The organism is Rossellomorea sp. y25 (assembly GCF_038049935.1).
Classification (GTDB): Bacteria; Bacillota; Bacilli; order Bacillales; family Bacillaceae_B; genus Rossellomorea.
This window is the reverse complement of sequence record NZ_CP145886.1, coordinates 425,343-540,685: the sequence shown is the minus strand read 5'-3', so window position 1 is coordinate 540,685 and position 115,343 is coordinate 425,343. Positions and strand designations below refer to the sequence as shown.

103 protein-coding genes, 1 pseudogene, 1 riboswitch and 2 other annotated features (2 of these 107 cut by a window edge) are annotated in these 115,343 nt (G+C 44.0%); of the genes and pseudogenes, 15 read left to right on the top strand and 89 right to left on the bottom strand.

The features are described from left to right. On the bottom strand, positions 1–1,349 hold the 5' portion of the coding sequence (locus AAEM60_RS02740) for a phospholipase D-like domain-containing protein (RefSeq protein WP_299741526.1). The gene continues 613 nt to the left of window position 1, outside the view; the window shows 1,349 of its 1,962 coding nt (coding positions 1–1,349); the start codon lies at positions 1,347–1,349; its stop codon lies off the left edge, out of view. Positions 1,350–1,652: 303 nt separating this feature from the next. After that, positions 1,653–2,456 carry an RDD family protein gene (locus AAEM60_RS02735; RefSeq protein ID WP_299741524.1) on the bottom strand — a complete coding sequence of 268 codons (804 nt, stop codon included), beginning with the start codon at positions 2,454–2,456 and terminating at the stop codon, positions 1,653–1,655. Positions 2,457–2,561: 105 nt separating this feature from the next. On the opposite strand from AAEM60_RS02735, the gene AAEM60_RS02730 reads away from it, so the two are divergent. Then, on the top strand, positions 2,562–3,521 hold the full coding sequence (locus AAEM60_RS02730) for a stage II sporulation protein M (RefSeq protein ID WP_299741523.1): 960 nt from the start codon (positions 2,562–2,564) through the stop codon (positions 3,519–3,521). Here AAEM60_RS02730 and AAEM60_RS02725 read toward each other — a convergent pair. The 11 genes and pseudogenes from AAEM60_RS02725 to AAEM60_RS02675 form a co-directional block, all read right to left on the bottom strand. Beyond that, a complete protein-coding gene (locus AAEM60_RS02725) occupies positions 3,513–4,871 on the bottom strand; it encodes a DUF58 domain-containing protein (RefSeq protein ID WP_299741521.1) in 1,359 nt (452 codons plus the stop codon). The genes AAEM60_RS02730 and AAEM60_RS02725 overlap by 9 nt on opposite strands. Then, complete coding sequence (locus tag AAEM60_RS02720) at positions 4,822–5,751, bottom strand: MoxR family ATPase (protein WP_299741519.1); 930 nt, start codon at positions 5,749–5,751, stop codon at positions 4,822–4,824. The genes AAEM60_RS02725 and AAEM60_RS02720 overlap by 50 nt, the downstream gene beginning before the upstream one ends. Beyond that, entirely contained in the window at positions 5,748–6,878 is a 1,131-nt protein-coding gene (locus AAEM60_RS02715) for a DUF4350 domain-containing protein (protein WP_299741518.1), read from the bottom strand. The genes AAEM60_RS02720 and AAEM60_RS02715 overlap by 4 nt, the downstream gene beginning before the upstream one ends. Before the next feature lie 23 nt (positions 6,879–6,901). Then, the gene (locus AAEM60_RS02710; RefSeq protein WP_299741516.1) at positions 6,902–7,546 is read right to left on the bottom strand and encodes a DUF4129 domain-containing protein; all 645 of its coding nucleotides are present in this window, start codon (positions 7,544–7,546) and stop codon (positions 6,902–6,904) included. An 83-nt stretch (positions 7,547–7,629) separates the two neighbouring features. Continuing rightward, positions 7,630–8,559 carry a hypothetical protein gene (locus tag AAEM60_RS02705; RefSeq protein ID WP_299741514.1) on the bottom strand — a complete coding sequence of 310 codons (930 nt, stop codon included), beginning with the start codon at positions 8,557–8,559 and terminating at the stop codon, positions 7,630–7,632. Positions 8,560–8,812: 253 nt separating this feature from the next. Beyond that, the gene (locus AAEM60_RS02700; RefSeq protein ID WP_299741511.1) at positions 8,813–9,445 is read right to left on the bottom strand and encodes a response regulator transcription factor; all 633 of its coding nucleotides are present in this window, start codon (positions 9,443–9,445) and stop codon (positions 8,813–8,815) included. Then, a complete protein-coding gene (locus tag AAEM60_RS02695; RefSeq protein WP_299741509.1) occupies positions 9,438–10,487 on the bottom strand; it encodes a sensor histidine kinase in 1,050 nt (349 codons plus the stop codon). Before AAEM60_RS02695 ends, AAEM60_RS02700 begins: the two co-directional genes overlap by 8 nt. After that, positions 10,484–11,215, bottom strand: coding sequence for a cell wall-active antibiotics response protein LiaF (liaF, locus tag AAEM60_RS02690; protein WP_299741507.1), 732 nt, complete (start codon positions 11,213–11,215; stop codon positions 10,484–10,486). Before liaF ends, AAEM60_RS02695 begins: the two co-directional genes overlap by 4 nt. A gap of 150 nt (positions 11,216–11,365) precedes the next feature. Then, entirely contained in the window at positions 11,366–12,019 is a 654-nt protein-coding gene (locus AAEM60_RS02685; RefSeq protein ID WP_299741505.1) for a PspA/IM30 family protein, read from the bottom strand. A 15-nt stretch (positions 12,020–12,034) separates the two neighbouring features. Continuing rightward, positions 12,035–12,379, bottom strand: a complete 345-nt coding sequence (locus AAEM60_RS02680) for a flagellar basal body rod protein (RefSeq protein ID WP_148967341.1) — start codon at positions 12,377–12,379, stop codon at positions 12,035–12,037. Positions 12,380–12,665: 286 nt separating this feature from the next. Continuing rightward, a pseudogene (locus AAEM60_RS02675) lies at positions 12,666–14,454 on the bottom strand (M3 family oligoendopeptidase). A 176-nt stretch (positions 14,455–14,630) separates the two neighbouring features. Here AAEM60_RS02675 and AAEM60_RS02670 point away from each other — a divergent pair. Both AAEM60_RS02670 and AAEM60_RS02665 read left to right on the top strand, forming a co-directional pair. Then, positions 14,631–15,353, top strand: coding sequence for a TspO/MBR family protein (locus tag AAEM60_RS02670; protein ID WP_299741500.1), 723 nt, complete (start codon positions 14,631–14,633; stop codon positions 15,351–15,353). A gap of 85 nt (positions 15,354–15,438) precedes the next feature. After that, the gene (locus tag AAEM60_RS02665) at positions 15,439–15,573 is read left to right on the top strand and encodes a hypothetical protein (RefSeq protein ID WP_262371838.1); all 135 of its coding nucleotides are present in this window, start codon (positions 15,439–15,441) and stop codon (positions 15,571–15,573) included. Positions 15,574–15,598: 25 nt separating this feature from the next. Here AAEM60_RS02665 and AAEM60_RS02660 read toward each other — a convergent pair whose 3' ends face one another. The 10 genes from AAEM60_RS02660 to AAEM60_RS02615 form a co-directional block, all read right to left on the bottom strand. Continuing rightward, positions 15,599–17,485: a sodium:proton antiporter gene (locus AAEM60_RS02660; RefSeq protein ID WP_299741496.1), complete on the bottom strand. Its 1,887-nt coding sequence runs from the start codon at positions 17,483–17,485 to the stop codon at positions 15,599–15,601. 134 nt (positions 17,486–17,619) lie between these two features. Continuing rightward, positions 17,620–18,936: an oligosaccharide flippase family protein gene (locus AAEM60_RS02655; protein WP_341357333.1), complete on the bottom strand. Its 1,317-nt coding sequence runs from the start codon at positions 18,934–18,936 to the stop codon at positions 17,620–17,622. Between the two features lie 119 nt (positions 18,937–19,055). After that, positions 19,056–19,244 carry a hypothetical protein gene (locus tag AAEM60_RS02650; RefSeq protein ID WP_341357332.1) on the bottom strand — a complete coding sequence of 63 codons (189 nt, stop codon included), beginning with the start codon at positions 19,242–19,244 and terminating at the stop codon, positions 19,056–19,058. A gap of 101 nt (positions 19,245–19,345) precedes the next feature. Beyond that, the gene (locus AAEM60_RS02645) at positions 19,346–20,683 is read right to left on the bottom strand and encodes a glycoside hydrolase family 30 protein (protein ID WP_341357331.1); all 1,338 of its coding nucleotides are present in this window, start codon (positions 20,681–20,683) and stop codon (positions 19,346–19,348) included. After that, positions 20,680–22,047, bottom strand: a complete 1,368-nt coding sequence (locus AAEM60_RS02640; protein WP_341357330.1) for a GH1 family beta-glucosidase — start codon at positions 22,045–22,047, stop codon at positions 20,680–20,682. The genes AAEM60_RS02645 and AAEM60_RS02640 overlap by 4 nt, the downstream gene beginning before the upstream one ends. Positions 22,048–22,062: 15 nt before the next feature. Next, on the bottom strand, positions 22,063–22,839 hold the full coding sequence (locus AAEM60_RS02635) for a carbohydrate ABC transporter permease (protein ID WP_299742638.1): 777 nt from the start codon (positions 22,837–22,839) through the stop codon (positions 22,063–22,065). Positions 22,840–22,983: 144 nt separating this feature from the next. After that, positions 22,984–23,883: a sugar ABC transporter permease gene (locus AAEM60_RS02630; RefSeq protein ID WP_341357329.1), complete on the bottom strand. Its 900-nt coding sequence runs from the start codon at positions 23,881–23,883 to the stop codon at positions 22,984–22,986. A 75-nt stretch (positions 23,884–23,958) separates the two neighbouring features. Beyond that, positions 23,959–25,275 carry an ABC transporter substrate-binding protein gene (locus tag AAEM60_RS02625; protein ID WP_299742635.1) on the bottom strand — a complete coding sequence of 439 codons (1,317 nt, stop codon included), beginning with the start codon at positions 25,273–25,275 and terminating at the stop codon, positions 23,959–23,961. A 106-nt stretch (positions 25,276–25,381) separates the two neighbouring features. Next, complete coding sequence (locus AAEM60_RS02620) at positions 25,382–26,407, bottom strand: LacI family DNA-binding transcriptional regulator (protein ID WP_341357328.1); 1,026 nt, start codon at positions 26,405–26,407, stop codon at positions 25,382–25,384. 361 nt (positions 26,408–26,768) lie between these two features. After that, positions 26,769–29,924 carry an efflux RND transporter permease subunit gene (locus AAEM60_RS02615; RefSeq protein ID WP_341357327.1) on the bottom strand — a complete coding sequence of 1,052 codons (3,156 nt, stop codon included), beginning with the start codon at positions 29,922–29,924 and terminating at the stop codon, positions 26,769–26,771. Between the two features lie 163 nt (positions 29,925–30,087). Here AAEM60_RS02615 and AAEM60_RS02610 point away from each other — a divergent pair, with 163 nt between their 5' ends. Beyond that, entirely contained in the window at positions 30,088–30,942 is an 855-nt protein-coding gene (locus tag AAEM60_RS02610) for a TetR/AcrR family transcriptional regulator (RefSeq protein WP_341357326.1), read from the top strand. A 72-nt stretch (positions 30,943–31,014) separates the two neighbouring features. Here the strand turns inward: AAEM60_RS02610 and AAEM60_RS02605 are convergent, their stop codons facing one another. The 11 genes from AAEM60_RS02605 to AAEM60_RS02555 form a co-directional block, all read right to left on the bottom strand. Next, positions 31,015–31,440 carry a DUF1284 domain-containing protein gene (locus AAEM60_RS02605; protein WP_341357325.1) on the bottom strand — a complete coding sequence of 142 codons (426 nt, stop codon included), beginning with the start codon at positions 31,438–31,440 and terminating at the stop codon, positions 31,015–31,017. Between the two features lie 15 nt (positions 31,441–31,455). Then, positions 31,456–32,109 carry an NAD-dependent epimerase/dehydratase family protein gene (locus tag AAEM60_RS02600; RefSeq protein WP_299741478.1) on the bottom strand — a complete coding sequence of 218 codons (654 nt, stop codon included), beginning with the start codon at positions 32,107–32,109 and terminating at the stop codon, positions 31,456–31,458. A 27-nt stretch (positions 32,110–32,136) separates the two neighbouring features. Then, positions 32,137–33,024 (bottom strand): amidase, encoded by an 888-nt coding sequence (locus tag AAEM60_RS02595; RefSeq protein WP_341357324.1) that lies wholly within the window; start codon positions 33,022–33,024, stop codon positions 32,137–32,139. 41 nt (positions 33,025–33,065) lie between these two features. Next, positions 33,066–33,151: riboswitch (cyclic di-GMP riboswitch) on the bottom strand. A 137-nt stretch (positions 33,152–33,288) separates the two neighbouring features. Further along, positions 33,289–33,507: a hypothetical protein gene (locus AAEM60_RS02590; protein ID WP_341357323.1), complete on the bottom strand. Its 219-nt coding sequence runs from the start codon at positions 33,505–33,507 to the stop codon at positions 33,289–33,291. Beyond that, entirely contained in the window at positions 33,491–33,643 is a 153-nt protein-coding gene (locus tag AAEM60_RS02585) for a hypothetical protein (RefSeq protein ID WP_299741473.1), read from the bottom strand. The genes AAEM60_RS02590 and AAEM60_RS02585 overlap by 17 nt, the downstream gene beginning before the upstream one ends. Before the next feature lie 12 nt (positions 33,644–33,655). Continuing rightward, positions 33,656–33,850, bottom strand: coding sequence for a hypothetical protein (locus tag AAEM60_RS02580; protein WP_299741471.1), 195 nt, complete (start codon positions 33,848–33,850; stop codon positions 33,656–33,658). Between the two features lie 126 nt (positions 33,851–33,976). Beyond that, positions 33,977–35,941: a hypothetical protein gene (locus tag AAEM60_RS02575; protein WP_341357322.1), complete on the bottom strand. Its 1,965-nt coding sequence runs from the start codon at positions 35,939–35,941 to the stop codon at positions 33,977–33,979. A 43-nt stretch (positions 35,942–35,984) separates the two neighbouring features. Continuing rightward, complete coding sequence (locus tag AAEM60_RS02570) at positions 35,985–37,256, bottom strand: ATP-grasp domain-containing protein (protein ID WP_299741467.1); 1,272 nt, start codon at positions 37,254–37,256, stop codon at positions 35,985–35,987. A gap of 190 nt (positions 37,257–37,446) precedes the next feature. Then, positions 37,447–38,166, bottom strand: coding sequence for a YebC/PmpR family DNA-binding transcriptional regulator (locus tag AAEM60_RS02565; RefSeq protein WP_044339151.1), 720 nt, complete (start codon positions 38,164–38,166; stop codon positions 37,447–37,449). Between the two features lie 141 nt (positions 38,167–38,307). After that, the gene (gene gntK / locus AAEM60_RS02560) at positions 38,308–39,819 is read right to left on the bottom strand and encodes a gluconokinase (RefSeq protein WP_341357963.1); all 1,512 of its coding nucleotides are present in this window, start codon (positions 39,817–39,819) and stop codon (positions 38,308–38,310) included. Positions 39,820–39,910: 91 nt separating this feature from the next. After that, positions 39,911–41,254, bottom strand: coding sequence for a gluconate:H+ symporter (locus tag AAEM60_RS02555; RefSeq protein WP_299741452.1), 1,344 nt, complete (start codon positions 41,252–41,254; stop codon positions 39,911–39,913). 306 nt (positions 41,255–41,560) lie between these two features. Between AAEM60_RS02555 and AAEM60_RS02550 the strand changes: the two genes are divergently transcribed. Then, positions 41,561–42,412: a MurR/RpiR family transcriptional regulator gene (locus tag AAEM60_RS02550; protein ID WP_341357321.1), complete on the top strand. Its 852-nt coding sequence runs from the start codon at positions 41,561–41,563 to the stop codon at positions 42,410–42,412. A gap of 51 nt (positions 42,413–42,463) precedes the next feature. Here the strand turns inward: AAEM60_RS02550 and AAEM60_RS02545 are convergent, their stop codons facing one another. From AAEM60_RS02545 to AAEM60_RS02535, 3 genes are all read right to left on the bottom strand, one after another. Further along, positions 42,464–43,786, bottom strand: a complete 1,323-nt coding sequence (locus tag AAEM60_RS02545) for an aspartate aminotransferase family protein (RefSeq protein ID WP_299741448.1) — start codon at positions 43,784–43,786, stop codon at positions 42,464–42,466. Between the two features lie 51 nt (positions 43,787–43,837). Beyond that, the gene (locus AAEM60_RS02540) at positions 43,838–45,223 is read right to left on the bottom strand and encodes a YjiH family protein (protein WP_299741446.1); all 1,386 of its coding nucleotides are present in this window, start codon (positions 45,221–45,223) and stop codon (positions 43,838–43,840) included. Between the two features lie 132 nt (positions 45,224–45,355). Beyond that, positions 45,356–46,735, bottom strand: coding sequence for a sigma 54-interacting transcriptional regulator (locus AAEM60_RS02535; protein WP_341357320.1), 1,380 nt, complete (start codon positions 46,733–46,735; stop codon positions 45,356–45,358). A 754-nt stretch (positions 46,736–47,489) separates the two neighbouring features. Between AAEM60_RS02535 and kynU the strand changes: the two genes are divergently transcribed. Both kynU and kynB read left to right on the top strand, forming a co-directional pair. Then, positions 47,490–48,773 carry a kynureninase gene (kynU, locus tag AAEM60_RS02530; RefSeq protein ID WP_299741442.1) on the top strand — a complete coding sequence of 428 codons (1,284 nt, stop codon included), beginning with the start codon at positions 47,490–47,492 and terminating at the stop codon, positions 48,771–48,773. A 25-nt stretch (positions 48,774–48,798) separates the two neighbouring features. Further along, the gene (gene kynB / locus AAEM60_RS02525) at positions 48,799–49,422 is read left to right on the top strand and encodes an arylformamidase (RefSeq protein ID WP_299741441.1); all 624 of its coding nucleotides are present in this window, start codon (positions 48,799–48,801) and stop codon (positions 49,420–49,422) included. Positions 49,423–49,596: 174 nt separating this feature from the next. Here the strand turns inward: kynB and AAEM60_RS02520 are convergent, their stop codons facing one another. Continuing rightward, positions 49,597–49,689 (bottom strand): putative holin-like toxin, encoded by a 93-nt coding sequence (locus tag AAEM60_RS02520; RefSeq protein WP_220154057.1) that lies wholly within the window; start codon positions 49,687–49,689, stop codon positions 49,597–49,599. 263 nt (positions 49,690–49,952) lie between these two features. On the opposite strand from AAEM60_RS02520, the gene AAEM60_RS02515 reads away from it, so the two are divergent. Further along, a complete protein-coding gene (locus tag AAEM60_RS02515) occupies positions 49,953–50,093 on the top strand; it encodes a hypothetical protein (protein ID WP_299741440.1) in 141 nt (46 codons plus the stop codon). A 223-nt stretch (positions 50,094–50,316) separates the two neighbouring features. Here AAEM60_RS02515 and AAEM60_RS02510 read toward each other — a convergent pair whose 3' ends face one another. Then, on the bottom strand, positions 50,317–52,569 hold the full coding sequence (locus AAEM60_RS02510) for a UvrD-helicase domain-containing protein (protein ID WP_341357319.1): 2,253 nt from the start codon (positions 52,567–52,569) through the stop codon (positions 50,317–50,319). Between the two features lie 255 nt (positions 52,570–52,824). Between AAEM60_RS02510 and AAEM60_RS02505 the strand changes: the two genes are divergently transcribed. After that, positions 52,825–53,061, top strand: a complete 237-nt coding sequence (locus AAEM60_RS02505; protein ID WP_299741438.1) for a hypothetical protein — start codon at positions 52,825–52,827, stop codon at positions 53,059–53,061. 926 nt (positions 53,062–53,987) lie between these two features. On the opposite strand, the gene AAEM60_RS02500 is transcribed toward AAEM60_RS02505, so the two are convergent. Beyond that, the gene (locus AAEM60_RS02500; protein ID WP_299741437.1) at positions 53,988–54,533 is read right to left on the bottom strand and encodes a GNAT family protein; all 546 of its coding nucleotides are present in this window, start codon (positions 54,531–54,533) and stop codon (positions 53,988–53,990) included. A gap of 179 nt (positions 54,534–54,712) precedes the next feature. Between AAEM60_RS02500 and AAEM60_RS02495 the strand changes: the two genes are divergently transcribed. Then, on the top strand, positions 54,713–56,326 hold the full coding sequence (locus tag AAEM60_RS02495) for an amidohydrolase (protein ID WP_341357318.1): 1,614 nt from the start codon (positions 54,713–54,715) through the stop codon (positions 56,324–56,326). Positions 56,327–56,410: 84 nt separating this feature from the next. Here AAEM60_RS02495 and AAEM60_RS02490 read toward each other — a convergent pair whose 3' ends face one another. Genes AAEM60_RS02490 through AAEM60_RS02480 form a run of 3 tightly spaced genes read right to left on the bottom strand, consistent with a single transcriptional unit; the run spans position 56,411 to position 60,161 of the window. After that, positions 56,411–57,544: a DEAD/DEAH box helicase gene (locus AAEM60_RS02490; RefSeq protein WP_341357317.1), complete on the bottom strand. Its 1,134-nt coding sequence runs from the start codon at positions 57,542–57,544 to the stop codon at positions 56,411–56,413. Positions 57,545–57,548: 4 nt separating this feature from the next. Further along, a complete protein-coding gene (locus AAEM60_RS02485) occupies positions 57,549–58,907 on the bottom strand; it encodes an ATP-binding protein (RefSeq protein ID WP_341357316.1) in 1,359 nt (452 codons plus the stop codon). Between the two features lie 60 nt (positions 58,908–58,967). Continuing rightward, entirely contained in the window at positions 58,968–60,161 is a 1,194-nt protein-coding gene (locus AAEM60_RS02480) for a sodium:proton antiporter (protein ID WP_341357962.1), read from the bottom strand. 147 nt (positions 60,162–60,308) lie between these two features. Between AAEM60_RS02480 and AAEM60_RS02475 the strand changes: the two genes are divergently transcribed. Next, positions 60,309–60,614 carry an AbrB/MazE/SpoVT family DNA-binding domain-containing protein gene (locus tag AAEM60_RS02475; protein WP_299741432.1) on the top strand — a complete coding sequence of 102 codons (306 nt, stop codon included), beginning with the start codon at positions 60,309–60,311 and terminating at the stop codon, positions 60,612–60,614. 94 nt (positions 60,615–60,708) lie between these two features. Here AAEM60_RS02475 and thrB read toward each other — a convergent pair whose 3' ends face one another. From thrB to AAEM60_RS02260, 43 genes are all read right to left on the bottom strand, one after another. Continuing rightward, a complete protein-coding gene (thrB, locus tag AAEM60_RS02470; protein WP_299741431.1) occupies positions 60,709–61,644 on the bottom strand; it encodes a homoserine kinase in 936 nt (311 codons plus the stop codon). After that, positions 61,641–62,702, bottom strand: a complete 1,062-nt coding sequence (gene thrC / locus AAEM60_RS02465; RefSeq protein ID WP_341357315.1) for a threonine synthase — start codon at positions 62,700–62,702, stop codon at positions 61,641–61,643. Before thrC ends, thrB begins: the two co-directional genes overlap by 4 nt. Then, complete coding sequence (locus AAEM60_RS02460; RefSeq protein WP_341357314.1) at positions 62,699–63,997, bottom strand: homoserine dehydrogenase; 1,299 nt, start codon at positions 63,995–63,997, stop codon at positions 62,699–62,701. The genes thrC and AAEM60_RS02460 overlap by 4 nt, the downstream gene beginning before the upstream one ends. A gap of 390 nt (positions 63,998–64,387) precedes the next feature. Beyond that, positions 64,388–65,371, bottom strand: coding sequence for a threonine ammonia-lyase (gene ilvA, locus AAEM60_RS02455; RefSeq protein WP_299741428.1), 984 nt, complete (start codon positions 65,369–65,371; stop codon positions 64,388–64,390). Next, positions 65,371–65,976, bottom strand: coding sequence for a 3-isopropylmalate dehydratase small subunit (gene leuD, locus AAEM60_RS02450; protein WP_341357313.1), 606 nt, complete (start codon positions 65,974–65,976; stop codon positions 65,371–65,373). Before leuD ends, ilvA begins: the two co-directional genes overlap by 1 nt. A gap of 11 nt (positions 65,977–65,987) precedes the next feature. Then, positions 65,988–67,403, bottom strand: coding sequence for a 3-isopropylmalate dehydratase large subunit (gene leuC, locus AAEM60_RS02445; protein ID WP_341357312.1), 1,416 nt, complete (start codon positions 67,401–67,403; stop codon positions 65,988–65,990). A 147-nt stretch (positions 67,404–67,550) separates the two neighbouring features. Continuing rightward, positions 67,551–68,663 (bottom strand): 3-isopropylmalate dehydrogenase, encoded by a 1,113-nt coding sequence (gene leuB, locus AAEM60_RS02440; RefSeq protein ID WP_341357311.1) that lies wholly within the window; start codon positions 68,661–68,663, stop codon positions 67,551–67,553. A 64-nt stretch (positions 68,664–68,727) separates the two neighbouring features. Further along, the gene (locus AAEM60_RS02435) at positions 68,728–70,281 is read right to left on the bottom strand and encodes a 2-isopropylmalate synthase (protein ID WP_299741424.1); all 1,554 of its coding nucleotides are present in this window, start codon (positions 70,279–70,281) and stop codon (positions 68,728–68,730) included. Then, on the bottom strand, positions 70,268–71,299 hold the full coding sequence (gene ilvC / locus AAEM60_RS02430; protein ID WP_299741423.1) for a ketol-acid reductoisomerase: 1,032 nt from the start codon (positions 71,297–71,299) through the stop codon (positions 70,268–70,270). Before ilvC ends, AAEM60_RS02435 begins: the two co-directional genes overlap by 14 nt. A gap of 66 nt (positions 71,300–71,365) precedes the next feature. Beyond that, positions 71,366–71,890, bottom strand: coding sequence for an acetolactate synthase small subunit (ilvN, locus tag AAEM60_RS02425; protein ID WP_299741422.1), 525 nt, complete (start codon positions 71,888–71,890; stop codon positions 71,366–71,368). Continuing rightward, entirely contained in the window at positions 71,887–73,608 is a 1,722-nt protein-coding gene (gene ilvB, locus AAEM60_RS02420) for an acetolactate synthase large subunit (protein WP_299741421.1), read from the bottom strand. Before ilvB ends, ilvN begins: the two co-directional genes overlap by 4 nt. 237 nt (positions 73,609–73,845) lie before the next feature. Continuing rightward, positions 73,846–74,105 (bottom strand) — a binding site (T-box leader). Beyond that, entirely contained in the window at positions 74,106–75,773 is a 1,668-nt protein-coding gene (gene ilvD / locus AAEM60_RS02415; RefSeq protein ID WP_299741420.1) for a dihydroxy-acid dehydratase, read from the bottom strand. 15 nt (positions 75,774–75,788) lie between these two features. Continuing rightward, positions 75,789–76,688: a branched-chain-amino-acid transaminase gene (ilvE, locus tag AAEM60_RS02410; protein ID WP_299741419.1), complete on the bottom strand. Its 900-nt coding sequence runs from the start codon at positions 76,686–76,688 to the stop codon at positions 75,789–75,791. A gap of 714 nt (positions 76,689–77,402) precedes the next feature. Then, positions 77,403–78,548 (bottom strand): homogentisate 1,2-dioxygenase, encoded by a 1,146-nt coding sequence (locus AAEM60_RS02405; RefSeq protein ID WP_341357310.1) that lies wholly within the window; start codon positions 78,546–78,548, stop codon positions 77,403–77,405. Then, positions 78,496–79,479 (bottom strand): fumarylacetoacetate hydrolase family protein, encoded by a 984-nt coding sequence (locus AAEM60_RS02400; RefSeq protein WP_341357309.1) that lies wholly within the window; start codon positions 79,477–79,479, stop codon positions 78,496–78,498. The genes AAEM60_RS02405 and AAEM60_RS02400 overlap by 53 nt, the downstream gene beginning before the upstream one ends. Before the next feature lie 6 nt (positions 79,480–79,485). Further along, positions 79,486–80,097, bottom strand: a complete 612-nt coding sequence (locus tag AAEM60_RS02395) for a flavin reductase family protein (RefSeq protein ID WP_299741416.1) — start codon at positions 80,095–80,097, stop codon at positions 79,486–79,488. Next, complete coding sequence (gene hisC / locus AAEM60_RS02390; protein WP_341357308.1) at positions 80,098–81,330, bottom strand: histidinol-phosphate transaminase; 1,233 nt, start codon at positions 81,328–81,330, stop codon at positions 80,098–80,100. A gap of 66 nt (positions 81,331–81,396) precedes the next feature. Next, positions 81,397–82,512 (bottom strand): 4-hydroxyphenylpyruvate dioxygenase, encoded by a 1,116-nt coding sequence (gene hppD / locus AAEM60_RS02385; RefSeq protein WP_341357307.1) that lies wholly within the window; start codon positions 82,510–82,512, stop codon positions 81,397–81,399. Between the two features lie 120 nt (positions 82,513–82,632). After that, positions 82,633–84,060 carry a dihydrolipoyl dehydrogenase gene (lpdA, locus tag AAEM60_RS02380; RefSeq protein WP_341357306.1) on the bottom strand — a complete coding sequence of 476 codons (1,428 nt, stop codon included), beginning with the start codon at positions 84,058–84,060 and terminating at the stop codon, positions 82,633–82,635. Further along, positions 84,061–85,245, bottom strand: a complete 1,185-nt coding sequence (locus AAEM60_RS02375; protein WP_341357305.1) for a dihydrolipoamide acetyltransferase family protein — start codon at positions 85,243–85,245, stop codon at positions 84,061–84,063. A gap of 15 nt (positions 85,246–85,260) precedes the next feature. Beyond that, positions 85,261–86,256, bottom strand: coding sequence for an alpha-ketoacid dehydrogenase subunit beta (locus tag AAEM60_RS02370; protein ID WP_299741412.1), 996 nt, complete (start codon positions 86,254–86,256; stop codon positions 85,261–85,263). 1 nt (position 86,257) lies between these two features. After that, entirely contained in the window at positions 86,258–87,322 is a 1,065-nt protein-coding gene (gene pdhA / locus AAEM60_RS02365; RefSeq protein WP_299741411.1) for a pyruvate dehydrogenase (acetyl-transferring) E1 component subunit alpha, read from the bottom strand. A 56-nt stretch (positions 87,323–87,378) separates the two neighbouring features. Beyond that, positions 87,379–88,485: a Glu/Leu/Phe/Val dehydrogenase gene (locus tag AAEM60_RS02360; RefSeq protein WP_299742626.1), complete on the bottom strand. Its 1,107-nt coding sequence runs from the start codon at positions 88,483–88,485 to the stop codon at positions 87,379–87,381. Between the two features lie 107 nt (positions 88,486–88,592). After that, positions 88,593–88,988 (bottom strand): hotdog domain-containing protein, encoded by a 396-nt coding sequence (locus AAEM60_RS02355; protein WP_341357304.1) that lies wholly within the window; start codon positions 88,986–88,988, stop codon positions 88,593–88,595. Between the two features lie 386 nt (positions 88,989–89,374). Then, positions 89,375–90,169 carry an ABC transporter ATP-binding protein gene (locus AAEM60_RS02350; protein WP_299741409.1) on the bottom strand — a complete coding sequence of 265 codons (795 nt, stop codon included), beginning with the start codon at positions 90,167–90,169 and terminating at the stop codon, positions 89,375–89,377. After that, positions 90,153–91,172: an ABC transporter permease gene (locus AAEM60_RS02345; protein ID WP_299741408.1), complete on the bottom strand. Its 1,020-nt coding sequence runs from the start codon at positions 91,170–91,172 to the stop codon at positions 90,153–90,155. Before AAEM60_RS02345 ends, AAEM60_RS02350 begins: the two co-directional genes overlap by 17 nt. 16 nt (positions 91,173–91,188) lie before the next feature. Further along, positions 91,189–92,160 (bottom strand): ABC transporter substrate-binding protein, encoded by a 972-nt coding sequence (locus tag AAEM60_RS02340; protein ID WP_044339235.1) that lies wholly within the window; start codon positions 92,158–92,160, stop codon positions 91,189–91,191. A 442-nt stretch (positions 92,161–92,602) separates the two neighbouring features. Next, entirely contained in the window at positions 92,603–93,559 is a 957-nt protein-coding gene (locus tag AAEM60_RS02335; protein ID WP_341357303.1) for a nitronate monooxygenase, read from the bottom strand. 124 nt (positions 93,560–93,683) lie between these two features. Continuing rightward, the gene (gene paaX, locus AAEM60_RS02330) at positions 93,684–94,559 is read right to left on the bottom strand and encodes a phenylacetic acid degradation operon negative regulatory protein PaaX (protein WP_299741406.1); all 876 of its coding nucleotides are present in this window, start codon (positions 94,557–94,559) and stop codon (positions 93,684–93,686) included. A 157-nt stretch (positions 94,560–94,716) separates the two neighbouring features. Beyond that, positions 94,717–94,938 (bottom strand): hypothetical protein, encoded by a 222-nt coding sequence (locus AAEM60_RS02325; RefSeq protein ID WP_299741405.1) that lies wholly within the window; start codon positions 94,936–94,938, stop codon positions 94,717–94,719. A gap of 75 nt (positions 94,939–95,013) precedes the next feature. After that, a complete protein-coding gene (locus AAEM60_RS02320; protein ID WP_341357302.1) occupies positions 95,014–96,219 on the bottom strand; it encodes an acetyl-CoA C-acyltransferase in 1,206 nt (401 codons plus the stop codon). Continuing rightward, positions 96,216–97,091, bottom strand: coding sequence for a 3-hydroxyacyl-CoA dehydrogenase (locus AAEM60_RS02315; RefSeq protein WP_299741403.1), 876 nt, complete (start codon positions 97,089–97,091; stop codon positions 96,216–96,218). The genes AAEM60_RS02320 and AAEM60_RS02315 overlap by 4 nt, the downstream gene beginning before the upstream one ends. A gap of 69 nt (positions 97,092–97,160) precedes the next feature. Beyond that, positions 97,161–98,678 carry an aldehyde dehydrogenase family protein gene (locus AAEM60_RS02310; RefSeq protein WP_341357301.1) on the bottom strand — a complete coding sequence of 506 codons (1,518 nt, stop codon included), beginning with the start codon at positions 98,676–98,678 and terminating at the stop codon, positions 97,161–97,163. A gap of 24 nt (positions 98,679–98,702) precedes the next feature. Beyond that, on the bottom strand, positions 98,703–99,476 hold the full coding sequence (locus AAEM60_RS02305) for an enoyl-CoA hydratase-related protein (protein WP_299741401.1): 774 nt from the start codon (positions 99,474–99,476) through the stop codon (positions 98,703–98,705). Positions 99,477–99,488: 12 nt separating this feature from the next. Continuing rightward, on the bottom strand, positions 99,489–100,268 hold the full coding sequence (locus AAEM60_RS02300; RefSeq protein ID WP_299741400.1) for an enoyl-CoA hydratase-related protein: 780 nt from the start codon (positions 100,266–100,268) through the stop codon (positions 99,489–99,491). Further along, positions 100,261–100,569 (bottom strand): EthD family reductase, encoded by a 309-nt coding sequence (locus AAEM60_RS02295; protein WP_113968569.1) that lies wholly within the window; start codon positions 100,567–100,569, stop codon positions 100,261–100,263. Before AAEM60_RS02295 ends, AAEM60_RS02300 begins: the two co-directional genes overlap by 8 nt. Positions 100,570–100,611: 42 nt before the next feature. Then, the gene (paaD, locus tag AAEM60_RS02290; RefSeq protein WP_299741399.1) at positions 100,612–101,091 is read right to left on the bottom strand and encodes a 1,2-phenylacetyl-CoA epoxidase subunit PaaD; all 480 of its coding nucleotides are present in this window, start codon (positions 101,089–101,091) and stop codon (positions 100,612–100,614) included. A gap of 13 nt (positions 101,092–101,104) precedes the next feature. Beyond that, positions 101,105–101,923: a 1,2-phenylacetyl-CoA epoxidase subunit PaaC gene (gene paaC / locus AAEM60_RS02285; protein WP_341357300.1), complete on the bottom strand. Its 819-nt coding sequence runs from the start codon at positions 101,921–101,923 to the stop codon at positions 101,105–101,107. Next, positions 101,920–102,276, bottom strand: a complete 357-nt coding sequence (paaB, locus tag AAEM60_RS02280) for a 1,2-phenylacetyl-CoA epoxidase subunit PaaB (RefSeq protein WP_113968566.1) — start codon at positions 102,274–102,276, stop codon at positions 101,920–101,922. The genes paaC and paaB overlap by 4 nt, the downstream gene beginning before the upstream one ends. A 15-nt stretch (positions 102,277–102,291) precedes the next feature. Continuing rightward, a complete protein-coding gene (gene paaA / locus AAEM60_RS02275; protein WP_341357299.1) occupies positions 102,292–103,260 on the bottom strand; it encodes a 1,2-phenylacetyl-CoA epoxidase subunit PaaA in 969 nt (322 codons plus the stop codon). Between the two features lie 73 nt (positions 103,261–103,333). After that, positions 103,334–104,659 (bottom strand): AMP-binding protein, encoded by a 1,326-nt coding sequence (locus AAEM60_RS02270; protein ID WP_299741396.1) that lies wholly within the window; start codon positions 104,657–104,659, stop codon positions 103,334–103,336. Positions 104,660–105,120: 461 nt separating this feature from the next. Next, positions 105,121–106,719, bottom strand: a complete 1,599-nt coding sequence (locus AAEM60_RS02265; protein WP_299741395.1) for an MDR family MFS transporter — start codon at positions 106,717–106,719, stop codon at positions 105,121–105,123. Positions 106,720–106,732: 13 nt separating this feature from the next. Further along, the gene (locus AAEM60_RS02260; RefSeq protein WP_299741394.1) at positions 106,733–107,188 is read right to left on the bottom strand and encodes a MarR family transcriptional regulator; all 456 of its coding nucleotides are present in this window, start codon (positions 107,186–107,188) and stop codon (positions 106,733–106,735) included. A 247-nt stretch (positions 107,189–107,435) separates the two neighbouring features. On the opposite strand from AAEM60_RS02260, the gene AAEM60_RS02255 reads away from it, so the two are divergent. Together AAEM60_RS02255 and AAEM60_RS02250 are read left to right on the top strand one after the other, a co-directional pair. Continuing rightward, complete coding sequence (locus tag AAEM60_RS02255) at positions 107,436–108,278, top strand: YitT family protein (protein ID WP_299741393.1); 843 nt, start codon at positions 107,436–107,438, stop codon at positions 108,276–108,278. A 134-nt stretch (positions 108,279–108,412) separates the two neighbouring features. Then, the gene (locus AAEM60_RS02250; RefSeq protein WP_299741392.1) at positions 108,413–109,096 is read left to right on the top strand and encodes a GntR family transcriptional regulator; all 684 of its coding nucleotides are present in this window, start codon (positions 108,413–108,415) and stop codon (positions 109,094–109,096) included. A gap of 52 nt (positions 109,097–109,148) precedes the next feature. Here the strand turns inward: AAEM60_RS02250 and AAEM60_RS02245 are convergent, their stop codons facing one another. Together AAEM60_RS02245 and AAEM60_RS02240 are read right to left on the bottom strand one after the other, a co-directional pair. Continuing rightward, positions 109,149–110,705: an ABC-F family ATP-binding cassette domain-containing protein gene (locus AAEM60_RS02245; protein WP_299741391.1), complete on the bottom strand. Its 1,557-nt coding sequence runs from the start codon at positions 110,703–110,705 to the stop codon at positions 109,149–109,151. 103 nt (positions 110,706–110,808) lie between these two features. Further along, entirely contained in the window at positions 110,809–111,924 is a 1,116-nt protein-coding gene (locus AAEM60_RS02240; RefSeq protein ID WP_299741390.1) for an FAD-dependent oxidoreductase, read from the bottom strand. A 247-nt stretch (positions 111,925–112,171) separates the two neighbouring features. Beyond that, positions 112,172–112,383: a binding site (T-box leader), on the top strand. An 84-nt stretch (positions 112,384–112,467) separates the two neighbouring features. Between AAEM60_RS02240 and AAEM60_RS02235 the strand changes: the two genes are divergently transcribed. After that, positions 112,468–113,811 (top strand): sodium-dependent transporter, encoded by a 1,344-nt coding sequence (locus tag AAEM60_RS02235; RefSeq protein WP_299741389.1) that lies wholly within the window; start codon positions 112,468–112,470, stop codon positions 113,809–113,811. Positions 113,812–113,859: 48 nt separating this feature from the next. Here AAEM60_RS02235 and AAEM60_RS02230 read toward each other — a convergent pair whose 3' ends face one another. Further along, on the bottom strand, positions 113,860–114,378 hold the full coding sequence (locus tag AAEM60_RS02230; RefSeq protein ID WP_299742621.1) for a superoxide dismutase family protein: 519 nt from the start codon (positions 114,376–114,378) through the stop codon (positions 113,860–113,862). A gap of 387 nt (positions 114,379–114,765) precedes the next feature. Here AAEM60_RS02230 and AAEM60_RS02225 point away from each other — a divergent pair, with 387 nt between their 5' ends. Next, a protein-coding gene (locus tag AAEM60_RS02225) for a S8 family peptidase (protein ID WP_299741388.1) crosses the window boundary here: on the top strand, positions 114,766–115,343 show its 5' portion. 385 nt of this gene lie beyond the right edge of the window; the window shows 578 of its 963 coding nt (coding positions 1–578); it begins with the start codon at positions 114,766–114,768; the stop codon falls past the right edge of the window.

Below are 115,343 nucleotides of genomic sequence, written 5' to 3'. Positions count from 1 at the left end.
GGAGTCGTGGATCCACTTCCCCACATTTCTTCAAATTCCGTTTTATAGATGGAGGCAAGTTCAGGAGAGTGAACCTCGACGACATGCTGCTGGTTTCCGTCGAGGATCCCCTGGTTCATGTTTTCCTCAGAACCATATAAGCCTGTTACGGTGAAATTCCAACTTCCTGTGAAGACCCACTTTCCATCTACCACGGCAAATTTATTATGCATTTGATTCCCAGGAGAATAATAGTTGTCCGTTCCTTTCAATTCTCCTTCTACAAACATATAGCCCGTTGTCACCGTGCTGCCAACCGCCACGTTTCGCTCTGGGAAATCACTGAAGCTTGCAGGTAAATCATAAGCTGCCCGCTTCACGGTATCTTCGACTACAAACATAGGGGAATCTGATAAGATATGAGCGTCATCCGCTGATCCCACTACTCCATCCTGACCTCGGACAAGCTTTTCCAAGTATAGACGCATGGTTTCATAGCGTTCAGCGTAATGAGGATCCGATCCATCCTTGGCATCAGCCAGGATTCGAACGTCCACACCTTGTGCTGCTTTTGCCATCAGCGTATCGACCACTCTGGGCAAATTGATTTCATAAGTGGCAAAGTCAATTGACGTGGTTGCTTCATTCAAACGTTCAATGAGACGATCTTCTAGGTTCACGTTGTAGTTTGCTTCGTTGCCCGGCATTGCGTATTGAGTGGAGGCGCTTTTGTTGAAATAAACGTTGATGGCTCCAAGTTCCTCGCTTACATTCGTGAGGGATTCGCTGCCATTACTGCTTGGAGCCGGTGAGTTAGCTGCTTTAGGAGTACCAAATCCACCTTCATAGGAAGCCGTTGCTGTGCTCCAGTTGGCCGGATCCGTACCGCTGATAGAACGGTCGTTTCGTTCCATCGTGGCTTTCGTGGTGTTGTCACCAGCGTACCAGCTGTTCACTTCATCGATGATGGAGCCGGAGGTATCTTTCAAATACAGAACTTCATTGGAATTCCCAAGGCTTCCTGTATAGATTTGATCCGCTACGACATTTGAAATCGTTCCATCACTCGTTCTTTCCAAAAGAAAATAGTCGTTTGGCGATACTGTACCGCTTAACCCGATACTCGGTGATCCATCCTGGGCTTCAAGCACCCATCCATCTATGGATAGATCTGATGAGGTTGTATTGTGCAATTCAATCCATTCATTGTTATAGGATCCCGTTGTCCCCATCCAGGCCACTTCATTGATGACAGCAGACCCGGGTGCGGCCGCCATACTCTTGTCCATATATTCCTGAGGCTGGATGAAACCTCCAGTAAGTAAAAACAATATACTGACAATTGATAAAGATATCTTTTTCGTCCTCATACCCTTTCCCCTTTCAATGCAAATAACAAATATATTTATATGATTACAGTACAAGTATATTTTGTCGCATTTTGTAATGTAATGGGGTAATGGACACTATTTTTCTAATTATTTTGTAAATTACGTTTAGTGATTGTAAACCTCTATCACCATTATCCTACTATATTTACTTAATTTTCTATGTCATTATCTAATTTCTTGAAAGATTGCTTTAATAGCCACAAGGAATCTTTATCAGGTATAAAGTCCTTGTCATCTGACAAATAAAAAAACAGCAAAGCCCTCTCCAGACTCTGCTGCTTTCTACCATTCAAATTCCCACTCTTCGCTTAATGCCAGGTATAAAAGGAGAAGGGTATCCTCAAGCTCCTCATAGGTTTTATCCTGTATTTCTAATCCCAGTTTCGGATAGAGGATCAGAGCAAGCTTTTTGGTTAATTGGTTTCGTTCTGAAAGGGGGAGCTGAACGAATCGGTTACTGTACGTTTTAATCAGATTCCATTCTTTCGCACCGAGCTGCTTTAATTCCCACTCTTCCACCGTTAAATCCTCTTTCCTCAAGCCGCGTCGGCGGATTTCCTTCACGATGGCTTTTTCTTTTCGTTTCCCTTTGACGCGTCGCTCATGAACAACGATGGTTCCGGCTACAAGATCCCCCACCCTCTTATGTTTAGAATGAAGGAAGATCATGACCATACCTATGAAATAGGAAACAGGAAGCATATCGATGATTCTTAATAGATTGCGAATAAAACAGGATAAGAGAGTAACACTGTGTCCGTTTTCCTGCATCACCCGGATTCCCAATAATCGCTTCCCTACCGTCTTTCCACCCCAGAAGAATTCTAAAGCAAAGAAATACCCCCAGTTGAGAAAGAAGATGGCGATGATGGCGATCCCCCACAGTGTCGAGTTGATTTCCAACATACTAAATATGCCATTATTCCCCGACGTCACAAAAAACAGGAGCACAAGGATCAGGATGTTTACGATTGTTAACAGCAGCTGATCAATCATCAGGGCTGCAGCCCTGCTCCCTAAACCTGCAGGCTGAAATTGCAGGGAAACATATTCGGGGGTTCTAATATCGACTTGTTCTTCATGCATTACAATCCCCTCCCTTATGGATGAATTTACCTTTAATGGTTTCTATTTTTTTCTTAACTTACTATAATAAGAGATAAGAAATCAACAGAACAAGTAGGTGTCAAAATGAACGTGAAGCAATTCGTTAAACAGCACCGGGACGACTGGAAGCAGTTAGAAGATCTCCTCGGGACTCTTCGCAAGAGGAAGAACACAACGGGTCCTGCCATTGATCAATTCAACCGTCTTTATCAAAAGGCTGCCCAGAATTTATCGTACAGTCAGACCTATTTTCCCGGTGAAGAAGTAACCGATTATTTGAACGGCCTCGTATCAAAGTCTCACAATCTATTATATAAAGACCAAATCTCAAGTGGAAAACAAATTAGACATTTTTTCTCCACTACCTTTATCGGATTACTGCTTGAACAGTGGAAGTTCGTTGTAACGGCGATGCTTTTATTTACGATCGGTGCACTCGGTGCCTTCATTTCTGTCGTGAATGACCCTCTTCATCTTTATTCCATTTTACCCCCTGAGATGTCTCAAGGGGTGGATCCCTCTAATCTGGGGAAAAGTGACGGACAGGTGGATTCTTCACTTATGTCGGCTGCCATTATGACCAATAACATCAAAGTCGCCTTCCTTGCCTTTGCCGGCGGGGTGACATTTGGTCTTTTGACTGTCTATATGCTTGTGTACAATGGAATCATTGTAGGTGCCCTGGCCGCTGTCTTCTGGCACCAGGGTATGAGCTATGAATTCTGGGCTTACATCGTCCCCCATGGAATGATCGAGCTTACAGCCATCTTCATTGCAGGCGGTGCGGGACTCTTAATGGGCTATAAGCTCTTTGTACCTGGACGATTCACACGAGGCTACCAATTAAAGCAGCAAGCGAAACGATCCGTCCAGCTGCTCCTCGGAACGGTACCCCTGTTTGTGATCGCCGGGATCATCGAAGGATTCATAACGCCTGCTGCCATACCGCTACTCGCAAAATATATGGTTGCCTTTTTAACGGTTATCGGTCTGATTCTCTATATGACGATCGGAAGGCTTCGGCTAAAGGCAAGCCTACAGTAACCCTCGATTCATCATATCAATATAGTACGAAACAGCCGTAGCGGCCAGTTTCTCTTCACGGGCCTCCACCATCAGGAGGCCCTGTTTTTCCCACTTGGCTTTCTCCCTTTTCTTCACGAGCATCTGCTTCTGGGCCATACTCTTCATCATCGCCTGCTCTGAATCAACAGGCTCTGTCTTGATCCTCTTGACCAACGTTTCGTCTTCTATCCCAATCGTTAAAAAGAGATGCTGTTTCCGCAGGCGCTGTAAATAAAACAGGGCACTGTCTTCATGAAGAAATGTGTGTACATCACTAAATAATAACAGCAGACTTCTTTTCTTTTGAACCGTCTGTACATAATGAAGAACTGCTGCATAATTGGATTCGGCTGCGTCTACCTTCAAATTATAAATGCGGTGAAGGATCGTTTGCAGATGCGCCATCCCTTTTGCCGGAGGGATATATACCTTAACACCTTTACTGAAAGCAAGGACAGACACATAGTCCCCGTTTTGAAGGGCTGCTGCCGTCACGGTCAGGGCCGCCTCCAGGGATTTTTCCAACCGGTTTGCTTTTTTCATTTCTGCTCCCATCATTCTTCCGCAATCGATGAGAATCGTGATGTACTTCCCATGCTCAGGTTCATATTCATTGGTCATCACTTCACGAAGCTTAGCGGTTTGACGCCAGTTAATCTTTCTGGGATCGTCCCCGAGTACATAATTTCTAATCTTGGAGAATTCTCCGGCACCGCTTTGCTGCTTACGGATCTTTACCCCTTCATACAGTAAGAATTGCTGTGCACTCTCCAATACTTTCTTCGTTTCAGTGAGATCCGGAATGACTTTCACCCCATCCTGGAGCTCCATTGTTTTTTGTTTTTCCCATAACCCGAGGGAGCTTCGATAGCGAAGATACAGCTTCGTCAGGTTATAGTCTCCTCTTACCGGTGTCACCACATCATAGGTAAGGGTCCCGGCTGAATCCTGTTCAAGCTTCCCTTCTAAGGGAAAGGATGTTTGAAAGCTTTGAGGGGTACCATCCAGGATCCGAAACTCCATTTCACGGTTAGATCTGTTTATGATTTCCAGATCGACGAGATAATCAAGTCCCCTTTCCATTTGATCAGGGATACTGCGCTTGATGTCTACTTCCTTTTTGGGTGGCGATAGGGTCAGGTCAATGAGACTCACGACGATAAATAAGCCGTTCATTATAAAAATCATCGTCCATGATAGTCCAATAAACGTTCCTGCCAGAAGGATACCGGAAAATAGAAGGTACGAGATCAATAACTTCGCAGTCGGCAATATTCCCTTATCTTGGAACAGGAATCGACCCAACAAGCTCTTGGATGACTTGGTCAATGGTCACTCCCTCCAATTCTACATGCGGGGATAGTTGTATGCGGTGTCTTAGGGCCGGTCTTGCGACGATCTTGATATCATCCGGTGTGACATAATCACGCCCTGACAGATAGGCCCACGCACGTCCAGCTTTCCCAATCGAAATCGCTGCCCTTGTACTTGCCCCGAAGCGGATCGACTCCGTTTCACGGGTCTTTCTCACAATCTGCATAATATAATCCAGCACCGCGTCACTAAGTGTGACCTCGTCGATTTCCCTTCTGATGGAAAGGAAGGTTTCAATGTCTAGAACCGCTCCCACTTCACTTGAATCATAATGATTCTCAATCACTTGTTTTAAAACGCTTTTCTCTTCCTCAAAGGAAGGAAAGTCAATGTCGAGCTTAAAGAGGAATCGATCCTGCTGTGCTTCAGGCAGTGGGTAGGTTCCTTCAAATTCAATCGGATTCTGGGTGGCCACCACAAAAAATACCTCTTCAAGTGGATACGTTGATCCTTGAATCGTCACCTGCTTTTCTTCCATGGCTTCAAGCAGGGCCGCTTGGGTTTTGGCCGGTGTCCGGTTGATTTCATCGGCTAATAATACATTCGTGAAAATCGGCCCTTTGATCGTCTGGAAGCTGCTATCCTTCATGTTGTAAATCGTACTTCCCGTGATATCGCTCGGTAACAGATCCGGTGTGAATTGAATCCGGTTAAAGCTTCCCCCGAGCAACCTGGAAAGAGTCTTCACCATCTGGGTTTTCCCAGTGCCGGGTACTCCTTCAATCAGCACATGCCCTCCTGCTAGGATGGAAGATAACAAGAGTTTGAGATTCGTGCTCTGTCCTACTATACGCTCTTCATATTTCTCCATTAAGGATGTGATTTCTGGTTTCAACGATCCTCCACCTCTTTCCTGAATAGTTCGATCTTTTTCGACCACAGTACGTATTCCTGTTTACTGATGCGCTCTTTTTCTAATACAACCCTTATTCCTGATAAAAACGAATCGATTTCTTTTTTAGAAACGGTGGTTAATTTTCTTTCCAACGTCCCGTTCAATTCCGACCATTCCTTGCTTGTCGGGATCCCCCACCGTTCTTGGAACAGAACTCTGACATACTCGGCTTGAATCACTAAGGATTCTTTGTATTGGCGCCCTTTTAAGTACCAGGCTGAAAGCGCCTTGATTCGCTCATCACTGAATCGGACCGTCTCTTCTCTTGGAACAAGAATACTTCCAAACCGCTTGCCCCGCATCCAGAGCCATAGGATGGTGAAGATCAGTAATTGAAGTAAAATAAGCAGCAGCCACTGGGGATAAAGTGAAGCCAGGGTCGCCTGACTCTCCCCTCCGTGAAGATATTCATCGATGAGGATCGTTTTCCGGGCAGCGAGACCGCTTTCTAATAGACTGAGAATCAGCGGTAGATGATCCCTATCAAGGATATTCCCGTTCATCACCCAGCCCGGTGAAGTAGAGACAATCAATTGACCCTTACCCATAGGAGAGCTGTAGGCAATCGTCCCCTCCCGATCATCTAATAAGATGGTATCTTCATCCGTCGTTTCCAGTCTTATGTCCGATAAAATATCCGTTTGATATGTATTCCCTTTTCCATCACGTATAAGAGGATTATCGAGCCCTTCCCCTAATAGGACCGTCTTTGCGCCAAACATTCCTTTTGGATTATCTTTTAATAATAGTATGGTATTGCCTGCCCTCATGAAACTCTCGTAAGCTTCCATTTCTTCTTGCTCAGGGATTGAAAAAGGTTCTACCATAATCAGTAATTGATCAGATTCAGTTGCAGGCAGCCCATCTGGTGAAAAAGACCACCGTTGTATAGACGCACCTTCGTTTTCCAAATAGGTATAGAGGGCTTTGATTCCTGACGGGGATGGAGACTCGGAAACATAAGCTGGATACTCCTTAGGCTTTTCAGGAGAAAGAAATACACCGATGATGATAAATAAGCTTAAAAGTGTGGTGAGCCAGACCCACGCCTTTCTATTTGTTTTCAATGCTCGTTCCTACCTCCTTTCTCTTATGCGTAAGGCTGTGAATCCGTTTCATGTTCCAACCAGCTTAGAGCTTCCTGTTTATAGGGAAGATACTCTTCTTCCTCCACTTCCCGCTCACCGTAGGTCACCTCATCAAACAGGAGGGCCAGCCTGTAGAATCGCTCTGCCCAATCCCGATTCACTTTACGCAGTTCATCATAATACTCCCAATTTGTTTTCCAGACCTTTGCTTCGAGATAGTCTCTTTCATGAAAGTATAAAAGGAGGGCCAGGAACATATGACGGGTTGCCCTCGAATAATCTTCGAGCCCCTCTTGTTTATGAGCTTCGTCTAAATGTCTCTCGTAAGACCACTCCATCTCATTCATGGACTGCAGTGGTTTATTCGAGCGGAATTTCCGCTTTCGGACTCCATTCCGAATGGCAAAGAATGCAACAACGAGGAGAATGGCCACTGCAATGACAATCAACATGATCAGGATGCCTGATGCCGCCCCGTCTGTCGGTTCAAGGGAAGGGAACAGTTTTCCCAGCTGTTCTGAAAGCCATTCCTTTGCCTTCCCCCACCAGCTGGCCAGCAGCCCCTGAGATCCATCACGATAGGCCTTATATTCCTCCCCATCCAAGATTTCTTCTAATTGATCTCTTGCTCTATTTTCATTCAACATCTTTTTCACCTAGCTTTCAGATCAAAAGCCCGGAAGCATGAGGTTTCCGGACCCAGACTGGTTACTTCGATTTTTCAACAAAGCTATTGGATTCCGTTGTAATCATCGATCATTTCATTCAAATCATCTGCATCATGTCTCGTTTTAAGATCAAGGAACATAACCCCGAATCCGACGGCAAACAGCATCGACGTAAATAAAGTTACAACGTTTATAATCATGCCGTACAGGACACTATTCCCTAAGACCAGTCCAAACGTCAATTCGAAGGCAGAACTTACGATTCCAATGATCAAGCCGAAAACAATGAATAATCCAAGAAGGGTCCATCCACGTTTCTTCGTCAGCCTCCAGCTCCTGCCGAGACCGGGTGCGTCATTTTCTATGGCTGCCGCTCCAAAGTAGAAGCTCCAACGCGTTAATAGGTAAGCTACTGCAACCGCGAATGCAAGCAACAGGACAACCCCTGCGATCACAATCCCGACGCCCGGCTCCAGAAGTGCAGCACCGAATACTCCGGCAAAACCAAATATGAAAATCGGAACAAAAACGATACCGAATACGATCACACCGAATAGGAGACTGCTTCCGATAATCGGCCAAAAACGGATGAATGCTTCCTTGATCACAAGCTTCACCGTAAATTCTTCATTTTTCCTCATATGATTAAGGGCAAATAAAATCGCCGCCTGAGCGATTGGAGCCAGAATTATACTGATGAGTCCAATAAGACCTGTACCAAGCTCTGCTGCCAGATTTACTTCCTGTACCTCTTCAGCAGTAAACTCGCCTGAAAAGCTGTTGACTATCCCATCGAACCAGGTTTCCCCTGTACCGACGGTTCTAAAAAAACTGACTCCTGCTGCCAGTTCAATGAGTGCCTGCAGTAAATAAACCGGCCCTAACAGAATAAGGAAAATAAGAAAAAAGTCTTTAAAGCGGTTCTTGCTTAATCGAAATGTGTGGTCCAGTATTTCACCGAACCCTTTAGGCTTACTGAATTTTGCGTTCACGTTATATCCCCCTACAGGTTATTTTTCAATATTTGACAATATATCGCTTATTCTACCATTATTCCTCCTTCCGTTGATGAAAGAATTGTATTTCTTTCATACTTGTTACCCAAAAACATCAAGCCTTAATAGATATATATTTCACGTTGGAATTCTGATGCTTTTCCTTTGAAGATGAAAGGTAGAATTGCTTTCTCCTTCTCTATACGAAAAAGTGACCCAAAAAGTTTTCTTTTTGGGTCACTTTGCACGATTATTTAACTAAATCATGTTTAAAGGCATATATTACAGCTTGTGTTCTGTCTTGTACACCCAGCTTCGAGAGGATATTGCTCACATGGGTTTTCACTGTTTTCAGGGCGATGAATAGTTCATCGGCAATTTCCTGGTTCGTTTTCCCTTGCGTCATCAGGAGAAGGATTTCCAGTTCACGATTGGTTAGTTCCTCATGGGGATGAGAAACGGTCTTCTGTCTCATGCGGGTCATCATTTTCCCTGTAACTTCCGGTTCAAGAATCGATTGGCCGTTATACGTCTTACGAACCGCTTCTGCAATCTCACTTGCTTTCGACGTTTTCAGCATATAACTGACCGCCCCCGCTTCCAGGGCAGGGTATACCTTATCATCGTCTAAGAAGCTTGTGACGATGATAATCTTCGCTTCTGGCCACTCTTGAATGATTTCCTTCGTCGCTTGAATGCCATCCATCTCTTTCATCACAAGATCCATGAGAATAATATCCGGGCGCAGCTCCAGAGCAAGCTGGACGCCTTCTTTTCCATCTGACGCTTCCCCCACAACATCGATATCCGCCTGAGCAGATAAATAAGAAGAGACCCCGATCCTGACCATTTCATGATCATCGACAAATACCACTTTAATCATTATTTTCACCTTCATTCTCCACAACGGGAACCTTTACTTCCAAGCGTGTTCCCTTATTCGGTACACTGATGATTTTAAACGTACCACCGATTTCAATGGCTCGCTCCCTCATATTCTGAAGCCCATAGGAGCTTGTTACTTTTGATTCATTCACATCAAAGCCCTGACCATCATCCACTACCCGTAAAATAATGATCGATTCCCTTTTAATCAATCGAATATCCAAGGAAGTCGCCTTCGCATGTCGCAGGGTGTTTGACACCGACTCCTGCAGAATTCTGAAGAGATGATCTTCGATTCCTTTATCAAGGCTCATGTCTTCTATTTTCCACTCGATATCAAGGGGGACCTTCTGAGCTAATTCGACTAATAGTTCCTTCATTCCTTCTTGAAGATTCTTTCCTTTTAACGCAACGGGGCGAAGATGAAGGAGGAGTGCCCTCATTTCAAGCTGAGACTGATGAATCATCTGCTCCACCATTCCAAGCTGCTTCTCTTCATGTGGAGTTCGGCCGGATGATGGTGTTTCCGTGATGGCCGACATCAGCATGGATGCTGCAAACAGTTGCTGACTGACCGAGTCATGCAATTCTCTCGCCAAGCGGTTCCGCTCCTGGGAAACGATTTCCTGGATTCTCTTTTCCTGCTCCTCTGCCTTTTCATTGGCAAGCTTCTGGGAATATCGCGCTTGATCCGTTAAATGTTTTCCTAACGCATCGACCTTTTTCCAAACCTGCTGAACTTCCGTGGTTGCCGTTTCAGGGAGTGTGATCGAGCGGCCCTGCTCTACATTCATAAGGGCATCTTCTATCTCCCTCAGCTGCCGTTTATCCTTCACCCCTGTCCGGATGCCAAACACGATTCCGATAAGGATACTTACAACGAGGATAAACCCTGCTCCCGGTATATCCATGATTTCCACTTCCCATAGCAGGGACCAATCCTCTAAAGGATACAAATAAAAGAATGAAAGAGATAAAAAGACCACCAAACCAAGAGAAAAGAGAATGCCTGCTGCGATCTGCTTACTGACTGTACTCATATTCTCTTCACCTCTAAATCACCAATCCACATAGAGGTTACAATCTTCACCCGCTGGACAGCCGTATCATAGCCTGGCGTTTGATAATAAAGGGACTGATTGATCGCTTTCGGCTCCACTTCTTCAAAAACCTCAATCGAACCGGCAAGTACCGAGTGATGAACACTCACTTCCACATCATACGGAATCAATATTTCAATATTGCCTAAAATGTTTCGAATTGAAACGACGGACGTCCCTTTAGGAAGCACCGTATTTCCAATGTCGATGACCGAGTCTCCAATCACACCCTGGATGTTGATATCATTCCATTCATATACGTCTTCCGGAGTCCGTTTCGGCCCGAACCATTCGTTTTGAAGAGCGGACTTTTTCATGACGAGTGGTTCACTTGTGTGGGTGAACGTTTCCTTAATCGCCGGAGTGATGTATTTAGGATGTTTCTTCGAATCAGCAAAACGGACAATGATAAATAGAAGAATGGCAAACAATAAAAATTTAAATGCTACGGTATTAAAGATATTGACCGCTAAGCTGATGATCCCAAACCACAGCAGGAGCTTTCCAAGAGTACTCGGAAGCTTCTTTCTTCCAATATAGATACAGAAGGCCGCAATCGAGAGAAAGACGAGAACCCCCCCATCGTAGAATGATACTTCCAACAGTATTAAAAGGGTTCCTATTAAAATGATCCAGCTGATCCCATCTGAGCGTAAACGATTGAACAAGGGGGTTCCTCCTTTCTGGTTATGTATTTTTTATGAATGAAGATTATCCGACAAGAGGTTCATATTATTTGATGATAAAACGGGGTGAACCCGGTTGGGCTCCCCCTTTTTTATCGTTATTATGTTTTTCTTAACCTAGAATACCATGTTTTATGAAGGAATGGCTTCCGTTTCCTCTTTTTTTACTTCTTTTTCTAATTTAGCGATCTTTGCATCGATCGTATTTCGATAATAAGAGGAGTTCACACCATGCTCTAAATGATCTAAGTATGTTTCAATTTCATCGAATTTAGAGAACGCCTGGTTGTTATAACCGGAAGAAGATTCAAGCACAGAATTCACCTTGTTATGGGCACGGGCAATATTCTCTCTTCCCATCAGCTCCATCCGCTTGATGTACATATCCTTTAGCTTGTGTTTCATCTCTTCATATTTTCTCTCAAGTTCCTCAAGCTCTTTCGTCGCTTTCAACTTGGATTCCTGGATGCGTATGGCACGCTCTTCATAGTATTTTTGTTCCTGCAGGGCAAATTCATACAGACCCTCTTCATTTGCCTTCGATGCAACCTCAGCCTGGTATTTTCGTTTGTCAGCTAATGCAGAAGCCTGCTGATACTCTTTTTGAAATTCTTCTTTTAATAGATATTGTCTTTCCACAAGCTTACTTACTTTTTCTACTTCCTGCTCACACTGTCTTAAATAATGATTTAACACAGCTATTGGATTTTTCTTTTCCTTTTTATCTAATGCTTCGTGCAGGTCGGACATGACTGTATTTTTAATTCTTTGAAATAGGTTTGCCATAGTGAAATCTCTCCTTTAGTTTTTTAATTGAGACCATTCTCTTTCAAAATTAGTGAATGGATCCGATGATTTTTCTTCTATAATGACTTCTTCTTTTTTCCAGTTCTTGTAGATCACATACAGAACGTATAGAGCAACCAATCCGATGATCGCCGGGAAGTTGGATATCGAAGCACTGAATGCCGCAAGACCGATCAGTGCCCATAAGATCTTCTTCATTGTGGAATCTGTTTTCACAAATCCTTTAAAGCTGTAATACATGATCACTAAAGAGATGGCGAGCCCTACGATCGGTCCCAAATTGGCAAGCAGGACAATGGCTGCAATCCCTCCAGCTAAGAGCAATCCGAATTTTTTCATTTGTTGTTGCCTCCTTTCTTCTTCATGTCTCTATCCTATCTATTTTCCGTATTTCCCATAACGAGCCTGAGCTTTATTTTCGTATCAGACTTGAGGCTTAGGAGTGGTAGGACTTGTCGTTTTTTTGATGTTTTGGCGGAGGGATCGCGAAGTTTGTCGTTTGTTGGTGTTTGACGGAGGGGTTGAGAAGTTTGTCCTTTTTATAGAACGGTCGATAAACCATAACAACAGTCGTTCCACTACAAAAATAAGGTCCGTCCCCAAAACGGAACGGACCCTACCAGCATTATTCTGTTAACTCAAGAAATTCTTCCACATCGGCTATGCATAGCTTGATCCCTTTTTCCCAGAAGGCTTCTTTGGTGATGTCTTCACCGAGGTGCTTCATGGCCAGTTCTTCGACATTCATGACCGCTGTGTCACGGAGTAATGCCATGTAATTTTCTTCATAGCTTTCATCCGATTCCAGTGCTTTGGCGTAAATACTCAGTGAGAACAAGTATCCAAAGGTGTATGGGAAGTTATAGAACGGCACTCCTGTAATATAGAAATGGAGCTTCGATGCCCAGAAGCGCGGATGAACCTCTCCTATGGAGTCTGAGAATGCTTCCTTCTGAGCGTCCACCATCAGTTCGTTGAGTTTATCAGCAGATACAATCCCCTTCTTACGTTCTTCATAGAAACGTGTCTCAAATAAGAAACGGGCATGGATGTTCATGAAGAACGCGACACTCCTCTGCAGTTTATCTTCCACCAGGGCAATCTTTTCGGCCTTCGTCGCCGCTTCTTTTACGGCAGCATCCGCCACGATCATTTCAGCAAAAGTGGATGCCGTCTCCGCCACATTCATGGCGTAGTTACGATTCAATGTGTGCATCGGTTTTAATGCATAAGAATGAAACGCATGCCCTAACTCGTGTGCAAGGGTGGAGACATTCGACATTGAGCCTGAATACGTCATGAAGATACGGGATTGATCACTTAACGGGAAGGATGTGCAGAATCCACCCGGACGTTTTCCGGATCGGTCCTCCGCTTCTATCCATTGGTTCTCAAATGCTTTTTCAGCAAACTGGGCCATCTCTTCTCCGAATCGGGAGAACTGCTTTAGAATGAATTTTGCCCCATCGTCATATGACATGGTACTCGTCGACTCTGCCACGGGTGCGTCAAGGTCATACCAATCGAGTCGGTCTTTCCCGATTAGTTTTGCTTTTCTCTCCAGGTACTGGACGAAAGGCTGTTTGTGCTTTGAAATAGCTCCCCACATGGCATCCAGCGTTTCTTGCTTCATACGATTATATTCGAGGGGCTCCTTCATCAATTCGTCCCAGCCACGCTTCTTATAAACATTCAAGCGAAAGCCGCCCAGGGTGATTAAGCGTCCTTGCAAAGAGTTCCTCATTTTGTTCCCAGGCATTCTCTAATTTTTCAAAAACCTCTTTGCGCGTATTGGCGTCTGGACTGGAGAGCAGATTATTCGCCTGACCAACCGATCGCTTTTTTCCATCATGTTCAATCTCCATGGCCCCCACGATCGTGTCATACATCTGTCCCCAGCCGTGATAGCCATCGACAGCTAACGCCTGGATAAGTGACTCTTCTGTGCTGGATAACTTATCTTTCGCTTTTTGTCTCCACTCATTGAGGACGAATGTAATTTCACTCAGTTGATCATGTTGAAGCAGTTCATTCCAGACCTCCTCTCTGCAATCCGAAAGCTGCTGCTGAAACTTTGTAAAAGTAGAAGAAAAGTCCGCACTCAGGCTTGTGACTTCCCCGCGGAGAGAATCTGCTTTTCTGTCATGCATATTTTGAGCTTCAAGACAGCTTACGAAAGCACCTGCCTGACGCAAATACAGCATCACTTCTTTTGCTTCTTCTATAAGCTTCCATACCAGGTCAGCATCACCAGCCGATTGTGGCGGATGGAAAGCGAGTGCATTTTCTTCAAAGTCATTTTTCTTTTTTTCTAACGTATCGAGATGCCTTCTGAATTCCGGTGATTCACTTCCTCCTTGGAAAAAAACATCCAAATCCCAAACATCCGAATATGTATGATTTGTACGGTCCATAATGTCCCCCTAATAAATTTTCTCATTGTCCCTATCCTATTTCTAATTCTCGATAAATCCCTTAAATCCTTCCTGATCTTTCACTAATCCTTTTTTCCTAACTCTCTTCATTTGGTTTTTAATATGATAAGAGTGGAATAGTATATAACACCACTACTTACAGGGGGTTACACGCAATGAAACTGATCTTGAATATGTTAGCATTCGCTTTAGTGATCGTGATGAATACGCTGGCTGTGACTTTGCCTTTGAATAATCAATCGACAGGGGAAATCAGTGACAGGCTTGATATCATGATTACTCCTGCAGGGTATGTCTTTTCCATTTGGAGCCTGATTTATCTGCTGCTTGCGATATGGATCATCCGACAATTCCCTAAAGACAGAAGAGATCTCCCTCTTTATCAGGAAACAAGCGGACTTTTCATCCTTAGCTGCTTATTGAATTCAGCATGGATATTCGTTTGGCATTACAATTATTTTCTCGTTTCCGTATTTATCATGATCGGACTCCTATCAACTCTCATTGCCCTTTATAGACGGGTGCAGAGCACAGGTCCGTCCCTCCTGGATAGAGCCCCTTTTTCCATTTACTTAGGATGGATTTCCATTGCCACGATTGTCAATATCACGTATTACTTAACGGATATTGGCTGGAATGGGTTCGGCATTTCTGAATGGGTGTGGGCTTATCTTGGACTGATTGTCGCTACGGTACTCGCGTTCTGGTTCCGCATCGGGCAGCATGACTTGCTTTATCCACTTGTATTTGTTTGGGCATTTGTCGGTATCGGAGTAAAGAACATGGCAGAACACTCAACCTATGCCTATACCGCCTACGCACTCGCCGTTATCATCCTCATCTTTGACCTGGTCTACAAAAGAACACGACAATCCTAATGTGCACGAAGGTCCGTCCCTCGGGCCTTTTTTTTGTATAGGAACCCTTCTGATGACTTACATTAAGTGATAGGGGGTGTAGTGTATGAACCAGCAGAAGAAGAACGTCACTCGTTCCGGAACGGATATTGATGAAGTCAAACGACTCAATCAGCATTCAGGGCTGACGTATAATCAGGTAAAACAGTTATTAGGGGAGCAATATAGTGGCAAGAAATAAAGGATTGCAAAAAGAAAGCGTCGACTTAGTCGGCGCTTTCTTGATTCGTTTCATTTTGAGCTTTTATGATTTCTTTTTCACGTTGAACCGTAAGCTTCTCCTGAATCTTATTCTTTTCCTTACACGGCTGGGTGAGACTGACTATCACATCTCCCTGCTCAATCTTAGGCGAAGTCCCTTCAGTAAAGAACTCGATCCTTCCTGTAGGTTTAAGGGCAAACATCAATAACGTATTTTCATCCCGCTCCTGCAGGTAAGATTCGAAGGTGTACTTTTCAGTAATATTCGTTTTTCTGAATACGTCTCCCCGCTCAACACGTTTGTTCAGTTCTTCCCACGTTACGTGGTTTTGGAATAAAATCCGTCCGCCAATCGTATGAACCATGTCTTCAAGATCATCGTCCCTCTGGCTCCGCAGACTCAGTTGGAACAGGTTATTACGGCCAATCTCTGGAACAAATGTTGTACAAACCAGAGCGTTATATGAATCAAGCTCCGTAGCCGCAATCATGTATTCATACGGCGTCATATCGAGATAGTATTCCGTTTGTTCGGATAAGATTTCACCACGGTAGAATGGGATTCCCGCTTTTCTGACTGAAAACAATCGCTGCCAGGATGAATCCGAAATTAAGACCGGAATCTTCAGGTCTTGAAGGGTCTTGGCAAATTCAGTACTGAATTTACTTCCTCCCACAATCATAACCCCCGGTCTTTCATCAATGGCAAGGTCCAATTTCTTCGCCAGCCATTTAATGGAGAAGCCATGTGCACATACTGTAGAGAAAACGAGTGCAAAAGTTAGGGACGTCAGTATAGCCGCATCCTCAAAGCCTTTCTCTAATAGGACTGAAGCAAAATAACTTGAGACCGTCAGTGCGACAATTCCCCTTGGGGCAATCCACCCAACAAGCAACTTCTCCTTATTAGAGAGGTCCGTCCCTATCGTAGATAACCAAATCGATAATGGTCTGACAATGAATAACATAAGAAGCACAAACGCGACGATGTTCCAGTTAAAGATTCGTAATAGCGTATCTACGGTTAACGATGCTGTCAGCATGACGAAAATCGTAGAAATGAGCAGAACCGAAATATTTTCTTTGAAGTGACGCATATCGTCAATGGATGAGATATGCATATTCGCAAGCGTCATCCCCATGGCGGTCACCGCTAACAGTCCTGTCTCATGTGTGATTTGATCTGAAATCGTGAAGCAGGCAAGTACAAGTGCAAAGACAACAGGTGATTTCAGGAACTCAGGCACATGTCCATTTTCAAATATAAATCCTGTGAATTTCCCCAGGGCCCATCCAAAGACCACTGCAAATAGGGAAGCTGCAAAGAAGAGTAATAAAGTTAATCCCGTGACATCATCGCTTATAAGAAAATTAATAATTTCAAAAGCAAAAACGGCAAGCAGTGCACCGAAAGGATCTACGACGATCCCTTCCCATTTCAGGATAGCTGCCGGTCTTGGTTTCAGCTTCGCCTGTCTGAGCAGCGGCAGGATAACGGTTGGACCGGTTACGATGAATAATCCACCAATCACAAAGGACACAGCCCAGGACAAACCGGCTACATAGTGAGCACCGAGTGAACCTAATATCCAAGCGAGTAAAGCTCCAAAGGTCACAATTCTAAATAAAGGCTTGCCTAATCCCTTTACCTCTCGAAAATTAAGATTTAAGCTTCCTTCAAAAAGGATGATGGCAACTGCCATGGATATAATGGGTTTAAAGACTTCACCAAAATCGTCCTTTGGATTAATGAGACCAAATATAGGACCCACCAGCAATCCGACAATCGACATGACGACGATGGCAGGAAGCCTGAATCTCCAGGCGATCCACTGGGAAGCGATCCCGAGTACTCCGACTAACATGATGTTGAATAAAATAGAATCGATCATAGCTTTCTCCTTTGAAGGTTATGAAATCAGCCATCATAACAGTAGATAGTATGTACGTGTTTCCAGGATAAAAGATTTGTCCCTCTTTGTGCAAAACAAAGAGGTTCAAAAGGGCACATTGTGTTTTTTATAGTTTACATTTTAATTGCCGATTTTAACCAGAGAGTCGTTTCCAATTCTCTGCAGATCGTAAAATAATGAAGCATGGTGATCAGAACGGCTCCCGCATTCATGCCAAGAATGACTCCTTCCATTCCATAACGGGATCCGAGCAAGTATATCAGTGTAAAAGAAAATACACTCGACCATATGGTATGAAGGAGGGCATCTTTCACCAATCCCAGTCCGATCAAAAAGGCTTGGAGTGGAAACACCAGGAAATGAAACAGAAAATACGGCCAGAGCAGCTTCAAATAATAGGCCGATGCCATAGAATGAAAGAACGTTTCTGTAATATAATCCCCAAGCAAATAGTATATGAATACGGCAGGAATCCCATATCCTAATGTAATCCACATGACTTGCTTAAGATGGGTCAGGATCCCATCAAAGTCCTTTGATGATACTTTTTCCGATACAGTCGGAATTAACACGATTAACATCGAAAAGGCAATAAATGATGGGAAGAAGCCGATGGTAAGGGCAATACCAGCCAGCATCCCGAAATGCTCATTCGCTTCCAGAGCTCCCATACCTGAAAGAACTAGCGCCCATTTGATCAAAAATGGCTGAACCGCATGGGTGAGAGCGTGGAAAATTCGCAACACGGTCGTCGGTATCGATACAGATAATACTGACTTTCTCATTTCAATTGTTGATAATGTAGAATGGCTCTTCTTTCTTTTACCCCTAATCTCGAGAACGTAAGCATGAATTAAATAAACAAAAACGACCGCTTCACTGGCAATCAGTGTCCCAAGGGCTATGAAGATTGACGTGTTGATACCAAACGAGAGAAAATTATAGATCGAAACTAATAAAAATAGCTGAATGCCTTTACGCAGAAAATTAGCCACTGCAATTTTGCCCATCTGCTGGATCCCCATAAAATACCCTCTCGTAATCGAGGTAAACGCAACAATGGGAATCACAATCAAGATGAGCCAGCGAATCCCTGGATGGTATCCCTCGAACAAAGGAGTCCAGGCATATATAAGGACCATAAGAATTAAGAGAATGCACGTCGTGATGACTGCAAATCGAAAAGCATAATGAAGCATGCCCCGATGATACTTTTCTTCCCGTTCGGCAAAGAACTTGGAAAGACTGATCGGCAGCTCCATGCTTGATAAAATCACAATCAGAAACACAGTCGGCAGGATCGACATATATGTGCCAAGACCTGCTTCCCCAAGCTCACGAGCCAAAATCATATTAATCACAAACTCCAAACACTCACCTAAAAAAGCCGTCACCACCAGCACCAACGTACCCCTTAAAAACAAACTCATATGTTTGCACCCTGCCTTTGTTTTAGATGGTCTATTCTATGATGGTTGTCCCGGTAATATGTGAAGGGGTGCCTGTCGATGATGGAGTTAGTGCTTTTTTATCGGTTTTGTCATTCGCTTTAGAATGGTCCTGAGGGGTATTTTTTGAGGGTGAGGGGACGGTTGTGAGGTTGTTGCGGCACTTTTGGCGTTTGTTCCGGCATTTTTGGCGTTTGTTGCGGCACTTTCAAGCAAAGTTGTGCCAGTTTGGCCGTTTGTTGTGCCACTTTCAGGCAAACTCGTGCCACTTTTTCGATTTGTTGTGCCACTTTCGGGGAAACTCGTGCCAAATTGTGAACAAACCGAACAACCACTAGGCTATCTATTTTCAAAACAAAAAGCAGCCCTCTCCAGGACTGCTTTCAATCTTTTATCTAATAATGAATGTAGCTATAGAGTGAGAAGGGAGCGTAGTAGTCATCGATCCCTCGGCACAGGAAAGTGAAATTTCTTCATCCCCACTATTCGCATTCATCACAACCACTACAATCTCCCCATTTGGATTTTCAAAGGAAGTAGCCAATACAGAGTCATTTGAAACATGACACCCAATACGTCTCGCTCCCGCTTTGATATATTTACTAAAATGACCGATGTAGTAATAAGAGCTGTTATAGTGAACTTCATCTTTAGTGGTATCTACGATGACCGGCGCATCACAATAGTTCCCTACATGATTGGGTCCGCCTTCTTCATTCAATACCAGATTCCAATCGATCCAGGCTTCAAGATAATTGTTCAAGTCACCGATGATATTTCTGCCATACCTCTCACCGGTATCCCATGAACCTACTTGGACCCCTCCTTCCATGCACCCTTCTGTAAAAATCAGATGCTTGTCCGGAAAAGCATGATGCACTTTAGAGAGATTTTCAAACTCCTCGGATACATACCAGTGCAAACCTGTTCCCCAGACGTATTTAGCTGCTTCAGGATCAGATAACACAGCATGGGCACGCTCATAAATCACATCACGATTATGATCCCATATGATGACCTTCACATCATCATGGCCATTTTCCGCCAGGGACGGACCTAAATGGTTTTTGATGAAGTCGCGCTCTTCTTCTCCCGTATATAGACAAGAATCCCAAACCTGCTTTGCTTCGGGTTCATTTTGGATCGTTACTCCCCAGATCCGGATCCCCTCTTCTTCCATCGCCTCTATATACTTTGAATAATAATCAGCCCAAACAGATTCATATTCTGATAAAAGTTTTCCGCCATTGTTCATTTCGCCGTTCGTCTTCATCCATGACGGCGGACTCCAGGGTGAAGCTACAATGGAAAGCTCTTCATCAGCCACTTCCATCGCCTCTTGAATAAGAGGAATCACAAGCTTCTTCTCCCGTTCGATGGAAAAGCTTTCTAACGACGTATCTCCCTCTTCCACATACGAATAGTTCCCTAATGAGAAATCACAGCTATTGATATGTGTCCTTCCTAAGCGATAGCCCAAGCCTTCTATCGGATCGAAGTAGCGGTGAATGATCTCTTTCCTTTTCTCAGGGCTGATGAGGGAAAGGCTGTGAGCCGCCGCTTCTGTGAATGCACCGCCAAACCCCAACATTTCCTGATATTTACATTCTGGATCAAGCTGTATATGGGTAGAAGCCTGACCTGCAGAAAAAGAAACCGGTTCTTTTTCAGAGAACCGATCTCCTGTTTCTTTGGCTGTCAAAATTACCTTTACTTGCTTCGCATTCATTGTGCAACTTCCTCAGCATTTGTATGATGGCCATGCTTCTCTTTATGATCCCGGATGATTTCAGCGTATCGGAAGGCGCTGTCCTTCCAAATTCGCTCCTGTGTATCGAAGTCGACATAAAGGATGCCAAACCGCTTATCATAACCAAAGCTCCACTCAAAATTATCCATCAGTGACCATAAATAATAACCCTGGATGTTCATGCCTTCCTCATTAAGGTCAGAAACTGCTTGAAGGTGAAGATTTAAATAATTAACACGTTCGTGATCATGAACTCTTCCATTTTCCAATACATCGTCATACGCCGCTCCGTTTTCCGTGATATAGATTGGCAGATCCGTATATTCCTGTCTCAGGCGGCGGATGAGGTCTTTGAATTCATTCGGCGCGATATCCCAGCCCATCCCTGTCTTCTTATAATCAGAGTAGGCCCCTTTATGCATAAAGTCATGGGCAGCACTGAACTCGACGATTCCCCGGCTGTAATAGTTAATACCGAAGAAATCACAATCTATTGAAATCAGTTCCATATCCCCTGGTTTGATAAAGTCATAGGAATGGACGTATTTTGAGAACAAATTCATCATGTCTTTTGGATATTCGCCTTTGAATACAGGGTCAAGGAACCAGCGATTCGAATAACCATCTGCATTATTGGCAGCTAAAGCATCGTTCACGGAATCCGTATTTGGATACACCGGTGATAGGTTCAGTGTAATACCGATATCGGTTTGGGACTGGAATTCTTTCTTCAGCATCTCAACCGCTTTTCCGTGAGATAGCAGCATATGGTGGACCGCTTTTACTGCTTCATCCATATTGGTATGACCAGGAGCATGGACCCCTTGATGATAGCCTAGGAAACCTGCACACCAAGGCTCATTATGGGTGATCCATGAATCAACGACCGCATCAAGTTCTGTGAAGCATGCTCTTGCATATTCCAAGAACCATTGTACGGATTCACGATTCACCCATCCGCCTTCTTCATGAGCCCAAACCGGTAAGTCCCAATGATACAACGTAACAGCAGGTTTGATTCCTTCTTCTTGAAGTCTTCTCGCGAGCTTTTTATAAAAATCCATACCTTCCTGATTGTATTTCCCCTTTTCAGGAAAGACCCTCGGCCAGGCAATGGAGAAACGATACGTATCCACTCCAAGGCGTTTAATATGCTGGATGTCTTCTTCAAACCGGTGATAGTGATCACACGCGACATCACCATTATGCTGCTTGTATACTTTCCCTGGAATGTCACAGAACATATCCCAAATGGACGGTGTTCTTCCCCCTTCCTGATGTGCCCCTTCAATTTGATACGATGATGTTGCGGTTCCAAAGGTAAATGTTTTATCGAAATGCATATGTTTTTCTCTCCTTTATTCTTTGATCGATCCTGCTGAGATGCTGTTGACGATATATTTTGATAGAAATAGGAATGCAATCATGATAGGGACCACTGAAATCGCGATACCTAAATACATCGATCCTAAATTTTGTGCCACTTGAGATCCTTTCAAGAATCCCATTAATACTGGCAACGTATATTTCTCAGGTGAGAACAGTATCACGAGTGGCATGATGTAGTTATTCCATGAGCCGATGAACGTGAAAATCGACATCGTTGCAACAGCCGGCATCATGATCGGAATCGCCACTGTATGGAAAATCTTGAACTCACTTGCACCGTCGATACGGGCAGCCTCGATTAAACTCGGATGCAGGGTCGTTTTGATGTATTGTCTTAGGAAGAACACAACAAACGGACTTGCAATGGTAGGTACGATCAGCGGGATGAAGGTATCTAATATCCCAAGGTTCTTACTTAATTCATAAAAGCCGATAAGACCCAATTGTCCTGGAACCATCATCATCACAAGCATGAAGACGAATAAGAAATTTTTCCCTCTGAATGTGTAAAATGCAAATCCATATGCAGTCAACGCTGAGAAATATCCTGATAATACGGTTGTGAGGACAGAGATGATCAGACTATTCTTGAAACCCGACCAAATATTTACGTACTCCATCATATTGGCATAGTTTTCGACTAAGGAACTGCCTGGGAGCAAGGTGAATCCTGAAAGAATTGCTTCATTTGATCTTGTTGCATTCACAAGCATCATCAGGAATGGGATGAAGCAAACAATTGCCATCAACACAAGCAGGGTATAAATGATGCTCTTCACAATGGTATTTCTGGTCTTTAGTTTGGACTCATGTGGCAGAAGTTCAGGCTTTGATTTTTCTGCCTTCTGGGACTGTACATTTTTTTCAACGGCTGTTTTTCCCAACATGCTTTACACCTTCCTTGCTTGTTTGCGTTCATTTCCGTACATCCCTTTAAAGACAATCGCTGAAAAGATCAGGGTGATGACAAACAATCCATATGCGACAGCTGATGCATATCCATAATTGTTAAACTTGAACGCTTGATTGTACAGATACAGAACCATCGTGTTCAGTGATCCATCCGGGGAACCGATTCCGTCTGTCAGAAGCATCGGCAGATCAAACAGCTGAAGGCCGCCGATCAGGGATGTGATCATGATATAGAGTAAGATGGGTTTCAATAAAGGTATCGTGATTTTCGTAAACGTCTGCCACCTGTTGGCTCCATCGATCAATGCAGCCTCATAATAGTCTTTCGATATACCGGAAACACCCGCCATGACAACAATGAACGAATGGCCGAACCACATCCAGGTTAGGATCAGGGATACAGAAAGCTGGGCAGTCGCGGGCTCGTTCAGCCAATTAATCGGTTCTGATATAAGACCTATATTTAATAGAATCATATTTAATGATCCATGCTGCCAGTCCAGCAAGATACCAAACAGCAGAGCGACTGAACTAATCGTGATTAAATTAGGTAAATAAAAGATCGATCTGAAAAATGCCAAACCTTTCAACTTCATTCTCATATCAGAGAAGATTAATGCGAGTACAAGGGCCAGACCAATTTGCAGGGCAAAGTTTATTCCCCATATTTTCCATGTGTTAAAAAATGCTTCCACAAAATAACTGTCCGAGAGTAAACGGGTATAGTTTGCAAGACCGACAACCTCTGCTGTCCCGCTCCCTGAATAGTTCGTAAAGCTGTAGTAGAAAGTAAGCGCAACGGGATAAATACTAAATATTAAAAAGATGATCCAAAACGGGGCAATAAATACATAACCATATCGGTCTAATTTCTTCATTCCCCAGCCCCCCTTAGTTGTTAGTAGATTGGGCAAGTGGCATGGACCATGCCACTTGCCCTTGATTTTTACGTGTTAATTTTTTGGTACTTTTATGTCCGGATATGCGTTTTGTGCTTTTTTATAGAATTCTTGAATGGCTTCTTCTTTGGATTTCTTCCCGTCTACGTACTGCTGAACAGCGTTTCCATAGAACGTATCAAGCTGCTGGTCGTATTTTGTTACAATGCCAGGCTCGATTTCTTTCGCTTGCTCAAGGAAGAATTGATAGTTATTTTGACCGCCAAGGAATTCGTCACTGAAATCATCCTTGATTTCGTTTGTTACAGGCAGGTAGGACAGAACATCCCCTGTTTCTTTTGCCCAATCTGTCAGGAACTCATCTTCTTGAGTCATCATTTTTACAAAGTCATACGCAAGCTCTTTGTTCTCTGACTTTTCGTAAACCCCTAACCATGTTCCACCCCAGAAGTATGGGCTTGGTCCATTCGTTACTGCCCAGTCCCCAGCAGATTCCTTCACGTTTGTTTTCAGAACGCTGTGAAGACCCCATGTAGGAAGAACATACGAGAATACTTGGGTTTCTTTCTCTTTACCGTTTTCTTTTACCTTGATTGGCTTATCCATTGCTTCGAACCACGATGGAGACCACTCAGGAGCAAGTGCCGTATAGCTGTTCTCACGGAGTTTTTTAGCATAATCCATAAACTCGATCTTCTGTTCAGTCAGCTTTAACTCATTCTTGTCGTTCACCCAAGGTTGTGGATTGTCTCCTTGCGAGAACCAGCGGATGGACCCTTCATCAGGGAACATGCTGTAGCCTTTTTCCTTCATCTTCTCTGCTACTTTGAATACATTGTCCATGGAGTTAAGCATGTTGCCTACTTCAGTTGGATCATCTGTACCAAGTACCTCTTTAGCGATACTTCTCTTATAAAAAACTCCCCCTGGCGTCGTTTGCCATGATAGAGCTCTTACATTTCCGTCTTTATCTTTACCTAAGTCAAATACGTAAGGAACATATTTATCTTTGATTTCGTCTACATTGTATGGGTCCTCTGATAAGTTCTCCCAATACCCTGCATCTACCCATTGCTTAAGGAATGCAATTTCGCCAGTGAATACATCCGGCGCCCCTACTCCGCTTTCAAGAACAGGCTTTAATTTTGTCGGGTAGTCGGCAATCGGAACAATCGTCAACTCTACTTTCACACCATTTTTCTCTTCAAATTTCGTAATGGGTTTCTTTAATTCATCCGTGAATGACCAAATCTTCAAATCTACATCTTTACTTGATTTAGAATCACCTGATGATTTGGAATCTCCGGAGCAAGCTGACAACACCCCTGCCAGCAGTACAAGCGTCATAAATATTGCTAAAAACTTTTTCATCATTATCCCCCTTTGTTCTTTTTCAACAATATAGTTTCGAAAGCGGTTTCGATTTATTTCTTATAAAAATTCCGAAACCGGTTTCGGAATTACTAAAAAATAAAAATTAATTCTTTTTTTCTTTTTTTGGTGATGTACATGATTCTCTGATGATTAGTTCTACTGGAATGATTTCCGTTGTTATGAGTTTCTTTTTTTGAATCATCTGTTTAATTAGTAACTGTCCTGCCCGAGCACCGATTCTATCCGTGTCTTGTCTGACTGTGGTTAGTTTCGGAGTGACATAGGCTGACATTTCAATGTCATCATACCCGATGATCGAGATATCTTCCGGTATTTTTAATCCCTTTTCTTTAATGGCTTCCATTGCTCCAATGGCCATATGGTCACCTGCTACAAAAACAGCGGTAGGTGTGGTTTCCAGTTCCAGGAGGGACTCCATTGCTGCCCTACCTTCTTGAATGGAAAATAATCCGCCATTCACAAGGTATTCTTGATGAATCGGAAGGTTTAAATCATTCATGGCCTTAGAAAACCCTTTAATCCTTTGTGCTCCTGCATCGATCTTTGGATCTCCTGATATATGAGCGATTCTTGTATGGCCCAATGAATGAAGATAGTTTACGGCAAGCCTTCCTCCCTCGATGTTATCGGAATAGACAACGCTGCAGTTCTGATTGCTCATATCAATCACGACAATCGGCACATGATTATTGATCATGTCTTGAACCTGCGGGTCGTTAGGATCTGAACAAATCACGACGATACCATCCACGGCACGGTACATAAAATGTTCTAAATAACTAGTATCCCGATTTCGTAGATTCCGAGAAGCAAAGATTAAATCATAGCCTTCCCGTTCTACATGCTTTCGAAAACTTTCAATGAGGGCGCTAAAGAAAGGATGTTTCATCCCGACCTCGTTGTCCTCAGCGAACATTACACCGATCGTCCAGGATTTTTTTGTCGATAAAGACTGGGCGTGGGCATTTGGTAAATACCCCATTTCAGCTGCTGCCTCCAGGATTTTTTGTTTCGTTTTCTGACTCACATCTGTGTAATTATTGAGAGCTTTAGAAACTGTCGTACTGGAAAAACCAGTCCGTTTTGCTAAGTCATAGATTGTAACCATTGTTATCTCCTCTTCATCGAAAGCGCTTTCGTTAATGTTATTATAGTCCAGACTTTTGATGGAATCAATACAATTTTTAGAAAAGTTTAAAAAGTGCCGGAAAGTTTTTGCAATCGTGATGATGACGTGGTTTTTTTGTCATTTCATCAAGAATTGCCTCTTTTCTACGTAAATAACACAGGTATTATTCTTTTTTGGAAGGTATGACAGGTGCTTGTTGTGCCACTTTCGGCAAAACTTGTGCCACTTTCCATCAAACTTGTGCCAAATTGTGATTGTGAACAACCCCCAAAAAATACCCCAAACCCCATATAAAAAAACTACAAAAAAGCAGCCCCGCAACAGGACTGCCTTCCTCAACTTACTCTTTTACTGCCTTTCGCTTCCGTCGACCAATCTTCCCTTTCATTTTCATCAGGATTTCATACACGATCGGCACAACGACAAGTGTTAATAGTGTCGAACTTGTCAGACCGCCAATCACGGTTACGCCAAGTCCTTTCGAGATCAATCCACTTCCTTCAAGACCTAATGCCAATGGGAACAGTGCCCCGATTGTCGCAATTGCTGTCATAAGGATCGGGCGAAGTCGGGTGGCGCCGGCTTCCAGTAAAGCTTCCCTTGTGGATAGACCTTCGTTTTCTTTATGAATCACCCGGTCGATCAGGACGATTGCGTTGGTTACAACGATACCAATCAGCATGAGGGCACCAATCATGGAGGAAATACTGATTGTTTCTCCTGCGATCAATAGTCCAACCAATGCCCCGATGATCGTAAATGGCAGCGAGAACAAAATGGCAAATGGTGCAAGCCCTCCGCCGAATGTGATCACGAGGATCAAGTACACAATGGCAATGGCTGCAAGCATCGCTAATCCCAGTTGTGTGAAGGATTCCTGGATATCTTCTGTTACTCCACCCATGTCTACGTTGATACCGGCTGGCAAATCAAGCTCTTCGACTTCTTTTTGAATGGCTTGCGAAGCTTTTGATACATCATCCGATTTTAATTCTCCGCTTACTTGAGCAAATACTTTTCCGTCGCGTCGTGAAACAGTATCGGATGTCTTACCTTCCTGCACTTCAACGACGTCTTTAATCGGAACTTCAATGCCCAGTGGTGATTGAATCGTTTTGTCCGTCAAGTCGTTGATGCTTTCGTACTCTTCTTTCTCAACGTCTAAATAGACATTTACCTCTTCTCCATCCTTTTCAATGGTGGTGAGGACGGGACGTTGACGTGTCTGACCAAGTTCCATGGCGATTTGACCTGCTGTAAGGCCAAGCTCACTCAATTTTTCCTGATCTGCAATGAACGAATACTCATCGTACGATTCAGAGATACTTGATCCTACTTTTTTGAAATCTTTTTTATCTTCCATCATAGCTTGAATATCGTTTACGACAGGTTCGATTTCTTTCAGGGTTTCACCGTACACGTACACGACAATTTCATTGCTGCCGGCACTTGCGGAGAAGTCTTGTGAAGCCCATTCCCCTTTATCTGTTGTTTCTTGAAGTTTTTTAATGACTTGTTCTTTTTCTTCAGAGAAATTCTCTGTATCATCGCTGTATTGAACATAGAATATTGCATTGTTTGAGCTTCCCGGACTCATCGGGTTTTCCCCGCCAACCGAGTACTGAATCGTTTCAGTCCCTTTACGTCCTTGGAAATACTTTTCAGCTTCTTGAGCGATTTGATTTACATCTTCTTCAGTTTGACCAGGTTCCGGTTTATACGTGGCCATGATCATTTTTTCTTCGTCTGATGGCAGGAAGCTCACACCGATGAGCGGCACCAGGAACAAGCTTCCGACAAGCATCGCGACAGCCAGGAGTGACGTGATGATTTTATGGTTCAGCGTCCAATTTAATACGCCTTTGTACCAAATCGCTAAACGGCTTTGCTTTTCCACATGCTTCTTCCCGACACCTTTTTTAAACATCGAGTGAGCAAGCATCGGTACAATCGTTACTGCCACAAGAAGTGAAGCCAATAGGGCAAACACGATCGTCAAGGCGAATGGAAGGAATAGTTCCCCAATCATCCCTTGAACCAATCCTAACGGAAGGAACACAGCGATCGTTACAATCGTGGAAGACGCGATCGGAACGAACATTTCCTTTGTTGCTTCCCGGATCAATTCTTTTCCTTTAAGCAGTTCACCTTTCAGTGACATTCTTCTATAGATATTTTCTACTACTACAATGGAGTCATCGATTACCCGTCCGATGGCTACAGTCATCGCTCCAAGGGTCATGATATTCAATGTAATGTCCATTTGTTTTAAGAGCAATATCGCGATTAACAGCGATAATGGAATCGATACGACCGAGATTAACGTCGATTTAATATCCCGCAAGAATAACAGAATGATGATGACGGCAAATATGGCACCGAATAAAGCTTTATTCAGCATGGTGCTGACAGACTCTTCAATCGGTTCTCCTTGGTCAAAGGTAGAGATGATTTCAACCCCGTCCAACTCTTTTTCAAAAGCTTTCACTTCTTCTTTTACGGCATTCACAACGTCTACTGTATTGGCATCTGCTGTTTTCACCACTTGAAGTCCGATGGATTCCTTCCCATTGGTTCTGGAAATGGATTCGGCTTTCCCTTTCAGCTCGATATCAGCAATGTCTGATAGTTGTACGGTTGGGATCTTCATCCCCGCAGGTGCTTCCTGAGCCTGAGGCGTTTCTACAGGTGGACCTTGAGAAGCTTGACCACCAGGCTGTTGTCCTTGCGGCGCTTCCATACTCCCAGCTGAAGGTGTCACAGGGATCTTCATCTCTTTCAAATCTTCGATCGTTGTGATATTTCCATCAACCATCACAGATTTCTGACTGTCTTTAAACGTGTAAAGCCCTAATGGTGCTGTCACATCAGACCCTTTGATCATATTTTGGACCGTTTCTTTGGTTAAGCCGTATTGAGCAAGCTTTTCTTGATCGAAAACGACTTGTGCTTCTTGAACTTGTTGACCTGAAGCTTGAACAGATGCTACCCCGTCCACTCCTTCAAGTTGTGGTACGATGGTTTCTTCAACTGTTGAGGTTAATTCAGCTAAAGATTGGTCTTCATTTGCAACACTCAGCGCAATGATCGGGAAAGCGTTAAAGCTCAGTCTTGAGACTTCCGGTTCATTGACCCCTTCTGGAAAAGAGAGATCCGAAAGAGCATCTTCCACTTCAGTCTTTGCTTCGTCCATATCTTTCGAAAACTTGTATTCTATCTGAACGGCTGAAGCATTTTGATAAGACGTGGAGCTGACAACATTAACTCCATTTAAATTCTTCAAACGTTTTTCAATTGGTTCTGATACCTTTTCTGCTACATCTTCAGGCGTAGCTCCAGGGTACACCGTCGTAACACTTACAATCGGTGTATTAATATTTGGCAAGGTTTCGAGTTTCATATTAAATCCTGAATATAAGCCAGCAATAATGACGATGATGGTCATTAACCATACGGCAAACTTATTCTTGAGTACGAAATTAATAATACTATTCACTCTTTATTCGTCCCTTCTCTCATTTTCTGACCGACTAGTCATAACACAATCTAATATAACTGACCGTACAGTCATAAGTCAATATACTTATAAAATTAAAGGTTTATTTATTGTGACCAATCGGTCATAATAGAGTCAAGGAGTTTATCAAGGAGAGGAAAGCATGAAGGAAAAAGAGAAATTAATTATTGAAACATCGATTAAGCTGTTTGCCACGAAAGGGTTTAACGCCACCTCGGTGCAAGAAATCGTGAACGAGTGTGAAATATCTAAAGGTGCATTCTATTTGTATTTCAAGTCAAAGGAAGCCCTTCTATTGGCTATCATGAAATACTATTTTAAAATGATCACAGCTAAAGTGAATGAGATTGAAAACGAGGATCTGCCTCCTTATGAAAAATTCCAAAAGCAATTAGAATGCCAGCTTATTGAAATCTGTAAACATAAAGAGTTTATCATTATGCAGATCAGAGAGAACGCCATGCCGTTTAACGATGAAATCCATGATCTCCTCAGTGAAATGAAAATGGACACCCATCGTTATTATAAAAAAAGATTATATGGGATTTACGGAAAAAAAATCGAACCCTACTTCTGGGATATCACTATGATGATTCAAGGTTTTTTCCATTCTTATTTAGAATTGGTGATGCTTGATAAAATCGAATTGGATTTTGCCTATTTGTCCCGATTCATATTGAAACGTACGGATGATTTAGTGGAAGGCTTACTAAAAAGCGGGGATCAGCCTGTTCTTTCCTTTGAAAAAGTGGAGGATCTGGTGAAGGATTTCACTTTATCTAACAGGATCAATGAGTCTACACTTGTTCATATGATCGAGGATGCACGTGAAGTAGCAGAGGATGAAAATACCAAAATTTCTCTGGAAGTCATTCAAGAGGAAATTCAAAAAGATGAAACCCGGCAGGTCGTCATTAAAGGAATGATTGTGAATCTTGAAGAGGACCCATCGCTGAAGCATCTCGTGAATGCCTTGAGACATTTTTATGCATTCTGACCCGAAAGACCCGCTTAGCTCAAATGCGGGTCTTTTTTATTTTATAGGAGAAAGTAGTAAGAGAGCCTTCTCTTAAGCCAGAACTTTTTCTCTCAGCTTCCCGATCCCTTCCTTACAGACCCCATATTCAAGCCAGGAGCAGCCTTTACATAGATGATCAAGATCCTCAGGTTTCACTTTATTAGCCGTTCGGATAATCAGATCTGATTTCATATAGGTTTCCCCGTGTTTCAGCTCTAAATGCCGGAGGACACGGCTATCTAATGATAGAACATGATCATTGGAGTTTTCACTTTTTTCACATACTGTTTTCCCTTTATGTGGACATGCTTGACAGGCGTCATCAAAGGCTTGAACGACCTGAATGGGAAGATCCCTTTCATCATTTCGTATTTCTCCCACTATTTCCGTCATAACGTTTACAAAATCAGGACTATACCCCATGCCTTTAAATCCGTGGGTGCAAAGAAGATGATGTCCCCTAAGTACTCTCTTCATTTTATCCTCCTCTTTTTACAGCTGCTGAATTTGATCCGATTCATGGAAGGTTACTTTTTCACTGACATGGCCATTGGCGGCACGGTACATTCCATAAGCCACTTGACCACCTGAGATGCTTCTGTACTTTTTTAACTTACCTACCATTACCGGGCGGATGGCTCTGGAAAAGATTTCTCCCGCTTTTTCCCCAAGGCGGAATTCATCTCTTTCCCCTAAAAGAAGGGATGGCCTGAAAATGTGCAGGGCAGGATAATTCAGGGCTATTAAGTCTTCCTCGAGCTCCCCTTTCACCTTACTATAAAAGAACGGTGAACCGGAGCTCGCCCCAATAGCTGATATGACCATATATTGTTTGGCCCCATGGTCCTTACCGAGGTTTCCTAGCTGAACGGGGTATTCGTAATCTACCTTTCTAAATGCTTCCTTCGTCTGCGCCTTCTTGATGGTCGTTCCAAGACAACAAAATACATCGTCGATTTCCTCGTGGGGCAGGAGCTTCATCTGATCGAATGGGATGATTCGTTCATCCAACTTCTCATGCTTCACCCCGCTGCTTCTTCTCACGAACGAAATCACTTTTTTATACTCGGGACTCTTGATGAGTATTTCAATCAGGTGTGAACCAACCAATCCAGTGGATCCTGCAACCAAGGCTACTTTCGGCATCTTTCATTCCTCATTTCTTCTTTGTCTCTATTCAGATAGATCCTTCCAGCTTCTGTAATGGTGAACTGCGATTCCATTATAGGAAGAATATGTACCATACTGGGCATCAACAAGAGCAAGTTCAGCAAGCATGATTTGCTCTCCATTTTCATGAAATGTCAGGAAATCCCCTTCAGCAGATGGAGCTGTTTCCACTCCTACCTTCACCTTTTTCCCTGCAGCCTGGGCAAATTCCATCTCATTCCTGACAAGTTCAATGATTCCATTCTCCCCATTCGCCAGATCCCGGTATGCCATAACACCAACTTCATCCGTCCTCCCAATCACCCACTGAGCAAGGTTACCTTTTCCTAATTCATTGTTAAATGTTTTCCCATCAAACCAAAATGGAATATCCATCCCTAATGGAAGCTGAAGCGAATCAGATCGAATCACTGCTTCATTCACCATCTTCTGATAATTCAACACCGTCTTGCCGTAGGCGGTTGACCATCCGGATAAAAGGTAAGGCTCCACATCCAAATGAACACCGGTAAATCTTTGATCCTCACTCGTTTCAAACTGGTATTCCTCCAGCCAATCAAAAAAAGCAATGAGGGCGGATTGTCCTTTTACGGTCGCCCATTTTGGAGCCCCGTCCAAGGCGTACACGTGTATATTTTCTAAAGTCGCCATTTGAATAAATAGTTGATAGTGTTCCTTCTCTATGTTCGGGTTCACTTGCAGATACACTTCATCTACTCCATGAACTTTAAAAAATCCGATGATTTCTTCTTTATGTCCGACGATGTCAACCGTATTCCAAAGCCACGTGCTTTTCCCTCTCACGTCCATACCAGCTGCCTTTTCATTTGATTGGTAAGAATTGATACTCAACAGGATCAGACAAATACTCATCTTCCATATTCTATTCATCTTTCATTCTCCTCTTCTTGAGCCTTGACTCTTGTGAGGAGCCTGGCAGCTTGGCGGCCATTCGAAAGACGGGCAGGCCGATAGCTTTTTCAGTCCTTGCTTTTCAACAAGTTTGCCTTTTTCAGTTTGTTTTATTCTTCCTCTTTAGTATAGTCCTTTTTCCTTTATTGAAAAGATGTAATTTTCAATCAATAATCATATCAAAAAAGCGCCAGTCACTTTCGGATTGGCGCTTTTTTATGTACTGCTCATGACACTATTTGCTTATAATTCTTCATCCTCGAAAAATTGCTGTAATTTCTCATCTTGTTCAGAATCTGCATTTTCAGACGCATACGGATTATCCTTGACTCCTGCTGTATCCATATTTGTTTTGATGGCGAGAAATGGTCCTTTCGGTTCCTCTGCGATGACACGGTCGTTTAACTGTTTGAAATCGGGCATGTCTTTATTTCCTTTTTTCACTTTATCTTCTTCCTTCAATCGTTTCACCACCATTCTTATAAGCGATTAGAATAATATCCTCTTCCGTTTGCTGGCGAAGTTCACTTTCCATGTTTCTCACTTTATTCAAGGTATCTTCAGACAGGTCCGCTACGGGAAATTCTTTCGTATTCATTCTTATCATCTCCTACCCATTTTCATTGGATTGTCCGATTTCCTTTTCTGCCATGAACCCGTTTCCTTCCTCTACTGCATGATGTTCCTCCACAGACTCTCCCGGAACATAGACTTGACTGGGATTTCGAACCTCATTATTCAAAGTGAATTCCGGGTTTAACGGCGTGTCCATTCGTAACTCTTCAGGTTTCTTATGATCTCTCATCTATTCCACCTCCAGTATTTAGTATGGCTACTGAATACATAATCATGCAAAACACGAAAAATCGACTGGCATCGGGCAGCAAAAAAAGCGTTAAGCAATAACGGTGCTTAACGCCATGAAACTGATTCAAACCCACGTATAATCCCTTCCCCAGCTATCCCGGGCAAGATCTTTGATTTCATCGACAATTTCATTTTCCACAGCAAAGGCATCTCCCTGTTCATAAGGGTTGTAGTGGAAAGCGTATAGGCGGGAAACAAACTCGTGAAACGGAAGTGAGCATTCTCCTTCCAGTTCCCCGTTTTCCATGACGGAAGGTTCGATGCCCTGCCCCCAGTTCTGTGATCCATCATTATTCGGATTATAAAAATAGATCCGGTATTCGCCCTTGGGATCCTGGGTGATTCTCAAAATCGAAACGGCATGGAAGCCAAGGAGCTTTCCATGAACATTTGTGATGAAGATCCCGACTGGATTCGGATAGATCAATCCGTAGTCATCATTGTATTCCGGGTGGTGAGTGGCATAGAATAGGCGAACGAATCCCGGATAGTCAGAGATGAGGCCTGTTAGTGAATCAATGACTGTGCTAAACCCTTTTTGAACCCAATCTCCATAAAATTCCGGATTCACCCAGCGGTGTCCATCTTCCCCTCTAAGCGATACACGTCTCATCATCTCACTATAAATACGGTCAAGATGAGGAACGAGAACAAGTGACACAGGATCAAGCTCTTGATGAAGCTCAGGCGCCAGCCCTCCACTTAATTCTTTCGAATGGACCGGCGTTCCTTCAAACATTATATCGATATCTCCGTCCCTCGCTGCCCGTGGAATCAGTTCGAGTAAGTACCCAGGAGCATGCTGTGCCCAAAGGCTGATCCCCCGCGCTGTTTGACAAGTCGGGTTTAAGCCTTGGCCAATCCCGATCGGTTGACCGAGGACATTGATGACACCGGCCAGAAGGACAGAATTTGCTGTAATTCCGTCTCCAGCTTTACACGAATTAAGGAGCGTCTTCCGTACTTCCGGTCGAATATCAAGCTCTATCAGCCTTTTCAATCCCGGTGATACAGGAGAGGAAGATAATACACCCCGCTCAAGCATAAGGGCGAGTCCATAAACCGATTGCTTCGTGGCTGGATAGATCGCCACTTTAATCAGCTGGAATACGAGCTCCGCATGTTCGTCTAGGTTTGCTTTTCCTTTGTCGTTTAACTGAAGGGCAGCCGGAACAAGCTCTTGAACCTTTCTGCTCAGGAACCTTAGTAGTATCGCATGCTGGGGAGCGACAAGCCCCGTTTCACGCATGGACTGCGCAAAGGCAACAGCTTCCTTCTCCAGTTCTTCCTTAGACAGACTCATAAGCTTCTTACGGTATTCACCCGGCTGGACAATGCTTTTGCTTATGAGGGACGGACCTTCAATAGCAGACACATACTTTTCTAAAACAAGTCGTTCCGCTACACTTAAGTCTGAATGGAGCATCTTTTTCGCTGTTTCAATCATTGACACTGTCCGCTTCACCATAATCGGACGCTGTGCGGTCAAACGTTCGATTTCTTTAATCAGTGTAGTTGTAAGTGCTTGATAGGAAAGCTTATCAGATAGAAATCGAAATAATTCCGTTGTCCTTTCACTCTGCTCTCCACCTTCAATCCGTGCTGCTTCCGTTGCTTCAGGAAAAAGCAGGTTCAGATTCAGAACCATTACTTCATTGAGGAAATCCTCTGCCATTTCAGTCGAAACATCGGGATGTTCATATTGACCCTCTGCGATGGATAGCATTCTTAACTCACTAAGAATTTCAATGATCGAAGGAAGCCCCTTTGCTTGTAGTGACCCGGCCACAAGAGGTGGTTGAAGCTTGGACGCCTTTTCCCAGGGGCCGTCCTGGAAGACCCCGGCCTTTTCAAAGCGGCTTGCGCTTCGATATAGAATCTCCAATCCTTCATCCGTATCCAACAATCTTTGCGCTTCCTGATACACGTCAGTTTGATACATTGATTTCGCAAATGAAGCTGCGCTCTCCAGTTCATTAAGCGCTTGCAGAAAACGATCTTCCAGCTTAGACGTTAATTCAAATGCCATTTCAAAACTCCTTTATCAATCAAAATACCAGTGGATGAGAGAATTAAATATAGAAGTTAAACTGTTCGTATTCCTTTAATAGATCCCTCATGATTTCACTGTCTTCCCCGTAGAAGAAGATCGTTCCGTAATGATTACCGAAGCCGATTCGCTGAGCTACCTTCCCTTGGGCAGGACTGAACATATCATGTTTTTCAAAATAGGCATGGTTCTCCAGTTCATCGGGTACCTCCAGCTTCTCCACATAATTAACATGAGGATGGACCATTAAACAACCTGCATGGGCTTTTGCTTTTTCACCTGTAGAAGGGAAAAACTCTCTAAGCTCTTCTTCTGTTGTATTGGGGTCACTGCAAAGGATTTGAGCTTGATATGCATTAAATCCATAAGCACGTTCAATCAAATCAAAGATATGTCCGCCGGGGACTCTGGCTGCGACTTCGCCGAAATGAAGAGTACCATCTGATGTAATGAAATATTCGGGATGAATAACACCGTATTCAATCTCAAACGCATCAATGAGCTGTTGAATCGCCTCACGGATGATCGGACGCTTTTCCTCAAGGCTTGGAGATGCCGGTACGAAATTAGAGTAGCCTAATCGCACATACTCCGTTATATTTAAAAATTGGATCTTTCCATTATGAATAAAAGCTTCACACGAGAATTCCTGTCCGTCTAAATGACTTTCCATCAGAAGCGGAAACTCCGACTCGGTGAGAGCATCGATATCTTCCGGATTCTCAATGGCACGGTGTCCGACAGACCCTGCTTTATCAAGAGGTTTTACGTGAATGGGGTCGTTCTTATCTCCTTCGACTTTCAGAAGGGCTTCATTCACACGTTTCAAGAACCTTCTTACATCTTCCTTATCCCTTGCTTCTTCGAATACACCTACTTTGATTCCGGCAATTTGCGCTTTACGCTTCATCATCCCTTTATCTCTTAATAGAAGAGAACGGTTGAAGACGCGTGGTTCGTTACGGAAACGGGAGTTTAATGCCCCGGACCACTCCACACACTCTTCATACAAAGGAACAGCCACTTCCGCACCCATTGCTTTCAGCTGTTTATAAAGATGATCTGAACCTTCATTTAACCGATCGAAGTCCCAACCGATAAAGGCAATATCATGTTTTTCTGCATATGCCTCAAAATCAGGGGGGCCAACAACCACGAAAGGCCTGTTAAGCTTCGTACACGCTTCGATTGCCGGCAGACTCCAACCGATCAATGCCGTTAGATAGGGTTTGGTTTTTTCCTTTCGATCCACGTTCTGTTCTGCTTGCTGTAATTCAAGTTGATCTAGTCCCATATTTTCCTCTCCCCTTGTCACGTATTTATTCAGATTCCTCTTTAGCATAACAAAGCAGATAGGAAGAATGAAGTATTTTGCTGAATTTTCAATCTATTCGACAAATAAAGTGGTAAAGTGACATAATCAGCGGGGATGTTCTCCAATAAAAAACCCCAAATGCGCTCAGCATAAGGGGTCCTTTCTTCTGTTATTCACCTAAATCAACATTATGATATACCTGCTGAACATCTTCCAAATCTTCGATCGCATCAATCATTTTTTCGAATTGAGCTTGACCATCTTCTGGAAGTTCGACATCATTCTGCGCAAGCATAGTCAGTTCCGCTACTGTAAACTCAGTCACACCTGCACCTTTAAACGCTTCTTGAACCGCATGGAATTGATCTGGTTCAGCGTATACGATCACAGCATCATCTTCCTCGATAATATCACGTGCGTCTACATCCGCTTCCATCAGAATTTCCATTACTTCTTCTTCTGATTTTCCTTCAATACCGATGACGGCTGTGGCATCGAACATATACGCTACAGATCCACTCACACCCATGTTGCCGCCATTTTTGCCGAAAGCAGCACGCACTTCGGATGCAGTTCGGTTTACATTGTTCGTCAGTGCATCCACAATGACCATGGAACCATTCGGTCCGAAGCCTTCATAGCGTAATTCGTCATAGTTCTCTTCTGAACCACCCTTTGCTTTTTCAATGGCACGGTCCACGATATGTTTCGGTACGCTGTATGTTTTCGCACGCTCAAGAACAAATTTCAGCGTTTGGTTCAGCTCAGGATCCGGCTCACCTTGCTTGGCAGCAACATAGATCTCACGACCGAACTTCGCATAAATACGACTAGTATTCGCATCCTTAGACGCTTTCTTTTCTTTAATATTATTCCACTTACGTCCCATATTGTTTCACTCTCTTTCACATTTATCTATAGATACTTTCAATCTTAAAAGGTATTTTCCTTTCTATTATACATGAAAAAAACTATTTTTGGCTAAGTGATTCCTTGCCACCCTCACCTGAAAAAAGCCGACTCATATGAGTCAGCTCCCTTCCTGATAAGCACTGATCGCTTCATATTCGGCTTCTAATAAACGCGGTACACGAATAAAGATCGGCATGAGCTTACGATATGCTTCTGTAGCCTGTGGATCTGGTTGATGAGAATGTACAGAACCGACCATTTCACTTACTTCCTCAAGTGAGTCGATCATTCCGCTGCCATACATTCCGAGCACCACCGCCCCAAGACATGAGCTTTCGAAGCTTTCCGGCACTTCCACTTCCTGATCAAATACATCAGCGAGCATTTGACGCCAAATTTCCGAGCGGGCAAATCCACCCGTTGCCTGGACCCTTTTCGGTGTTCCGATTAATTCTTCCAGCGCCAGAAGAACGCTGTATAAATTCATGACAATTCCTTCTAATACAGCACGTATCATATGCTCTTTTTTGTGATGCATGCCGAGTCCGAAGAAAGACCCGCGTGCTTTTGCGTTCCAAAGAGGCGCACGCTCCCCGGCCATATATGGATGGAAGAGTAACCCTTCCGAGCCCGGTTCTACTTTAGAAGCAATATCCGTAAGGACTTCATAAGGATCTTTCCCTAACCGGCTCGCCACTTCCACCTCTGCAGAAGCCAGTTCGTCCCGCACCCAACGGAAAATCATGCCACCGTTATTGACAGGCCCTCCAATCACCCAATGATTATCCGTCAAGGCATAACAGAAAATACGTCCTTTCGGATCCGTTACCGGACGGTCCGTTACAGCACGGATCGCACCACTCGTTCCGATCGTAACGGCTACGACACCGGGTTCAATGGCGTTGACGCCAAGATTCGATAGAACCCCGTCACTTGCTCCGACGACAAACGGTGTGTCCGCTGATAAGCCCAACATGTCCGTGTACTCGGATTTCAATCCGACTAAGCTTTCAGTTGTTGAGACAGGAACCGAAAGTTGATCATTGGTGACACCTGCCACCTTCAACGCTTCTTCATCCCAGGCCAGGTTTTCCAGATGGAACATACCTGTTGCAGATGCAATTGAATAATCCACAACATATTTTCCGAAAAAGCGATGGAACACAAATTCTTTAATTGAAATGAACTTAGCTGCTTTCCCGAACAATTCCGGCTCCTCATGCTGCAGCCAGGCAAGCTTCACGAGTGGGGACATGGGATGGATGGGAGTCCCGGTTCTACGATAAATCTCCAATCCGTTCATTTCTTTTTTTATCTTCTCTGCCCACTCGGCACTGCGGTTATCAGCCCAGGTAATGGAAGGAGTCAATGGCTGGTCCTTATCATCCACTAAGATCAAGCTGTGCATAGCAGAACTGAACGACACAAACGAGATATTCTCACTTGTATTAGAGGTCACTTCCTTTATACAACTGATGACTGCCCGGAAGATTTCTTCGGGATCCTGTTCAGCCGTTCCCGGTGCTGGTGTATGTAATGGATATTCGACCCCGTGACGATATATCGCTTTTCCCTTTTCATTAAAAAGTACCGCTTTTGTACTGGTTGTCCCGATATCGACACCAATCATAAATTCTGACATCTTTCTTCCTCCCAAAATAAATAGAGAAAAGGAAGAAGCGACATGGCTCTTCCCTCTTCCACTATTATTCTATCCTATTTTATCCGATGAATATCCCTATAATGAATACTACGGTAAATCCTACAAAACCGATGAGCGTTTCCATCATTGTCCATGATTTTAACGTATCTTTCACATCTAATCCAAAATAACGGTTCACTAACCAGAATCCGCTGTCATTCACATGAGAGAAGACAGTTGCTCCTGCTGCAATGGAAATAACCATTAAACCAAGGACCGGCCCTTCTAAACCAAGAGTGGAAATTAATGGACTCATTAATCCTGCTGCCGTGACCATGGATACAGTCGCTGAACCTTGTGCCACACGTACGACCATGGCAATTAAGAAAGCAAGGGCAATCGGAGGCAAGCTTGAACCGGCCATCATTTCACCAAGGACTTCACCGACACCTGAGTCGATCAGAACCTGCTTGAACACTCCACCGGCACCTGTAACAAGGATGATGATCCCAGCCGGCTCAAGTGCTTTTGTCGCAATATCCTGAACGTCTTGACGGGAATACCCACGTCTCGTTCCTAATAATGTAAACGTCAATAGCGTCGCAATCGTTAACGCTACGAACGGATGACCCAGGAACGTCAAGATTGAACGAATGGTATTTCCTTCATCTAATAGAACACCCGAAAGCGTATTCAATAAGATCAACACTAAAGGAATCGAGATAAGTGACGCAATCATTGCAAAGCTCGGAAGCTCTTTATCATACTCGATCTCTTCCACTTGCATATAATCCGGAACCACAGCATGAATTCGTTTCGAAATGAATTTTGCAAAAAGTGGACCAGCGATGATCATGGATGGAATACCAGCAAGAGTACCAAATAAGATAACCCAGCCAAGATCCGCTCCAATTAAATCAGCAACAGCAATCGGTCCTGGAGTTGGCGGAATGAAGCTGTGTGTAACAGCAAGACCTGCTAATAATGGAATCCCATAGTATAGTAGAGACTTTCCGGTTTTCTTTGCCAAACCATATACAATCGGTACAAGAATGATGAATCCTACATCGAAGAATACAGGAATGGCAACCAAGAAACCTGTGATACCAAGGGACCATTGCGCTTTATCTTCACCAAATTTATTAATCAATGTTTGAGCTAATCGTTCCGCTCCCCCTGAAACCTCAAGCATACGACCGAACATCGCACCTAAACCAACAACGACAGCGACAAATCCAAGGGTCCCGCCCATTCCATTTTGAATGGAGGTAACCACTTCCTGCAGCGGCATTCCAGCGGCGATCCCCACAATCAAACTCACTAATAATAAGGCAACAAAAGCATGAAGCTTTGTTTTAATAACTAAAAATAATAGAAGAAAAATTCCGGCTAATGCAACTAAAATAAGCATTTGATCAGACATCTCTATCCCTACCTTTCTTTCATGACGACAGCTTGGCTGCCAGATTTTTTATAACGGTTGATCCTGACTAATTAGAAAGTAAAACGTTTACAATTCACTCTATGTAACTTCTACTCTCTGATCTACTAAACGGAAATGGCTTAAAGGAAGTTCATTTCGTCGTTTAAGATAATCAGGAAAATTTTTTTCTGTATACCTCTATTATAAAAAATATTTTTCTTTTTGCAACCGTTTACAGAAATTATTTTTATTTTTCTATTATTCTTGTATAATAAAACTATGAAAACCCTTACAGGAGTGATATCTATGAGTCAACACCAGCATTGTTTAGCCAGTATACGCTCACACTATCCTCAATTTAGCGTGACCGAGAAGAAAATTGCCGACTATATACTTGAAAATCCAACTGAGATTATTCATTCAACGATTAATGGTTTAGCAGAAGATTTAGGGGTCGCGGACTCCACTGTCTTCCGCTTTTGTAAACGAATCGGCTTTAAAGGATATCAAGCGATGAAAATCGCTCTTGCTTCAGAAATTGTGACGGGACTTAAGGACATTCACGAGCGCATCGATGAAGGGGACACGGCTCAAACGATTGCCACAAAAGTATTCCGATCGAACATCAAAACCATCGAAGACACGTTAATGGTCGTTGATGAAAAGAAACTATTGAAAGCCGTGGACATCATGATCAACGCACGCTCAATCGAATTTTTCGGAAGTGGTGGATCCGGTGTCATCGCCCTTGACGCCTATCATAAATTCATTCGAACCGGCTTACGTGTGCATGCCGCGAGCGACAGTCATATCCAGTTGATGACCGCTTCCCAAATGACGAGTGAAGATTGTGCTGTATTCATCTCCCATTCCGGTTCAACGAAAGATATCCTCCAGGTTCTGGACATCGTCAAAGAAACCGGGGCAAAGACGATCTGCATCACCAATTTTGCAAAATCACCATTGAGCCAAAGAGTCGATACATCACTCTTCACCGTATCCGAAGAAACCGACTATCGCTCCGAGGCCCTCTCTTCCCGTATTGCGCAATTAACGTTAATTGATGCTCTCTATGTAAACCTGATGATGAGAAGGGAAATGGAAGGTCAGGATGCACTCCGCAAAATGAGGAAGGCTATTTCGGTTAAAAGACTATAAAAAAGGTTGATCAGTGTGAAACTGATCAACCTTTCCTTATGCTATGGGAATTTAATCAAGATGGCTCATTAACGATTCTTCGTACTCCGTTATAGCTTCATCCAACATTCGCAGTCCATCATCAATTTGTTCTTTCGTTACAGTAAGTGGCGGAATCATACGTATCACTTCACTATGATTGCCGCACAGGTAGAATAACACTCCTTTTTCAAGAGCCAGGTCAAGGATGTTCATCAAACCTTCCCGATTCGGCTTCCCTGATTGAGGATGAACGATTTCAATTCCAATCATCAACCCCACAGCACGAATACTGCCGATTACGTTATGTTTTTCCTTCAGGAGTTCAAGCCTTGATACTGCATAAGCCCCCATCGTTTTCGTATTATCGAGAAGATTCTCTTCCTTCATAACTTCTAATGTAGCAAGTCCAACGGAACACGCAATCGGATTTCCACCAAACGTGGTCCCATGGCTCCCAAGTGGCCATTGTTTCATGAGCTTATTCGATGCGACCGTCGCGCTCAGGGGCAGCCCCGAAGCAATCCCTTTTGCAATCGCCATGATATCCGGTGTTACATCAAAGGTTTGAGCGGCAAACCAATTTCCCGTACGTCCAAAGCCTGTTTGGACTTCATCGAAAATCAGTAAAATATCGTGACGATTACAAATCTCCCTTACTTTTTTGAGCCATGCTTTCGGAGGAACGATGTACCCACCTTCACCAAGGACAGGTTCTAATATGACGCACGCTACCTCTTCAGGAGTGACCTGATGATTAAAGAGAGTTTCGAAATCCTTTTCAAGCTTCTCAACAACATATTGGACTGAGTCAAGTCCCTCGGGACACTCTCTTTCGTTCGCATATGGAACCTGATACGTCAGGCCAGATGGCTGCATAAACTTTCGATACTTACTTTTAGAAGTCGTGACACTTAACGCACCAAGTGAACGCCCGTGAAAACAGCCGGTAAAGGAAACGACATAAGGACGCTTCGTTACATATTTCGCAAGTTTGATTCCTCCCTCGATCGCTTCCGTGCCACTATTGGCAAAGAAGAAACTATCTAAGTCTCCCGGAAGAATCTCCGCAAGCTCATCAGCCAATCGAAGGATCGATTCATACATTATGACACCTGATGGGCCGTGCATAAGCCCATCTGCTGCATCTTTAATCGCTTGTACAATTTTTGGGTGACGATGTCCAACATTCGTTACGGCAATTCCAGAGGTGAAATCAAGATATTTCTTTCCGTCCAACCCGTAGTAATAGCACCCCTCTTCTTTTACTACCGGTAAGTTCGGGTGATCCTTTGCCATACTGGGTGCCAGACGATTAGGCATATTTTGAATAAGCTGTTCAAACGTTCGTTCCATTCTAGTAACCTCCATATATGTGGCTGACAAATTTGTTTTATATTAATTTTCTTACATAAAGAAGAAATGAGCCAATAAAGCGACGATAGGTAATGTAATTATCGTACGTTGGATAAAAATGATGAATAAATCTAAAAAGCTGATCGGAATCTTGGATTTGATTAATAGAATACCAATCTCGGACATGTAGATTAATTGAGTCAAAGACATGGCAGCAATGATGAATCTTGTTAACTCACTCTCAATTCCGCTCCCTACTACAGCAGGTAAAAACATGTCTGCAAAACCAACGATCATGGCAGGAGCCGCATCTGCCGCCTGGGGAATTTGTAATAACTCTAATAGTGGAACAATTGGATAAGCCAATATGTCAAACACTGGAGTATATTCCGCTACCACTAAAGCGATCGTTCCAAGGGCCATGACTAAAGGAATAAGACCAAACCAGATATCCAGAACGTTCTGGAATCCTTTTTTCGTTACCTCTCCGACACTTTTCACTTCTGATGCTTTTTCTACTGCTTTTTCAAACCCCCACTGAAAACGGGAAACATTTTCAGGAACGGTTTCGGATATTTGCATGCCAACCGGCTCATAATAGGTGTCTTTCTTTCGGGAAAGAGGCGGGATACGCGGACATATGACCGCAGCTGCTATCCCTGCAATCACCACTGTCCCATACAGTTGAACAAACATTGATTCCAATCCGATGAAGCTGACAATCACAAGACTGAAAGCGATCGAAGCAACGGAAAAGTTTGTCGCAATGACTGCTGCTTCCCGCTTTGTATAGTAGCCCTCTTCAAATTGTTTCGTTGTAATCAATACGCCGACGGTGCCACTCCCCATCCAGGATGCAAGAGCATCGATAGAGGATCGTCCCGGCAATTGGAAAAGCGGCTTCATGATTTTCTGCAGCAGAGTGCCGAAGAAATCCATCAATCCAAAATCTAAAAGCAGGGGCATCAATAAGCCTGCAAATAAAAACCAAGTGGCTAAGACAGGAACTAACGAATACAATACGGTTCCTCCCGTAAAGTCAGAAATAATCCACTCGGGACCACTCCCATTTACCGTCATCACCGCAAATATCGAACCGAGGACACGAACAGCGATCCAAAAGTATCCTACGTCGAATAGTCCTTTTAAAAATGATTGATTGACAATCCACTGAGGTTTAAACATTTTCGTATAAATAGCCATAAGAGCCGATACACCAAAAATCACAGTCATGAATAATGGCAGTACACCTTCCAGCAACCCTTGAAAATAAGAAGCGAATATCCCGACCCCGATAGTCATATTTCCTTCATACGTAACAGGCACAAGGAACAAAAGTACCCCTAACAAGGACGGTATGATAAACTTCATTGCTTCTCTTGCCGTTCTGCCTGACCGGGCTTCTAATTGACTAACATTTTGTTTTCCGACTTCCATTGTCAAACACCCCTTTATAATTTATCCATAACCCCTAACCATTCGAGAATCACTTATGCGTCGTATGAATATCCCCCTTCTACACCTTCCAGTTCTTTTCACCTTAGTACATGCAAGTTTTATGCCAATATTTTATTTAATTTTGTATTTTTTAAGTTTTCTGAATACTGAAGGCTGACTAATTCCCAGGTTTTGAGCCATTTGAATAGTAGTCTTGTGCTTCTCCCTCGCATTCTTTAATACTTGTTCTTCGACTGACTCAAGAATGTCTTTTAATGATTGACCATTGTACTCAAATCCTGAAATATCAGCACTATGCTTTATGTATGGACCAGGGAGATTTTCCATTTCAATTAATGGCTTGGATGATGTCACAATCAGCCTTTCAATTATATTCATTAGCTCTCTGACATTCCCTTTCCAATCTTGAATCAACAACTGGTGAACAACCCCTTCATCCAGCTCTCTCTGGCGCTGATATTTATCACAAAAATGATTTACAAAGTAATCGATCAACGTAATAATGTCTGATGTTCTCTCTCTCAATGGAGGAATCGTAATAGGAACCACATTCAAACGGAAGAATAAATCCCTCCTGAATTCTTTCTCCTCAACAGCTGCCTCTAAATCCTTGTTCGTAGCTGCCAGAACCCGGAAGTCAACCTTCCTTTGCTTTGTACCGCCTACGCGATAAAATTGTTTCTCCTGGATGAACTTTAGAATTTTGACCTGGTTCGATAGAGATAACTCCCCTATTTCATCCAAGAATAGAGTGCCGCCTTCAGCGAGTTCTGCTAATCCTACTTTCCCTTTGCGGTCCGCACCCGTAAAAGATCCGGGTTCATAGCCAAAGAACTCTGCTTCAAATAATGAGTCTGGTATTGCTCCACAATTGACCTCAATGAACGGACCCCTTTTTCGCTGACTTTTGTTATGTATGAATTTCGCGATATGGGACTTGCCGACACCGGATTCCCCTAGGAGCAGGACGTTCACATCGACTTCTGCTACTTGCAGGGCGACCTGTAACACCTTTTTCATCTCATTACTTGTGGCAATGATCCCTTCCGAATAATAATGACGGCTTCTAAGGATTTCAAGCTCGCTTTTCACCCTCTCCATCTCATCTTCCATTTCTGTTAAATACTTTTTCATATTCAATAATTCCGTTACATCATGGGAATAGCTTACGATTCTCACTAATTCACCCGTTTCATTGAATACCGGGATCCCTGTAACCAGCAGTTTCTTGCCTTCTTTACTCGTCTGGACCAACGTTATTTTTTTCTTTTCTTTTAGAACGATCGGAGTTAATATCGGAGAAAAAACGCCTTCTTTTTCCAGATCATATACAGATTTCCCTACCATGTCTGCCGAGTTCACATTATAAATATCCCCGGTTGCGTCACTTACTTTCAAGATGATCCCATCTGTATTGGTTACTAAAATATCATCTTGAAGCGAATGAAGAATCGCCTCATTTTCATTCCAACTTTTTTTCTTTACAGTCACAGACAGCATCCCCTTTGCCAGTCTTGAAATTATTCAATAATGAATAATTATCCTGATTAATTTTATATTAATTCATTTATACCAAAGTTTTTTGACTTTTTATACATTTTTGAATAAATTATTCAAAAATAAATATTTTTGCTTAACTGATTTGTAAAAAGCTATTACTTAAATTCAAGAGAGCAGTAGTTGATTTCCGCTACAGGTGCTCGCTTTCCGCGGGGCGTGAGTTGAGCCTCCTCGGGCTTTGCCCTGTGGGGTCTCAACTTTCCCGCTTCTCCCGCAGGAGTCGAGCACCTTCCACTCCAATCAACTTTCTAAGCATGAATTTTCATTATAGCTAAATAAAACCAAAATATTTGAGGAAATCACTTCTCTATTTCTTTTTTGTTAATTACTAGTATTCAATTTTCTTAAGGTTGTTTTTTCACCACTTTTAAACTCTGTCATTAGAAACTCTTATAGATGGTGAGGGGAACTGCGCAGACTCCTGCGGAAGAACGGGCGTGCCGAGACCCCGGAAGCGAAGCTGAGGAGGCTCGGCCGTACGTCCGCGGAAAGCGGAGCAGTTCCCCTCACCATCTAGCACACTCTGGTTGACAGGACTCATAGCAATTTTAATGACGTTAAACCACAAATTTTGGTGAATAGAACCTACTAAAAAACCATTATACTATGACAGACCTAATAATTATTTTACTATTCAAATCATTTCGATTATCATTTTGGTAAGACTGTTTAAGGTGGGATAGGGATGACAGATGGAGAGAAGTTGACGTTGGAACACGCTAAGGAACTGGACAGGCAGGACTCATTGGCCCAATTCCGGAATGAATTTTACATAAAGAAAAATCACTATTATATGGATGGGAACTCCTTAGGTTTATTATCTAAACGGGCTGAGAAGTCGTTACTGACGTCATTGGAAGATTGGAAGGAACATGGGATTGATGGCTGGATGGATGGCGAGGAGCCCTGGTTCTATTATTCTGAGAAACTTGGCGAAATGACAGCCCCTTTAGTTGGGGCAGAAAAGGAAGAAGTGATTGTGACGGGTTCCATTACGACGAACCTTCATCAGTTACTCGCTACATTCTATAAACCAGATGGAAACCGCACCAAAATCCTTGCAGATGAATTGACTTTCCCTTCGGATATTTACGCGATCCAAAGTCAGCTGGAGTTAAAAGGCTACACCTCTGATGAACATCTGATTCAGGTAAAAAGCAGAGACGGATACACATTAAGTGAAGAGGACATCATCAGGGATATGACGGATGATATTGCTCTAATTCTGTTACCATCCGTTCTCTATCGAAGCGGACAGCTCCTGGATATGAAGCGATTGACGAGCGAAGCCCATAAACGTGGAATTGTGATTGGATTCGATCTGGCCCATTCGATAGGAGCTCTTCCTCATCAATTACATGATGACGGAGTGGACTTTGCCGTGTGGTGCAATTACAAATATTTAAATAGCGGACCGGGTGGTGTAGGTGGATTATTTGTTCATAACAGGCATAAAGGGAAGAAGCCTGGCCTTTCCGGATGGTTCAGCTCCCGTAAGGATAAGCAGTTTGATATGGATCATACGCTGACCCATGCAGATTCTGCAGGTGCCTTCCAAATTGGGACCCCGCATATATTAAGCAGTGCTCCATTACTTGGCTCGCTTGAGTTATTTGAAGAAGCCGGTATTGAGAACCTGAGAAAAAAATCCCTTTCTCTTACACGATTTATGATGGATTTATTTCAACAAGAACTTTCACAGTATGGGTTTACAATCTGTAACCCACGTGAAGATGATCAGAGAGGCGGGCACATTAGTTTAAAGCATGAAGAGGCGGCAAGAATTTGTAAAGCCTTGAAGGTGAACAATGTCACACCTGACTTCCGTTCTCCAAATGTGATCCGACTGGCTCCCGTCGCTCTCTATTCTTCGTATGAAGATGTGTGGGAGACCATCCAAATATTGAAAATGATCATGGACAAGGAAGAATATAAGAAGTTTGAAAATACGCGGAATGTTGTAGCGTAACTTCTTTTAGGAAGGATGAAGCCGCTTGAAGATCATTGATATTTCCCGCCCGCTGCACCATGATACTCCTGTTTGGCCAGGGGACACTCCCTTTTCTTTTTCTTTGAATTGGACGAAGGAGGAATCGGGATCCGTGAATGTCGGTCAGCTTACCATGAGTTCTCATACTGGAACACACGTCGATGCCCCCTTCCACTTTGACAATGAAGGAAAGAGAATATTGGACCTGCCATTAGAGAGGTTTATGGGGCCGGCCATCGTTGTATCGGTGGAGGATGCTGCAGAGATAAGCAGTGAACGATTGGAAGAGGTCGACTTGTCAGGAGTTAAGAAGGTACTTTTCAAGACGAATGCATGGAAGAATCCCGAGCAGTTTCCTGAACGCATTCCTCACATTGCGAAAGGGCTCGCACCTTTTTTGAAGGAAAAAGGGATTGATTTGATTGGAGTAGATCTTCCTTCAGTCGATCCATTGGATAGTAAGGAGCTGACTGCTCACCATTCATTACGGCATCATGACATCGGAATATTGGAAGGGATTGTTCTTGACCATGTAGAGCCTGGACGATATGAATTGGTGGCTCTTCCCCTTCCTCTTAAAGAAGGAGATGGATCTCCCGTTCGAGCAATATTAATGGACCTGACATGATAAGATTCCTTTACAGGTTTTCCCTACATTTTGTATAATATAAGAGAAAAGTTCATTGATTAAATACAGAGTCCTGGCTGCCACCAGAACTCTGACAGTATACATTGCCGTGAGCAATTTATCCTTTAATAAAATAGAAGTAACCTTTCCCTTGCAGTTGTCATAGTGGGTGGGTTACTTCTTTTTTTGTTGCGTGACTGCGATTATTGCTACTGTTAATGTACCAAAGGCAATCATCAATTGTAGTACGTCTGCCGTTTCGATCATTCCTGCTCATCACCTCCCATCTTCAGGGAGCTGCCTCTTGCCCACCCAGCTATGTACACCGTACATATATTTTAACATAAAAAACGAACATATGTTCTATAATTATGAGCATATTTAGAAAATAGTTCCTTTTTACTGAATTGATTCTGCCTATAAATGATATTAAATCGCATATATTGCCTCCTCCTATTCATAGACTAACGATATAGAGGTTTAAATTGATGGAAATTGGACCATAGTTATGTTAAAAAGGAGGCGGCAAAATGGGAATTACAATCACTTTGGGTTTAGTCGTAATGCTTGGGATGATTTTGGGTATTCTTATTTATTTCTTAAGACAAGCTTTGGATTCAAATGATGCGAAAAAAATCGACTCTCATGATCATGATCATTTTTCACAATGATGGTTTGGTCCTTCAATGACCGCTAGTAAAATTCGTCATTTTTTGTAGAACGGTCGATAGTTTGAAAATACGGTGGATAAATTGAAAGAACAGTTGATAAATCCTAATAAAGGTTGATATCTTTCTATAAAGGCCGATAAATTCGTATAACGGTTGACATCTTTACGGTCAGTAAATCAAAAAGCCCGGACGTCCTGTCTTCCAGGACGCCCGGGCTCTTTTTTTATTCAGTGATTTCCTTTTCACCAAGCTTCATTGGACTCGAGCAAAGGGGACAAACCTTGGATTCCGTATCCTCATGGGTTTCCGGTCTCTGCCAGGCAATGCACTTGGTATTTGTGCAAACCCAGGCCAAGATTTTACTCACCTTCCCACTCCTCGCCTTTTTAGATGTTTTCGGCTGATCCGTGTGGGGTTCATTCCTAAATAAGTCCGCAATAAAGCGTGAACACTTCCGCGTCTCCCCTTGATAATAAGCAGGAGAAGAAATAAATAATTTTTCTTTTGCTCTTGTGATGGCCACATAAGCGAGCCGCCTTTCTTCCTCTACTGCACCCAAAGCCTTTTCCATTTGATTCGGATCTTTGTATACCTTATCTTCAAGCTTATTGGCATTCAGGGCTGAGCTATGAGGAAGGTTCCCTTCAATGGCCCCGATTAAAAACACGACGGGGAATTCCAAACCTTTGGAACGATGGATCGTCATGAGGGAAACGCTGTTCGTGTTCTTCTTTTGACTCTGATTTGTATAGATTTCCTCATACTTTGCTTTCATTTCATCAATAAAAGTAATAAAACTGGAAATCGTATCAAAACGCTTCGCCGATCCTTCAAGCTCGTCCAGCATTTCTTTAATGAGTTCCTTCTGTTCTGTTACCACATGAGATTCCTGGGCATCGATGTATTGATGATAGAATTCCTTCCTGATCCGTTTGATTGCAGCTTCCGGTGACTGGTCTCCGATCGACTTTAGAAATTTCATCCGTTCTTTTATATTCTTTATCTGAAACGGCTTCAATCCTGATAATGTCGTTAAATGGATAAGAGGATATTTCTTTCTCTCCTTACGATCTTCCTCCAGAATATGAGCCATCCCCCGGTCCCTTCTTATAAAAAGAGTCGGCAGTAGTGATTCCATGGCTGAAAAGTTCCTTGGAACCATCGATAGCCGCAAGTAATCCACCACCGGTTTCACCGTCCAGTTTTCATAGAAGAGGGAATCCTTTTGATTATATGGCGTAAAAGGAATTTCCTTTAATAGCAGTTGCTCAAAGACCGCCCGCCCGCTGCTCATCGTGCGGTGAAGAATCGTCATATCCCCGTACGTATAGCCTTCTTCTATTAACCGATGGATTTCTTCTGTGATCCAAACGGCCTCTTCATCAGCAGTTGCCGGTCTTGAATAAAGAGGCTTCTGCCCTTCTATTTTCGTGGCAATGAGCTCTTTTTTCCGGCGGTGATCATTCCTTCCAATTACTTCATTCCCGAGCCCTATAATATAGGCATCAGATCGGTAGTTCTCCTTCAATGTTACAACCCTTGCATCCGGGAACTCTTCATCAAAATCCAAAATAAATTCGTTTCTTGCGCCGTTAAAGGTGTAGATCGTTTGATCATCATCCCCTACTACGAACAAATTCCGATGAGCGGCAATCAACTTCATAAGCTCATATTGTACAAGATTCGTATCCTGGAATTCATCTACCATCACGTACTGGAAACGATGCTGAAGAGAGGTCAAAAGGTTGGGATTCGAAAGTAATAATTGATATGCCTCTGTCAAAATATCATCAAAATCCATCTTATGATTCATTCGCTTCCACTCTTCATATTTTAAGAGAATGTCTCGCACTTCTTTTTCTGATTTGGATTTCTGTGGAAGGTCCCTGATATCTTTTTGATTCAGCTTATAATGAGAGAGTTTTGCGAGGAGCGTCTCCGCATCATAAGGGTCATATATATTCATTTCTCTCTGAATTTGCTTCAAGATAATTTGTTTATAGCGCTCGTTCCCGATCACTTCTTGTGTGTAATGACGGGATCTCAATAAATAAAGAAACAGAGCATGAAACGTACTGGCATGAACCTGTCCGCCCGCTTCCGTCCCCGGCAGGCTTGAAATCCTCTGCTTCATTTCTTCTGCCGCTTTCTTTGTAAATGTCACAAGTAAAATATTCCTCGGCTGAATATCTTTCACGGTCATCAAGTAGCCTGCCCGGCAAACGAGAACTGTTGTCTTTCCAGTCCCGGCTCCAGCAAGGGTTAAGCACGGTCCCTTCACATGACGCACAGCCTCTATCTGAGAAGCATTCAAATGAATGCCTGCCTCCTCCATCGTCCGAAAGAAAAAAGCGTCCTCTTCATGAGAGGATATCAGCTGTTTCGTCGTTTCGCCTTTATGTAGTGGCGCTACCGGAATTTCCTTCTTTTCCGCTTCATATGGGTAAATAGAATAGTTCGTCAATACTTTATTCAAAGCTCATTCTCCTAGCTTTCCTTTACGATTCATAACCTTCTCATCATAACAAGAGCCCTTCAAAAATAGCAATGACAATCTCAGGACGATAGGGATAGACTACTAGATATGTAAATACTGTTAAACGATTGTTTAATCCCTTGAACCCTAGTAGAATAAATGTTTTGTAGAACTAATCAAACGTTTGTTTAAATCGGATATGCTCCTTGAGGATTAACATATTGAAAGAAAAGGTAATAAAACATTAGGTGATAAATGATGAATCTAACAAAATGGGGCTTTACCCGCTTCAACAGTATAAAAGCAGAATTCGATCACTTCCCCCACTCCCTTGTCATCCTCAGGAAAATCAGAAACTATTACTTCGTCAATAAAGTTCACTGGTCCCACCTCGATCCCGTCGTGGAAACACATCACCTAGAACAAATGGAACTGCTAGTGAATAGGGAATTGGACTTGGAAAAATATTATCTTAATAGAAGATTAGATTAATGGCTCTGTTTTTTCTCATTTCATATTTTCAAAATGAGCTTTAATGTTTTTGTCTGTCCATATTTATAGGCAATAAAAATGTAGTTGCATAGAGTGGATTGGAGCGGAAGGCACTTTACTCCTGCGGGAAATAGAGGAAAAGTCGAGACCCCACAGGGCAAAGCCCGAGGCTCGACTTCCTCCCCGCGGAAAGAAAGTGCCTGGAGCGGAAAGGAACGGTCAACATTATATTGAACTTTTTTTCAGAAGCTATATAAAAACCACGGGAGAGAATCTGCAGCCTATATTGGGGATGCTATCCGCCCGCCCCGCGGAAAGCGAGCACCTGTAGCGGAAATCAACTACTACTCGCTTTATTAGAAAAAGCTTTTTAAAAATAAGAAAGATTGAGATAAAGTGAGATAACCCACTATTTCATCGTTAAAAACAGCCCAGATCCCATTATATTGATTATTCTGAACATTTGCATTAATTTTATAATTTGTTAATATATAATTAATAAATGATTAACAAACACAAACTTTAAAGGAAGGCGTGATTCCAATGAAGTAAGCTAGCAAAGCATGTCAGCATCACATCTCGCTTTTGAGATCGGCCCGTGAAAACTGATTTCAAGATGTGTGGATATGCGGGAATGCGCAATCTTATTTCAGGAGATGATTCCAATGAAGAGTGTAAGCGAAGCATGCTAACATCATGGTACGCAAGAAGATAGCCCGTGAAAACTATCTTCGTAACATGTGGGCGTGTGGGGAAATCAGCGGCAAGAGAAAATAAACTAAATAATACATGCAATACCATTAATTCAAAAACAATGTTAAGTATGTGTATTAGTAAGAAAGGATAGTAAAGTTAATTGAATAAGGTTTACTTAAGTTAAGGCGCTGTTTATGTGATATAGACATAAGCAGCGTCTTAAATTTTGTTTAAAACTCTTCTTTTAACAGGGAACAAACAGCTGCATCGCAAAAGATACCCTTTTCAAATGCCGCTTTTCTCAATACTCCTTCAAACGTAAACCCCGCTTTTTCAAGGCAATTCTTTGAAGCTGTATTTTCCGGATCATAAAACGCTTCTATTCTATTAAGAGACATTTCTTCAAACCCGTACTGCAGGATCGGTCTTAAAACCTCGGTCATAACCCCTTGTTTCCAATACGTTGGATGAACTTCAAATCCCACCTCGGCCTTGAAGTGTTCTTTTTCCCATTGATGAAAACCGCAGCTTCCGATGATTTCGTCTGTTTCTTTTAGAGCAATCCCCCATCTGATCCCTTCATTCACCTGAAACCTCTCGCTCCATTTATTGATGATCTCAACAGCTTGTTTTTCTTCTTGAAACGATTCTAAATCATAATATCGTGTAACTTCATCTTTTGAAAAATAATCAAATACTTGGGGAGCATCCCCTTCTTCCATCTGTCTTAAGCGGAATCTTTCTGTTTCAAGTACAGGGAAGGTTCTTGTCAGCATAATCATTCTCCTTTTCTTCTTGTTCTCTTTTACTATTCAACATTGTATTTTTTAATGCCTTCTTGAAAATTGAATTTTTCATAAAACCTTATACTCGTGATGAGAAACGTTTGTTTGTATTTTTTCCTTATTCTGGTTACAATCGATTTAGCATCTTGAAAAAGATTGGAGAGGCGAGGATGGATCATAAAGCTCATAAGATCATTGTAAGTAAATCCATATTTACGGGAAATGCTGTGTTCCCTTTTGATGGGTTCGTGGCCGTTCGGGATGACCGTATTATTGGAGTTGGTCCCCGTACAGAGATGATAAGCTTTACAGGACCATCGACAGAAACATGGGATGTTGGAAACCGCCTGGTGATGGCAGGTTTTCATGACTTTCATCTCCATTTGTTTTTAGGGGCGATGTTCGAGGGATTCTGTCAGCTGACATTCGGCCATTCAGAAGAAGCGACGGCAAAAATGGTTGCGGAGTATGCAAAGGACCATCCAGATGAAGAATGGGTCCTTGGATTCGGCTGGCATCACGTACGCTGGCCTGGGCAGACTCTTCCCTCCCGTCACTCTCTGGATCAGTACATGTCCCACCGTCCCGTTGTGCTTCTGAATGAAGAAGCTCATAGTGCATGGCTGAATACAGCTGCTCTTCAGAAATTGGGAATTCATCGGGATACTCCTGAACCCCCTTTTGGAAAGATTGAAAAAGACGAGCATGGGGAGCCGATCGGCTTTTTGTATGAGACCGCTGTTCAGTATGTCATTGAAGCTTTTAAGTTTGATGAAAAAAAGAAAACCAGGCTGATGAACGGGATGTTGGCTAAGACTTCATCCTACGGCATAACCTCTGTTTCTGATATGCTTCCTCTTCCCGGATATACTTTGGGGGATCCAGCTTTTTATAGGACCTTTGAGGAAAAGGGAACACTGACGACGAGAATTCATTTTTTGGATGTTTTGGACGGAAACCTTGAGCGTGGTATCAGATTCAGGGAAAAGTATCAATCCGATAAACTTCAATTTTCCGGCTCGAAGCAGTTCCTGGATGGTGTCCCCCTCACCTATACGGGCTTTTTGCTTCAGCCGTACTCGGACCGTCCTTCTGAAACCGGCGGCACAATTTATGATTCTCACGTTTACCAAAAATGGATTGAAGACGCAGACCGGGAAGGTTTCAGGATCCGCCTGCACGCATGTGGCGACGCTGCGGTCCGGTTGGGACTGGATTTGTATGAGCATGCCCGGAGTGTAAACGGGGTGCGGGATTCACGCCATACAATCGAGCATATTGAAGTATGCAGTCCAAGTGACTTCGATCGGTTTGCGAAGTTAGGCGTCATTGCATCCATTCAGCCTGAACATCTGACATCAGGGTCTATGGATACACATGCCTACTTAGACAGGCTTGGTCCGGAAAGGGCTCGATTCACCTGGCCGATTGGATCCTTGCAGAATCATAGGGCCAGTATCGCTTTCGGAACGGACTTTCCGATTGTGGACCTGAATCCCATGCTTGGTCTTTACCGGGCGGTTACCAGAAAGCATGAGGACGGAACTCCTCAAGGCGGCTGGAATCCTCATGAAAAGATTTCATTAGCAAATGCATTGATTCATTATACGAAATCCCCTGCCTACGGAAACTTCAGAGAGCATGATTTAGGAACGATCGAAGTCGGAAAGAAAGCGGATTTAGTCGTCTTGGACCGGAATTTGTATGATGTGGAAGCAGAGGAAATGCTGGAGACTGGTGTTTGGATGACATTGATGGATGGAAACGTTGTGTTTGGAAGTTAGGATTATTATTTGGGATGGGTAGACATCAACACATCCAGTTAAAAAACAGAGGTCCGTCCCTCAACGGACCTCTAATTATTTATTTTACTTTTGTTCCGGTGCTTGAAGTCCCCCGCCTCGAATGGTTTTTTCTTGGAATGGGAGGTTGAGTTCTTTGCTCAGTTTCTCGAGGAAGCTCAGCTCGCGTTTGGATACGAGACAGATGACGGTTCCTTCCGCTCCCATGCGACCGGTTCTTCCTGAGCGGTGAATGTATTGTTTTGTATCGCTTGGGAAGTCGTAATGGACAACGTGTGTGACGTCTGTGATATCAAGGCCGCGTGCTGCCACGTCTGTTGTCAGAAGCATGGACACTTTTCCTGAACGGAAGCGGTCCAGTGATTGCTTACGCTCCATCTTGTTTGATTCCCCTGCCAATACTTCCAGCTCGACTCCCTTATACTTCAGCTTTTCTTCTATTTCAGAGAGCTTCTCCAGTTGATTGAAAAATACAAGTGCTTTGATTCCTTTGAAATATGAAATGCTTCTTAGAGCTTCCATTTTGTCTCTCAGCTCACTGTATACATACACATGATCCACTTTCGGGTTATCGAGATTGGCTTCCATTTTGACGATTTCATGGTTTTGCAATAATGATTCTGCTACGTTCTCGGTTTCGTCTGATAAAGTGGCCGAGAAGAATAGAACCTGACGCTCTTTTAAGGTGGCTTTGATGATATCCTTCACTTCACGGATATGTTCTGATGAGATCATTAAATCGAACTCATCGACGACGATGGTTTTCACTTCATGCATCTTCAGCTTTTTCATTTTCATCAATTCGATCAAGCGACCCGTTGTTCCCACTACGATATGTGGCTTTTTCTTCAGTTTCTCTACTTGCTTCTTAATGTTCGCTCCTCCAATGAACGCCGCGCTCGTGACGTCGGTACCCTTCGCCCATTTCTGGATTTCCTGCTGGATTTGCATGACAAGCTCTCGTGATGGAGCAAGGATGACAGCTTGAGCCTGTTTTCTTGATGGATCAATGGCTTGGATGATCGGAAGCAGATACGCAAGCGTCTTCCCTGTTCCCGTCGGAGATTCACAAACAACATCTCTCCCTTCCATGATGAGAGGTACTACACGCTCCTGTACAGGGGTTAATGAAGTGAAGCCGGATTCTTCCCAGTTCTTCTGGATTGACGGTGTCTTAATAATGGTTGATATAGAGTTCATGCTATTAGTCCTTTCTTAATCCGCGAGAGGCAGTCAGAATCTCTTGATCCACGATTGGCAAGCTGATTTCCACTGCGGTTCCTTTTTCTATTTCACTTTGAAAGTGTAAATGTCCTTTATGTCGTTCAATAATCTTTTGACAAACGGCCAGTCCAAGGCCCGTCCCTTTTTCTTTCGTTGAATAGAATGGTTCTCCAAGGTGCCCGATTCTTTCAGGGTCCATGCCGACTCCATTATCCGTCACAATTACATGGGCAGCCGATGCCCGCTCTTCCAATGTGATCGAAACGATTCCATCTTTATAGTCAGGTATGGATTCAACCGCATTTTTAATAATGTTAATGAACACCTGCTTAAGCTGATTTCCTTCCCCCAACACATATAACGGTTTTTCCACCTTGTTTTCATATTGAATGGATACATTATCAAGATGGGCTTGGGCTTCCATTAGCACCAGTACTTGTCTGAGGATGTCATCCAGCTTTTCATGACGAAAATGGACTTCCTGCTGTTTACCAAGTATCAGCATCTCCCCTGAGATCAGGTCAATCCGATCCACTTCAGAGAGCATAATGTCCAAATGATCATGGTTGATTCTATTGCTTGTTTGCATAAGCTGGATGAACCCTTTCAAAGATGTGAGGGGGTTGCGGATTTCATGCGCTACGGCAGCCGCAAGCTGTCCAATGACAGAAAGCTTTTCGGAAGCGACCACCATTTCTTCATTTTCACGATGAAGAGTGATGTCCCTTGCAATGGCAAAAATTCCTGTCACTTTTCGATTAATGATAATCGGGACAAGAGAACATCGCAGGATTTTCCGTTTGTCATTGGCTAAATGAATGGTCGTTTCAAAGGTTGACGCCCAGCCTTTGAAGGTCTGAAAAAAGTACTCAGTTACTCGTTTCATCTCGCCTTCATCCAAAAATTTGCTGAATTTCACTTCTTTCAGCTCTTCATGGGTGGATTCAAGCAATCCTTCTGCTTCAGAATTCACGGACACCACATTTCCATCCAAGGTCAGCTCCAATACCGCGTCAGGATTTTGTTCAAATAAGGAATGATAATGCTGATTCCTTATTTGGAGTTGTTTCTCTTTCTTCTTTAATTTTTCATTGGAGAGTATTAATTCATAGGTTCTCCTGTATACCAATAGAAAAATAATCATACCTGTTACAAGTGTAAATAACCAGCCTTTATAGCGCTGAAAATATATATACATACTTAGCTTTTCATGAGCGAGAATCATGGAAAAATAGTCGGACAATATAATCCACACAACGCCTAATAGCACATAGGTGACAGAAATTCTTAAGGCAATGTCTTTTGCTTGTTTCATTTTGGAGGTTTCACCTAAATTCAAAATAGTCTTTCTCCTATGGTTTCTCAGTTCTTACCAATTTATCATAAATTCTTTGACGACTTATTTTCTTTTCAAAAAGAAAGTAGACAAAGGGTAAATTCCTACACTTTGAATGATGAGAGAAAGCAGGATGACTCCAAATGTTAAGGAGTTCAGAAGCTGGGGTCCTTGTCCATCCATGCCAAGTAACAAGGCAACAGACATGGTGCCTTTGATGCCAGACCAGGTTAATATGAATACTTCCTTCCATCCGTACGTTTTTCTCCACGTTTTCTTCATTTTGACAACACCAATAATAATAACATAGCGCACGAGTAAGGAGAGTATAAATAGGAAGAAGATCCACCCGAATAATGAGAAAGACAAATACTGTGTCGCCTGGATCCCGATTAGTAGGAACAAAAAGGTTAGAATGGTCGGTTCAATGACGGACCAGAAACCATCCAGATCCTTCCTGAAATGATTTTCTTTAATCGTTCTTCCGTATTCATAAGAAAGCACGATCCCTGAGGATACTGTAGCCAGCACACCTGAAACGCCAAGCTCTTCCCCTATGTAAAAGGTTCCGTAAGCAAGAATGATGCTAAGCATGATCTGGTACCTGGAGTCCGTTGTGAAATGGATGGCCTTACTCGCCAGCCAGCCGAGTGTAACACCAATCACGACTCCTCCTAAGGAAACTAAAAGAAACTCCCAAAGGAACAAAGAAGCTGAAAAAGTTTGTTCCCCAAAGTAGATACCTGCCACGACCGTAAAGAGAACGATGCTTGTACCATCATTGATCATTGACTCCCCTTCTACTATATCTGCTATGTCTTGGCGACTGGAAGATTCCTTCAATATCGACACAACGGAAACTGGATCAGTAGGCGTTAGGATTGTTGCGATCAAGAGAGCTTCTACATATGAAATAGAGAGCCACGGATGTAAACCGTAATAGAAAAGCACACTCATTAAGAGGATCGTGATGATGATGCCGATCGTACTTAAGAGAGAGATGATTCCCGCATGCTTTTTTAAGGCTTTTGGTGAAAATTGGTATGCCGAAATAAATAATAGTGCGGGTAAAAACCATTCAAAGATAATGTCTTTCGTTAGGGTGACGTCAGAAAAGGCAGGTATGAACGACAGTCCGATTCCAAGCAGAAGTAAAACAACCGGAACAGGAACATTCTTTTTCTTTTTATCAATGGTATATACACTGTAGCCGATTACAAGCAAGAACAGGATGTGGATTGGTTCGATGGGTAGCACCTCCAAACAATGGGTTATACCTTTTTATTCCTCTGTCCCCCTCCTATTAAACGTACCCAACCATCTTCCTGTTTTTTCAAAATTGTGTTTATTTTTCATTTAAAAGGAAAATAGAGAAGCAATGATAGTGAAAGCAGGTGATGCGACATGTTGAGCATGATGTATGGAAGCAAAACATTCAGTAAGAGCGGATCAATCACCCTCCCACATAAATGGAGACAACAGTTTGGACTAGTACCCGGAAAACTTGCGGAACTCGTCTATCAAAACAACTGCATCTATATTAAGAGAGCGTTCAAAGACTCCACACATAACAAGCGATACATCTCAGAAAAAGGTACCGTCCACATCCCAAAGGAAATCCGTGAAGAAATGGGCATGACTCATCAATCATCCTACTACCTGATCGTAAATGAAACAGAGAATTGCTTTATGATTACCCTGGAGAAATAAAACAAATAAAGCTCAAGACTGCTCAACAAAGACCCCAGGACCTGGAAGAACAGTGCGCAAAAACAACACAAAACAAGGTCCGTCCCTCACTCGTTTAAAGCGATGAGGGACGGACCTTTGGTTGTTGGGTGGTGATGCTGCTTCCCGATGAGGAGATGGATAGTTTCCGGACGTCCATGCTTGGGAAGGACTGTTCCAGCTGCCGTGCGAGCCAACCACTTGCTTCCCGTTCCACAAAACAGGCAATCGTCGGCCCGGCACCACTTAAAGCGACACCGAATGCCCCGAACCGGCCCGCTACCTCTTCTACTGCATCGTAGTGAGGAAGCAGCTTTCTCCGGTGGGGCTGATGATACCTGTCTCGCTTCATCATCTTCCCAACCGTTTCCCAGTCACCGGTCAGGAACGCAGCCACCAATACGTTTGAAATCGCGCCTGCCTCCACGGATTCTTCAAAGGAAAGACTGGCCGGAAGTACATTTCTGGATTCCGATGTTTTCAGTTCAGCTTTAGGGATTACACAAATCACATCAATAGGAAGATCAGGCACCGATAAGAGACTCACACCCGTTTCATGCTGACAGCTGACCACAAACCCACCATAGAGTGACGCCCCTACATTATCGGGATGACCTTCAAATCGATTCGCAAGTGCCAGTTTCTTTTCTTGTGTGAGATTCAGCTCACACAGGGCATTGGCAAGTTCAATGCCCGCCACAACCGCTGCTGCACTGGAGCCTAACCCTCTCGTTAAAGGAATATCACTCGACACGTAGAGGTGACAAGGAGACGGCTTCTTACCATAGTCATCTGCCACTTCTTTCACGATTTCAACAATAAAATGTGTCTCATCAGCAGGAAAGACCTCAAGGGCAGAAGAAAGGGGAATCACTTGCCAATCTTCTGCTTCATGTGCCTCGACCGTTAAAAATACATTTAACGCCAAGCCCAGAGAATCAAATCCAGCACCTAAATTGGCTGTGCTTCCCGGGACAATGATCTTCCAGGAGCGGGGATCACGTCTTTTCATACGCCGATTGTCCCTTTGATGTAGTCTTTCACCATTTCACGATCGTTTGGCAACTTCGCCGGTGTGACCGGACTGCAATCCATGGCCGTAACCGGATCCTTTAAGCCATTACCTGTCAGCACCGCCACTACTTTTGATCCTTCTTTGATCAATCCTTTATCTAATGATTTCTTTAGTCCTGCAATCGATGCACATGAAGCGGGCTCGGCAAAGATCCCCTCTTTACTTGCAAGCAGCTGATAGGCCTCTAGAATTTCGTCATCGGTTACTTCATCAATATGTCCGTTTGATTCCTCCAGAGCGTCTACAGCTAATGACCAGCTTGCCGGGTTCCCGATTCGGATCGCAGTGGCAATCGTTTCAGGCTGAGGAAAGACCCTGTCATGGACCAGAGCTGCTGCTCCAGATGCTTCGAAGCCAAACATTCGTGGTAAAGTTGAAGCTTTAAGATGGTGATATTCTTTGAATCCTTTCCAATAAGCTGAAATATTTCCTGCATTACCGACAGGGATCGCAAGCACATCAGGGGCTTCACCTAATCCTTCAATGACTTCAAAAGCGGCCGTTTTCTGTCCTTCCAAACGATACGGATTCACTGAATTCACAAGAGTGACAGATTCGGTTTTGCTTAACTCACGGACGATTTCCAGGGCTTCATCAAAATTTCCTTCGATCGAAATAACTTCGGCACCATACATGACAGCTTGAGCTAATTTCCCTTGAGCGATTTTCCCCTCGGGGATGACCACGATACATTTGATTCCTGCCCTTGCTGCGTAGGCTGCGGCTGAAGCAGAGGTATTTCCAGTAGAGGCGCAAATGACCGTCGAACTGCCTGACTCTACCGCTTTGGCAACGGCGAGAACCATTCCGCGATCTTTAAAGGAGCCGGTAGGGTTTGCACCCTCTACCTTTGCATACAATTCGATGCCCCATTCCCGGGACAACGTCTTTAATTGAACTAAGGGAGTATTCCCTTCATTTAAAGTTAAAAGAGGAGTGTCATCATTTAATGGAAGATGTTCCCCATATTGCTCCAATAACCCTTTCCACCTCATCCTTTGTCTCCCCCTTCTACACGGTATGAACTTTCAATCGAATGAATGGCGTCATAATCCTTAAGCTCCATAAGAATATCTTCGTAATGATCAAGAGATGCTTTATGAGTCACAAGGACAATTTCAGCAAATTCGTCACTGTCTAACGGATTCTGAAGAATCTTTTCGAAACTGACGCCATGATTGGAGAAGATGGAAGTGAGTTTTGCTAAGACGCCTACTTCATCCTGAACGTGCAGCCGCAAGAAATATTTTGAATGAATTTCATTCCGTTCTTTTAATTTTTTAGGGAATTGCGGATTCACGGCACTCTTACCAGTGACTCCCAATCTCATATTCTTCATGATTCCTACCATATCTGATACAACGGCTGTGGCAGTCGGAAGACTTCCCGCTCCCGGGCCGTAAAACATCGTTTCACCAACCGCTTCCCCGTATACGTAGACTGCGTTATATTCATCATGAACCGATGCCAGTGGATGCTCATTTTGTAGCAAGGTAGGCTCCACACTCACCTCGACACTTTCCCCTTCACGGTGAGCATAGCCGATGAGCTTCATTGTGTAGCCGAATTGCTCGGCATATTGGATATCATCACCCGTCACTTCTGTAATGCCTTTCACTTTCACATCCGCTAAATCAACGTTCATGGAAAACCCTAACGTTGAAAGGATGGCCATCTTTCTCGCCGCATCCAAACCGCCGACATCTGCCGTCGGATCCGCTTCTGCATAGCCTAAATCCTGGGCTTCCCGAAGGACATCATCGAAGGTCCGTCCCTCTTTCGTCATCTTCGTCAAAATAAAGTTGGTTGTTCCGTTGACGATTCCCATCATTTTAGTGATTCGATCCGAGGCGAGGCCATCTACTAAACTTCTTAAAATCGGGATACCGCCTGCGACACTGGCTTCGTAGAATAGGTCGCAGCCGTTTTCTGAGGCTGCTCTCAATAATTCCGGTCCGTGAAGCGCCATAAGATCCTTGTTTGCCGTTACGACATGCTTCTTCTGGTGCAGCGCATGGAGGAGGTGTTCCTTCGTTTCTTCAATTCCTCCCATTACCTCGACCACAATATCAATTTCAGGATCAAACAGGACTTCCTCAGGATTTAAGGTCAGTATGTTGTTTTCCATTTCCAGTCCTCTATTTTTCTCTAAATCCTGAACAAGGGCTTTCTTTACCTTTACAGGGCAGCCAATTTGATGGGACAGTTTATCCTGATGATTCTCTACAATCTTCACCACTCCGGCTCCCACCGTTCCGAGTCCTAAAAGTCCGATTGAAATTGATTCCATAAGCCGAAAACCTCCATTTGTTTATTTCTGATGTACATTTGTTCTTGTATAGTGGACATTATAGTAGAAAAAATTACCTATTACAATAGGTATTTACGTATTTTTAGAATGTAAGAGCTTTCAATTCCGGTAGATTATTAGCTTGTTTTGTTTATAAATCTTTCTATTTTCACTCTTTTGTGACATGAACAGTGTTTCATAGGGAACTTCAGGCAAAATTTGAGCTGATTTTGTACGCCTTAGAGTGCTATCCCTCGGTTGTTGTGCCACTTCCCGCCAAACTTGTGCCACTTTCCGACTTTGTTGCGCCAAATTGTGAACAAAGTAAAAACCCCTATTAATAACAGAGGACCGCTCCTAACTAACACGCAGTTAAGAGCCGCCCTTCTTTTACACAATATGATGCAGCTGTCTGGCCATTTTGGATAGATCCCGATACACAGGAATCTTGCTTGGATCGGCATTACCGCCACTGATGACACAGCCGACTTTCTTTCCATGTACCTTGAGCTTTTGGCACATGGCTGCCGCTAAGGATGCTGCTCCTGCTCCTTCAACCAGCGTTTTTTCCCGTTGAAGCATAAACATGATGCTATAGGAGATTTCTTCATCCGTAACGGTGACCATATCGTCTACAAGTTCTCGGATGATCGGAAACGTGAGTTCTCCAGGCTTCTTCACCAGGATGCCATCGGCAATGGTGTGCACATGCTCCAGGGATCCTTTGTTTCTGCCTGTAAAAAAGTTATACGTAGCCGGTGCTCCCAGTGCCTGTACGCCAACGATTTTCACTCGCGGGTTAAAGGTTTTAACGGCCAGTGCCATTCCGGCCAACAGACCGCCTCCGCCAACAGGTACCAGGATCATGTCTAAATCACTGAGTTGCTGAAGCATTTCCAGTGCGACTGTCCCTTGCCCAGCCATCACTTTATGATCATCAAATGCATGAACATACGTTGAGCCATTTTTGACTTTCTCTTCAAGTGCTGCCCCGTAAGCTTCCTGATAGGTGTCTCCAGTCAGGACAATTTCAGCTCCGTAATGTTTCGTTGCCGCTATTTTTGTGGAAGGTGTTCGTTTCGGCATGAAGATTTTCGACGGAACTCCGCGCAGGGAGGAAGCCAGTGCCACACCTTGGGCATGATTTCCTGCAGATGCGGCAATGATGCCTCTTCCCGCTTCTTCTTCAGACAATGACATGATTTTATTCATTGCGCCTCTTACTTTGAAGGAACCTGTTCGCTGCAGGTTCTCCATTTTCAAATAGATCTCTCCACCAGTGAACGTATTCAGCGTCGATGATTGCTTTAACGGTGTTCGATGCACCTGATGACTGATTCTTTCCATTGCTTCTACAACTTCAGTGTTATCCATTAAATTCCCAAGCTACTCACCTCATAATTTTTTTCGTATTCTTCGATATTATTTCCGTAATGTAACGTCAAATCAATCTCATCCAGTCCTTTCAGGAGCATCGTCTTCCAGTAAGGATCAATGTCAAAAGAGACGCGTAGTCCTTCTGAATCACAAATCGTCTGATGCTCAAGGGACACTTCAATTTTATATAAATCTACATGGCTCTCATTTTTCAAAAGGGCATCCACTGTTTTTTCATCCAGTTGAATCGGAAGGATCCCATTTTTCAAACAATTGTTATAAAAAATATCTGCGAAGCTTTTCGCTATGATTACTTTAAACCCATAGTCCTGAAGGGCCCAGGGGGCGTGTTCCCTCGAAGAACCGCACCCAAAATTCTTTCCGCCAAGGAGAATCTCGGCGTTTTCATACTGAGGTGTATCTAATGAGAAGTCGTCTCTTAGCGATTTCCCGTCGTCTTCAAACCGCCAATGATAAAACAAATACTGACCAAAGCCTTTACGCTCGATCCTTTTTAAGAACTGTTTTGGTATGATTTGATCGGTATCTACATTGTCTCTCCTAAGAGGAAACACTTTTCCTTCCACATGATTGATTGCCATCTTTTCACCTCCTAAGAAATCGGCATTTTTTCAAGCTTTCGTACATCTGTCAGTTTTCCGGTCACAGCAGCCGCAGCGGCCATGGATGGGCTGAGTAGATGCGTTCTAGAGCCATTACCTTGCCGGCCTTCAAAGTTCCGGTTGGAAGTGGATGCACAGCGTTTGCCTGGGGGCACGATATCATCATTCATAGCCAGACACATGCTGCAGCCAGCTTCCCTCCACTGGAAACCAGCTTCTTTAAAAATGGTATCAATGCCTTGCTCTTCAGCCTCTTTCTTCACTTTAAACGAGCCCGGAACAACCAAAGCGGTCACGCCCTGCTTTACAGTATGCCCTTTTACCACCTCAGCCGCCTCTCTCAAGTCACTCAAGCGTGAATTCGTACACGAACCAATGAACACATAGTCAACCTCAATGTCCTCGATTCTCATTCCCGCCTCGAGCCCCATGTATTGAAGCGCCCTTTCAACCCCTTCTCTCTCAGAAGGATCCCCGTACTCCCCTGGGTGAGGGACGGACCTTGAAATCCCCGCGCCCATTCCAGGGTTCGTTCCCCAAGTTACATGAGGTTCGATTTCTTCACCCTTCACCTCAATTTTGTGATCATAAGTTGCGTCACTGTCGCTCGTTAGCAATCGCCACTCTTCTCTACATTGTTCAAACGGTTTATCCTTAGGCAGATATTCTCTTCCTTCTAAATATTCGAAGGTCGTCTCGTCGGGACTGATTAAACCTGCCTTGGCTCCTGCTTCAATGCTCATATTACAGACGGTCATTCTTTCTTCCATTGATAGATTGCGGATCACGTCACCCGTAAATTCGATGACATAACCGGTTCCAAATCCTACCCCGTAGGTAGAAATGATGTTTAAGATTACGTCTTTGGCCGTGACACCGAATCCCAACTCTCCGGACACTTCGACTTGAAGTGTTTTTGGCTTCGATTGCCAGAGGGTTTGGGTTGCCAATACATGCTCCACTTCACTCGTCCCAATCCCAAAGGCCAGTGCTCCGAACGCTCCGTGGGTTGAAGTATGGCTGTCTCCACATACAATCGTTTTCCCTGGCTGTGTCAAACCGAGCTCAGGTCCGATAACGTGGACAATCCCTTGATCAGGATGGTGAATATCGGCTAGAGTGACGCCGAATTCCTGACAATTTTTCTTCAACGTATCCATTTGCAGCCGAGCAATTTCATCTCTGATGATGTGACGCTCTCTCGTCGGTACGTTATGATCCATCGTGGCATACGTTAAATCCGGTCTTCTCACCTTGCGATTCTTTAAGCGAAGACCTTCAAATGCTTGGGGAGACGTTACTTCATGTACAAGGTGCAGATCAATATACAATAAATCCGGCTTTCCTTTTTCTCTGTGCACAATGTGTTTTTCCCATATCTTTTCGATGATATTTTTCCCTGCCATGAACTCCCTCCTGGTTTCGTAAGATTATTATTCAGTTAAGACTGTTTTGGTAGAATGGGTGCTGGGTGAGCAGTGGTTGATTTCCGCTCCAATCAACTTCTTTATAATCTAATTGCTTACACAAAAGCAATCCCAGCAAATTCTATCCTACAAGTACGCCGCCAAGATCGAAGACAGCGCATGATCCGCTTCCAACCTCTCCACAACCAGCTGACTCATGGCACCTGTTCCTACAACGGTTCCACGACCCATCGTCCAAAGATCTCCTGTACGGTACCCGGCATTCAATACTTCCTGAACGGCCATTTCAATCATTTCAGCTTCTTCTTTTAAGCCAAAGGAATGACGCAGCATCATGGCAACCGATAGAATCATAGCCAGTGGATTTGCTTTTCCTTTTCCAGCGATATCAGGTGCAGACCCGTGTACCGGTTCGTAAAGACCGAAGGAGTCTCCTCTTAAACTGGCGGAAGGCAGCATTCCCAGTGAGCCTGTGATCATGGACGCCTCGTCACTCAGGATATCACCGAACATATTCTCAGTCACCAGTACATCGAATTGCTTCGGCTGATACATCAGCTTCATGGCAGCGACATCGACCAGCATGTGTTCCACTTCCACATCAGGGTATTCAGGAGCCACTTCATTCACGACTTCCCGCCACATTCGACTTGTTTCCAAAACATTTGCCTTGTCAACGGACGTTAATTTTTTCTTGCGTTTTTGAGCCAGCTTGAAGGCTTTATGAACGATCCGTTCGATTTCACTTTTTTCATAGACCAGTGTATCGACGGCTACTTCATCCCTGTTTCCTTGACGACCGGACGGCTGACCGAAGTACAATCCCCCTGTCAGTTCCCGAACGATCACTAGGTCTACTTCTTCAACGATGTCACGCTTTAACGGGGAAGCACCCAGTAAACTTTCAAATGCTTTAACCGGACGCAGGTTCGCGAATAAGTCGAACTCTTTACGGATGGCCAGGAGCCCTTTTTCAGGACGAAGCTCTTTCGGAAGATGCTCCCATTTTGGTCCTCCTACAGCCCCAAGCAATACGGCATCACTATTTTTACAAAGCTTGATTGTTTCAGGAGGTAATGGTGTACCGAAGCGATCAACGGCAGAGCCACCGATATGACCCTTTTCTACCTCGAACTCATGACCGAACCAATCACCCACTGCTTTCAGTACTTCTAATGCCCCGTCCATGATCTCTTGACCGATACCGTCTCCTGGTAGTACAGCGATTTTTTTCTTCATTAGAATTACCTCCCATTTTAATTGGTTTTATGGGAGAAGCCTTGGAATACAAGGCTTCTCAAGCTTACAAGCTGGCTTCTACTGCTTCCTTCTCCCTGGACTGTAATTTCCGTTGTGCTGATCGGTTCACTGCATTCAGGTAAGCACGTGCTGATGCTTCTAATACATCCTGGGCGGTTCCGCGTCCGCTTGTCTTTTCTCCGTTATATTCGAGTCGGACATATACTTCTGCAAGGGCATCCCGGCCCCCTCCGACTGAGTTGATCTTGTAATCTAATAATCTAGAAGGACTTGGCAGGATTTTTTCGATTGTATTGTAGATGGCTTCTACACTTCCTGAACCCGTTGAAGCGAGCTGGGTTACGCTGCCGTCTTCAAACTTCAATTCGATCGTAGCCGTCGGGATATTGCCCATGCCGTATTGGACCTGCATTCTTTCTAATGTAAATCCGACAGCTTCGGCCATTTCCGTTTGCTTATTCGTCAGGATGCTGAAGAGATCTTCATCGACGATTTCCTTCTTCTTATCAGCCAGATCCTTAAATGCATGAAATGCTTCATTAAGCTTCTCATCTGAAAGTTCAAATCCTAATTCAACCACTTTATTTTTAAAGGCGTGACGTCCTGAGTGTTTTCCCAGTACCAGTCGGGTTGCATTCACTCCGATCAGTTCAGGGGTGATGATTTCGTACGTAGTTTTTTCCTTCAGCATTCCGTCCTGATGAATACCTGATTCATGAGCGAAAGCATTATCACCAACAACCGCTTTGTTAGCCGGTACTCTCATCCCCGTCAGCTTACTGACAAGAGAGCTTGTTTTCTTAATTTCATCCAGCTTCAGGCGGGTTGTCGCACCGTAAAAATCTTCCCGGATTCTAAGAGCGACTGCGATCTCTTCCAGAGCAGCATTCCCAGCTCTTTCCCCAATCCCATTGATCGTTCCTTCGATTTGATCCGCTCCGTTTTCAATAGCAGCCAGTGAATTGGCCGTGGCCATTCCCAGATCATCATGACAATGAGCAGATAGCTTTACTCCGTTGATATTCGGAACGTTTTCTCTTACGTACCGAAACAATTCACCGTATTTATGAGGGGTAATATACCCTACCGTATCAGGAAGGTTAATGACCGAAGCCCCTGCTGCAATGACTCTCTCCATGATCTTCACCAAGAAATTCAAGTCTGTCCGGCACGCATCTTCTGCCGACCACTGAACCACCGGGAAAAATTTCTTCGCGTACTGAACGGCCTGGACCGCTGTATCGATGACCTGATCCGGTGTCATCTTCAGCTTATGAGTCATGTGAATGGGAGAGGTGGCCAGGAACACATGCAGCCTTGGTTCTGCCGTTCCTTTAAGCGATTCCCATACCGCATCGATGTCCCGCTGTTGAGCACGAGCAAGCCCCGTAACAGAGCTGTTCTTGATCGTGGAACCGATCCGCTGCACGGCATCGAAGTCTCCTTTGGAAGCTGCAGGAAACCCGGCTTCAATGACGTCTACTCCCAGCCTTTCAAGCTGCTTCGCAACCTCGATTTTTTCAATCGTATTCAGATTTACGCCCGCTGACTGTTCACCATCTCGTAGGGTTGTGTCAAAAATCTCAATGGTTCGCACTCGCAACCACTTCCTTTTCTTTAGTAGAAGGTTTCTGTACAAAAGGCATCATTTTACGAAGCTCTTTTCCAACCACTTCAATCGGGTGCTGACTTTCACGCTGGTTGATCGCGTTAAACTCTGGACGGTTCGCCTGATTCTCCAAGATCCATCCCTTCGCAAATTTCCCTGTTTGGATATCCGTTAATACTTCCTTCATGCGGGCTTTCGTTTCTTCGTTCACAACTCGTGGACCTGAAACGAAGTCTCCCCATTGGGCTGTGTCGGAGATCGAGTAACGCATTCCTTCTAATCCTTGCTCATACATTAGGTCAACGATCAGCTTCAATTCGTGTAAACACTCGAAATAGGCGACCTCTTTTTGATAACCGGCTTCGACCAGCGTTTCGAATCCTGCTTTTACAAGGGATGTCACTCCTCCACACAGAACCGCCTGTTCCCCGAATAGATCGGTTTCTGTTTCTTCCTGGAAGGATGTTTCAAGAATCCCTGCACGTCCGGCACCTACACCTTTTGCATACGCAAGGGCCAGTTCACCTGCTTGACCTGAAGCATCTTGATAAACCCCAAAGAGTGCTGGTACTCCGGCTCCCTCTTCAAATGTTCTTCTTACCAGGTGTCCCGGTCCTTTCGGCGCTACCAGGAATACATCTACATCTTCCGGAGGAACGACTTGATGGAAATGGATATTAAATCCGTGTGCAAATGCCAGTGCTTTACCTGGTGACAGGGCCGGTTTGATTTCTGCTTCATATACTTTCGGCTGATGCTCATCCGGCAGAAGAACCATGATGACATCTGCCTGTTCACTTGCTTCGCGGACGGAGTAGACATCGAATCCGTCCTTTTCCGCCTGGTCCCACGACTTTCCTTTTCTCAATCCCACTACAACATCAAATCCGCTTTCCTTCAGGTTTTGAGCATGTGCGTGACCTTGTGAGCCATAACCAACAACCGCTACCTTCTTCCCTTTTAAAACCTCTTCATTCACATCTCCGTTATAATATACCTTTACCATTTCCCTCATCCTCTCCATTTTTTGAATAGTAAGTTTTTTTAAATGTGATTTTCATCGCTACAGCTTCTAATTCACGATTGAATACTGTTTTATTTCCGTAACTGATTTCCCATTGCCCCTTGCGAAAGCTGTGATGCCTGTTCGGGCGATTTCTTTGATGCCATAAGGTCTTAATAGATCAATGATGGCTTCTATCTTGGATGTTTCACCTGTTACCTGGACGGTTACGCTGTCTCTTGCCACATCAATGATGGCGGCTCTGAAGGGTTCTACGATCCCATTGATTTCGGATCTCGTCTGCCCTGTACTTAACACTTTGATGAGTGCCAATTCTCTTGCGACGACTCCTTGATCGGTGATGTCTGAAACCTTGAGGACATCAATTTGTTTATGCAGCTGTTTTAAAAGCTGTTCGATTTTGCGATCGTCTTCTACATTGACGACAAAAGTCATTCTTGAAATTCCTTCGACTTCTGTATAGCCGACTGAAATGCTTTCGATGTTGAACTGACGCTTTGTAAACAATCCGGTTACTCGATTTAATACACCGCTCCGGTTATGAACGAGAGCCGTTACAATCCGTTTCCTCATGGTTTCACTCCTAACATTTCGTGTAATCCCTTACCTGGAGCTACCATCGGGTAGACATTTTCCTTTGGATTCACCCAGCAATCAATGAGCACTGGTTCATCACTCGTTAAGGCTTCTTTTAAAACAGAATCGACTTCCTCCTGGGTTTTCACTTGATACCCCTTGATTCCGTACGATTCAGCCAGTTTCACAAAATCAGGCTGGGTGGAGAACACCGATTGAGAGTATCTTTCTTCAAAGAAGGTTTCCTGCCACTGTCTCACCATTCCCAGTGTACCGTTATTAAGAATAACCACCTTAACGGGAAGGTTCAGCTCTTTTAGCAGTATCAGCTCTTGCAGAGTCATTTGGAATCCGCCATCTCCTACAAAGGCAACCACCGTACTTGATGGGTTTGCTAACTGGGCTCCGATTGCTGCCGGAAATCCGAATCCCATCGTGCCAAGCCCTCCGGATGTGACCCAATTATTCGGCTTTTTGAAGGAGTAGTATTGTGCCGCCCACATTTGATGCTGTCCCACGTCCGTGGTGACAACCGCTTCCCCGTTCGTCATTTCGTATACCTGTTCAATCAAGCGTTGAGGAGAGAGCACATCGTGAGCCTGGTTATACCAGAAAGGATATTCCCGTTTATATGACTTAAGATGCTGATGCCAGGCATCGAAATCGGGCTTTTCCGTTTCATGTTGAAGGAGTTTAGCAAGTGCCTGTTTCGCATCGGCAACGATTGGTATCTGTGTTTCAACATTCTTCCCGATCTCAGCTGGATCGATGTCGATATGGACCACTTTGGCCCGTGGTGCAAAGGTAGCAAGATTCCCTGTTAACCGGTCATCAAATCTTGCTCCGATATTGATGAGCAAGTCACATTCATGAATGGCCATATTGCTTGCATAGCATCCGTGCATCCCTGCCATACCTAGAAACAACGGATGATCAGCAGGAAATCCGCCTAAACCTAAAAGGGTATGAATCACAGGAATGTCATATTGCTCTGCGAAACTCTTCAGTTCTTCTGTTGCCTTTCCGTGAAGTACTCCTGCCCCGGCTAAGATGACCGGCTGTCTGGAAACCTTAATGGCATCCACCAGTTTCTTGATTTGGAGGGGATTTGGATAAAAGTTAGGCTGATACCCCGGTAAGTCCATTTCTACTTCGTGTGCCGGATACGCTTGCTGCAGGGTCAAGTCTTTCGGAATGTCGACGAGTACGGGTCCAGGCCTTCCGGTTGATGCGATATGAAAGGCTTCCTTCACAATCCTCGGTAAGTCTTTAATATCCCGAACCTGATAATTATGCTTTGTGATCGGCATCGTAATGCCAACAACGTCCGCTTCCTGGAATGCATCAGTTCCGATCACCCCTGAAGCCACCTGCCCCGTAAAGACCACCAGAGGCAATGAATCCATCATGGCATCTGCAATCCCTGTCACAAGATTCGTAGCTCCCGGACCCGATGTGGCAATCACCACACCCGGTTTCCCTGACACCCTGGCATATCCTTCCGCCGCGTGGATGGCCCCCTGCTCATGGCGGGCAAGTACGTGCTTGATCGGGGCTTTGTAAAGAGCATCGTAAATCGGCAAGACCGCTCCCCCAGGATATCCAAACAGAATCTCAACCTTTTCCTCCCTTAAAGCTTTCATGAGCATATCAGCACCGTTGACGTTTTCTGTTAGTGTCTGTGAAGCCGGTTCTGCCTCTACTTTCGCTCTCATTTCCTATCTCCTCCTTTTATTAAAAGCACAGGCGGCTTGGTCAGGCCCGACATGCATAAGGCAAGGTCGCTGAAAAGGCGCCTTTTGCCTTTTTGGCGAGATTGACTTATGACCTCGAGGGCCTAGCCGCCGGAGCTGGATATATTAAAAGCACCGGCGGGGAACCGCCTGAGCTATATCAATCCAATTTCCCAAACAAAAAAGACCTTTTCACCCACTACGACAGAGTTCATCTTTCGCAGGGGCGAAAAGGTCTTCATCCTTTCCACGGTACCACCCTAATTCAGAGATAACGGATATCATCTCCCTTTGCAGGCTGATCGGTTTCACCAGCCTTTGTTTTTGTAACGAGTAGCATCTACTCGATCGTTCCTACTTTTAGAGGTTCAGAACGATACTCAGAGGGGATGTCGGTATTGGATGTATTACTGGTTTGCAGCACCACCAGCTCTCTGAAAATACGATTTCCAACCCTTTTACCTCTTCAACGCTTTACTTTATTCCGTTTTCAAAATTCCACCTGTACTAGCTGATGTTACAAGCTTGGCATATCGTGCTAAGTAACCTTTTCTGATCTTCGGAGGGGGCTGTACCCACTCCTTTTGCCTGAACTGAAGTTCCGTTTCTGAAACCATGAGGGAAATCGTTCGATTCGTTAAATCTATGAAGATGGGATCTCCATTTTCAACAACACCGATTGGTCCTCCTTCAGCAGCTTCCGGTGAGACATGACCGATTGAAATGCCTCGTGATGCTCCTGAAAATCGACCGTCTGTCATGAGTGCCACTTTCTTTTCCAGGCCTCTTCCTGCAATGGCTGCCGTTGGTGCCAGCATCTCCGGCATCCCCGGACCACCCTTTGGCCCTTCATAACGGATCACCACTACATGCCCTTCTTTCACTTCTCCACTTTCAATTCCAGCAAGGGCGTCATCCTGGGATTCGTATACAATCGCTTCACCCATAAAGGTTTTGATGGACGGGTCGACTGCTCCGACTTTGATGACCCCACCATTTGGAGCAATATTTCCAAAGAGTACGGATAATCCTCCGACTGGACTGTGAGCGTTGTCCCTGCGACGGATGACATCGTCATTTTGAATATGAGCATCTTGTACGTTCTCATAAAGGGACTTTCCTGTTACCGTGATTCGATCCTTGTGTACAGCCCCCATTTCACATAATTCTTTAATAATGGCGCTGACCCCTCCAGCATTATGAACGTCCTGCATGGAGTAATCAGAGGCTGGGCTTATCTTGGATAAATAAGGTACTCGTTCTGCGACTTTATTGATACGGTTGATGTCGTAATCAATCTCCGCCTCATTCGCAATGGCTAGTGTATGAAGGACGGTATTGGTGGAACCTCCCATAGCCATATCTAAAGCAAATGCATCGTCGATTGTATCTTCCGTAATGATGTCTCTTGGTTTAATATCCTTCTTTACCATTTCCACTAAATATTTGGCCGCATCCTTGATTAACTGATGTCGCTCATCAGAGGTGGCAACGATTGTTCCATTTCCCGGAGGAGCCATCCCGAGCATTTCCATCAGGGAATTCATGGAGTTCGCTGTGAACATCCCCGAGCATGATCCGCAAGTCGGACATGCATTGGCTTCTATGTCAAGAAGCTGTTCAGCCGTCATCCTTCCTGACTGATGGGCCCCAACTCCCTCGAAAACGGATACGAGTGATAATGGCTTCCCTTCGCTCGAAACCCCCGCTTCCATCGGGCCTCCCGATACAAAGACAGAAGGGACATTCGTCCGGACTGCCGACATGAGCATTCCCGGTGTGATCTTGTCACAGTTTGGAATGTAGAACACTCCGTCAAACCAGTGAGCATTGATGACGGTTTCTGCTGAGTCGGCGATCAGTTCCCGACTTGGTAATGAGTACCTCATCCCGATATGTCCCATGGCGATCCCATCGTCAACACCGATTGTATTGAATTCGAATGGAATGCCGCCCGCTTCCCGGATCGCTTCTTTTACCACTTGGGCAAATCCGTTTAAATGCATATGACCGGGAATGATATCAATGTATGAGTTACACACCCCGATGAATGGTTTTTCCAAGTCTTCAAGCTTCACTCCCGTAGCGTACAGTAAACTGCGGTGAGGAGCCCGGTCGATTCCTTTTTTGATCATGTCACTTCGCACGTCATCACCTCCAACTTAGCCAACTTGAGCATTTTGTTTGTAAACTTTTCTTCCATCTTGCGTGACAGTGTTTCTGAACTCCTGCAATAATTGGGTTGTATACTTTCCAGGTTTCCCTTCACCGATTACGCGGCCATCAACCTTTACAACGGCAATGACTTCTGCAGCTGTCCCAGTTAAGAACACTTCATCCGCTGTATATACATCATGACGGGTGAAGACTTCTTCCTTCATCTCGAATCCGAGCTTTTCGGCAATCTCGATGATTGCATTACGGGTGATTCCTTCAAGGGCCCCTACATATCCGGGCGGGGTTAAGATTTTTCCTTTTTTGACAATGAAGATATTGTCGGCTGATCCTTCAGCTACATATCCTTGATCGTTAAGCATTAACGCTTCACTTACACCAGCCAGATTGGCTTCGATTTTTACCAGAATATTATTTAAGTAGTTTAAGGATTTAACCTTTGGTGAAAGAACATCTGCACGGTTACGGCGGCTTGCTACTGTAACGATATCGATGCCTGTTTCGTATAAGCTTTTAGGGAACAGGGCTAATTGTTCTGCAATGACAATGATTTGTGGTTTTCTACAAGTAAATGGATCCAACCCTAAGTTTCCAACACCTCTAGAAATGACCACACGTATGTAGGCATTCTCTAGTTGATTCTTTTTCAATGTATCGACGATAATGTCACACATCTCTTCTTTCGATACTTCGATATGCAACATGATTGATTTCGCAGAGTCATAAAGGCGATCAACATGTTCTTCTAGACGGAACACATTCCCATCGTACATTCGAATCCCTTCGAACACTCCATCTCCATATAGAAAACCATGGTCGTACACAGATACAACTGCGTCTTCCTTTTTTACGTATTGCCCGTCTAAGTAGATCCATTGTTCGTTCATGTTAATCATTCCTTTCCTGGTGAGAATTTATTTAATTTTTAGAATTTTATTTTTGCACTGAAGGACGATTTCTCCAGTTGCTTTGGAGCCTGTTGAACAGCAGTTTGGAATAAGTTGTGGTTGTTGCTTCCTGCTGGTTCATATTTTTTTATTGAGGACAATATTACTCCCGTTTCCCGGGAAGGTCAACAGGCTTTTCGTAAATTTTTTGACTATTTAGATTTATCTGATTATAAGTAAACGCTTACATCTTTGTCCTTATAGAGTTTATTGGGAGAAAAAAATATTTTGGATTTTTTTTATTAACAGGGTGAATGACGCTTCAGATCCCATGAGGAGCCCAATCAGATATTTTTCGACAAAATCCTATGGGAATGGGGGTTTAGGGGAGTTTAGACCTGTGTGTATCTGACTGATATATTCTCACTTCTTTTTCATAATTGAGAATTCATTTTTCTATTAATTTGTAGGGATGAATGATTATTAATCTGGTAAGACGATCACCAATATGTAATGAATTCTATTAAAACCTTTCATTCCCATAATCCGTAATGCCTTTCAAACCAGAATGTAATTTTATTTTTTCTACAGGAATGAATAATCTTTCATAAAGAAATATATTCTCCCAAAAAGCAGTCGCCACTATTTTAAACTGTATATAAATAAAAAAGAATCAACCCAAGTAACCGGACGGTCTTTGGATTGATTCTTCCTTTACACCCATGTAAACATATAATTCGGATCTTCGACATCCTTTGCTTTTTTAACGATCTTCAACGGTTTGAAAGTATCGATCATAACGGCAAGCTCCAGGGTTTCTTTTTTCCCGATACTGGCTTCTGTCGTTCCTGGATGTGGACCGTGTGGAATCCCGCTCGGATGGAGGGTAATCGATCCTTCTTTGATTCCCTTTCTGCTCATGAAGTTTCCTTCCACATAGTACAGCAGCTCATCGCTGTTCACGTTGCTGTGATTATAAGGAGCCGGAATCGATTCCGGATGGTAGTCATATAGTCTTGGAACAAATGAGCAGACAACGAAGTTATGCCCTTCAAACGTTTGATGAACAGGAGGCGGCTGATGCACACGCCCTGTGATCGGCTCAAAGTCCTCAATGTTGAATACCCAAGGATAAAGATAACCATCCCAGCCGACAACGTCCAGTGGATGATGATTTAACACATGGGAATGAAGCGCTCCCCTTGATTTGGTGATCACTTCGAATTCTCCTTCTTCATCCATCGTTGCAAGCCTCTCAGGTCCTCGTAAATCCCGCTCACAAAACGGACTGTGCTCCAGTAATTGTCCGTACTCATTTCGATAACGGCGAGGTGTGGTAATCTGACTGAAGGACTCGACGATCAGCATCTTCGTCTCTTCTTCAGGAACGACACGGTAGATGGTCCCGATCGGAATCACCACATAATCCCCTTTTCCATAGGTGAGGGTTCCGAACATCGTCTCTACCTGCCCTTTACCAAAATGGATATATAGCATTTCATCTCCATCACCATTTCGGTAAAAGCTTGTCATCTTTTCTGTGACATAGGCTGTTCCAATCAATAAGTCCGAATTACCGAGTAAATATTCACGGCTCTTTAAGGCACAGCCTTTTTTCTCGACTCTGTCTGTAAAGAAATGTCGATGACGGAGAGCACCCTCTTCCTCAAACTCCGGCATATAACTCCCTAAATACTCTGTCTTCGCCACAGCCGTCGGCAAATGATGATGATACAGAATCGACTGTGTTCCCGAGAACCCCTTCGTCCCCATGACCTGCTCCCTGTAGAGCGTGCCATCATCCTTTTTAAACATGGTGTGACGTTTGTGAGGTATTTTCCCCAGTTGACGATAGTACATGGTTCTCCTCCTCTCTTTTCTTTGCAATCGTATTACTCAAGACTCCTAATCCTCTAATCTCTAATTCCACCAAGTCCCCCGACTTCAACCATGGATGCGTTTCAGGACCCAGCTCCAATATACATCCTGTTCCAACAGTTCCAGATCCAATCACTTCGCCGGGATACAGGGTGACGTCTTGCGAGGCGCGCTCGATCATGTCTGCAAAAGTATAATGGATGTCCTGATAATTCCCCTCGGATAAAAGTATCCCATTCACTTTTGCCGACATAGGAAGATCAAAACGGTTTCCCTTGCGATAGGTTTCCAGTTCATCCTTCGTCACTAAATAAGGACCGAAAGAAGTGGCAAAATCCTTTCCTTTCGCGGGTCCAAGTCCTACTTTCATCTCATGCTTCTGGATGTCTCTGGCACTCCAATCATTCATGATGAAATAGCCGTATATATGGTCTTCTGCGTTTTCTTTTGAAATGGTTTTTCCTTCTCTGCCAATAACGCAGGCGATTTCCAATTCATAATCGAGCCACTCACATCCAGCAGGTTTTGCGATGTGATCGCCAGGACCTTTTATAGCTAAGTGATTGGTAAAATAAAAGACGGGGATGTCATACCATTCTGGAACCACATCGAGTCCCCTCCGTTTACGTGCCGTTTTCACATGCTCTTCAAATGCATAGAAATCACGTATGCTGACAGGCCTTGGAATCGGCGACAACAGGGTGACATCACGTAGTGAATACACTCCTTTGTCTTTTTCTGAAAAGGTGCCGAGCTCCTTCATCCGTTTTAGGCCTTCGTCTCCAAGCTCGATGATGGATAACATATCTTTAGGGAGCAAACCTCCGCTCACAGCATGGATGTCTACGACAAGTTCATCCTGAACTTTTCCCGCTCTTACTTCTCCTTCTTTTAAAAAGCTAACCAGCTTCACGTGTCATCACCTTTTTCGGATCAATTCAAATGAATCGGATAATGGTTTGGTGTACATTTGTCCAGCCAGTCTTCCTACCGGCTTTAACTTCTCTGAATCTATTTTGCCGTCGTAATAGAGTTCGTCATCGATTCTGACGCATTCTACCTTCCCGATCACAAGACTCCCTGCACCAGGATGATCGCCGAAGTGGAGAACCTCATGAAGAACGCATTCTAATTGAACCTTGCTTTCAGATACTCCAGGAGGCTTTACCATGATGGACTCTTCCTTCGTCAGACCGACTTGTTCGAATTCATCAACGCCAGATTCATATTCGATGGCACAATTATTCATTTTCTCCACGAACTCTTCACTGACGATATTGATGACGAATTCCTTCGTCTTTTCGATATTTTCAAGGGTATCTTTTTTGCTGCCATCCTTTCCCTTTCTCATGGGAGAGAAGCAGACGAGCATCGGGTCGGCACAAATGGCCGTAAAAAAGCTGTATGGTGCAAGATTCGCATTCCCTCCTTCATCAAGAGATGAAACGAACGCAATCGGACGCGGTAAAATCGAGCCAATCATTAATTTATAAGCATCCTGCCACTGAAGAGTATGCGGTTTGATATCCATCTATTTCACCCCTTCACTTTGTAAAATATCTTCCAACGCTTGTATGAACCTCTTGTTATCCTCTTCTGTTCCAATCGTGACCCGTACGGTCGTTGGGTACCCAAGAAGAGTTCCTGAACGGACGACCAATCCCCTTTTCACAAGCTCATATGAGACCGTGTCACCATTCAATCCGGTATCCACCATGATAAAGTTCGATTGAGAGGGGAAATAGGATACACCCAGACGGTCAAACTCCCCTTCTAAAAAGAGGCGACCCTGCTCGTTCTTATGAGTACACTCTCTTATAAATGCCTGATCTTCAAGGGCGATAATCGCTGACTTCTGAGCAACCGTATTTACATTGAAGACATCTTTCACTTTTCGGAGCTGTTCAGCTATTTCTTGGTTCATGACGCCGAAACCGACTCTTAATCCCGCAAGGCCATATATCTTTGAAAATGTTCTAAGAACAATCAGATTTTCGAATGTTGACAGCAGCGGCAAGGTTTCTAAATAATCATCGGTTGTGACGTATTCCATATAGGCTTCATCCACTACCACCAATATATGCGACGGTACCCTCCCGATAAATTCCAGGAGCTCTTTCTTTCCGACGATGGTCCCGGTAGGATTATTGGGATTACACACAAAGATCATCTTGGTGCTCGGGGTGATCTGGTCGTGCATCGCTTGCAGGTCATGAGTACCGTTGACTAAAGGAACGATAATCGGGGTGCCCCCTTCTAAGAACACATTGGTTTGATACCTGGGAAAAGTAACGTCCGCCATAATGGCTGCGTCACCGTTACTCAAATAGGCCCTCGTCAATAATCGGATCACTTCATCCGAGCCATTCCCAAACACGAGCTGTTCCTTAGGCACTCCTAAAAATGTCGCTACCTTATGACTAAGGTCGACGGCAGCTCCGTCTGGATACAAAAACAAGTCGCTTCCGTTTTCTTTAAACCACTGCTTCACTTTTGGAGAGCAGCCATATATGTTTTCATTTTCTGATAGCTTTCTGATAGAGCTCAGACCATGCTCCTTCTGTAAGTCTGAGAGCGTTTTCCCCAGCACATATGGAGCGATATGTGAGACCGCTTCTCTTGTTTTGAACTTCAGTGCCATACATGAATCCCCGCCTTCCTCATGGATGAAGGGGGTTGACTCACGTGTTAGCTTATCTTCTCGTTCAAATATAGTACCCGCAATCTGTACGATATTATGAGTAGAAGCAGCTAATCTCTTCATGAGTTAACCCCCTGACCGGTCCTTTGACCCCCGTTATATATGTTCTATCTATCTATTTTTTTATTTTTATAGGTTTCCTCTGCGTTCCTGCTCCCGCTCGATGGATTCGAATAATGCTTTGAAGTTTCCTTCTCCGAATCCTCTTGCACCTTTTCGTTGAATCACTTCAATGAATAGGGTTGGACGGTCCACGATTGGTTTTGTGAAAATTTGAAGCAGGTAGCCTTCGTCATCACGGTCTACTAAAATATTCAACTCTTTGATTTTAGAAATCTCTTCGTCGATTTCCCCTACACGCTCTGAAAGCATGTCGTAATAGGAATCCGGCGTGTTAAGGAATTCCACCCCGTTTTCTTTTAAAATACCGACTGTTTTCACGATGTCTTCGGTTAAGATGGCAATATGCTGAACGCCGGGACCACCATAGAATTCAAGGTATTCCTGGATTTGTGATTTGCGTTTTCCTTCGGCCGGCTCATTGATCGGGAATTTGATTCGACCGCCGTTATGCATCACCTTCGACATAAGGGCAGAGTATTCTGTTGTAATATCTTCATTCGTAAAATGACGCATTTCCTTAAAGCCCATCACTTTTTCGTAATACTCCACCCACTCTTCCATGCGCTCCACGTTTCCTACTACATGATCGACAGCGATGATGCCTGCATCTTCATTTTTCAGCGAAGAATCATACTTTTCAAAGCCTGGCATGAAGATCCCCTTATAATCTTTACGTTCTACAAGGGTGTGAATCGTATCCCCGTATGTACCAATGATGGCTTTTTTCAGTTTTCCGTTATCATCTTCGAGCGTAGAAGGGGGCATGATTTCAATCGCGCCGCGGGACACCGCTCCAGTGTAAGCCTTTTCAACATCATCCACCACAAGGGCGATATCTTTAATGCCGTCCCCGTGATGCTTCACGAATTGGGACACCCGGCTGCCTTCGTGCAGGCTTCCTGTAATCACCAATCGTACTTTATTTTGTTGCAGTACATAGGATACTGTGTCACGATTTCCTGTTTCCAGTCCTGAATAGGCAACGGTCTTAAATCCGAATGCCGTACAGAAGAAGTGGGCGGCCTGCTTTGCATTTCCCGTATAATACTCTAAATAATCGACATCTCTTACCGGGAAGACATCTTCTACTTTAACCTGCTTTTTTGCTACATTCTCTTGCATCCTGAACCCTCCATTAAACGTTAATTTATTCTGAATATTATATTAAATAGTTTTCTAGAACTTCTCAAGAGTCGCTAGTAAAGCTTAAACGCTTCTCTGCGTAAAAGCGTGTCCCTCACTTTATCTCGCCAGCTCTTTTTTTCGGGGAGGCATGTGCACGGCGTCTCCCTTTAATCCTTCAACCGCTTCTAATAAGCTTTCGTTCATACTTGGATGAGGATACACAGGAAAGCGAAAGTCCTCATCTCTCGCTGCCATTTCAAGGCCAAGCACCCCTGAGGTGATCAACTCGGCTGCTCCCATCCCCATTATATGAATCCCAAGAATCAAATCCGTTTCACTGTCTGACACGACTTTCACGAATCCATCCTTTTCATCCGTCAGCTGAGCGTACCCGTTTCCTCTGACAGGGTTCTCACTCACTCTAACCGAATAACCTTCCTCTCGTGCTTCCTCCTCGGTAAGGCCCGCACACGCAATTGGCGGGCTCATCTGCACCACCGTCGGCACAAACTGCAGATCTACCTCCACCTCTAGCCCAGCCATCGCCTCTGCAGCCGCCTTCCCCTGTTTGATCGCTTTGACTGCGAGGGACGGACCTTCCGTTACATCGCCGATCGCCCATATAGTTGGAATGGAGGTTCTTCCCTGATAATCCGTATGGATATAGCCTTCTTCTGTCAGCTCAAGGCCCAGACGGTCAAGGCCAAGGTCGCTTATATTCGGCTTTACTATTCCGCTCCCCACAAAATGAGAGCCTTCCAAAGAAACCACTTCCCCGTTCTCTTTGTCCAGCCTCACCATGACTTTCCCTTCTGTTTGGCTCGCAGTTTGCACGGTCGAATTCTTGATCACATTGATTTTCTGCTTTTTCAATTGCCTGAATAGCTCTTTTGAAATAGAAGAGTCAAATGAAAATTCATCATTTAAAATAAGCGTGACGCTGCTGCCCAATAGGGAGAAAACAGACGCGATCTCTAAGGAAATATAATCGCCCCCGTATACGATGAGTTCCTCTGGTATTTCCTCCAGCTGAAAAATTTCTCTCTCCTTCAGTACAAGAGTCGAATCAAATTCTATCCCCTCCGGGTAATGAAATTCACCACCAGTCGCGACGATGGACTGCTTGAAATTAAAGAGGGAAAACTCATGACCGTTTTCAACTCCAATGCGGGATTCTGACAGGAAGGATGCAGAACCCTTTACGATCTCAATCTTATTCGCTTTACAAAGGGATTCCACACCTTTTCGAAGCTGTGTGATTTTTTTATTTTTATAGCTTTGAAGAGTAGAAAGATTTGCTTCTACTTCCCCAAACTCCATCCCCATCTCTTTCAGGTGCTTCGTCTTTTTGAATTCTTGGGCAAAATGGGTAAAGACTTTTGATGGAATGCAGCCTTTATTCAAGCAGGTCCCGCCCAGCTCTTCTCTTTCGATCAGCGTCACATTCAGTCCTAAACCCGCAGCTCGAATGGCTGCATGATAGCCGCCTGGACCTCCCCCGATGACGACAATCTCTTTATCTTCTGTGATCTCTCCCACTACCATTTACATCAACTCCAAAAGCATGGACTCTGGCTGTTCGATCAAATCCCGTAATCGATTTGTAAACTTCACGGCCGTTCCGCCATCTACCACTCTGTGGTCAAACGACATAGACACATTCATCATGGAGCGGACGACAATTTCATCCTTATCATTCACCATAGGGCGTTTCTTCGTCTTATGGAAAGCGAGGAGGGCAACTTCCGGTTCGTTAATGATCGGAGTGGCTCCGATCGACCCGTTCAGGGGCCCTACGTTACTGACCGTGAAGGTTCCGCCTTTGATATCTTTCATCGTTAACTTGCCTTCCTGTGCGTTAATGGTCAATGCCTTCATTTCTCTGTGGATGTCCTTCATTGTTTTCCCTTCAACATGTTTTATGACGGGGACAATCAGTCCTTCGTCTGCATCTACAGCGATTCCAATATTGTGATGGGACTGGAGCTCGACACACTCCTCCTGTTCATTGAGACGGGCATTGAAGATTGGAAACTCTTTCAAACAGACAGAAATGGCTTTGATAAAATAAGCTCCAACGGAAATGGACCCGCCGCTCACTTTCATGGTATCTTTCCAGGATAGCAGATTCGTAACATCGATTTCTTCAAAATGGGTACAGTGCGGGATCGTTCTGAGTGACTGTGACATTTTAGAAGCAATTTGTTTGCGTCTGCCTCGAAAAGGAATGGTCTTTGTGACGGATTCTTTTGATGCTGCAGGTGTGACGGATTTAGATTCTTCCACTGGCTGTGGAGATGTATGACTTTCTCCTTTCATATAAAGGAAAATGTCTTCATCAAGGATTCTGCCTCCCACTCCGGAACCAACCACTTCCTCTATGTTGATACCATTCTCCCTTGCTATTTTCCTCGTATACGGGGATGCAAGGATCCTTCTTTTCTTCAACACTTGAGTTGTTTGTGAAATGGATCGCTCGCCTCCAGTCTGTTTCACTTGTTCATGATCCATTAACAGAACAGTGGATCCCACTGGAATCGTTTCCCCTTCACTTACCGTAAATTCCTTGATCACACCTGAAAAAGGTGCCGGAATCTCCGCAGTCATTTTATCTGTTTGAACCTCTACTAATGGTTGATCGGCTTTTACGACATCTCCCACTTTCACAAGAAAGTGATTGATATTGGCTTCGGTCATGCCTTCCCCAATATCATGAAGCTTAACTTCCATGGACTCCCTCCTTGTCTAATAGCGTGCTACTTTTTCCACTGCAGCTAATACACGTTTGCTGTCAGGTAGATAGAAATCTTCAAATCCGAAATAAGGAACAGGGGTATCGAATCCAGTCACCCGTTCAGTCGGCGCTTTTTGATATAAAAAGGATGTGTCATTGATAATCGCCAGCACATCATTTCCGACTCCACCGGTGGCATGGGCTTCATGGACGATCACGGTTCTTCCCGTTTTCTGGACAGAACTTGAAATGAGGTCCTTATCCAGGGGATAGAGTGTCCTTAGATCAAGCACTTCGCAGGAAATGCCTTTACCTGTCGCTTCCTTAGCAGCATCCTCAGCTATCTTCACCATGGCCCCCCATGCGATGATCGTGACATCTTCACCTTCCTTGACTACTTTTCCTTTCCCGATTTCCACCGTATACTTTTCCTCCGGTACTTCTTCACGTGAAGATCGGTAGCATCTCATAGGCTCCAAGAAGAGAACGGGATCCGGATCTTCAATGGCAGCAATCAACAGTCCCTTCGCATCATACGGTGTTGCGGGACAAACGACTTTAATTCCCGGCATATGTGTAAATAGCGCTTCCGTGCTATCGGAGTGAATTTCAGGGGCTCTGACTCCAGCACCATAAGGAGCGCGTATCACCAATGGACAGGTGAAATGACCAAGAGTACGGGAACGCAACCGGGAAGCATGGGTCATGATCTGTTCGTATGCTGGATAGATGAACCCCAGAAATTGGACCTCAGCTACAGGACGAAAACCGTTTAACCCCATACCAATAGCCGCTCCAATAAACCCTGCTTCACTTAAAGGTGTATCGAGAACCCTGTCTTCCCCAAATTCCTGTTGAAGACCGTCCGTTGCCCGAAACACACCACCATTCGTTCCGATGTCTTCACCCATCAATAGGACATCCTCGTTTTCCTCAAGCATCACCCTCATACCGTCCGTGATGGCTTGAACCATCGTCAGCGTCTTCATTTTTGTTAAGGTGCTCATTCTACTCACCTCTCAATAGCTCAAGGAGCTTTTCTTTTTGTTCTTGAATCGTCCACGTTGGGGTGGCAAACACATAATCAAAGATCACACTCGGATCTGCTGCTGGATAGGCTTCTAACTCCTCGACGGCAAGATCCACTTCCTTCGCACATTCCTTTTGAACAGACGTCATCCACTCTTCATCGATCCAGCCTTTATGCTTCATGAATCTCGTTAAGCGATCAACAGGATCGTTCTCCCTGCGACGGCTCTCACTTTCCAGCTGATCACGGTATTTGGTCGGATCATCGGCAGTCGTGTGGGCACCATATCTCCACGTCACGGACTCGATCAAGGTAGGTCCGTCCCCATTTCTCGCTCTCTCCAATGCTTTCAACGTTTCAAAATAAACAGCAAAAATATCATTGCCGTCGATTCGAACACTTGGAATGTCATAGGCAAGAGCCTTCTGGGCAATGGTTTTCGTTTTCATTTGCTTGTGCATGGGAACGGATATGGCATAGTGGTTATTTTGATTAAAAAAGACAACCGGGGCCTCCCAGACGCTTGCCAGGTTCAATCCTTCATGGAAATCACCCTCTGAAGTGGCACCATCTCCAAAATAAACAATGGCTGCATTACGTGTTCCTTTTCTCTTCTCCGCATAAGCCGCCCCTACCGCATGTGGAAGCTGGGTCGCTATCGGAATACCGGGAGTGAAAATATTCTTTCCTTCCGGGGGCACACATCCTTCATTCCGACCTTTCCAGAATAGGAGGATATGAAGCAGGGAATGTCCGAATGTCATGGTTGCGCCATGATCACGATAGGATGGGAATAACCAGTCTTTGTCCTTTAGGGCAAGTGCGCTCCCCACCTGGGACGCCTCCTGTCCTTCATAAGGAGCATACGTCCCGATCCTTCCCTGACGTTGGAGACTCACCGCCTTCCTATCAAAGGTACGGATCCTGATTAAATGCCGATAAAATGTACGGGCCAAGTCTTCTGAAATATCCTTTTCATACTCCCATTGAAGTAATTCTCCTTGTTGATCAATTACCTGAACCAATTTAAATTCCTCGATCATTTCATCACCTCTTGTGGTGCTTTTTTGTCGTTACGGTAAACTCTTGATTTGCTTTTTTATGTCCTAACCGACCATTTCGGACGTTTTGCGTGGGAGAAAAAGCTGTTTCTTCTTGTGCGTGAATGAATGCGGTCTTCACAGAAACGATTGGCTGCTTCGACTGTGGTCATGTGCTGGTTTTCTGATTGCAGGTAAATATTCTGGAGGCTGTTATAGATGGCACTTGTTTTTTGGAGTACGCGTTCTTTGTTAGGTTCGTATAATTCGTCAGCTACTTGAATCAATCCGCCTGCATTGACGATGTAATCAGGTGCGTAAAGAATCCCTTTTTCATGCAGCTGCATTCCATGAGACAGGTCCAATAATTGGTTGTTGGCAGATCCTACAACCGCTTTTACTTTCAGCTGATCAATCGTATGATCGTTGATGATCCCGCCAATTGCACATGGTATGAATACATCCGCATCAACTGAGTAGATTTCATCCCCGCCTACGACCTTGATCGCTGCTCCCATACTTTTCGCCTTGGAAACCAACTGATCGATGGATTTCTGGCTAATATCCGTTACGTAGAGGTCCGCTCCCTCTTCCAGTAGACGCTCGGCTACCTTATATCCCACTTTTCCCAACCCTTGAATGGCGTAGCTTTTTCCATGAAGATCCTTTGAACCCCACACGTTTTGGTTGGTTGCCTGCAAGCCGTAGATCACTCCCATGGCAGTCGGGATGGATGAATCTCCACTACCTCCGTACTCTTCATTAACGCCTACAATACAATTCGTTTCTTTTAATGCATAAACAAAATCTTCAGGCGTGGTCCCCATGTCTGTCCCTGTATAGAATCGTCCGTTAAGGGATTCAACGAATTGACCGAAGGCACGGAACAGTTCCGGATGTTTGTCTTTTTCAGGATCCCCGATAATAACCGCTTTTCCTCCTCCAAAGTCCACATCGGCCGCGGCACATTTGTAAGTCATTCCTTTTGATAAACGTAAAACGTCCTCCAATGCTTCATCCACTGATGCATAAGGTCTCATTCGACATCCGCCCAGTGCAGGGCCGAGAGTGGTATTATGTATGGCGATGATGGCTTTGAGTCCTGTTTCTTCATCGTTGCAGAATACAACCTGCTCATGATTTTGTATTTTCTGAAACATATCCATTTCTATTCCCCCCACAAGCTCTCTCGTTGGAACCGCTTTCATTTTTGTCGTTACGTTAGGCACTAAAGCTTCCTCCTTTTACATTCTTATTCAAGAAGTGGTCAAAACTAGTTTTCTTTTATTCTTTCTTTGATTTTTTCTTTTGGCAGGACCACTTGCTTTACTTCACCTTTTCCAATGAGTCTGTCACTCTCTCTATCTCTGACAGTCACTTCGGTTACGATGATATTTCGTTCATATTTAATAACGCTCGCTTTAATTTCAAGAGAGGAACCGATTTTCGCCGGAGCCATATGCTCAACGTTCACTTTGGCTCCCATACCTTCTTCATGTTCTTCTAAATAGGGTAGAATGATTTTTCTCGATGCCCATTCCATGTGGTAAACCATCGAGACGGTTGAATACACAGGATGTACGACGTTTCCTTCAAACTGGGCATACATGCTGGGGATTACTTCTGTCGTGACGACTGCCGTATGTCCTTCTGCTAATCCAGACTTCATTGCTTTCCCCCTTTAAACCAACAAATTATATATTTTTATATAACGTTAATTCAACGATATAATAACATTTTGTTTTATAAATAGTCAATAAATTGTTAAAATTTAAAATATTATATTAATATAAGTTATGCAGAGGGACGGACCTATCGGCGAAGCCGAAGGTCCGTCCCTCACTCAAATGCGAAGGCGGCTTGCTCAGAGGCGACAAGCATAAGTCAAACTTGCCGGAAAGGCGTCTTTTGCCTTCTTGGTAAGTTTGACTTATGACCTCGAGCCTCTAGCCGCCAACGCTAGGCGACTCCCTTCCAGATAAACAATTAAAATATTCCAAACACAAAAAAGCAACGGAACAAAGTCCCGTTGCTTTTTGTAGAAGGTTGTTAATCTTATGAAAGAAGTGCCCGGTCGCTTGCGAGTTTGCTTCCACGGATCCGTTGGAATTCATGTAGAAGTCCTTCGACTGTGAGGTGCTTCTTCTCTTCTTCATTTACCTCTAATATGATTTGACCTTTATCCATCATGATCAATCGGTTGCCAAGGTCAAGCGCCTGCTGCATGTTATGGGTCACCATTAAGGTCGTGAGCTTATACTTCTCTACAATCTCTTTTGTCAGGTTTGTAATCAGATCAGCTCTAGCAGGATCCAATGCCGCCGTATGCTCATCCAGCAATAAGATCGACGGCTCGGTAAATGTCGCCATCAGTAGAGAGAGCGCTTGCCTTTCCCCGCCTGATAATAATCCTACCTTTGCATTCAATCGGTTTTCTAACCCTAAGTGAAGAGTTTCCAGTACTTCTTTGAAAAACACTCTCCGTTTTTTGGTTACCCCCATTTTAAAGGTACGCGTACGATTTCGTGAATACGCCATAGCAAGGTTTTCTTCTATGGTCATGGAAGGCGCCGTTCCTGCCATGGGATCCTGGAACACGCGACCGATGAGCTTTGATCGTTTATACTCGGAAACCTTCGAGACGTCATGATCATCGATGAGAACATTTCCGATATCTGGCAGAAGCACACCTGAAACGATGTTCATCAATGTCGATTTCCCAGCTCCGTTACTTCCAATCACAGTGACGAAATCCCCTGGTTTCAGAGTCAGCTGGATGTCATCAAGGGCGATTTTTTCGTCAGGTGTCCCTTCATTAAATACTTTGTGAATTCTATTTAATTGTAACACCGCTCTCACCCTTTCCATCTGTGATAGGAGCCTTGTTTATTCGTTCTGCCATTCGCTGGGCTTTTCGTTTCTTATCCTTGTAGCGATCCATCACTTTAGGCATCACAAGTGCAAGAATCACGATTGTCGCCGTGATCAGCTTCATATCTCCCGTTTCCAGGAAATCGACACGAAGTGCCATGGAAACGACCAATCGGTAGATGATCGCTCCTCCAATGACAGCCAATGTAGTACGGGCGATTGTTTTCGTTCCAAATAGGGCTTCTCCAATGATGACGGAAGCAAGTCCAATGATAATCATCCCGATACCCATTCCAACATCTGCAAAACGGCTATACTGAGCAATCAACGCACCGGATAGTGCAACCATCCCGTTCGAGATTCCCAAGCCAAGAATGATCATTAGATTCGTATTAGCGGAAAAGCTGCGGATCATTCGCTGATTATCTCCTGTCGCTCTAAGGGCCAATCCAACTTCCGTTTTCAAAAAGCCATCCGTTAAAAATTTAATGACAAGGGTAATGATCGTCATGATGAATAAAATGCTCCATGTTCCCGGTACAGGCTCCCCGAGTCCGACCGCCATCCACAATTTATTGAGAGCGGCATCGATCCCGAGTGGTGACCAGAATCCTTCCACCCCTGTAAAAGCAGTATCCTGACTAAGTAAAGGTACATTCGATCGTCCCATTATCCTGAGATTGATTGAATAAAGAGCAATCATCATTAAAATCCCTGATAATAAGGCATTAATCTTTCCAAATGTGTGAAGTAATCCTGTTATACATCCTGCAACAAATCCGATGACAATCGCTGTAATGGTTGCGATGACTGGATTTACGCCACTGACAATCATGGTGGCAGCGACAGCGGCTCCCGTAACGAAGCTGCCATCGACTGTTAAATCAGGAAAATCCAATATCCGAAAGGACAAGTAGACTCCGAGGGCCATAATAGCGTAAATGATTCCAGATTCAAAGGATGCGAATATTGCTGTTGGCACGAATCATCATCCTCTCTTATTTCTCTTCGTAAAACTCTCCTAAATCAGACCATGCATCCTGGACTTCTACACCTTGCTCTTCAGCAGCTTGCTTATTGATCATTAACTTAAAATTCTTTGGATACTCAACATTGATTTCAGAAGGTTTCTTTTCACCTTTTAAAATTTTTGCAGCCATCAATCCCGTTTCGTACCCAAGATCTTCGTAGCTGAATCCACTAGCTGCAATCGCACCTTTTTTCATTGAATCCAGTTCACCCACAAATAAAGGAATATCTTTATCATTTGAGACACTGATGACTGATTCCAATGCAGATACTACCGTATTATCAGTAGGAACGTAAATCGCATCCACACGACCTACCAGTGATTCTGCCGCTTGCTTTACATCAGCTGACGTAGATACAGAAGCTTCAACAACTTTTGCTCCCTTTTCTTCAGCAAGCTTTTTCACTTCTTCAGCCTGTACAACGGAGTTTTGTTCACCTGAGTTATAAATAACACCAATATTTTTCGCTTTCATTTCATCCGTAATAAATGAAATTGTCTTAGAGATTGCTTCAGGATGAGTATCTGTGGTTCCTGTGATATTCTCACCAGGCTCCTCGAAGGATTTCACTAATTCAGCACCAACGGGATCAGTCACTGACGTGAACACGATTGGAATTTCCTTTGTAGCATTTAATGCGTGCTGAGCACTTGGGGTTGAGTTTGCAAAGATGAGGTCGACGCCATCACCAACGAAGTTCTTGGCGATCGTTTGTGAATTTGTAGGATCCCCTTGAGCAATTTGAACATCAAACTTCACATTTTTACCTTCTTCAAGGCCATTTTCAGCTAAAGCTTTCTTAAAACCTTCAAACGCTGCATCTAAAGACGGATGTTCCACAATTTGGGTTACCCCGATAACATATTGTTTTTCACCATCTCCTCCACCTGAGCTTGTATCACTACCACAGCCCGCTAAAACCAGCATTCCCAGCATCATTGAGATGACAACAAGTAATAAACTCTTCTTCTTCACAGAAATCCCCCTTTTTCTCTTCCTAATTTATGATCAGTAGTCTAGTAGACTAGCAAACCCAAGTATGATAAAAATGATCTTCAGCGTAAATACAACGTTATATTATCACTCCTGTCACAAAATAGTCAATAATATTCCGAAAATTTAAAAATTAATACTAGTATAGTCGGTATTAGCAGTGATTTCTAGAGGGATTCGGGGAAAATTTTTCTGAAGGACTCCAATTATCCTGGATATTCGATAGTTTCTTGCTATAGTTTTTCTACTTCACGCTCTTCTTTTCATACTGTTGTGCTGAAATCTACTAAACTTGTGCCACTTTCACCAAAACTTGTGCCAAATTGTGAACACCACCATAAAAAAGACACTTTCCCAATTAAGGAAAAGCGCCTTTCACAACAATCTATTAAGATTCCACACCGCTGCCCGAAAGCTTCCTAAAAATCCCCTGGGCATCATTTATCATTCTCTCTACCAGTTCCTTCACAGTCGGAACATCTGACACAAGGCCAGACACCTGCCCTCCGTTGATAAAGCCTTGATCCAGCTTGCCTTCAAGTGCCCCTACACGATGATAATCCTCCGAGGTCATTTGACTGAACTCTTCAAGTTCGACCCCCTCTTGTTCTTTTTGAATCAGTTGTGCAGCATAAGGCGTTTTCATGACCCTTCTTACCCTTCCGATAGAACGCCCGACGATGATCGTGCTATCATCTTTTGCTTCCACTAGTGTCGATTTATAGTTTTCATGAAAAGGAGCTTCCTGTGTAGCAATGAACCTCGTTCCCATTTGCACACCACTGGCACCTAGCGCGAGCATGGAAGCGAGTCCCCTTCCATCACCTATTCCTCCTGCTGCGACCACAGGAATGTCCACGGTATCCACGAGTTGTGGAATTAGGGCAAGCGTTGTCGTTTCCAGATTGGAGTTGATCCCGGCAGCCTCATAACCTTCCGCCACGATCACATCTGCACCGGCGTCTTCCGCTTTCTTTCCCTGCTTTTTAGATGCGACGACACAAATCACCTTAACATTGTGCTCATGAAAGTACGGGATGAGTGGGGCGGGATTTCCAGCTGACAGGGAAACGACTGGTATTCGATGAGTCACCACTAGGCGAATCATTTCCTGCAGGTGTGGGGTGATGGAGATCGGGATGTTTAATGCGAATGGCTTGTTTGTTCGTTTCTTGGTTTCAACAACAATCCCTTCCACTTCCTCCACACTCATCGTTCCGACTCCGATCGTACCGAGTGCCCCGGCTTCCGAGATGGCTGCGGTCAACTGGGCATTGCTGATGTTCCCCATTCCCCCTTGAATAATTGGATATTTTATATGTAATAGTTCGGATAGGTTATTCATAAAAATCCCCCTTCGTTAAATTAATGTTATACTTTTTGGAATTGTTAGACAAGTATATATTTTGTAGATTCCGGAGGTCCGTCCCTCAAAAAAACCACTTGCCGAAGCAGCAAGTGGTTTTTTGTCAGTCTAGTAATAATGGATGGGTCATGACGTTGTAGCTTTGGTCTTTGTTTTTTAGCTCGTTTCCGTCTTCGAAGACACTTTCGAAGAAACGGGAGGCTGGTTCTGCGAGTTCTTTGTAGTATTCTCCGAACAGGGAGGCTGCGTGTGCTCCCAGCCACTTTTCAGGCAGCAGCTCTTCTGGTAAGCCTGGATCGACGAAAAGGAATTTGCGGTATTCATGGACAAGCTTCGTTCGTTCAACGAAGCATTCAGCATCGCTCATCTGTCCTTTTCCGATTTTACTTTTATCAATCATGTATTTTTGACTGTAGTGAGAAATGAATTCCTGGTAGCGGTCATTGATTTCTTTAAGGTCCCAGCTTTTCTCGATCAATCGTTGATTCTCATTGGGCCCTTCATATCCAGCAATGAAGAAATCGACGTATTCTTTAATATCGTATTTTCCAATTAGGGTTTGTACTTGTACTTCTAGATTGTTGGGAGAAATCCACGTGCTCGTCGAAAGAGTTCCGAATCCGCTCCAAACCAGTTCCTTTCTCAGTTCATCCCGGATGCTCCTAATCTCTTCAGGAATCGAGTACATAAGGATTCTCCATTTACCGTCCCATTGTTCGGGTTTGAGCTTAAAAATCCTCTTTGCCGCTTCTTCCATACGGGTCACTCCGCGTTCAGTCAGGGAGTAGTAGCTTTTGTTCCCCTGTTTCTCTGCCTGAACCCAACCTTGCTTATTCATTCTCGAAATAGCTGCCCGGACCGCTTGATCGTTGTGACCAAATTCATTAAGCAAGCGAATCAAACTGCCAATCCATATCTTGTTGCCATAGTGTCGTATATAATCCCCATATAGTGTAAAGATCATTGATCGTGTATTCATCGGTGCCTCTCCTTTAGATATATTCCGTTTGTTTATGACGTTTAATTTACGTTTAGTTTATATATTATCATAAACATTCTATGAAAATAAATGAATATTCTTGATTTTTCTATTTCTACAGCACAAAAAAATCAGGCTCATTTACAGAGCCCGACCCTCAATGATACATCCTCAACATCTCCAGCATTTTCACAAAATCATACGTATTTACAACCTGCTCTTTTGACCAATTTGTCTCGATCCATTCCACAAGCTCTTCCTGGCTGTTGAACACTTCCCCGCTCGTGTCGGCTTTTCTTACCATGAACCTGCCGTTGTCCTCATCAGCGACGACCAGACATGGAATCTCACTTTCTTTTGTCATGATTTCAAATTCCATTCTCTCACCTCACTTCTATCTTTTCTAAAAATCAAATGTTCTAATCACAAAAAGAGCCCTGGACAAACTGGGCTCTTAAGATTCTATGTTCTCTACTAATGTCGCGATTCCCTGGCCTACACCGATGCACATGGTAGACAAGCCGTACCGTACCTTTCTCTTTTTCATTTCATACAGAAGGGTGGTAAGGATACGTGCTCCACTTGCTCCCAAGGGATGACCGAGGGCAATCGCTCCTCCATTCACATTGACGATTTCTTCTTTCAGCCCAAGCTCCCTGATGCAGGCGATGGATTGAGCAGCGAATGCTTCATTGAGCTCCACTAAGCCGATTTGGTCCAGGGCAAGGCCAGACCGTTTCAGTACCTTCTGTGTGGCATAGATCGGTCCCAGTCCCATCACTGAAGGTTCAAGCCCTGAGGTGGCTGATGTCATGTAGCGGGCCAGCGGTGTAACGCCTAATTCTTCAGCCTTCTCTCTGCTCATTAATAAGAGAGCAGATGCACCATCATTGACTCCGGATGCATTCCCTGCCGTCACTGTTCCTCCTTGGAATAAGGGCTTAAGCTTCTGCAGTTTGTCACTATTGGTATCGGGTCTTGGGTGTTCATCGATCTGGAAGATTGAGATATTCCCTCTACGGTCCCGTAATTCGACGGGAACAATCTCTCCTTTAAACCGTTCTTCATCCATGGCACGTTTCGCTTTCATTTGGCTCCAGTAAGCAAAGTGATCCTGTTCTTCCCTTGAAATGCCGAACTGTTTTGCCACGTTTTCGGCTGTTTCCGGCATAGAATCGGTTCCGTACTTTTCTTTCAGGCGGGAATTAACGAAGCGCCACCCTATCGTCGTATCGAACATTTCCATATTGCCCCTTGGGAAATCCTTTGAAGGCTTTGCCATGACGTAGGGAGCACGGGTCATACTTTCAGTCCCGCCTGCAATGAAAACATCCCCTTCATTAGCCAAAATGGCTCTAGCCGCATAGTTCACAGCGTCCAGTCCAGAACCGCATAAACGGTTGATGGTGGTAGCCCCGACTTCAACTGGGAGGCCTGCCAGGAGTGTCGACATCCGGGCTACGTTCCGGTTGTCTTCCCCGGCACCGTTTGCATTTCCAAGTACCACCTCTTCAATCGTATCCACCGGGACGAGGGGATTTCGTTCGACGAGGGCTTTAATAACATGTGCACCCAAATCATCAGGACGCACCTCTTTTAAAGAGCCTTTGTACTTTCCAATCGGAGTACGGACAGCATCGACAATCACAACCTCTCTCATGACTGGTGCTCCTTTTCCATTGTTTCCGAGTAATCGTAAACGCCCTTACCAGTTTTTCGGCCAAGACGTCCTGCCTTCACATACTTTTCTAAAAGAGGGGCCGGGCGATACTTTTCTCCAAGCTTTTCATGAAGGTACTTAAGATTATTCAATCGTGTATCCAGTCCGACTAAATCTCCCAGCTCAAACGGACCCATGGGATAATTTAACCCGAGCTTGATCGCTTTATCGATTTCTTCAGGAGAACCGAGTCCTTCCTGGAGCATGTAAAAGGCTTCATTCCCAACGAGGGCAGAGATTCTACTTGTGACAAAACCAGGGAACTCATTGATGACCACCGTTTCTTTCCCCATCAGGCGGGCAACTTGCTGGATGACCTCCGCCGTTTCATCACTTGTTTCCAATCCCTTCACGATTTCAACGAGTGGCATTTTATGTACAGGGTTGAAAAAGTGCATGGCAATGACTTTGTCAGGCCGTTTTGTAAAGGAGCCGATTTCAGTCGGGCTCATGGTGGAGGTATTCGTTGCCAGGTAGCAATAGTCCGGGGCATGCGCGTCCAGCACTTCAAATACGCCACGCTTGATGTCTGTCTTTTCCGGAACGGCTTCGATGACCACATCGGCATCCCGTACGGCAATCAAAAGATTCGTTGAATAACTCATAAGCTCTTTTGCTTCTACGTACTGCTGCTGAGTGAGCTTATTCCTTTCTATTCCTTTTTGAAAAATATGCTGAATCTCATTCCTGGCATGATCCAACTGTTCTTGTTTAATATCAACCAGTGTGGTCCGGAAGCCTCCAACTGCACTTACATAGGCAATTCCTCTTCCCATTACACCGGAACCTACTACCACAATATGCTGTGTCATGTTTTGTTTCCCCTTTCTTGCAATAAGGGGTTGACCCTGATAGGACAACCCCTGCTTGTTAATGTCTTCTTATACACCAAATGGATTTAACGGACGGTTACCGAAGTAAGAAATGATACTCTTTGTTTCTGTGTAAAGGTCGAGCGTTTCAACGCAAAGCTCACGGCCGAATCCGGACTGCTTGTAGCCTCCGAATGGAGTACCCGGGAATGCGGAGAACGGGCAGTTCACCATCACGATTCCGGCTTGGATCGCTTTCGATACTCTTGTCGCACGGCCATGGTTTTGAGTCCAAACAGCTGAACCGAGACCATATTCACTATCGTTGGCCATTTTGATCCCTTCTTTTTCATCTTTGAATTTCATTACCACAACGACTGGTCCGAAGATTTCTTCTTTTACAACCTTCATATCGTGATTCACGTCCGTAATGATGGTCGGCTCATACCAATAGCCCTTTTCGAAACCTTCTACTTTTGCAGGACTTCCACCAACCAGGATTGTGGCTCCTTCTTCTTTGGCAGATTGAACATAACCGTCGATCGTATCCAGCTGCTCCTGGTTGATGATCGCACCGATATGAGTTCCTTTATCGTGGGGGTCAGCCAGTTTCAGTTTCTTCGTCTTTTCAACGAACTTTTCCATGAACTCATCGTAGATATCTTCGTGTACATACAATCTGGAGCGTGCTTCACAGGACTGACCTGTATTATAGAAGATTCCGAAAAGGGAACCATCCACTGCTGCATCAACATCTGCATCTTCAAAAACGATATTAGGTGATTTCCCTCCTAATTCAAGAGTCACTCTCTTTAACGTTTGGGACGCTTTTTCCATAATGTTTTTACCGATAGGTGTTGACCCTGTGAAGGCAACCTTATCAACCTTTTCATGCTCAACTAAGTAATTCCCGACAGTGGAACCTGCACCAGGAATGACGTTTACAACCCCTTCAGGAACTCCTGCTTCAATACAAATTTCACCAAGTACAATGGCTGTCAACGGTGTAAGAGTTGCAGGTTTTACGACAACCGAGCAGCCCGCAGCAATCGCCGGTGCAATTTTCCACGCTGCCATCATCAATGGATAATTCCACGGAATGATTTGAGCACATACACCGACCGGCTCTTTCTCCGCAACATTCATGAATTGACCCGGTACATTATTGACCGTGCCACGATGGCCCACAATCGCTCCTGCATAGAATTCAAAGTCTTCGATCGCTTGCATCACTTGACCTTGTGCAGCGGATAGTGATTTCCCGCTATCCATGATCTCAAGAGAGACAAGTTCATTAAAACGTGATCTCATAATGCCTGCAATTTTATTGAGCACGCGGGAACGCTTATTGATCGGGAACTTCTTCCACTTACCGTAGTCAAACGCGTTTCTCGCTGCTTCAACCGCTTTTTCAGCATCTTGGGCGGATGCAAGTGATACGGTGGCAATGGCTTCACCTGTTGCTGGATTATACGTCGTAAAGGTTTCACCCGAAACGCTTTCCATACGTTGACCGTTGATCACCAATGAATAATGCTCTCTTTTCATTTCAAGGACTTCAAAGCTTTGCTCTTTAACTGTAGACATAACTCCATCTCCTTTTAGGTTGATTTATTTTCCGTGAAAGGCTGGTCTTCGTTTCTCCATGAAGGCTGCCACACCTTCGCGATGATCTTCTGTCTGACCTGCGATCCGCTGGGCACAGGCTTCTTTTTCTAAGTATTCGTTAAAGGATAGATCCGCGCTCCCCTTTAATAAGCGCTTCATCAAGCCGATTGCTTTCGTCGGCATGGCGGCGATTCTTTCGGCAAATGCAGCTGTTTCTTCCTGCCACTGGTCGAGAGAGATGATTTTTGTGACCAAGCCAAGCTTTTCAGCCTCTTCTGCTTTTATTTTTTCGCCAAAAACAGCCAGTTCCAGCGCTTTTGCATAGCCAACAATCTTCGATAAGTAATAGAGGTTACCTGAATCCGGTACTAATCCAACGTGAACAAATGCTTGCACAAAGCTCGCCTTCTCTGAAACGAGCCTGAAGTCACACGCCAGGGCCAGGCTGAATCCCGCTCCTGCTGCCACTCCATTGACGGCGGCAATCACCGGTTTCTCACACTGCTCAATTTCTTTCACCATAGGGCCGTAATTATTTCTAAGCACCTCTCCATGATCCATGGATTCATCTACTTCACTTAAATCCTGCCCCGAGCAAAAAGCCCGGCCTTCACCTGTAATCACGATGGCTCTCACTTCTTCATTTCGTGAAGAGTCCTTCATGGCCTTTTGGATTTCCAGATTGAGTTGACGAATGAAAGCATTCAGTTTATCCGGGCGATTTAAGGTAATCCAGGCTACGTTATTTTTCACTTCATATTTAATGGTTTCGAACATGATGCAGCCCCCTTATTTTCCTTTGAATTCCGGTCTGCGTTTTTCCACAAAAGCCTTCATGCCTTCTTTCTGATCTTCAGAGGCAAAAAGAAGATAGAAGTTCTTCCGCTCATATTGCATCCCTTCATAAATCGAAGAATCAACGGCTTTATGAACAGATTCTTTGATCAATCTCAAGGAAAGCGGTGGCTTGGCAGCTAATTTCTTCGCAAATTTCTCTGTTTCTTCTATTAATAATTCTTTCGGAATCGCGCGGTTGATGACTCCCCACTCAAGGGCTTGAGTTGCTGTAAACATGTCTCCCGACAACAACCATTCCATCGCCCTTGATTTACCTATCAGCTTGGTGAGCCTCTGGGTTCCGCCCGCTCCAGGCATGACTCCAAGATTCACTTCAGGGAATCCGAAGCTTGCATCCTCAGAAGCGAATAGAATGTCGCAGCAAAGAGCTAACTCAAACCCGCCCCCTAACGCAAACCCCTGGACCGCCCCGATGATCGGTTTCTTGATCCAGGCAAGGCGGTCCCATTCCGTGAATTGATTCAAGAGCTCTAAATCTATGGCACCGTCTTCCGCCATTTCATCAATGTCTGCTCCTGCAGCGAAGGCTCTGCCCCTACCAGATAAAACAATTGCTTTTACACTGTCGTTCCGGTCGAATGCCTCGAAAGCATTGACTAACTCCGATACCATAGGACGATTGATGGCGTTAAGAACTTTAGGTCTATTCAATTCAATAAAACCAAGTCCGTCCCTCTCGCTCACTACGATATATTCGTACTCTTTACTCATTCACTTCTTCACCGATCATAAGAGTGACTAACTCTGCGGCGAAGCCCATAAGGTCCTTCCCGGAAGCTTTGCCTTCATCGGATTTCATGGCTGCTTTCATCGCTTCATGATTGTCATAATACATTTCGCACATTAAGTAGTATTTGCCTTCTCCGCCCATAGGTGAACCGACGATTTTCGTTACATCCATCTTTTTAAGGCCAGGAATTTTTGCTGTGATCGGAGCGTGGGTATTGAAGTAATGTTCATCGAACTTCTCTTTGTTTTCAGGGTGCTTATACAATGCGATTAGTTTTACCATAGTGGAATCTCTCCTTTGATTTTCAGTAGTTTTATAGATACTTCACATCATTGTCGATATTGGTTTCATGGCTTCGAACGGGTTGCGGCATTGCTTGCAGTATAGAATGCTTCTGCAGGCGGTGGGACCGAACAGATTCTCCATGGAGGTATAGGGGGAATCGCAATATGGACAATGAATCTCCCAATATTCTTCCCCATTGAATTGTTCAGGCGGAGGTGCGATGCCGAATTCCTTCAGTCTCTCCCGGCCATTTTCGGTTAACCTGTCTGATGTCCAGGGAGGAGAATAAACGAACTGAACCTGCACGGATTGAATTCCAAGCTGATCCCGACACGCCTTCTCCACATTCCCTTTAATTATTTCCAATGCAGGGCAGCCTACAAAGGTTGGCAGGAGTTCAATCATCAGGGCATCTTCCTGGTGATGTATGCGATTGACCATTCCAAGATCTACAATGCTGATGGAATCAATTTCAGGATCTTTCACTGTTTGAAGAACTTCTAAAACGGTTGCAGTCATATTCCTTCATCCTTTACCAGCTTGCTGCGGGATTTGTGTTATAGACTTCGCTTAATGTAGAAAGTGCCGTATCCAGTTCAGGGGTGTGTTCACCTAAGCGACCATTCCCTTTTTTCATGTTTACATTCGGAGGAAAGGATAGTTGAGTAGATTGGAAGACAGGTTGAAGGGCCAGCTCCCATCGTTTCGTTAAGCTTTCTTCTCCTTCGATCAGAGCCATAAGGGACATTTCTTTCCCCATTGGCCCCAGGGTCAGAACTCCCTGGAATTCATTTAATACTCGTTCAATCGCCTTATTCATTCGCTCCCTTGCTTCCCCGCCGGCATTCATTAATTGAATGAACCAGGTTTTCCAGTGCAGCAGGTGATAATATAATTCTGTGTTGATTTTGATCGCCATTTCGGCAAGTGGTTCATAAGAGGAGTTCTTTAACGAGTCAATTCGCACCTTTTTGACGACGCTGTAGAAATAATGTCTTACAACAGCAAAGGCCCAGTCGTAACGGGGTTCTTGTAAGTAGTTTCCGGGACCATTCACTTCTTCCAGTAAGATGGCATTTCTGCGTTCTGACGCCTTCCTTCCATGTGCCAGATGGTCCTGATCCCCTTCCCCTAATTCTTCAAGGAGCTGATAGAACATGGTGGCATGCCCCATCGTGTCTTGATTAATGGAGGAAAACGCGACATCCTCTTCAATATGAGGAGCGAGTCCCAGCCATTCAGAACCGCGGTAAGCAAGGATGAAATCGTCGTCGGCCAGTTGATAGAGCAGGCTCAGAAGCGCTTCTTTATAATCTGCGTTCGGAAGGTCATTTGGACTTTTCACTTTCATTTCTTCTTCACCAACTCTCCCCATGACATGATTTCTTTCTCATCGAGCATTTCCTGTTCGTACTGTCTCCACTTCTTCTTCAGATAACCGTAGCCTTTGGCGTTTCGGTAATCTTTATTATCAAGACGACCGACACTCTCTCTTTCCTCGGGTGTCATCATCCGGACGTCCGACCGCTTCACAACCCATATATCCGAGACCGGCTCTCTTCTCATGAAATTCTCTTGAGCCATCACCATGGCAAGCTCATGGTTGGGTGCCAACAGACTGAATTGATGCTGCATCTGCGCACCGTCCGTCCTCTTACTAAACACTTCAAATTCCTGATAAAAGTTCTGCCCCTTGTCAGACATCCAACTCATTCCTTTCTAGCTTACTTGGTCACTAGGGCTTAATGCTTCCCGAACCCACGCATTATTGTCGTAGGATAATTCTCTTAAACGAAGGCGATCCTTTGATTTCGGACCTTTGTTCCGAATGATCTCCTTGAAGCGGTCCCAGTCGGGCTGCTTATAGATCCATAAATCCTTTTCTTCGTCGAAGTACATCGTCTCATCGGGAAGAGTCAGTCCTAACGACAGCATCCTCGGAACATATTTCGTGAAAAAGTCCTGTCTCAGCTGTTCATTTGTTTTCGTCCGGATGTTGTACTTGATGGTGATATCCTGCTTAGAGGAACCTGTCGTTTTCGCGTCACCAGGTCCAAAGAACATAAGAAGCGATTCCCACCAGCGGTCCACTGCATCCTGAACTAATGCCCTTTGCTCAGGAGTTCCTTCTGCCAGGGCCATGATGATGGCTTCACCATGCTGTGCGTGGAACACTTCTTCCGCACAAATCCGCTTTAGCGCACGGGCATATGGACCGTATGAAGCATGGAGCATATTCGTCTGTGTGATGATCGCTGCCCCGTCCACAAGCCAGCCGATCAATCCAGCGTCTCCCCAGGTAGGTGCCTCCATGTGAAAGACGTTATGAAACTTTAAATCTCCTGAAAACAAATCTCTCATAATGTGCTCACGTGTTTTCCCGTAAGGCTTCATTAAATCTTCTGCTACACGAAGCAAAAGCTGTCCATGGCCCATCTCGTCCTGAACCTTCGCCATGATTCCAAGCTTCCTTCTTAGTGTAGGTGCTTTCGGTACCCATTCCTTCTCGGGAAGTGCCCCCATGATTTCACTGATCCCATGCATGGAAATCAGCTTGATCAGTGCATTTCGATATTCATCCGGCATCCAATCATCCGCTTCGATCTTTTCGTCATTTTCAATCTTTCTCATAAAATGAGCCATACGCTCTTCGTCCGTCAGTTGTTGATTTGATAATACGTCACTCATTGTATCTCCTCCTTTATCACACAGTTACTACGCGGGAACTTTATTGTGTGATAACTTTTTTTCTCAAAAAAATTTATTGATACATGGCTTCTCCTCTAAGATCCACAATCCGGATGGCTTTCCCTTCTGAACGGGGGATTTCTTTCGGTCCCCTGATTTTCACATCCATGGAAACATAGCAACGATCTTTCATGAGACTTTTCACTTTTGCTTCCAATTGATTCAAGTGTTCATGATTTAAATCGTTAGACACTCCTTGAAAGCATTCATCTGTGACTTCAACCTGCAGCTCCACTAAATCGAGTGCCCCTTTCTTCTTTAAGTGAACCTGATAATGTGGTGCAAGCTCATTTATTTGAAGTAGGAAGTGTTCCATTTCAGATGGAAACACGTTCACACCTCTGATGATGAGCATGTCATCCACTCTTCCTTTCACTCTGGACATCTTTACCGTTGTTCGCCCACATAAGCATGTTCCGTTCTGAATCGAAGCGATATCTCCGGTTCTATAGCGGATGATTGGAAAGGCTTCTTTTGTTAAACTTGTAAACACAAGCTCACCGATTTCCCCTTCTGGGAGAGGCTCTAATGTATCAGGATGAATGACTTCCACGAGAAAATGATCCTCTGCAATATGGAGACCATCCTGGACTTGGTGACATTCCATCGCAACCCCTGGTCCAATGACTTCGCTTAAGCCATAAATGTCGCACGCTTTAATATCCATCTTTCTCTCCAATGTTTCTCTCATCGCATTAGACCAAGGCTCGGCCCCGAATATTCCATATCGCAAGGATAGTGAAGCCGGATCCTTCCCCTGTGCCTCCATTGATTCTGCTAAATTGAGAACGTAAGATGGCGTGCCGCATATGACCGTGGGCTGAAAATCTTCCAATAATGTAATTTGTCTGGACATGTTTCCGCCTGATACCGGCACCGTGATCATCCCAAGCTTCTCACTTCCATAATGAAGTCCCAAACCTCCTGTAAACAGTCCATATCCGTATGCATTATGCAGGACGTCCCCCGGTTTTCCACCTGCCATGGCAATGGCCCGGGCCACAATTCCCCCCCACATGTTGATATCGTTCTGGGTATACCCTACAACCGTTGGCTTGCCACTTGTTCCGGAAGAAGCATGGACCCTTACCATTTCTTTACGCTTGACCGCGAACAGGCCAAAAGGGTAATGCTCCCGTAAATCATTCTTTTTTGTAAGCGGTAACATTTTTAGGTTTGACAAAGACGTTATATCCTGTGGCTTCAGACCTCTCCTGTCAAATTGCTCACGATAAAAAGGGACTCGTTCATACACATAAGCAGCAATATGTTGTAATCTCTCCAGTTGAAGGCGTTCCATTTGCGATCGACTGGCAGTTTCAATCTCATGCAAAATCAACGTATCGGCCTCCTGTCACTATATAAAAATATATTTATATAACGTTATTAATTCGTTTATGTAATTATGTGTTATATTTATCTACTCAAAAGATAACGTGTCTGTTGAAAATTGTCAATATATTTTCAGAAAATTTCATCAAAACGCATTCATAGGCTGCTGAGTGAGAAGAGATCTTGGGGAAAGGTATCTTTCTGGTGCGAGGCATAGAGGGGCGTGAGAATCCGTTTCGCCGTTATATTTGGAATATCGCCGTTAAAATGAAAATTTCGCCGTTATCCTATCGGAGGTTTCTATGAACCAAGTAAAATATAGCTTTTATTTGATAAGTGAGTAAAAAGATTATGTCATTTTCTATAAAATAACGATTTTCTCGCATAGGATTCTTACTTATGCCAACCGAGGCCGGAAAAACCAACAAAAAGCCTGCTTTGAAATCACTCCAAAGCAGGCTTTTCTTATTATTCAGTGGCCGGTTTAAGCGTTGTCTCCTCTTTGATCGCTTCTTCCTGCAACTCTTTATCTCGTTTGATTCTTCCATTTCCGACTGACAGGGCCACTCCCACGCCAATCGCGATAAAGATTAAACCTGTCAAGAATACAGTTGTGAAGGCATCAGACCATGCTGTTTCAATGGAAGCAATCACGATGCTGCCAATCTCTTTCGGAACTTCCAGTAAACCAGGTGTGACAAGCAGGCCGAACAGGGCATCTGTTTTCTCACTTAACCCTGCAAGGATTTGACTTGCAGCTGGATTATCCTGCTGTGCCGTCACTTCCTTCATATTCTCTTGAAGTGACTGATTCATAACGGCGTTCAATACTGTAATCCCAATCGTTCCACCGATCGAGCGGAAGAAGGTGGCCGATGATGTGACAGCCCCCAATCGGGACTTAGGAAATTCATTTTGAACAGCAATCATAAGTGTTGGCATCACCAGACCCATTCCAAATCCCATGACCACCATAAAAAAGTATGCTGTATATTCTTTAGAATCCGGACCCATCGTACTCATCAAGAAAAAGCCGACTACAGTAGTGAGCATACCTGCCGTAAGGACGGTGCGGTATTTCAGTTTCAGCAATAATCTGCCTCCGATGATACTTGCCATAATCATCGCGATCATCATTGGAGTCATCGTAGAACCTGCCTGGGTTGGTGTAACTCCGAGAATACCCTGCATGAACATCGGTACAAACATAATCGCTCCGAACATTCCCAGACCAAGAAGGAAACCTAACGCATTCGTCGTCGCAAACACTCTATTCTTAAACAGGCTTAGATCCAGGATTGGTTCTTTTGCTTTGTTTTCGATGAAACCAAACAGAAGCAGTAACACGATGGCACCACCAAAAATCAGAAAGCTAGTTCCTGACGTCCACTCGAATTTGTCTCCTCCGAAATTCAACCCTATCAGTAATAGCACTAACGCCGGAATCAGGGTGATGATCCCCAAGTAATCAATGCTTACCTTATCTGTCGGGCGTCCTACATTTTCATACTTCAAACCGATGAACAATAGGAGTGCCGATAATAAACCAAATGGTACGTTTATCAAGAAAATCCAGTGCCAGCTGATGGTGTCCACAATGAAACCGCCAATAAATGGACCGATCACGGAGCTTAATCCGAATAATGCTCCAAATACCCCCTGCCACTTTGCACGCTGTTCAGCTGTGAAGATATCCCCAATAATCGTTTGGGACAGGGGCATGATCATTCCTCCGCCAATCCCTTGAAGACCGCGATATAGAACGAGCTGCTCCATGGAAGTGGCCGTTGCACACAAGCCCGATCCGATAATGAAAATGATGACCCCAATCAAATACAATAAACGTCTACCATATAAATCCGATAGTTTCCCCACGATTGGTGTAACAGTGGTGGAAGTAATTAAATAAGCCGTGGTTACCCACGCAAAAATAGAAAAACCGTTTAGCTCAGCGATAATAGTTGGCATTGCTGTCCCAACTACGGTTTGTTCAAGTGCACTAAAGAACATCCCGATAATTAAACCGGTTAGCACTAAGCGTTTATTAATCCCTGGTTGTACTGACATATGTGTTCTCTCCTTATTCTTCTGTATTGTTCTCAACAGCTGCAGCGAGCTTCTCGTAAATCGTTACCAGTTGATTTACATCTTCTTCATCAAGATAAGCGAGATACTTTGAAAAAATTTCTTTCCTTTTAGCTTTTCCTTTCTCGAAAACCTCATGTCCTTCAGAGGTTAGTTCCAGCTTCACAATTCTGCGATCCTTCTCATCTCTTTCCCGGATAACAAAATTGTTTTTAAGTAAACGGTCGATCATCACCGTGATCGCACTGGGTTTTACATCGAGCTTATCCGCAAGTTCCGTTGATTTTGTTCCTTCCGATGTGGAAAGGAGATAAAGAATATAAAACTGGGGACCTGTTAAGTTCATTTCTTTTAATGAGGAAGCCAGATCTTGTTGAATATGACGATTCGAAATTTGAAAAGCTGTAAATAAACGATCTATATAGGAATGTTTAATATGTTCTAAGTCCACTTTACCCCTCCATCTCTTTTCATGTCATTAATATTTAACCTGTTTAAATATTAATTAGGTTACGTAAAAAAGTCAATCCTTTTTTCTCCATGTATTCTGCTTAAAAAAAGTCAGAAAAAATCCATAATAAAAACTTTTATAAGTAAATGCTTACATTGGATTTTTCCATTTACATCCCAGTTTCCACTCTTTATAATCGGGTTGATTGTTTTTAAAACTACCGTTACTGAAAGGAGCTTGCTCCAAGATGAAACAAGTTCAATCCTTACTAAATATAACTTTGGGCGCTTTTTTGATTGCGCTGAATATACATTTTTTCTTATCACCAAATAGGATCGGCACAGGTGGGACCAGTGGTGCAGGCATCGTTCTATCACAATTCATGGATTTACCTGTTGGAGTGATTATGTTTGCACTCGATATGATTCTATTTATTCTCGGCTTACTTCTGATCGGCCCCAGCTTCGGTCTGAAATCGGTCTTCGCAAGCCTCTCACTAAGTGGCATGGTATGGGCTTTAGAGGTGTATCATCCCCTCCATAATCCCATTGGTCATGATGTTCTCATTCAAATTGTGATTGGTACGCTCATTGGGGCCATTGGAGTCGCAATGATCTTTAATCAAGAAGCTTCCGCCGGTGGAACGGGGGTTCTTGCCAAGATCATTCACAAGTTCACAGGTCTTGAGCTGGGACGCGCAGTCCTCGCATCTGATATTCTGATCGTCATTTCGTCTGCCTACTTATTCGGACTTCAGATTGGTTTGTATGCATTCTTTGGATTGCTATTGAAGGGAATGATGATTGACAGAACTCTTCAGTTTTTCAATGAAAACAAAGAAGTAGTGATCATCAGCGAGCATAGTGAGGAAATTAAGCAATTTATTGTCGGAGACCTGGAAAAAGGAGCAACGCTGCATTCAGCTAAAGGCGCATTTTCAGATGATCAAAAAGAAGTCATCACGACCATTCTTGATCGCAAAGACTTCTCGAAATTAAAATCATATATTCAATCAACCGATGAAAAAGCATTTATTACCGTACACAGCATGAATGAAATATGGGGACAGAATTTTAAATCCTTCGCTTAAGAGGTTTTTAAGTGGATGATTCAGTCAGGTGTTTTCTCAAATCTCAACCGATTTTGAAGACACGTGATTATGGATCATCCTCTTTTTCGTATATGATAGGTACTATGAAATATTAGATTGAATGGATGATGAACGTGAAGAAGAGACAAACCGCAGAGTTTAGAGTATATGGGCAACTGAAGGATGCCTTACTGGCCAGAAAGATCGCCCCGGGAACCCAGCTTGTCGAACAAGTCATCTCTATGAAGATGGCTGTAAGCAGAACCCCCATTCGACATGCGTTGAAAAGACTTGAATTAGAAGGACTGGTTCAGATCATCCCAAACCGGGGAGCTTTTGTCGTCCATCCCACAAGAGAAGAGATCATCTCTTTCTTCGAGTTAAGGAAGGAACTTGAATACCTTACCGTTAAGTATGGTCTGCCTAAAGTTAAAAAAACCGACATGCCGAGGCTCTACACCTTTCTTAAGGATGAACAGGAAACCTATAGACAAAAGGACCTGTTAAAATATGTAGAACTCAATAAGCAGTTTCATCTATTCCTGGCCGAAGTCAGCGGGAATAAATTCCTGATGCGCTACATGGATGAAATGCTTACTCAGTCCAACGTCTATCTATTCTTATTTGATGTATTTTATCATGTGGAACCCGGCGAAAACGTACGTTTCAGAGAACACGAAGAAATGGTCAAAGCCATCGAAAACCGCGATCAACAAACCCTGCTGGAATTAATCGACCTTCATATGAAGCATAGTTTTGATGACTTACGTTTAGAGGATAATGGATATTCATCATTGGAAGATGTTTTGGAGGACTAACATAAAAAGGCGGATTCTCAAGCTTTAAATGCTTGTGAATCCGCTTTTTCATTTAGAATAATTTCGTCGTCCAGTTTTCACAGTTCCATACTTCCGTCGCCACATCCTGATAGAATTCAGGTTCGTGACTGATTAAAAGGACGGTACCTTTATATTCTTTAAGGGCACGTTTCAATTCTTCTTTTGCCTCTACGTCTAAGTGGTTGGTCGGCTCGTCAAACACCAGGACATTCGATTCTTTGTTCATCAATTTACATAGTCGTACCTTTGCTTTTTCTCCCCCGCTCAGTACTTCTACCTTGCTTTCGATATGCTTTGTCGTCAGTCCGCATTTTGCAAGGGCGGCACGCACTTCTGCTTGATTTAGGGATGGGAACTCATTCCACACCTCTTCGATGCACGTATTATTATTCTTTGTCTTGATTTCCTGCTCAAAATAACCAATATGAAGATAGTCTCCCAATTCCACTGAGCCTGATATTGGTTTGATTTCTCCTAAAATACTGCGTAGAAGAGTCGTCTTCCCGATCCCGTTCGCTCCAGATAGGGCAATCTTCTGACCGCGCTCCATCTTGAGATTGAGTGGCTTCGACAATGGTTCATCATATCCAATTACAAGGTCTTTCGTTTCAAAAATGACCCTGCCAGCGGTTCTCGCTTGTTTGAAATGAAACTCTGGCTTCGGCTTTTCGGCAGCCAGTTCAATCATATCCATCTTATCCAGCTTCTTCTGACGTGACATCGCCATGTTACGGGTCGACACACGCGCTTTATTGCGGGCAACGAAATCCTTCAGCTCTGAAATTTCCTGCTGTTGTCTCTTGAATGCAGATTCGAGTTGCTGCTTCTTCATTTCATGAACCCGTTTGAATTCATGATAATCTCCCGCGTAACGATTCAATTCTTGATTTTCCATATGATAAATAAGATTAATGACACTATTTAAGAATGGAATATCATGTGAGATCAGGATAAACGCATTTTCATATTCCTGCAGATAGCGTCTCAACCAATTGATATGCTGCTCGTCAAGGTAGTTAGTAGGCTCATCGAGTAAAAGAATATCCGGTTTTTCCAGTAGAAGCTTGGCCAGTAAGACTTTCGTTCGTTGCCCTCCACTTAAATCGTGGACATCCTTATCCAACCCTATATCATCTAATCCAAGGCCACGGCCAATTTCCTCTACTTTTGCGTCTATGATATAAAAATCATTATTTGTCAGGGCATCCTGTAGTGTCCCTGTTTCCTCGAGCAATTCTTCCAGCTCTTCCGGAGATGCTTCCCCCATTTTGGCAAAGAGCTCATTCATTTCTGTTTCCATATCAAACAGGTATTGAAAGGCTGTCTTCAACACATCCCGGATTGTCATGCCCTGCTTCAACTGTGCATGTTGATCCAGATAACCGATACGGATCCGCTTCGCCCACTCCACTTTTCCTTCATCGGGCTCAAGCTTACCTGTAATGATATTCATAAATGTAGACTTTCCTTCTCCATTGGCACCGATCAAGCCGATATGCTCACCCTTTAACAAACGGAAAGAAACGTCATTAAAAATCGCACGGTCACCGAACCCGTGAGTTAAGTTTTTGACTGTTAATAAACTCATATAGTAAACACCTTTTCTTTATATACTAAACTTCGCTCTCTCTATTATAAGGGTCATTTTGCTTAGAAGATAGAGGGAAATGAGCTGATGCTTTTTTCTTCCTTTACTCCATCGCACCCGCTACATCGTAGTCGGAAGGATCCAGTTCTGTAGGTTCACCGAGTGCAAGCTTCGCAAGCTCAGAACCAAGATATGGGCCGACCGTCAGTCCGGATGCCCCAAGTCCATTCGCTACCAGCACCCCAGGAAGTCCAGGCATCGTTCCGAAAACGGGGAGAAAACCTGGAGTGAACGGGCGAAACCCCACCCTTGTTTCCATCACTGTACTGTCATGGATGCCGGGTGCTACTTCCATCGCTTTGTGAAGAACTTCATGTAAACCACCTGCTGTCACCCGGCGGTCGAGGCCGACATCATTTTCATGGGTCGCACCTGCGACAACTCTTCCCTCAGGAAACGCGAGAAGGTATTGGTCATTCGGTGGCATGACAACAGGCCACCCATTCGTTTCTTCACCCTTTACCTGTAAATGAAGAATTTGCGCTTTTTGCGAAGATACCAAGAAGTTTATTCCCACCGGTTCAAAAAGTTCCTTCGCCCAAACACCTGCTGTGACAATCACTTCATCTGCTGCAAGCTTTTGTTCGCCTATCGTGACACCTGTGATCCTGTTTTGTTCTTTCAGAAGCTTGGCATCCCCTTGCCGGAATATCGCCCCGTTCTTTTTGGCTCCATTAATAAGCGCCTGCCGCATCGCTCTTCCATCAACTCGTGCAGCCCCACTTACATGAACAGCTTGATACTCTTCAGATAAAAGCGGGAAACGTTGACGTGTTTCCTCAGCCGTAAGAATAGTGAGTTCACCGATTTCAGGTGCATCTTCCCTGCGCTTTTCCGCTCTCTCAACCATTTTTCGAAGCTTATTTTCATCTGTATGCAGACTGATCGCTCCTACTCGCTTATACCCTGTTTCTGATTCTCCGTCAGCTTCCAGCTGTTGAATGATGCTCGGATAATACTTCGCCCCACCTTTGGCCAGTCGATACCACACTTTATTCCGACGCTGCGACAGCCATGGACAAACAATCCCCGCCGCTGCATCCGTTGCTTGTCCAGGGTCCTGACGATCTACCACTGTGACCTCTGCCCCTGCCTTAGCAAGATGATACGCCGTAGAAGCACCAAGTATTCCCGCACCCACAACAATATATGATTTCATTTAAAACACCTTTTCATTACGTTTTTTCTTTATTTTACTTGAGAAGGAGGGTGAACTCAATGGAGGTGCGGGTTTCAGCGAATGGATTTAGTTGTACCAGGTACAATTCAAAGCATCTATCCCGCGGTACACATACATCATGACAACACCAAAAACCACCAACAATTCCAGACAATTCTCACTACTTTTTCCGAAATAGATTGACAAGTTGTTTTGATTCATGATAAAAATTGTATAACCTAATATTGAATAAGCTTTGATGGAAACAAGTAGCATACATTTCCCTGTTAAAGAGAGCCGGTGGTTGGTGTGAACCGGTACAAAGATGATTGGTGAATTTCGATTCCGGAGCTTCTTTTGACGAGATCAAAAGACGGTTAAGGCCGTTATGTGTGAAGAGTGATGAGAATTGTTTTCTCATAACTAGGGTGGTACCGCGATATCCAAATCGTCCCTACGATATGTAGGGGCGATTTTTTTATTTTGTTTGGCATCGGCTCCCCCCACACGTCAATAATACAGAAAACAGAAAGGAGAATGAGAATGAGTCAACGCGAACAATGGTCATCAAAGATTGGCTTTATATTAGCGGCAGCAGGGTCTGCGATTGGATTGGGGGCAATTTGGAAATTCCCTTATATCGCTGGTCAAAATGGAGGTGGAGCATTCTTCCTGATCTTCATTCTATTTACTTTATTACTCGGACTTCCATTACTATTGGCAGAATTCTCAATCGGACGGACAGCCGGAAGCAATGCCGTTGATTCGTATCGAAAAATCGCTCCTGGTACGCACTGGCACTGGGTCGGGATTCTTGGAATGGTTACATCCTTTATCTTACTTTCCTTCTACAGCGTGATCGGGGGATGGATTGTTGTTTATTTATTTAAAGCCATTACGGGTCAATTGAACAATCTTTCCTCTGACCAATACGCAGAAGTATTTGGTGCGACGATCTCAAATCCTGTAACAAGTGTATTCGTTCAATTCCTTTTCATCTTGATGACCATCTTCGTGGTTGCTAAAGGGGTTCAAAAAGGTATTGAGCTGGCCAGTAAAATCATGATGCCGGCATTATTTATTTTATTTATTCTCTTGGTTGTTCGTGCTGTAACCCTTGATAATGCGGTGGATGGAATCACATTCCTGCTGCAACCAGATTTTTCAAAAGTGACATCACAAACGATTTTGGAAGCGATGGGACAATCGTTCTTCACACTAAGTGTAGGTGTATCGGTGATGGTGACATACAGTTCTTATCTGCCGAAAACACAGAGTCTGCCCAGATCAGCCATTTCCATTGTGGCTATGAATATTTTCATTGTACTGTTAGCAGGATTGGCCATTTTCCCTGCGGTCTTTGCCTTTGATTTAGAACCTGGGGCTGGCCCTGTACTACTGTTTAATGTTTTACCAACCGTTTTCAGTCAAATTCCTTTTGGGATGTTCTTCTTTATTGCGTTCCTTGTTCTGTTCTTGTTCGCAGCGTTAACATCTGCATTCTCCATGCTCGAAATCATTGTTTCGGTCATTTCAAAAGGAGAACCTGAGAAGCGCAAGAAATGGTCTTGGATCATCGGACTTGCCATCTTTGTTTTCGGTATTCCGTCGGCATTATCGTTTGGGATTCTTGGGAATATCACGCTATTCGATAAGACCATTTTTGACTTGGCTGATTTCGCTGTCAGCAATGTGCTGCTTCCGATTGGATCACTGCTTATTGCACTGTTCGTACCTATGAAAATGAAGAAAACAGCACTTTACGAAGAGTTGAAGCAAGGAAGTGGATTGAAGCGGGGATTATTCGAAGCCTGGTTCTTCCTGATACGTTTTGTGGCTCCGTTGCTAATCGTTATTGTCATGCTTGATGTATTGGGCCTATTCTAATAAATGATAAAAAAGGGTTGACCTGTCAATAAGGTCAACCCTTTTTCGTTAGACCCCATACCCCATAATGACTCCGCATGCGAGCCGTTTCCCCGCATCTCCCGAGGGCTGGGATCTGTAGTCATCCGGGCTTTGATGGATGATGACCCCTTTGCCTATGACGTCTTTCACTTTGAATTTATTTGTAAAAAAGGACATTTTAGCGTATCCGTCATTTGAGAACAGTACAGGAAAATCACCCGCATGATTACCATGAGGCTGGTTCGTCGGATTCCAATGTCCCCCGGCAGAAGAAAAGGGTTCCTTTGGGTCCCCTATTTCACAGACTCCCTTTTCATGTAAGTGAAATCCATGAGGCCCGATCGGATTTTGATCACCTTTTCCTTCCCTATATGATGGTAAACCTGTTATCTCTGCATATACTTCCACCCCATTTTGCACTTCCCGAAAAAAAATATACCCTTGCAATCCTGGTGCTAATGGACCTCCCTGTATTTGAGCGAAGGCCATGTCAGGTGCGTTTCGATAATATGAATAGCCAGGATAGCCATACTGATAATAATTCATCATTGGTTCACCTTCCTTCAAGACATTTTATGTTGAAAGTGTGGGTGACATGATGAAAATACCAGAACTTCTCTTTTTAACCAAACGTTTGTTTAACCTCTAAAAACCTTGTCTACGCAATGGTTCATCCTCTCAATCAAACGTTTGTTTAAATTTCGGCTAATGGGATTGATACATTGACGGCTAACCCGTAAGTCCTCACCCATTCTTCTATTGGATCCTACCTTTAAAAACTAAAAAAATCCCCACCCGTATGCTTAAAGAGAGAAAAATGTGATTGGTTTTATTTTCCTACTACTATTATCCCTTTTCATTTTGTCCAAAAAATGTTATATTTTCAGAAACTTCAGATTTTTACTACGCAGTACCATTTTAGGAGGGATTGATATGCAAGGTGAAATTAGGTTAATTCCATATTTCATGGACGAAATGATTGTTGATGCAAATGAAATTCCTAAAGGCGTTGATTTAATCCAAGCTCCTAGTATGTGGAAGAATGGGTACAAAGGAAAAGGAACGACAATCGCTGTCCTGGATACAGGCTGCGATATGAACCATCCTGATCTGGCAGGGAAAGTGAAGGGATTCCGCAATTTCACCGACGATGATAACGGTGCTGAAGATAACGTTACCGATTATAGCGGACACGGTACCCATGTGGCGGGTACGATTGCTGCAAGTGAAAATGGTAATGGGGTTATCGGTGTTGCGCCACTGGCCGATTTATTGGTCATTAAAGTACTTGCAGGCAGCCGTGGAAGTGGAAAATACGATTGGATCGTGAACGGCATTCTGTATGCAATCGAACAAAAGGTGGACATCATCTCCATGTCATTGGGAGGCCCCACTGACCACAAGCCTCTGCACGAAGCGATCCAAAAAGCGGTGGATGCAAATATATCAGTTGTTTGTGCAGCAGGTAACGAAGGTGACTCAAATAGCAGTACCGATGAGTTTTCTTTTCC

Bases quoted from the DNA above. Each gene is read 5' to 3' on its own strand.
- AAEM60_RS02610 (WP_341357326.1), top strand. From the start codon at position 30,088: ATGAAGGAAAAAGAGAAATTAATTATTGAAACATCGATTAAGCTGTTT.
- AAEM60_RS02505 (WP_299741438.1), top strand. From the start codon at position 52,825: ATGATGAATCTAACAAAATGGGGCTTTACCCGCTTCAACAGTATAAAA.
- AAEM60_RS02500 (WP_299741437.1), bottom strand. From the start codon at position 54,533: ATGCTGACAAGAACCTTCCCTGTACTTGAAACAGAAAGATTCCGCTTA.
- AAEM60_RS02310 (WP_341357301.1), bottom strand. From the start codon at position 98,678: ATGTCTACAGTTAAAGAGCAAAGCTTTGAAGTCCTTGAAATGAAAAGA.
- hppD (WP_341357307.1), bottom strand. From the start codon at position 82,512: ATGCAAGAGAATGTAGCAAAAAAGCAGGTTAAAGTAGAAGATGTCTTC.
- AAEM60_RS02265 (WP_299741395.1), bottom strand. From the start codon at position 106,719: ATGTCAGTACAACCAGGGATTAATAAACGCTTAGTGCTAACCGGTTTA.
- AAEM60_RS02670 (WP_299741500.1), top strand. From the start codon at position 14,631: ATGAAACTGATCTTGAATATGTTAGCATTCGCTTTAGTGATCGTGATG.
- AAEM60_RS02460 (WP_341357314.1), bottom strand. From the start codon at position 63,997: ATGGAATCAATTTCAATCGGACTTTTAGGACTCGGAACGGTGGGAGCC.
- AAEM60_RS02620 (WP_341357328.1), bottom strand. From the start codon at position 26,407: ATGGTTACAATCTATGACTTAGCAAAACGGACTGGTTTTTCCAGTACG.
- paaA (WP_341357299.1), bottom strand. From the start codon at position 103,260: ATGAGTGACGTATTATCAAATCAACAACTGACGGACGAAGAGCGTATG.
- AAEM60_RS02255 (WP_299741393.1), top strand. From the start codon at position 107,436: ATGAAACAAGTTCAATCCTTACTAAATATAACTTTGGGCGCTTTTTTG.
- AAEM60_RS02295 (WP_113968569.1), bottom strand. From the start codon at position 100,569: ATGGTAAAACTAATCGCATTGTATAAGCACCCTGAAAACAAAGAGAAG.
- AAEM60_RS02685 (WP_299741505.1), bottom strand. From the start codon at position 12,019: ATGGCAAACCTATTTCAAAGAATTAAAAATACAGTCATGTCCGACCTG.
- AAEM60_RS02315 (WP_299741403.1), bottom strand. From the start codon at position 97,091: ATGACACAGCATATTGTGGTAGTAGGTTCCGGTGTAATGGGAAGAGGA.
- AAEM60_RS02600 (WP_299741478.1), bottom strand. From the start codon at position 32,109: ATGCCGAAAGTAGCCTTGGTTGCAGGATCCACTGGATTGGTTGGTTCA.
- AAEM60_RS02625 (WP_299742635.1), bottom strand. From the start codon at position 25,275: ATGAAAAAGTTTTTAGCAATATTTATGACGCTTGTACTGCTGGCAGGG.
- thrB (WP_299741431.1), bottom strand. From the start codon at position 61,644: ATGAAAAGACGTGATCCCCGCTCCTGGAAGATCATTGTCCCGGGAAGC.
- AAEM60_RS02635 (WP_299742638.1), bottom strand. From the start codon at position 22,839: ATGGCAATTGTTTGCTTCATCCCATTCCTGATGATGCTTGTGAATGCA.
- AAEM60_RS02665 (WP_262371838.1), top strand. From the start codon at position 15,439: ATGAACCAGCAGAAGAAGAACGTCACTCGTTCCGGAACGGATATTGAT.
- AAEM60_RS02730 (WP_299741523.1), top strand. From the start codon at position 2,562: ATGAACGTGAAGCAATTCGTTAAACAGCACCGGGACGACTGGAAGCAG.
- AAEM60_RS02550 (WP_341357321.1), top strand. From the start codon at position 41,561: ATGAGTCAACACCAGCATTGTTTAGCCAGTATACGCTCACACTATCCT.
- ilvA (WP_299741428.1), bottom strand. From the start codon at position 65,371: ATGGATAACACTGAAGTTGTAGAAGCAATGGAAAGAATCAGTCATCAG.
- paaC (WP_341357300.1), bottom strand. From the start codon at position 101,923: ATGAAAGTGAAAAGTCCAAATGACCTTCCGAACGCAGATTATAAAGAA.
- AAEM60_RS02660 (WP_299741496.1), bottom strand. From the start codon at position 17,485: ATGATCGATTCTATTTTATTCAACATCATGTTAGTCGGAGTACTCGGG.
- AAEM60_RS02580 (WP_299741471.1), bottom strand. From the start codon at position 33,850: ATGAGAGATCATAAGAAACCTGAAGAGTTACGAATGGACACGCCGTTA.
- AAEM60_RS02405 (WP_341357310.1), bottom strand. From the start codon at position 78,548: ATGTACTATCGTCAACTGGGGAAAATACCTCACAAACGTCACACCATG.
- AAEM60_RS02395 (WP_299741416.1), bottom strand. From the start codon at position 80,097: ATGGATATCAAACCGCATACTCTTCAGTGGCAGGATGCTTATAAATTA.
- pdhA (WP_299741411.1), bottom strand. From the start codon at position 87,322: ATGATCGAGGAATTTAAATTGGTTCAGGTAATTGATCAACAAGGAGAA.
- AAEM60_RS02515 (WP_299741440.1), top strand. From the start codon at position 49,953: ATGGGAATTACAATCACTTTGGGTTTAGTCGTAATGCTTGGGATGATT.
- AAEM60_RS02240 (WP_299741390.1), bottom strand. From the start codon at position 111,924: ATGAAATCATATATTGTTGTGGGTGCGGGAATACTTGGTGCTTCTACG.
- paaB (WP_113968566.1), bottom strand. From the start codon at position 102,276: ATGTCTGACAAGGGGCAGAACTTTTATCAGGAATTTGAAGTGTTTAGT.
- AAEM60_RS02340 (WP_044339235.1), bottom strand. From the start codon at position 92,160: ATGATGCTGGGAATGCTGGTTTTAGCGGGCTGTGGTAGTGATACAAGC.
- AAEM60_RS02235 (WP_299741389.1), top strand. From the start codon at position 112,468: ATGAGTCAACGCGAACAATGGTCATCAAAGATTGGCTTTATATTAGCG.
- AAEM60_RS02540 (WP_299741446.1), bottom strand. From the start codon at position 45,223: ATGGAAGTCGGAAAACAAAATGTTAGTCAATTAGAAGCCCGGTCAGGC.
- AAEM60_RS02655 (WP_341357333.1), bottom strand. From the start codon at position 18,936: ATGAGTTTGTTTTTAAGGGGTACGTTGGTGCTGGTGGTGACGGCTTTT.
- leuC (WP_341357312.1), bottom strand. From the start codon at position 67,403: ATGGCAGGGAAAAATATCATCGAAAAGATATGGGAAAAACACATTGTG.
- AAEM60_RS02325 (WP_299741405.1), bottom strand. From the start codon at position 94,938: ATGGAATTTGAAATCATGACAAAAGAAAGTGAGATTCCATGTCTGGTC.
- leuD (WP_341357313.1), bottom strand. From the start codon at position 65,976: ATGGCAATCAATCATGTGGAAGGAAAAGTGTTTCCTCTTAGGAGAGAC.
- paaD (WP_299741399.1), bottom strand. From the start codon at position 101,091: ATGACTGCAACCGTTTTAGAAGTTCTTCAAACAGTGAAAGATCCTGAA.
- AAEM60_RS02355 (WP_341357304.1), bottom strand. From the start codon at position 88,988: ATGAAGTCTGGATTAGCAGAAGGACATACGGCAGTCGTCACGACAGAA.
- AAEM60_RS02375 (WP_341357305.1), bottom strand. From the start codon at position 85,245: ATGGAAGTTAAGCTTCATGATATTGGGGAAGGCATGACCGAAGCCAAT.
- AAEM60_RS02605 (WP_341357325.1), bottom strand. From the start codon at position 31,440: ATGAAGAGAGTACTTAGGGGACATCATCTTCTTTGCACCCACGGATTT.
- AAEM60_RS02370 (WP_299741412.1), bottom strand. From the start codon at position 86,256: ATGAGCACCTTAACAAAAATGAAGACGCTGACGATGGTTCAAGCCATC.
- AAEM60_RS02710 (WP_299741516.1), bottom strand. From the start codon at position 7,546: ATGTTGAATGAAAATAGAGCAAGAGATCAATTAGAAGAAATCTTGGAT.
- AAEM60_RS02645 (WP_341357331.1), bottom strand. From the start codon at position 20,683: ATGAATGCGAAGCAAGTAAAGGTAATTTTGACAGCCAAAGAAACAGGA.
- AAEM60_RS02555 (WP_299741452.1), bottom strand. From the start codon at position 41,254: ATGTCTGATCAAATGCTTATTTTAGTTGCATTAGCCGGAATTTTTCTT.
- ilvN (WP_299741422.1), bottom strand. From the start codon at position 71,890: ATGAGGAAACGGATTGTAACGGCTCTCGTTCATAACCGGAGCGGTGTA.
- AAEM60_RS02640 (WP_341357330.1), bottom strand. From the start codon at position 22,047: ATGCATTTCGATAAAACATTTACCTTTGGAACCGCAACATCATCGTAT.
- AAEM60_RS02735 (WP_299741524.1), bottom strand. From the start codon at position 2,456: ATGCATGAAGAACAAGTCGATATTAGAACCCCCGAATATGTTTCCCTG.
- AAEM60_RS02570 (WP_299741467.1), bottom strand. From the start codon at position 37,256: ATGGGACTAGATCAACTTGAATTACAGCAAGCAGAACAGAACGTGGAT.
- hisC (WP_341357308.1), bottom strand. From the start codon at position 81,330: ATGAAGAGATTAGCTGCTTCTACTCATAATATCGTACAGATTGCGGGT.
- AAEM60_RS02695 (WP_299741509.1), bottom strand. From the start codon at position 10,487: ATGAGTACAGTCAGTAAGCAGATCGCAGCAGGCATTCTCTTTTCTCTT.
- AAEM60_RS02495 (WP_341357318.1), top strand. From the start codon at position 54,713: ATGGATCATAAAGCTCATAAGATCATTGTAAGTAAATCCATATTTACG.
- lpdA (WP_341357306.1), bottom strand. From the start codon at position 84,060: ATGGTAGTGGGAGAGATCACAGAAGATAAAGAGATTGTCGTCATCGGG.
- kynU (WP_299741442.1), top strand. From the start codon at position 47,490: ATGACAGATGGAGAGAAGTTGACGTTGGAACACGCTAAGGAACTGGAC.
- AAEM60_RS02475 (WP_299741432.1), top strand. From the start codon at position 60,309: ATGTTGAGCATGATGTATGGAAGCAAAACATTCAGTAAGAGCGGATCA.
- AAEM60_RS02230 (WP_299742621.1), bottom strand. From the start codon at position 114,378: ATGAATTATTATCAGTATGGCTATCCTGGCTATTCATATTATCGAAAC.
- AAEM60_RS02680 (WP_148967341.1), bottom strand. From the start codon at position 12,379: ATGAAAAAATTCGGATTGCTCTTAGCTGGAGGGATTGCAGCCATTGTC.
- ilvB (WP_299741421.1), bottom strand. From the start codon at position 73,608: ATGAGAGCGAAAGTAGAGGCAGAACCGGCTTCACAGACACTAACAGAA.
- AAEM60_RS02245 (WP_299741391.1), bottom strand. From the start codon at position 110,705: ATGAGTTTATTAACAGTCAAAAACTTAACTCACGGGTTCGGTGACCGT.
- ilvC (WP_299741423.1), bottom strand. From the start codon at position 71,299: ATGGTAAAGGTATATTATAACGGAGATGTGAATGAAGAGGTTTTAAAA.
- AAEM60_RS02520 (WP_220154057.1), bottom strand. From the start codon at position 49,689: ATGATCGAAACGGCAGACGTACTACAATTGATGATTGCCTTTGGTACA.
- thrC (WP_341357315.1), bottom strand. From the start codon at position 62,702: ATGAGGTGGAAAGGGTTATTGGAGCAATATGGGGAACATCTTCCATTA.
- AAEM60_RS02320 (WP_341357302.1), bottom strand. From the start codon at position 96,219: ATGAGAGAGGTTGTGATTGTCGATGCTGTCCGTACTCCGATTGGAAAG.
- AAEM60_RS02545 (WP_299741448.1), bottom strand. From the start codon at position 43,786: ATGGAACGAACGTTTGAACAGCTTATTCAAAATATGCCTAATCGTCTG.
- AAEM60_RS02585 (WP_299741473.1), bottom strand. From the start codon at position 33,643: ATGAATACGAAAGAATTTCCCGTAGCGGACCTGTCTGAAGATACCTTG.
- AAEM60_RS02595 (WP_341357324.1), bottom strand. From the start codon at position 33,024: ATGAATAGAATATGGAAGATGAGTATTTGTCTGATCCTGTTGAGTATC.
- gntK (WP_341357963.1), bottom strand. From the start codon at position 39,819: ATGATTGGTGTCGATATCGGGACAACCAGTACAAAAGCGGTACTTTTT.
- leuB (WP_341357311.1), bottom strand. From the start codon at position 68,663: ATGAAGAAAAAAATCGCTGTACTACCAGGAGACGGTATCGGTCAAGAG.
- AAEM60_RS02565 (WP_044339151.1), bottom strand. From the start codon at position 38,166: ATGGGACGTAAGTGGAATAATATTAAAGAAAAGAAAGCGTCTAAGGAT.
- AAEM60_RS02305 (WP_299741401.1), bottom strand. From the start codon at position 99,476: ATGTTCGAAACCATTAAATATGAAGTGAAAAATAACGTAGCCTGGATT.
- AAEM60_RS02300 (WP_299741400.1), bottom strand. From the start codon at position 100,268: ATGAGTAAAGAGTACGAATATATCGTAGTGAGCGAGAGGGACGGACTT.
- AAEM60_RS02360 (WP_299742626.1), bottom strand. From the start codon at position 88,485: ATGGATATGTTTCAGAAAATACAAAATCATGAGCAGGTTGTATTCTGC.
- ilvE (WP_299741419.1), bottom strand. From the start codon at position 76,688: ATGAACGAACAATGGATCTACTTAGACGGGCAATACGTAAAAAAGGAA.
- AAEM60_RS02630 (WP_341357329.1), bottom strand. From the start codon at position 23,883: ATGAAGAAATTAGACCGATATGGTTATGTATTTATTGCCCCGTTTTGG.
- AAEM60_RS02700 (WP_299741511.1), bottom strand. From the start codon at position 9,445: ATGATTAAAGTGGTATTTGTCGATGATCATGAAATGGTCAGGATCGGG.
- AAEM60_RS02335 (WP_341357303.1), bottom strand. From the start codon at position 93,559: ATGAATAACCTATCCGAACTATTACATATAAAATATCCAATTATTCAA.
- AAEM60_RS02490 (WP_341357317.1), bottom strand. From the start codon at position 57,544: ATGAACTCTATATCAACCATTATTAAGACACCGTCAATCCAGAAGAAC.
- AAEM60_RS02575 (WP_341357322.1), bottom strand. From the start codon at position 35,941: ATGGCATTTGAATTAACGTCTAAGCTGGAAGATCGTTTTCTGCAAGCG.
- paaX (WP_299741406.1), bottom strand. From the start codon at position 94,559: ATGAATACACGATCAATGATCTTTACACTATATGGGGATTATATACGA.